Annotated in this window: 122 protein-coding genes and 2 tRNA genes (1 of these 124 running past the window's edge); 57 read left to right on the forward strand and 67 right to left on the reverse strand. The window is 56.9% G+C overall.

Annotated elements, in window-relative coordinates:
• From VGE55_RS01085 to VGE55_RS01130, 10 genes are all read right to left on the reverse strand, one after another.
• On the reverse strand, positions 1-789 hold the 5' portion of the coding sequence (locus tag VGE55_RS01085) for a Gfo/Idh/MocA family protein (RefSeq protein ID WP_331129894.1). 216 nt of this gene lie to the left of the window's left edge; 789 of the gene's 1005 nt are visible here — the first part of the coding sequence; its start codon is at positions 787-789; the stop codon falls past the left edge of the window.
• A 7-nt stretch (positions 790-796) separates the two neighbouring features.
• Positions 797-1858, reverse strand: a complete 1062-nt coding sequence (gene pseI / locus VGE55_RS01090; RefSeq protein ID WP_331129895.1) for a pseudaminic acid synthase — start codon at positions 1856-1858, stop codon at positions 797-799.
• Positions 1859-3313, reverse strand: a complete 1455-nt coding sequence (pseG, locus tag VGE55_RS01095) for a UDP-2,4-diacetamido-2,4,6-trideoxy-beta-L-altropyranose hydrolase (RefSeq protein WP_331129896.1) — start codon at positions 3311-3313, stop codon at positions 1859-1861.
• Positions 3310-4005 (reverse strand): pseudaminic acid cytidylyltransferase, encoded by a 696-nt coding sequence (gene pseF, locus VGE55_RS01100; RefSeq protein ID WP_331129897.1) that lies wholly within the window; start codon positions 4003-4005, stop codon positions 3310-3312. Before pseF ends, pseG begins: the two co-directional genes overlap by 4 nt.
• Complete coding sequence (gene pseC / locus VGE55_RS01105; RefSeq protein WP_331129898.1) at positions 4002-5159, reverse strand: UDP-4-amino-4,6-dideoxy-N-acetyl-beta-L-altrosamine transaminase; 1158 nt, start codon at positions 5157-5159, stop codon at positions 4002-4004. The genes pseF and pseC overlap by 4 nt, the downstream gene beginning before the upstream one ends.
• Positions 5160-6158, reverse strand: a complete 999-nt coding sequence (pseB, locus tag VGE55_RS01110; RefSeq protein ID WP_331129899.1) for a UDP-N-acetylglucosamine 4,6-dehydratase (inverting) — start codon at positions 6156-6158, stop codon at positions 5160-5162.
• Positions 6159-6196: 38 nt separating this feature from the next.
• Positions 6197-6922, reverse strand: a complete 726-nt coding sequence (locus tag VGE55_RS01115; protein ID WP_331129900.1) for a phytanoyl-CoA dioxygenase family protein — start codon at positions 6920-6922, stop codon at positions 6197-6199.
• Between the two features lie 20 nt (positions 6923-6942).
• The gene (locus VGE55_RS01120; protein WP_331129901.1) at positions 6943-8109 is read right to left on the reverse strand and encodes a nucleotide sugar dehydrogenase; all 1167 of its coding nucleotides are present in this window, start codon (positions 8107-8109) and stop codon (positions 6943-6945) included.
• Positions 8106-8477 carry a MarR family EPS-associated transcriptional regulator gene (locus tag VGE55_RS01125; RefSeq protein ID WP_331129902.1) on the reverse strand — a complete coding sequence of 124 codons (372 nt, stop codon included), beginning with the start codon at positions 8475-8477 and terminating at the stop codon, positions 8106-8108. Before VGE55_RS01125 ends, VGE55_RS01120 begins: the two co-directional genes overlap by 4 nt.
• A 224-nt stretch (positions 8478-8701) precedes the next feature.
• Positions 8702-9595 (reverse strand): plasmid partitioning protein RepB C-terminal domain-containing protein, encoded by an 894-nt coding sequence (locus VGE55_RS01130; protein ID WP_331130110.1) that lies wholly within the window; start codon positions 9593-9595, stop codon positions 8702-8704.
• Positions 9596-9797: 202 nt separating this feature from the next.
• Between VGE55_RS01130 and VGE55_RS01135 the strand changes: the two genes are divergently transcribed.
• The 5 genes from VGE55_RS01135 (at position 9798) to VGE55_RS01155 (ending at position 12915) form a co-directional block, all read left to right on the forward strand.
• Complete coding sequence (locus tag VGE55_RS01135; protein ID WP_331129903.1) at positions 9798-10652, forward strand: hypothetical protein; 855 nt, start codon at positions 9798-9800, stop codon at positions 10650-10652.
• Positions 10649-10987, forward strand: coding sequence for a hypothetical protein (locus tag VGE55_RS01140; RefSeq protein ID WP_331129904.1), 339 nt, complete (start codon positions 10649-10651; stop codon positions 10985-10987). Before VGE55_RS01135 ends, VGE55_RS01140 begins: the two co-directional genes overlap by 4 nt.
• Before the next feature lie 3 nt (positions 10988-10990).
• Positions 10991-11554, forward strand: a complete 564-nt coding sequence (locus VGE55_RS01145) for a hypothetical protein (RefSeq protein WP_331129905.1) — start codon at positions 10991-10993, stop codon at positions 11552-11554.
• A 306-nt stretch (positions 11555-11860) separates the two neighbouring features.
• Positions 11861-12373, forward strand: coding sequence for a D-Ala-D-Ala carboxypeptidase family metallohydrolase (locus tag VGE55_RS01150; protein WP_331129906.1), 513 nt, complete (start codon positions 11861-11863; stop codon positions 12371-12373).
• Positions 12370-12915 (forward strand): hypothetical protein, encoded by a 546-nt coding sequence (locus tag VGE55_RS01155; RefSeq protein WP_331129907.1) that lies wholly within the window; start codon positions 12370-12372, stop codon positions 12913-12915. The genes VGE55_RS01150 and VGE55_RS01155 overlap by 4 nt, the downstream gene beginning before the upstream one ends.
• Before the next feature lie 7 nt (positions 12916-12922).
• Here VGE55_RS01155 and VGE55_RS01160 read toward each other — a convergent pair whose 3' ends face one another.
• The 5 genes from VGE55_RS01160 to VGE55_RS01180 form a co-directional block, all read right to left on the reverse strand.
• Entirely contained in the window at positions 12923-14041 is a 1119-nt protein-coding gene (locus tag VGE55_RS01160; protein WP_331129908.1) for a Fic family protein, read from the reverse strand.
• 229 nt (positions 14042-14270) lie between these two features.
• The gene (locus VGE55_RS01165) at positions 14271-14747 is read right to left on the reverse strand and encodes a nucleotidyl transferase AbiEii/AbiGii toxin family protein (protein WP_331129909.1); all 477 of its coding nucleotides are present in this window, start codon (positions 14745-14747) and stop codon (positions 14271-14273) included.
• A gap of 77 nt (positions 14748-14824) precedes the next feature.
• On the reverse strand, positions 14825-15298 hold the full coding sequence (locus tag VGE55_RS01170) for an XRE family transcriptional regulator (protein WP_331129910.1): 474 nt from the start codon (positions 15296-15298) through the stop codon (positions 14825-14827).
• A 51-nt stretch (positions 15299-15349) separates the two neighbouring features.
• Positions 15350-16132, reverse strand: a complete 783-nt coding sequence (locus VGE55_RS01175) for a HipA N-terminal domain-containing protein (protein WP_331129911.1) — start codon at positions 16130-16132, stop codon at positions 15350-15352.
• Positions 16129-16452: a helix-turn-helix transcriptional regulator gene (locus VGE55_RS01180; protein ID WP_331129912.1), complete on the reverse strand. Its 324-nt coding sequence runs from the start codon at positions 16450-16452 to the stop codon at positions 16129-16131. Before VGE55_RS01180 ends, VGE55_RS01175 begins: the two co-directional genes overlap by 4 nt.
• Positions 16453-16578: 126 nt before the next feature.
• Between VGE55_RS01180 and gmd the strand changes: the two genes are divergently transcribed.
• The 4 genes from gmd to VGE55_RS01200 are packed head-to-tail and all read left to right on the forward strand — an operon-like array spanning position 16579 to position 20305.
• Entirely contained in the window at positions 16579-17700 is a 1122-nt protein-coding gene (gene gmd, locus VGE55_RS01185) for a GDP-mannose 4,6-dehydratase (RefSeq protein ID WP_331129913.1), read from the forward strand.
• A 12-nt stretch (positions 17701-17712) separates the two neighbouring features.
• Positions 17713-18639 (forward strand): GDP-L-fucose synthase, encoded by a 927-nt coding sequence (locus VGE55_RS01190; protein WP_331129914.1) that lies wholly within the window; start codon positions 17713-17715, stop codon positions 18637-18639.
• Complete coding sequence (locus VGE55_RS01195; protein WP_331129915.1) at positions 18636-19811, forward strand: DegT/DnrJ/EryC1/StrS family aminotransferase; 1176 nt, start codon at positions 18636-18638, stop codon at positions 19809-19811. The genes VGE55_RS01190 and VGE55_RS01195 overlap by 4 nt, the downstream gene beginning before the upstream one ends.
• Positions 19811-20305: a GDP-mannose mannosyl hydrolase gene (locus VGE55_RS01200; protein ID WP_331129916.1), complete on the forward strand. Its 495-nt coding sequence runs from the start codon at positions 19811-19813 to the stop codon at positions 20303-20305. Before VGE55_RS01195 ends, VGE55_RS01200 begins: the two co-directional genes overlap by 1 nt.
• On the opposite strand, the gene VGE55_RS01205 is transcribed toward VGE55_RS01200, so the two are convergent.
• Complete coding sequence (locus VGE55_RS01205) at positions 20290-21285, reverse strand: glycosyltransferase family 52 (protein WP_331129917.1); 996 nt, start codon at positions 21283-21285, stop codon at positions 20290-20292. The genes VGE55_RS01200 and VGE55_RS01205 overlap by 16 nt on opposite strands.
• Positions 21286-21508: 223 nt before the next feature.
• Here VGE55_RS01205 and VGE55_RS01210 point away from each other — a divergent pair, with 223 nt between their 5' ends.
• Positions 21509-22168: a sugar transferase gene (locus VGE55_RS01210; protein ID WP_331129918.1), complete on the forward strand. Its 660-nt coding sequence runs from the start codon at positions 21509-21511 to the stop codon at positions 22166-22168.
• Between the two features lie 153 nt (positions 22169-22321).
• Positions 22322-23710, forward strand: coding sequence for an Atrophin-1 multi-domain protein (locus tag VGE55_RS01215; protein ID WP_331129919.1), 1389 nt, complete (start codon positions 22322-22324; stop codon positions 23708-23710).
• A gap of 34 nt (positions 23711-23744) precedes the next feature.
• Here the strand turns inward: VGE55_RS01215 and VGE55_RS01220 are convergent, their stop codons facing one another.
• The 8 genes from VGE55_RS01220 to VGE55_RS01255 are packed head-to-tail and all read right to left on the reverse strand — an operon-like array spanning position 23745 to position 33472.
• Positions 23745-24962 (reverse strand): glycosyltransferase family 2 protein, encoded by a 1218-nt coding sequence (locus VGE55_RS01220; protein WP_331129920.1) that lies wholly within the window; start codon positions 24960-24962, stop codon positions 23745-23747.
• Positions 24959-26173, reverse strand: coding sequence for a glycosyltransferase (locus VGE55_RS01225; protein WP_331129921.1), 1215 nt, complete (start codon positions 26171-26173; stop codon positions 24959-24961). Before VGE55_RS01225 ends, VGE55_RS01220 begins: the two co-directional genes overlap by 4 nt.
• Positions 26170-27672 carry a lipopolysaccharide biosynthesis protein gene (locus tag VGE55_RS01230; RefSeq protein ID WP_331129922.1) on the reverse strand — a complete coding sequence of 501 codons (1503 nt, stop codon included), beginning with the start codon at positions 27670-27672 and terminating at the stop codon, positions 26170-26172. Before VGE55_RS01230 ends, VGE55_RS01225 begins: the two co-directional genes overlap by 4 nt.
• Positions 27669-29012 (reverse strand): O-antigen ligase family protein, encoded by a 1344-nt coding sequence (locus tag VGE55_RS01235; RefSeq protein WP_331129923.1) that lies wholly within the window; start codon positions 29010-29012, stop codon positions 27669-27671. Before VGE55_RS01235 ends, VGE55_RS01230 begins: the two co-directional genes overlap by 4 nt.
• Positions 29013-29855, reverse strand: a complete 843-nt coding sequence (gene epsG / locus VGE55_RS01240; RefSeq protein WP_331129924.1) for a chain length determinant protein tyrosine kinase EpsG — start codon at positions 29853-29855, stop codon at positions 29013-29015.
• Between the two features lie 25 nt (positions 29856-29880).
• The gene (locus tag VGE55_RS01245; RefSeq protein ID WP_331129925.1) at positions 29881-31302 is read right to left on the reverse strand and encodes a GNVR domain-containing protein; all 1422 of its coding nucleotides are present in this window, start codon (positions 31300-31302) and stop codon (positions 29881-29883) included.
• Between the two features lie 44 nt (positions 31303-31346).
• Positions 31347-32180, reverse strand: coding sequence for a polysaccharide export protein EpsE (gene epsE, locus VGE55_RS01250; protein ID WP_331129926.1), 834 nt, complete (start codon positions 32178-32180; stop codon positions 31347-31349).
• Positions 32181-32206: 26 nt separating this feature from the next.
• Positions 32207-33472, reverse strand: coding sequence for an outer membrane beta-barrel protein (locus VGE55_RS01255; protein WP_331129927.1), 1266 nt, complete (start codon positions 33470-33472; stop codon positions 32207-32209).
• A 172-nt stretch (positions 33473-33644) separates the two neighbouring features.
• Here VGE55_RS01255 and VGE55_RS01260 point away from each other — a divergent pair, with 172 nt between their 5' ends.
• The gene (locus VGE55_RS01260) at positions 33645-34181 is read left to right on the forward strand and encodes a serine acetyltransferase (protein WP_331129928.1); all 537 of its coding nucleotides are present in this window, start codon (positions 33645-33647) and stop codon (positions 34179-34181) included.
• Here the strand turns inward: VGE55_RS01260 and VGE55_RS01265 are convergent, their stop codons facing one another.
• Both VGE55_RS01265 and VGE55_RS01270 read right to left on the reverse strand, forming a co-directional pair.
• A complete protein-coding gene (locus VGE55_RS01265; protein ID WP_331129929.1) occupies positions 34182-34964 on the reverse strand; it encodes a WecB/TagA/CpsF family glycosyltransferase in 783 nt (260 codons plus the stop codon).
• The gene (locus tag VGE55_RS01270) at positions 34936-36018 is read right to left on the reverse strand and encodes an acyltransferase (protein ID WP_331129930.1); all 1083 of its coding nucleotides are present in this window, start codon (positions 36016-36018) and stop codon (positions 34936-34938) included. Before VGE55_RS01270 ends, VGE55_RS01265 begins: the two co-directional genes overlap by 29 nt.
• Before the next feature lie 139 nt (positions 36019-36157).
• Between VGE55_RS01270 and VGE55_RS01275 the strand changes: the two genes are divergently transcribed.
• Positions 36158-36718, forward strand: coding sequence for a transcriptional activator RfaH (locus tag VGE55_RS01275; RefSeq protein ID WP_331129931.1), 561 nt, complete (start codon positions 36158-36160; stop codon positions 36716-36718).
• Positions 36719-36739: 21 nt separating this feature from the next.
• Here the strand turns inward: VGE55_RS01275 and VGE55_RS01280 are convergent, their stop codons facing one another.
• Complete coding sequence (locus VGE55_RS01280) at positions 36740-37162, reverse strand: hypothetical protein (protein WP_331129932.1); 423 nt, start codon at positions 37160-37162, stop codon at positions 36740-36742.
• Between the two features lie 128 nt (positions 37163-37290).
• On the opposite strand from VGE55_RS01280, the gene rfbB reads away from it, so the two are divergent.
• Both rfbB and rfbD read left to right on the forward strand, forming a co-directional pair.
• Positions 37291-38325 (forward strand): dTDP-glucose 4,6-dehydratase, encoded by a 1035-nt coding sequence (gene rfbB, locus VGE55_RS01285; RefSeq protein WP_331129933.1) that lies wholly within the window; start codon positions 37291-37293, stop codon positions 38323-38325.
• Positions 38326-38348: 23 nt separating this feature from the next.
• A complete protein-coding gene (gene rfbD / locus VGE55_RS01290) occupies positions 38349-39311 on the forward strand; it encodes a dTDP-4-dehydrorhamnose reductase (protein WP_331129934.1) in 963 nt (320 codons plus the stop codon).
• 18 nt (positions 39312-39329) lie between these two features.
• On the opposite strand, the gene VGE55_RS01295 is transcribed toward rfbD, so the two are convergent.
• From VGE55_RS01295 to ftsY, 3 genes are all read right to left on the reverse strand, one after another.
• Positions 39330-40238 carry a cell division protein FtsX gene (locus VGE55_RS01295; RefSeq protein ID WP_331129935.1) on the reverse strand — a complete coding sequence of 303 codons (909 nt, stop codon included), beginning with the start codon at positions 40236-40238 and terminating at the stop codon, positions 39330-39332.
• Between the two features lie 68 nt (positions 40239-40306).
• Positions 40307-41041 (reverse strand): cell division ATP-binding protein FtsE, encoded by a 735-nt coding sequence (locus tag VGE55_RS01300; RefSeq protein ID WP_331129936.1) that lies wholly within the window; start codon positions 41039-41041, stop codon positions 40307-40309.
• A complete protein-coding gene (gene ftsY / locus VGE55_RS01305; RefSeq protein WP_331129937.1) occupies positions 41038-41979 on the reverse strand; it encodes a signal recognition particle-docking protein FtsY in 942 nt (313 codons plus the stop codon). The genes VGE55_RS01300 and ftsY overlap by 4 nt, the downstream gene beginning before the upstream one ends.
• A 162-nt stretch (positions 41980-42141) precedes the next feature.
• On the opposite strand from ftsY, the gene VGE55_RS01310 reads away from it, so the two are divergent.
• The 5 genes from VGE55_RS01310 to VGE55_RS01330 all read left to right on the forward strand — a co-directional run bounded on the left by VGE55_RS01310 (position 42142) and on the right by VGE55_RS01330 (position 46425).
• Positions 42142-43560, forward strand: coding sequence for a pitrilysin family protein (locus tag VGE55_RS01310; RefSeq protein ID WP_331129938.1), 1419 nt, complete (start codon positions 42142-42144; stop codon positions 43558-43560).
• 70 nt (positions 43561-43630) lie between these two features.
• Positions 43631-44965: a pitrilysin family protein gene (locus VGE55_RS01315; protein ID WP_331129939.1), complete on the forward strand. Its 1335-nt coding sequence runs from the start codon at positions 43631-43633 to the stop codon at positions 44963-44965.
• 8 nt (positions 44966-44973) lie between these two features.
• Positions 44974-45588: a 16S rRNA (guanine(966)-N(2))-methyltransferase RsmD gene (gene rsmD, locus VGE55_RS01320; protein WP_331129940.1), complete on the forward strand. Its 615-nt coding sequence runs from the start codon at positions 44974-44976 to the stop codon at positions 45586-45588.
• Between the two features lie 48 nt (positions 45589-45636).
• Complete coding sequence (gene coaD / locus VGE55_RS01325; RefSeq protein ID WP_331129941.1) at positions 45637-46137, forward strand: pantetheine-phosphate adenylyltransferase; 501 nt, start codon at positions 45637-45639, stop codon at positions 46135-46137.
• 6 nt (positions 46138-46143) lie between these two features.
• On the forward strand, positions 46144-46425 hold the full coding sequence (locus tag VGE55_RS01330; RefSeq protein ID WP_331129942.1) for a YfhL family 4Fe-4S dicluster ferredoxin: 282 nt from the start codon (positions 46144-46146) through the stop codon (positions 46423-46425).
• A 17-nt stretch (positions 46426-46442) separates the two neighbouring features.
• On the opposite strand, the gene VGE55_RS01335 is transcribed toward VGE55_RS01330, so the two are convergent.
• Together VGE55_RS01335 and ychF are read right to left on the reverse strand one after the other, a co-directional pair.
• Positions 46443-47693 (reverse strand): hypothetical protein, encoded by a 1251-nt coding sequence (locus VGE55_RS01335; RefSeq protein WP_331129943.1) that lies wholly within the window; start codon positions 47691-47693, stop codon positions 46443-46445.
• Between the two features lie 6 nt (positions 47694-47699).
• The gene (gene ychF / locus VGE55_RS01340; protein ID WP_331129944.1) at positions 47700-48791 is read right to left on the reverse strand and encodes a redox-regulated ATPase YchF; all 1092 of its coding nucleotides are present in this window, start codon (positions 48789-48791) and stop codon (positions 47700-47702) included.
• Between the two features lie 126 nt (positions 48792-48917).
• Between ychF and VGE55_RS01345 the strand changes: the two genes are divergently transcribed.
• Positions 48918-50066 (forward strand): hypothetical protein, encoded by a 1149-nt coding sequence (locus tag VGE55_RS01345; protein ID WP_331129945.1) that lies wholly within the window; start codon positions 48918-48920, stop codon positions 50064-50066.
• 20 nt (positions 50067-50086) lie between these two features.
• Here VGE55_RS01345 and VGE55_RS01350 read toward each other — a convergent pair whose 3' ends face one another.
• The 8 genes from VGE55_RS01350 to VGE55_RS01385 form a co-directional block, all read right to left on the reverse strand.
• Complete coding sequence (locus VGE55_RS01350) at positions 50087-51199, reverse strand: patatin-like phospholipase family protein (protein WP_331129946.1); 1113 nt, start codon at positions 51197-51199, stop codon at positions 50087-50089.
• Positions 51196-51822: an aminoacyl-tRNA hydrolase gene (pth, locus tag VGE55_RS01355; RefSeq protein ID WP_331129947.1), complete on the reverse strand. Its 627-nt coding sequence runs from the start codon at positions 51820-51822 to the stop codon at positions 51196-51198. Before pth ends, VGE55_RS01350 begins: the two co-directional genes overlap by 4 nt.
• Before the next feature lie 114 nt (positions 51823-51936).
• Positions 51937-52527, reverse strand: coding sequence for a 50S ribosomal protein L25/general stress protein Ctc (locus tag VGE55_RS01360; protein ID WP_331129948.1), 591 nt, complete (start codon positions 52525-52527; stop codon positions 51937-51939).
• 104 nt (positions 52528-52631) lie between these two features.
• On the reverse strand, positions 52632-53582 hold the full coding sequence (locus VGE55_RS01365) for a ribose-phosphate diphosphokinase (RefSeq protein ID WP_331129949.1): 951 nt from the start codon (positions 53580-53582) through the stop codon (positions 52632-52634).
• A 77-nt stretch (positions 53583-53659) separates the two neighbouring features.
• Positions 53660-53736 (reverse strand) — tRNA-Gln (locus tag VGE55_RS01370).
• 30 nt (positions 53737-53766) lie between these two features.
• Positions 53767-54717 (reverse strand): 4-(cytidine 5'-diphospho)-2-C-methyl-D-erythritol kinase, encoded by a 951-nt coding sequence (gene ispE, locus VGE55_RS01375; protein ID WP_331129950.1) that lies wholly within the window; start codon positions 54715-54717, stop codon positions 53767-53769.
• Positions 54707-55297, reverse strand: coding sequence for a hypothetical protein (locus tag VGE55_RS01380; RefSeq protein WP_331129951.1), 591 nt, complete (start codon positions 55295-55297; stop codon positions 54707-54709). Before VGE55_RS01380 ends, ispE begins: the two co-directional genes overlap by 11 nt.
• A gap of 54 nt (positions 55298-55351) precedes the next feature.
• Positions 55352-57130 (reverse strand): tetratricopeptide repeat protein, encoded by a 1779-nt coding sequence (locus VGE55_RS01385; protein ID WP_331129952.1) that lies wholly within the window; start codon positions 57128-57130, stop codon positions 55352-55354.
• Positions 57131-57253: 123 nt separating this feature from the next.
• On the opposite strand from VGE55_RS01385, the gene mutM reads away from it, so the two are divergent.
• Positions 57254-58087, forward strand: coding sequence for a bifunctional DNA-formamidopyrimidine glycosylase/DNA-(apurinic or apyrimidinic site) lyase (gene mutM, locus VGE55_RS01390; protein WP_331129953.1), 834 nt, complete (start codon positions 57254-57256; stop codon positions 58085-58087).
• Complete coding sequence (gene mutY / locus VGE55_RS01395) at positions 58084-59232, forward strand: A/G-specific adenine glycosylase (protein WP_331129954.1); 1149 nt, start codon at positions 58084-58086, stop codon at positions 59230-59232. The genes mutM and mutY overlap by 4 nt, the downstream gene beginning before the upstream one ends.
• On the opposite strand, the gene rapZ is transcribed toward mutY, so the two are convergent.
• From rapZ to VGE55_RS01445, 10 genes are all read right to left on the reverse strand, one after another.
• Complete coding sequence (gene rapZ / locus VGE55_RS01400) at positions 59155-60015, reverse strand: RNase adapter RapZ (protein ID WP_331129955.1); 861 nt, start codon at positions 60013-60015, stop codon at positions 59155-59157. The two genes, mutY and rapZ, sit on opposite strands and share 78 nt — an antisense overlap.
• A gap of 24 nt (positions 60016-60039) precedes the next feature.
• Positions 60040-61011 carry an HPr(Ser) kinase/phosphatase gene (gene hprK, locus VGE55_RS01405; RefSeq protein WP_331129956.1) on the reverse strand — a complete coding sequence of 324 codons (972 nt, stop codon included), beginning with the start codon at positions 61009-61011 and terminating at the stop codon, positions 60040-60042.
• A 6-nt stretch (positions 61012-61017) separates the two neighbouring features.
• On the reverse strand, positions 61018-61488 hold the full coding sequence (locus tag VGE55_RS01410; protein WP_331129957.1) for a PTS sugar transporter subunit IIA: 471 nt from the start codon (positions 61486-61488) through the stop codon (positions 61018-61020).
• A gap of 119 nt (positions 61489-61607) precedes the next feature.
• Positions 61608-61937, reverse strand: a complete 330-nt coding sequence (hpf, locus tag VGE55_RS01415; RefSeq protein ID WP_331129958.1) for a ribosome hibernation-promoting factor, HPF/YfiA family — start codon at positions 61935-61937, stop codon at positions 61608-61610.
• 41 nt (positions 61938-61978) lie between these two features.
• Positions 61979-63514: an RNA polymerase factor sigma-54 gene (locus VGE55_RS01420; protein ID WP_331129959.1), complete on the reverse strand. Its 1536-nt coding sequence runs from the start codon at positions 63512-63514 to the stop codon at positions 61979-61981.
• A 15-nt stretch (positions 63515-63529) separates the two neighbouring features.
• The gene (gene lptB, locus VGE55_RS01425; RefSeq protein WP_331129960.1) at positions 63530-64276 is read right to left on the reverse strand and encodes an LPS export ABC transporter ATP-binding protein; all 747 of its coding nucleotides are present in this window, start codon (positions 64274-64276) and stop codon (positions 63530-63532) included.
• A 5-nt stretch (positions 64277-64281) separates the two neighbouring features.
• Complete coding sequence (lptA, locus tag VGE55_RS01430) at positions 64282-64824, reverse strand: lipopolysaccharide transport periplasmic protein LptA (protein WP_331129961.1); 543 nt, start codon at positions 64822-64824, stop codon at positions 64282-64284.
• Complete coding sequence (gene lptC / locus VGE55_RS01435; protein ID WP_331129962.1) at positions 64821-65408, reverse strand: LPS export ABC transporter periplasmic protein LptC; 588 nt, start codon at positions 65406-65408, stop codon at positions 64821-64823. Before lptC ends, lptA begins: the two co-directional genes overlap by 4 nt.
• Positions 65405-65941 carry an HAD-IIIA family hydrolase gene (locus tag VGE55_RS01440; protein ID WP_331129963.1) on the reverse strand — a complete coding sequence of 179 codons (537 nt, stop codon included), beginning with the start codon at positions 65939-65941 and terminating at the stop codon, positions 65405-65407. The genes lptC and VGE55_RS01440 overlap by 4 nt, the downstream gene beginning before the upstream one ends.
• A gap of 2 nt (positions 65942-65943) precedes the next feature.
• Positions 65944-66936 carry a KpsF/GutQ family sugar-phosphate isomerase gene (locus VGE55_RS01445; protein WP_331129964.1) on the reverse strand — a complete coding sequence of 331 codons (993 nt, stop codon included), beginning with the start codon at positions 66934-66936 and terminating at the stop codon, positions 65944-65946.
• A gap of 138 nt (positions 66937-67074) precedes the next feature.
• Between VGE55_RS01445 and VGE55_RS01450 the strand changes: the two genes are divergently transcribed.
• Positions 67075-69048 (forward strand): monovalent cation:proton antiporter-2 (CPA2) family protein, encoded by a 1974-nt coding sequence (locus VGE55_RS01450; protein ID WP_331129965.1) that lies wholly within the window; start codon positions 67075-67077, stop codon positions 69046-69048.
• A 26-nt stretch (positions 69049-69074) separates the two neighbouring features.
• Here the strand turns inward: VGE55_RS01450 and VGE55_RS01455 are convergent, their stop codons facing one another.
• The 8 genes from VGE55_RS01455 to VGE55_RS01490 all read right to left on the reverse strand — a co-directional run bounded on the left by VGE55_RS01455 (position 69075) and on the right by VGE55_RS01490 (position 77097).
• On the reverse strand, positions 69075-69722 hold the full coding sequence (locus VGE55_RS01455) for a prepilin-type N-terminal cleavage/methylation domain-containing protein (protein WP_331129966.1): 648 nt from the start codon (positions 69720-69722) through the stop codon (positions 69075-69077).
• A gap of 64 nt (positions 69723-69786) precedes the next feature.
• Positions 69787-70524 carry a prepilin-type N-terminal cleavage/methylation domain-containing protein gene (locus VGE55_RS01460; protein ID WP_331129967.1) on the reverse strand — a complete coding sequence of 246 codons (738 nt, stop codon included), beginning with the start codon at positions 70522-70524 and terminating at the stop codon, positions 69787-69789.
• The gene (locus VGE55_RS01465) at positions 70521-71642 is read right to left on the reverse strand and encodes a hypothetical protein (protein WP_331129968.1); all 1122 of its coding nucleotides are present in this window, start codon (positions 71640-71642) and stop codon (positions 70521-70523) included. Before VGE55_RS01465 ends, VGE55_RS01460 begins: the two co-directional genes overlap by 4 nt.
• Positions 71643-71683: 41 nt before the next feature.
• A complete protein-coding gene (locus VGE55_RS01470; protein ID WP_331129969.1) occupies positions 71684-72280 on the reverse strand; it encodes a hypothetical protein in 597 nt (198 codons plus the stop codon).
• Positions 72277-73164 carry a hypothetical protein gene (locus tag VGE55_RS01475; RefSeq protein WP_331129970.1) on the reverse strand — a complete coding sequence of 296 codons (888 nt, stop codon included), beginning with the start codon at positions 73162-73164 and terminating at the stop codon, positions 72277-72279. Before VGE55_RS01475 ends, VGE55_RS01470 begins: the two co-directional genes overlap by 4 nt.
• Complete coding sequence (locus VGE55_RS01480) at positions 73161-74159, reverse strand: type II secretion system F family protein (protein ID WP_331129971.1); 999 nt, start codon at positions 74157-74159, stop codon at positions 73161-73163. The genes VGE55_RS01475 and VGE55_RS01480 overlap by 4 nt, the downstream gene beginning before the upstream one ends.
• Complete coding sequence (locus VGE55_RS01485) at positions 74156-75130, reverse strand: ATPase, T2SS/T4P/T4SS family (RefSeq protein WP_331129972.1); 975 nt, start codon at positions 75128-75130, stop codon at positions 74156-74158. Before VGE55_RS01485 ends, VGE55_RS01480 begins: the two co-directional genes overlap by 4 nt.
• A complete protein-coding gene (locus VGE55_RS01490; protein WP_331129973.1) occupies positions 75127-77097 on the reverse strand; it encodes a hypothetical protein in 1971 nt (656 codons plus the stop codon). Before VGE55_RS01490 ends, VGE55_RS01485 begins: the two co-directional genes overlap by 4 nt.
• Before the next feature lie 199 nt (positions 77098-77296).
• Here VGE55_RS01490 and VGE55_RS01495 point away from each other — a divergent pair, with 199 nt between their 5' ends.
• From VGE55_RS01495 to tatC, 23 genes are all read left to right on the forward strand, one after another.
• Positions 77297-78085: an ABC transporter ATP-binding protein gene (locus VGE55_RS01495; protein ID WP_331129974.1), complete on the forward strand. Its 789-nt coding sequence runs from the start codon at positions 77297-77299 to the stop codon at positions 78083-78085.
• Positions 78082-78867 (forward strand): lipid asymmetry maintenance ABC transporter permease subunit MlaE, encoded by a 786-nt coding sequence (mlaE, locus tag VGE55_RS01500; protein WP_331129975.1) that lies wholly within the window; start codon positions 78082-78084, stop codon positions 78865-78867. The genes VGE55_RS01495 and mlaE overlap by 4 nt, the downstream gene beginning before the upstream one ends.
• Positions 78868-78895: 28 nt before the next feature.
• Positions 78896-79390 (forward strand): outer membrane lipid asymmetry maintenance protein MlaD, encoded by a 495-nt coding sequence (mlaD, locus tag VGE55_RS01505; protein WP_331129976.1) that lies wholly within the window; start codon positions 78896-78898, stop codon positions 79388-79390.
• Positions 79391-79414: 24 nt separating this feature from the next.
• Positions 79415-80305 (forward strand): VacJ family lipoprotein, encoded by an 891-nt coding sequence (locus VGE55_RS01510; protein WP_331129977.1) that lies wholly within the window; start codon positions 79415-79417, stop codon positions 80303-80305.
• A gap of 62 nt (positions 80306-80367) precedes the next feature.
• Complete coding sequence (locus VGE55_RS01515) at positions 80368-80988, forward strand: ABC transporter substrate-binding protein (RefSeq protein WP_331129978.1); 621 nt, start codon at positions 80368-80370, stop codon at positions 80986-80988.
• A gap of 1 nt (position 80989) precedes the next feature.
• Entirely contained in the window at positions 80990-81256 is a 267-nt protein-coding gene (locus VGE55_RS01520) for an STAS domain-containing protein (protein ID WP_331129979.1), read from the forward strand.
• Between the two features lie 46 nt (positions 81257-81302).
• Complete coding sequence (locus VGE55_RS01525; protein ID WP_331129980.1) at positions 81303-82211, forward strand: ABC transporter ATP-binding protein; 909 nt, start codon at positions 81303-81305, stop codon at positions 82209-82211.
• Positions 82208-82963 carry an ABC transporter permease gene (locus VGE55_RS01530; RefSeq protein WP_331129981.1) on the forward strand — a complete coding sequence of 252 codons (756 nt, stop codon included), beginning with the start codon at positions 82208-82210 and terminating at the stop codon, positions 82961-82963. The genes VGE55_RS01525 and VGE55_RS01530 overlap by 4 nt, the downstream gene beginning before the upstream one ends.
• 33 nt (positions 82964-82996) lie before the next feature.
• A complete protein-coding gene (locus VGE55_RS01535; protein WP_256765267.1) occupies positions 82997-83236 on the forward strand; it encodes a BolA family protein in 240 nt (79 codons plus the stop codon).
• A gap of 32 nt (positions 83237-83268) precedes the next feature.
• Positions 83269-84525, forward strand: coding sequence for a UDP-N-acetylglucosamine 1-carboxyvinyltransferase (gene murA / locus VGE55_RS01540; RefSeq protein ID WP_331129982.1), 1257 nt, complete (start codon positions 83269-83271; stop codon positions 84523-84525).
• Complete coding sequence (gene hisG / locus VGE55_RS01545) at positions 84522-85157, forward strand: ATP phosphoribosyltransferase (RefSeq protein WP_331129983.1); 636 nt, start codon at positions 84522-84524, stop codon at positions 85155-85157. The genes murA and hisG overlap by 4 nt, the downstream gene beginning before the upstream one ends.
• A 73-nt stretch (positions 85158-85230) precedes the next feature.
• On the forward strand, positions 85231-86553 hold the full coding sequence (hisD, locus tag VGE55_RS01550; protein ID WP_331130111.1) for a histidinol dehydrogenase: 1323 nt from the start codon (positions 85231-85233) through the stop codon (positions 86551-86553).
• Positions 86554-86564: 11 nt separating this feature from the next.
• Complete coding sequence (gene hisC / locus VGE55_RS01555) at positions 86565-87656, forward strand: histidinol-phosphate transaminase (RefSeq protein WP_331129984.1); 1092 nt, start codon at positions 86565-86567, stop codon at positions 87654-87656.
• A 32-nt stretch (positions 87657-87688) separates the two neighbouring features.
• The gene (gene hisB, locus VGE55_RS01560; RefSeq protein WP_331130112.1) at positions 87689-88276 is read left to right on the forward strand and encodes an imidazoleglycerol-phosphate dehydratase HisB; all 588 of its coding nucleotides are present in this window, start codon (positions 87689-87691) and stop codon (positions 88274-88276) included.
• Positions 88273-88914: an imidazole glycerol phosphate synthase subunit HisH gene (hisH, locus tag VGE55_RS01565; RefSeq protein WP_331129985.1), complete on the forward strand. Its 642-nt coding sequence runs from the start codon at positions 88273-88275 to the stop codon at positions 88912-88914. Before hisB ends, hisH begins: the two co-directional genes overlap by 4 nt.
• 53 nt (positions 88915-88967) lie before the next feature.
• Positions 88968-89717 carry a 1-(5-phosphoribosyl)-5-[(5-phosphoribosylamino)methylideneamino]imidazole-4-carboxamide isomerase gene (hisA, locus tag VGE55_RS01570; RefSeq protein ID WP_331129986.1) on the forward strand — a complete coding sequence of 250 codons (750 nt, stop codon included), beginning with the start codon at positions 88968-88970 and terminating at the stop codon, positions 89715-89717.
• The gene (gene hisF, locus VGE55_RS01575) at positions 89717-90481 is read left to right on the forward strand and encodes an imidazole glycerol phosphate synthase subunit HisF (protein ID WP_331129987.1); all 765 of its coding nucleotides are present in this window, start codon (positions 89717-89719) and stop codon (positions 90479-90481) included. Before hisA ends, hisF begins: the two co-directional genes overlap by 1 nt.
• Positions 90482-90490: 9 nt before the next feature.
• Positions 90491-90919 (forward strand): phosphoribosyl-AMP cyclohydrolase, encoded by a 429-nt coding sequence (hisI, locus tag VGE55_RS01580; RefSeq protein ID WP_331129988.1) that lies wholly within the window; start codon positions 90491-90493, stop codon positions 90917-90919.
• Positions 90920-90924: 5 nt separating this feature from the next.
• Positions 90925-91263: a phosphoribosyl-ATP diphosphatase gene (locus tag VGE55_RS01585; protein WP_331129989.1), complete on the forward strand. Its 339-nt coding sequence runs from the start codon at positions 90925-90927 to the stop codon at positions 91261-91263.
• Positions 91264-91276: 13 nt separating this feature from the next.
• Positions 91277-91630: a histidine triad nucleotide-binding protein gene (locus tag VGE55_RS01590; protein WP_256765277.1), complete on the forward strand. Its 354-nt coding sequence runs from the start codon at positions 91277-91279 to the stop codon at positions 91628-91630.
• Positions 91631-91692: 62 nt separating this feature from the next.
• Complete coding sequence (gene tatA / locus VGE55_RS01595) at positions 91693-91920, forward strand: Sec-independent protein translocase subunit TatA (protein WP_256765278.1); 228 nt, start codon at positions 91693-91695, stop codon at positions 91918-91920.
• 44 nt (positions 91921-91964) lie between these two features.
• Positions 91965-92318, forward strand: a complete 354-nt coding sequence (tatB, locus tag VGE55_RS01600; protein ID WP_414674935.1) for a Sec-independent protein translocase protein TatB — start codon at positions 91965-91967, stop codon at positions 92316-92318.
• Positions 92315-93052, forward strand: a complete 738-nt coding sequence (tatC, locus tag VGE55_RS01605; RefSeq protein WP_331129990.1) for a twin-arginine translocase subunit TatC — start codon at positions 92315-92317, stop codon at positions 93050-93052. The genes tatB and tatC overlap by 4 nt, the downstream gene beginning before the upstream one ends.
• A 266-nt stretch (positions 93053-93318) precedes the next feature.
• On the opposite strand, the gene VGE55_RS01610 is transcribed toward tatC, so the two are convergent.
• Positions 93319-94470 (reverse strand): trypsin-like peptidase domain-containing protein, encoded by a 1152-nt coding sequence (locus tag VGE55_RS01610; protein ID WP_331129991.1) that lies wholly within the window; start codon positions 94468-94470, stop codon positions 93319-93321.
• A 17-nt stretch (positions 94471-94487) separates the two neighbouring features.
• Between VGE55_RS01610 and VGE55_RS01615 the strand changes: the two genes are divergently transcribed.
• From VGE55_RS01615 to VGE55_RS01650, 8 genes are all read left to right on the forward strand, one after another.
• Positions 94488-95252, forward strand: a complete 765-nt coding sequence (locus tag VGE55_RS01615) for a Nif3-like dinuclear metal center hexameric protein (RefSeq protein ID WP_331129992.1) — start codon at positions 94488-94490, stop codon at positions 95250-95252.
• A gap of 227 nt (positions 95253-95479) precedes the next feature.
• Positions 95480-96088, forward strand: coding sequence for a ubiquinol-cytochrome c reductase iron-sulfur subunit (gene petA / locus VGE55_RS01620; protein WP_331129993.1), 609 nt, complete (start codon positions 95480-95482; stop codon positions 96086-96088).
• Positions 96089-96109: 21 nt separating this feature from the next.
• Entirely contained in the window at positions 96110-97375 is a 1266-nt protein-coding gene (locus VGE55_RS01625) for a cytochrome bc complex cytochrome b subunit (RefSeq protein ID WP_331129994.1), read from the forward strand.
• 28 nt (positions 97376-97403) lie between these two features.
• The gene (locus VGE55_RS01630) at positions 97404-98159 is read left to right on the forward strand and encodes a cytochrome c1 (protein ID WP_331129995.1); all 756 of its coding nucleotides are present in this window, start codon (positions 97404-97406) and stop codon (positions 98157-98159) included.
• 76 nt (positions 98160-98235) lie between these two features.
• Entirely contained in the window at positions 98236-98838 is a 603-nt protein-coding gene (locus tag VGE55_RS01635) for a glutathione S-transferase N-terminal domain-containing protein (RefSeq protein ID WP_256765286.1), read from the forward strand.
• A gap of 29 nt (positions 98839-98867) precedes the next feature.
• A complete protein-coding gene (locus tag VGE55_RS01640) occupies positions 98868-99407 on the forward strand; it encodes a ClpXP protease specificity-enhancing factor (protein WP_331129996.1) in 540 nt (179 codons plus the stop codon).
• Between the two features lie 14 nt (positions 99408-99421).
• Positions 99422-99497: transfer RNA gene (locus VGE55_RS01645), tRNA-Thr, on the forward strand.
• Between the two features lie 53 nt (positions 99498-99550).
• On the forward strand, positions 99551-100444 hold the full coding sequence (locus tag VGE55_RS01650; protein ID WP_331129997.1) for an SAM-dependent methyltransferase: 894 nt from the start codon (positions 99551-99553) through the stop codon (positions 100442-100444).
• Here VGE55_RS01650 and VGE55_RS01655 read toward each other — a convergent pair.
• The 7 genes from VGE55_RS01655 to VGE55_RS01685 form a co-directional block, all read right to left on the reverse strand.
• Positions 100408-100980 (reverse strand): UbiX family flavin prenyltransferase, encoded by a 573-nt coding sequence (locus tag VGE55_RS01655; RefSeq protein WP_414674941.1) that lies wholly within the window; start codon positions 100978-100980, stop codon positions 100408-100410. The genes VGE55_RS01650 and VGE55_RS01655 overlap by 37 nt on opposite strands.
• Positions 100981-101016: 36 nt before the next feature.
• Positions 101017-101346 (reverse strand): Grx4 family monothiol glutaredoxin, encoded by a 330-nt coding sequence (grxD, locus tag VGE55_RS01660; protein ID WP_331129999.1) that lies wholly within the window; start codon positions 101344-101346, stop codon positions 101017-101019.
• 27 nt (positions 101347-101373) lie between these two features.
• The gene (prmC, locus tag VGE55_RS01665; protein ID WP_331130000.1) at positions 101374-102282 is read right to left on the reverse strand and encodes a peptide chain release factor N(5)-glutamine methyltransferase; all 909 of its coding nucleotides are present in this window, start codon (positions 102280-102282) and stop codon (positions 101374-101376) included.
• Between the two features lie 4 nt (positions 102283-102286).
• A complete protein-coding gene (gene prfA, locus VGE55_RS01670) occupies positions 102287-103369 on the reverse strand; it encodes a peptide chain release factor 1 (protein WP_331130001.1) in 1083 nt (360 codons plus the stop codon).
• Positions 103370-104638 carry a glutamyl-tRNA reductase gene (hemA, locus tag VGE55_RS01675; protein WP_331130002.1) on the reverse strand — a complete coding sequence of 423 codons (1269 nt, stop codon included), beginning with the start codon at positions 104636-104638 and terminating at the stop codon, positions 103370-103372.
• 55 nt (positions 104639-104693) lie between these two features.
• A complete protein-coding gene (locus VGE55_RS01680; protein ID WP_331130003.1) occupies positions 104694-105437 on the reverse strand; it encodes a response regulator transcription factor in 744 nt (247 codons plus the stop codon).
• A gap of 115 nt (positions 105438-105552) precedes the next feature.
• Positions 105553-106179: a TetR/AcrR family transcriptional regulator gene (locus tag VGE55_RS01685; RefSeq protein WP_331130004.1), complete on the reverse strand. Its 627-nt coding sequence runs from the start codon at positions 106177-106179 to the stop codon at positions 105553-105555.
• Positions 106180-106372: 193 nt separating this feature from the next.
• Here VGE55_RS01685 and VGE55_RS01690 point away from each other — a divergent pair, with 193 nt between their 5' ends.
• Both VGE55_RS01690 and VGE55_RS01695 read left to right on the forward strand, forming a co-directional pair.
• On the forward strand, positions 106373-107578 hold the full coding sequence (locus VGE55_RS01690) for an alkane 1-monooxygenase (RefSeq protein WP_331130005.1): 1206 nt from the start codon (positions 106373-106375) through the stop codon (positions 107576-107578).
• Between the two features lie 25 nt (positions 107579-107603).
• A complete protein-coding gene (locus tag VGE55_RS01695) occupies positions 107604-108689 on the forward strand; it encodes a 2Fe-2S iron-sulfur cluster-binding protein (protein WP_331130006.1) in 1086 nt (361 codons plus the stop codon).
• A 51-nt stretch (positions 108690-108740) separates the two neighbouring features.
• Here the strand turns inward: VGE55_RS01695 and VGE55_RS01700 are convergent, their stop codons facing one another.
• Positions 108741-109712, reverse strand: a complete 972-nt coding sequence (locus VGE55_RS01700) for a hypothetical protein (RefSeq protein WP_331130007.1) — start codon at positions 109710-109712, stop codon at positions 108741-108743.
• Between the last annotated feature and the right edge of the window lie 58 nt (positions 109713-109770).

Genomic DNA, 109770 nt, shown 5'->3' on the forward strand with positions numbered 1-109770 from the left:
CTCAGCATGTCGGGTGTCCCATTGCATACCGCCGTTACGCATCCGGATCACGCCGAGCTCACACACGAGTTCAAGCTCGAAAAGCGCATAGTCTTTGGCATGGGCGGGCGCTAGACAAACCGGTACGTGTCCATCCTTCGAGCGCAAGAGGCCGGACACCGTGGGATCATTGTCCCAATGGTCGTGGACTGGTGTCGCGGCTGCAATGACCTCCAAGGGGCCAAGCAGGCGCAGCAGCAGGTCCACCAAGTGGCCACCGTTGTTCAAAACGCCCTTGTTGTAATAGCCTACAGCGGACCTGACCACCCCCCAGCGGCCCGAACGGACCTCATCGACCAGCCGGGTCACTGAAGGGTCCCATTGCCGGGTGTAGTTCACCACCAGAGTGACCCCGTGTGCCTGACAGGCCTGCTCCCACCTCGATGACTCCTGAAGACCATGGGTCAGCGGCTTTTCGCAAAATATGACGCGCGGCTTGAGCGGCAGGACGGCCGCTAGGTGGGTGTGATGCAAAGCCGTGGGTGAACACAGGCCGATCACGTCGAACTCGCCGGGCATGACGCCAAGAGCCTCCAACGAAGAGCCATGGCGGGGAATGTCCCAGTAAGCCGCAAACGCGTGCCTGGCCTGCTCATCGGGATCGATGCAAGCGGCAAGCTCATATCCGCCATGGCGCCGGAAGGCACCCGCCTGGGTCACAGGCCATGCATCGGCGGGACGAGCCATGTCGAACCGGCCGGCGATGTTGCCGCAGCCGATCAGCAAGACGCGAGGACGAGTCGTGCTCATCGGTACCTCAGCGCAGCAGGTTCCAGCTCAGCGGGGTGCCGCGCTCGACATCGGACTTCACAGTAGTGCCCAACACTTCTTCCAAGTGCTCAGGCGGCAGACCAAAGCCCGGTCGGATGGCCCGCACGTTGTCTGTTGTCAGCACATCGCCGGCTTTCAGGTCTTGCGCGATGTAGAGCGAGCGGCGGAACTGAAGCGACTTCTTCTCGGCCTGACTGGGGCCATACTTGACGGATCCAACGGCTTGCCAGGCACGTTCCGTCTCTATGACCAGTTGGCGCAACTCAGCCGGCTCCAGCGAGAACGTGCTGTCCACCCCGCCATCGGCACGGGCCAGGGTAAAGTGCTTCTCGATCACCGTGGCGCCAAACACAACGCTAGCGACGCTGACGCCTGTTCCCATCGTGTGGTCAGACAGACCAACTTGGCAGTCGAACAGTTCACGCATGTGCGGGATGGTCGCGATATTCGAGTTCGCGGGTGATGCCGGGTAGGTGCTGGTGCACTTCAACAACACCAGGTGTTCGCAGCCGGCCTCACGTGCGGCCGTCACGGAGCGGTGAAGTTCGGCCACTGTGGCCATCCCGGTGGAGATGATCATCGGCTTTCCCGTGCGGGCTACCTTCTGAATCAAAGGGATGTCGGTATTCTCGAACGAGGCGACTTTATAGCAGTCGACGCCGAGGGATTCGAGGAAGTCAACGGCCGTGGCGTCAAACGGGGTGCTGAACGGGATCATGCCCCGTGAGCGAGCCCGCTCAAAAATGGGGGCATGCCAGTCCCATGGGGTATGGGCTTCTTCGTACAACTGATAGAGCTGGGCGCCGGCCCAGAGGCTGCCCGGATCCTCAATCACGAAGCCTGGCTTTCGGCAGTCCAGTGTCATCGTGTCCGCGGTGTAGGTTTGCAGCTTGAGGGCGTGAGCGCCGGCCTCGGCAGCCGCATCCACCAGCTCCAGTGCCCGGTCAAGGGACTGGTTGTGATTGCCCGACATCTCAGCAATGATGAAAGGTGCCGCGTCGGGCCCGACCAGCCGCTGGCCAATCTTGAAGTTCACGTTGGCTCGCATTTATGCGAACTCCTTTTCGAGGCGGCTGATCCGGTGGGAATAGCCGAGGTGTTGAAACAGGTGGAAAGAGCGGGGGTTGTCTGCGTTGACCCAGGCATCGACTAGGGTCACTTGGGGATGTTTTTCGCGCAGCTTGTGCTCGCCAGCGACAAGCAAGGCTCGGCCCAGGCCCGCCCCCATCGTGCCAGGCGCCAGGAAAATCGACACCTCGGCACGGTCGCCATTGATGTCAAAGCGCACCACACCAACCTCTCTACCGTCGTGGAGCCCGATCAGCAGCAAGCGTTGGGGATCCTGCAGCACCCGCTCCAACCAAGCTAAGTGGTCCTCGAAAGGGAACGAGGCCGCGTTGCGCGAGGCGCCCATCACCTCGGGCGAAGTGCGCCATTCGTAGATCATCCGGGCATCACCAGAGGTGGCGTCTCTGACTTGCATGGATTTTGGCAAGAGCAACTCGGCTACACGGCTTGCGCCGCGCGCGTCCGTCATCTGGAGGGATCGTTCGGACATATGCTGAACCAGACCCGGCGCACCGGCCAGGGCACGCAGCACGATGGCCAGTTCGTCGGTAGACGGGACGTGGTCAATGCCCCAAAGGAATCCGGCCCGGGTGCCTTCGAGGATCACCTCGCGCTGGTTGTCGGCCAAACAGATGGCCACGGTGGGAAGCCCGCAGGCGCAGCGCTCCCAGGTGCTCGATCCACCAGCGCCTATCGCCAGGTCGGCAGACAGCAAGTGGGGCGTCATGTCGCTCACTTGGACGTGGAGTGCAGCGAGGCCACGAGCGTCGCACCAAGCTCGAAGGCCGGGCAGGTCAGGATGCGATGCCCCGGCGATCACGGTCACTCGAACGCCGGGCGACAGGCCAAGATCGATGGCATTGAGGGCAGTTGCCGTGAGGTTGCCAGAGTCCATCCCTCCCAAAAACACCAAGACGTGCCGCAGGACGCCATCGCGGACGCGGGCACTGGCTCTGGCATGCTCGAACTCACTCCGCAGCAAAGCGAAGGAGGGGCCGAGCAGGCGCTGCACACTGGCAGGACAACCAGTCCCGTACCGGGCTTGCGGGTCCGCGTAGTAGTTCTGGTCGAGCATCCAGCGCGAGGTGTGCGACCGCCCCAGGTCGTCCAGCGCAAGCACAGGTGCATGGGCCATCACTTCTGCCTCCCAGGCCCGGCCGAGCTGGTAGTGATCGACCACGCAGGCCACCAACGACTGCTCGCCATCCAGCGTGGCGCGGGCGTCGCCCAACTCGTCACCCCGTACCGCCTCAGGAAGGCGCCGCACTTCATGCCCTTGCGCCTGTAGAACAGTTTCAAGATGAGCCGGCAGGTCGAGAGATACGAAGCACGCATGAGCGCCGCGCGCCTGCAGCGCATTCGCAAGACTCATGCAGCGCATGACATGCCCAGCACCGATGGCCGTGCCGGCATCAGCTCGAAAAAGAAACCTCACACCAAGCCCTTGGCGAACAGCGCCGAATAGACCAACTCCGCTCGGTCCCAGTCAGCTGGCGTGTCGATGTCAACCACGCGCCATTCCGGGATCACCAGAGTGGTACCGTTCAAATGAATGTTCAAACCATCCAGCCAAGCCTGCTTACGACCCCAGTAGAACTGACCGACGTCGAAATACCCGGGCTCTAGATCCTGAGTTCGGGTGGCCGCATGCTCTGGTTGGAACGGGCGCACTGTGCCATCTGAGAGGCGCCTCAGTGCGCGCTGGATGGGCGACGGGAAACCGGTTACTGGGAACACGTAGTTCGCCCCCGTTGACATCAACTGCTCATGCGCGGTGCGCAGATCATCAGTCGAAATGAAGGGCACTCCCGGGTAGATGCAGCAGACGTCCTGAACGTTCCAGCCGAGCTCATCACAGGTGCGAATGGCATGAGCAATCACAGGCACTGTCGGCGTATGGTCGTCGGCCAATTCCGGCGGTCGGACGAAGGGCAACTCGGCGCCATAGGCTTTGGCGACCTCCGCAATCTCAGCATCATCCGTGGAGACGATCACACGGTCAAAGGCCTTCGACGCAAGCGCCGCACCAATGGCATAGGCGATCATGGGCTTGCCATGGAAAGACTTGATGTTCTTGCGAGGAATCCGTTTGCTGCCGCCGCGGGCAGGGATGATAGCTAATCTCATTCAATACTCAATTTCAACGCATCCAACACTTGATCTTGCTGCTCAAAGGTCATCGTTTGATACATGGGCAAGCTGATAGCCTCGGCGTAATACTGCTCGGACTGCGGGTAGTCGCCCATTTTGTGGCCCATGCGCTGGTAGTACGGTTGGGTGTGTACTGGTATGTAGTGCAGGTTGACGCCAATGCCCTGCTCACGCAGTGCCTCAAACACCTGGCGGTGGGTTTGGGTGATCTTGTCCAGCTGCAGGCGCACCACGTACAGGTGCAGGCCCGAATAGCTGTCGGGATGCTGCCAAGGTGTGGTCACGGGCAGGCTGGCCAGAAGCCGGTCGTATCGCTGGGCCAGCTGGTGGCGACGCTGCACAAACGCATCCAGCCGCTGCATTTGGCTCACGCCCAAGGCGGCTTGCAGCTCGGTCATGCGGTAGTTGTAGCCCAGGCCAATTTGCTGGTAGTACCAGGGGCCGTCTGGCGCGTGGGTCATGTGCGTGGTGTCGCGGGTAATGCCGTGGCTGCGCAGCAGGGCCATTTGGTGGGCCAGCTCGTCGTTGTTAGTCAGCGCCATGCCGCCTTCGGCGGTGGTGATGATTTTGACCGGGTGAAAGCTGAACACCGTAATGTCGCTGTAGCAGCTGTTACCAATGAACTCGCCTTTGTATTTGCCGCCAATGGCGTGCGAGGCGTCTTCAATGATTTTGAAGCCGTACTTTTGGCCCAGGGCGTGGATGGCCGCCATGTCGCAAGGCTGGCCGCATAAATGCACTGCGACCAGCACCTTGGGCAGCTTGCCTGCTTTTTCTGCAGCAAGCAGCTTGGCCTCCAAAGCTTTGGGGCACAGGTTGTAGGTGCGGTGGTCGATGTCCACAAAATCCACCTGCGCGCCGCAATACAGGCCGCAGTTAGCCGAGGCCACAAAGGTGACGGGCGTAGTCCACAGCCAGTCGCCCTGCCCCAGGCCCAAAGCCATGCAAGCGATGTGCAGAGCCGATGTGGCGCTGTTGACGGCTAAGGCGTGTTTGGCACCCACGTGCTTGGCCACGGTTTGTTCAAACAGCGGCACTTGAGGGCCTTGCGTCAGAAAGTCTGACTGCAGCACGGCCACGACCGCATCAATATCGGCTTGGCTGATGTCCTGGCGGCCGTAGGGGATCATTTAGATGCTCCCGATTTTTTCGTGGTTGGCTTCAATCCAGGCTTGCAGGTCTGCATCTGTCATCCACTCGGCGTTGTTGTCGCTGGCGTACACAAAGCCTTCGGGCACTTTTTTGCCGTCTTTGATGCGCTCGGGGCTGCTGCCCCAATCGTTAATGGTGGGCAAGATTTTGAAGTGCTCGGGGTACTCAAAGGTGTAGTAGGCGTCTTCGGCGCCAATCATCTGTTCGTGCAGTTTTTCGCCGGGGCGGATGCCGACCACTTCTTGTTTGCATTCGGGCGCGACCACACGGGCCAGGTCGGTCACTTTCATGGACGGGATTTTCTTGACGTAAATCTCGCCGCCGACCATGTCTTCAAACGCGTGCCAAACCAGCTTGACGCCTTGCTCCAAAGAGATCATGAAACGGGTCATCCGCTCGTCGGTAATGGGCAGCACACCCTTGTCGCGAATGGACAAGAAGAACGGTATGACCGAACCACGCGAGCCCATGACGTTGCCATAGCGCACAACCGAGAATTTGGTGCCGTGCTCACCCGAATAGGCATTCCCGGCCACAAACAATTTGTCGGATGTGAGCTTGGTAGCACCGTACAGGTTGATGGGGCTGCTGGCCTTGTCGGTAGACAGTGCCACCACGCCTTTGACGCCTTTGTCAATGCAGGCATCAATTAGGTTCATAGCACCGTTGACGTTGGTTTTGATGCACTCAAAGGGGTTGTACTCTGCGGTGGGCACGATTTTGGTTGCAGCTGCGTGGACCACGTAGTCCACGCCGTCAAGCGCACGGTACAACCGGTCTTTATCGCGCACATCGCCAATAAAAAATCGCACACGGCTGTCGCCATGGAACTTTTTTGCCATGTCCCATTGCTTCATCTCGTCACGCGAGAAGATAATGATTTTTTTGGGGTTGAATTTGGCCAAAGTCATTGGCACAAAGGTGTTGCCAAATGAGCCTGTGCCGCCAGTGATCAGTATTGTTTTGTTTTGCAACATTTTGAATAATTTTTTTAAAAGTTACAGGAATGTCGGCTTCAAAAATAAGCAACAGAAAGATAACGACTACCAGAATTAATAGGCGAGGCTCTATGAATCAAGGCAGATGGGTTAACAATTAGCATCGTCCCCTGTCTGGCTACTAGGGGAAAGCTGGGATAACCGCGTTCGATAATCGACTGCACACGCTCGTCTGCGATGCTCTGATACGGACGCTTGGTTGACGTAAAGTGGGTGAAGGGGTTGAATAGCCACCATGGGCGGGTAAACGCGAGTTTCCTCTTGAAGGTGCCATTGGTGCCGGGGATGAACTCGAAGGGGCCGTTGTCCGGTCCCACATCCTTCAGGAAGAGAAAAATCTTGTACTGGTCGGTCCAGGAGTCGTAATGCCAGCGACCCTTGGCGAATCGGTCGCGTTCCTCTTGCGTCTTGAAGGGGATGGCCTTGTCCCGCATCGCGAGAATCCTCTGAGGCTGCAGCGGCTGTCCAAACAGTGTGCTAAGAATGCGTGAGCACTTGTCTTTGTAGTCAAGTACGATGCCCGAGAACTTCTCGGCCGACCAAATACGCTGCATCGTACCGACGTGGCCAGATTCGTGCTCGCCGCCTTGCTCGTCGAGGTGAGCATCGATGAAACTAGCGATGGACTCGCAATACTCCGTAGGCAGCGCATCCTCGATGAGGATGAAGCCTTTGTCCTTCAACTCCTGCAGCCGGCAAGCTAGGGAATTCATATCAAATTGGAGGGCAGGGTAGCTCGTCATTGTTGGGTTCCAGTGAATATTCAGTCGATTGCGAAAATGTCCCGTGTGTAGATCTTCACTTCCACATCATCCAGTGCGTCGGTCTTGCGGTTGGTAACGATGAGGTCGGAGACTCGCTTGAATTCTTCGAGGTCCTGGATCACGCGAGATCCGAAGAAGGAGGCCTCTTTCAGGCTGGGCTCATAGATCACGACTTCGACGCCTTTGCCCTTGATCCGCTTCATCACACCCTGGATGCTTGACGAACGGAAGTTGTCGGAACCTGCTTTTATGATCAAGCGGTAGACACCGACTGTTCGAGGCTGCCTGCTAAGGATATCCTCGGCTACGAAATCCTTGCGGGTGCTGTTGGACTTGACGATGGCGTGAATCAGGTTCTGAGGCACGTCCTGGTAGTTCGCCAGCAGCTGCCGGGTGTCCTTGGGAAGGCAGTAGCCGCCATATCCGAACGACGGGTTGTTGTAATGGTTACCGATTCGGGGATCAAGGCACACGCCGTCGATGATCTGACGTGTCTCCAACTGGTGGGTGACCGCGTAGGTATCGAGTTCATTGAAGAATGCCACCCGCATGGCAAGGTAGGTGTTGGCGAACAGCTTGATCGCCTCGGCCTCGGTGTTGTCGGTGAACAGGGTGGGGATGTCTCGCTTGATGGCACCCCGTTGCAGAAGCTTGGCGAAGGTTTCTGCGCGTTCTGATTTTTCGCCAACGATGATGCGGCTGGGATGCAGGTTGTCGTAGAGGGCTCTGCCTTCGCGCAAGAATTCGGGGCTGAAGATGAGGTTTTGCGTACCAACAGCTTCTCGGGTCCTGGCGGTGTAGCCAACGGGCACAGTGGACTTGATGACCATCACCGCTTTCGGGTTGATGGCCGTAACGTCTTTGATGACTGCTTCGATGGATCGGGTATTGAAATAGTTGGTTTCGGGATCGTAGTCGGTGGGAGTGGCGATGATGACGAAATCGGCCCCGGTGTATGCATCGGCCTTGTCGAGTGTGGCTCGGAAGTTAAGGAGCTTGTTGGCCAGGAAGTCTTCGATCTCTTGGTCTTCGATCGGGGATTTTTTTTGGTTCAGCAGTGCGACTTTTTCGGGGACGATGTCTAGCGCCACAACTTCATTGTGTTGAGCGAGCAGTATTGCGTTGGAGAGTCCAACGTAACCAGTTCCGGCGATGGCAATTTTCATTTGGTCGCCTTCCTGAGGCCATTGGCCTCATCTTCACCCACCTCGGACTTCAGCGCCTCAATCTCCACTTTCAGCGCGTCGTACTCCTCCATCTTGCGTTTCAGGAATCGGCTGGTCAGAGCCACCTTTTCGGCAATGCCTTGGGGGGTGAGCAGGTAGACGTACTTGAACTTATTCTTGCTCTTCTGAAAGTTCCCCATCTTCACAAAGCCCTTGTCGATGAGGGCATTGAGGCAGTAGTTCAGCCCACCCGCGCTCATGCCGAGCATTTCGGCCAGTTCGCGCTGGGTCAGGTCCGGGTTATTTTGCAAGATGCGCATGATCCGGAAATGGGTGTCTTCTTGGATCTTGGCTTGGCGGCTGGTCATGGCTTTTGCGTCGTCTCGGTCTTTCGGGTGGCTGTAAAAAGGCCGCAATGTGTTTTAAGCACGCTACCGCCATGCCGTGTCACGATCAGCATGCGCGTTCTAAGGTGTAGCGGGGATATCGGTAGGTACTGCACTTTTGTAAGAAGTCGAGCAAGTCTACCGTAAACAACGCCTCCGTTCGAGAGTTGAACGGAATTCTTTTTCGTTTTAATAATCGATGGGCATCAGCTGGCGGCCTCTGCCGGTTGCTCCAGCCCCTGCTGCTGCACGGCTTCTTCGATGCTGACGGTGTTCACCACCAGTTCCAGATGGGTCAGGATCTCTGGCTCGTGGCGCCCGATGTAGCTCTCGACGGCTCCGTTGGCCAGCAGCTTGGTGAGGTAGCCCTTGGCCACCACCAGGTTGAGCAGATCGGAACCGTCGGAGCTTTCAGCCTCCTGGTACTTCTCCTGCACCTGGCTCATCTCCTTCTCCAGCTTTTCGATCTGCTCGATGGGCGCGGTCTTCTTCTCCCGCTCGGCTGGTTTCACGTCGGTGCGTTGCTCGGGCGGCGTGGCTTTGAGCAAGGCTTCGGCATGCGCCACGGTGATGGTGTTGCTGGCGATCATCAGCTCCACCGCCTCCACCTGGCGGGCGGCCTTCATGTTGCGCAGGATGCGGGTGACGTCTGGGGTGAACTGCTTGTCTTGCAGCAGGGTGATGGCCTCGGGGCAGATGCCTTCGAGCAGGTTGATGCGCCGGTTGATAGAGCTGAGGTTGACGTTGAAGGCCCGGGCCAGGCGTTCCTTGCTCACGCCCCGGTCGAAGGCGCGGCGGATCATGTAGTGCTCGGCGATGGTCGAGAGCCGGTTGATGTGGTGGTTGTAGCTGAAGGTTTCGTCGTCTTTTGCGAACAGGCAGGGGCCGACACTCATGCCCAGCTCCTTGAGAGCCAATACGCGTAGGTGGCCGTCCAGCACCAGGTACTCAGGCTTTTTGCGGTCGGGCTGGATGACGGACAGCGGCTCGATCGGCCCCACCTCGTTGATGCTGGAGACGATCTGCTTGTACTTGCGGGTGTTCATATCGCCGCTGTCGCTGCCCAGTGTGTTGATCCGCTCAGCAGGGTATTTGGGCACGGTGTCCAAGCCCTCAGCACGCACTAGGCTGTGGCAGGAGGCGGGCAGTTTGATCTCGTCTCGGTTGGGAAATGCTGTGCCGCTTTCCCGAGCGACTTGGTGTGTGGGCTTCCCGTATTCTGGTGACACCCAACGCAGCACTTCTCATCCTGTCCGTATTTTCTCTACAGTGTTGCCCTTTGCCATGCTATAAAGGTGTGTTGTGTCGCCCAAAATCTGCCTCAATCTACTTGCCACAGTGCTTCTATTCAGCGCCACGGCATGTTCAACGCCGCCTTTTTCATCCACTGCACAGCAGGTGGCTGAAGGTGGGCAGCAGTATGTGTCCACCCTCAAGAAGGTCAACGCCTTAGCGCTTAGCCATTCCCTTGAATTTACAGCCGACCTGTTACCCAACCTGCCGCGCACCCAGGCAACTTTGGAAGATCACACCCAGGCCATGCGTGAACGGGCTCAAACTGTGAGCCTGGTCAATACTTATCTCGACTTGCAAGCCCAATACTTTGCACAGCTTCAAGCATTCGCTAAAGGAGACCAAAGCGCTGCCACCCAAAAAAATGTAAAGGCGTTGGCCGATGCCTTGGGGGCAGTGCCCAATCTACCGGGTTTGGCTACGCCCATTAAAAATAGTGTGGCTAGCCTGGCGGGGCATGTGGCCACTGCCGCACACAACCGCGAGGTGGCTTTGGTGCTGCAACGGGATGCCAGCGTGGTGGGGCAGGCGTTGCTGTTTAACCAGCAGGTGCTGGAGGAGCAAATGCAGTGGATCACCTTTCGGGAGCAATTGGCCCGCGAAGTGGCTTACCGCGACGAGGTAGAAAAGCCTTACCTCGCTGACAAGAAGCTGGGCGAAACTTGGAAAAAGGCATGGATGAACAGCATCAAACCACCCCCCACCATTGCCTTGCTTGAAGAAGCCCGGCAGGCCAGCCTGCGCATGCAGCAGGCCTGGCTGGATGTGCTGCGCGGCCAGGGCAGCATGAACCAGTTGAGCGGTGTGTTCACTGAGCTGCAAGCCAGCATTCAAACCCTTCAAACTCGGCAGGCCAACCCATGAGCAACTCCTCTGTCAACACCGACCTTCACCAACTGCGCAAGCACACCCAAGGTGTGTTTGCGGCCCTCTACCGAATCGACATTGCTGAACTCAACCCAAGCCAGCGCGAACAGCACCAGCAGCAGCTCAGCACGGCCTACATGGCGTTGGTGAAGCTTGAGAATGCCCAATTGAGCCAACTCACCCAGGAAGCGAAAGCGAGTTTGGTCGGTCTGCAAGCAGCCATGGCCAACCTGGCTCAGCGCGTTGACAAAGCCAAACATACGGTGGATGTATTGACCACCGTGGCCAAGGGCGTGGATGCACTGAGCGATGTGCTGAAGTGGGTGGGGTAGGTGGTGTTTTTAAAGGCTCAATTTCATCTCAACATCTTAAGGTCTAAGCAGTTGACTTTGGGGTATGTACTAACGCTGGTGGTCACCATTGGGCTATTGGCATGTAATAAACCAACAGAAACAATTTCTAAGCCAGCGCAAGATCCAGAGAATTGGCTACTCGGGCAGTGGGTAACGGACAACGGTGAAGACTTCAAATTGGACAAGGCCTGTCAGCGGCCTGATAGTCAGTTTGGAAAGCAATACGCCTATTGGCGTGGCGATGTAGACGGTGACCCTTACGAGGAATTAGATAAAGTCGAGGGGTACGTTATTGAGGGAAAACTGATTAAGGCGCATGTGTTGCGCCCGACGAGTTACGAGGCGCATATATTGGATGACGGGTACATGCATTTCGAGCGCCAGTCGGACGGATCAATGAAAATGATTCGCCGGAAATTCCCGAACCACTCGCCTGTATTGTTCAAATGCCCATCTTCACCCATTCCGTATTCCGCCGATGTGGCACCCACCCCACCCAAGTACGACAACATTGAACCGGGTATTGTTGAAAGGCCGCGAAGCTAGATTCGCTGAGCTTGGCGTTTTCGACCAATGCTGAAGTGTATGGCTACAAATGCAGTCAAAAGTATTTGATCGGTAGTCTATAAATGACAAAGCCGCCCGAAGGCGGCCTGTCGCCCAAAGAGCATTCGGATTACCGAACGGTCAGCGGGTGAGTTGTGCAAGTAGTGTACAAATAGCACCCAAGGTTGGCAAGATTTTGGTTCGGGTTGATAGCCTTTAATATGGAGCCCCCCGTAAGAGTGGCGTTTTTACGGTTTTAAACCGTCGGTGCTAGTGTGTGAGCTTTCCGCCAAAACCCAGCACGCCATGCCCCAAACCTGCACCGCAAAATTTCCAGCCTGTGTAACGCAGTACTTCACGTTGCGCGAGCTTACAGTCACAAGCACGGGTTTACCGAACCAGCCCGAGTCCCCAATCATCATCGCCAATTTGCGTGAATTGGCGATGAACATTCTTCACCCGCTGTTTGAGGAGTTTGGCCCGCGGCTGACCATCAACAGTGCATATCGAAGTGTTGCAGTGAACAGAGCCGTTGGCGGATCGGTTACTTCCCAGCACTGTAAAGGCCAAGCCGCTGACTTTGAGGTGCGGGGAATGAGCAACTACGACTTGGCGTGTTGGGTTCGGGACAATCTAAATCATGGCCAGTTGATTTTGGAACATTACACATCTGGCATACCTTCTTCTGGTTGGGTACATTGTGGTTACCCTGCGAGCCCCAGAGGCCCCGAAGCTCAAACAAAATTTAAAAACTCAAATATTCTCCACAAAGGTATTCTGCTGACTGAGCCTGTTTTAACGACAAAGGCGCATCCATGATTTCAAAATTTCTTCATATTTCTCTGCTGCCTTGTGTGTTCTTTGCGTCAGCCTGTAGCAAACATGTTGATTCAAATTCAGCAGAAGTTCAATTAGGCTCATCGAGTGAGCCTGTAGTTCAAGAAAATTGGTTGTTGGGTCAGTGGGTGGCATCTGGTCACGAGGGTTTTGATATCCATGTTGCTTGCAAAAGGCCTGATTTTCAATGGGGTAGTCATTACTTTTACCTTCGCAGCGACTCGGACGGGGAGCCATACGAGGAGTTGGATAGGGTAACCGGTTATGTAGTTGACCGAAACCTGGTTAAAGTGCAAGTGCAGCGGCCAAGCAGCAAAGAAATGTACATCTTTAAAGATGGGTATATGCACCTTGAAAAAAGTGCAGATGGTTTGGTAAAAATGATTCACCCAAAATTTCCACAAACTTCAGTGAATCTGCTTCGCTGTAAGACGTCTCCCGTCCCTTACTCTGCCGACGTCGCTCCAACCCCGCCAAAATATGAAGGCATTGAACCGGGCATTGTTGACAAGCCTAGAAGCTAGGGGGGTTTTAGAAACCTGCCAATTCATAGCTGGTGCTGCGGCCCCCAGCATCGTGTTTTTTCAGTAGTCCCAGGGCCAGTAGTTCGGTGATGTCCCGCAAGGCTGTGTCTTGCGAGCATTTGGCAATCGCCGCCCATTTGCTACTGGTGAGCTTTCCTTCAAAGCCATCCAGTAGTTTGTTGATCAATTTCACTTGGCGCGTGTTCAGCGGTGTTCCAGCCCAGTGTTGCCAGAAAAACGTTTTGTTTAGCACAGCCGACAATAGACCTTCAGCCCCTTCAATGGCCCGCAAAAGGCAGGAAAGAAACCATTCCAGCCAGTCAGTGACATCCAGATTTCCGCGTTGTGTGGCCTCCAGTTGATCGTAATACTGCTTTCGTTCTTTTTGTATTTGTGCAGAAAGGCTGTAAAAGCGTTGCGAGGCCTGTTCAGCACGCGCCAGGGCCATATCGCCCACCGCACGCGCAATGCGACCATTGCCGTCGTCGAAGGGGTGCACAGTCACAAGCCACAGGTGGGCCAACCCAGCTTTAATCACAGCATCGTCATGTTGGTGCTTGTTGAACCAATGCAGAAACTTGGCCATTTCTGCATTCAGCACGTTGGCTGGGGGGGCTTCATAGTGGATGGTTCGCCGGTGGACCGGACCAGAAACCACTTGCATGGGCCCTTGGGCGTCGTCGCGCCATTGTCCAACTCGAATTTTGCTCAGCCCGCTGTAGCCTGTTGGAAACAAGGCGGCATGCCAAGCGAACAAACGTTCTGGGGTCAATGGTTGATGGTGCTGTTGGGTTGCATCCAGCACAATATCGACCATGCCATCAACATGCCGGTCGGTGGGTGCTAGCCCGCCAATGTCAACACCCAGCCGCTGTGCGATGGACGATCGAACGGAATTGGGGTTGAGTATTTCACCTTCAATTTCGCTGGTTTTGACGACATCCTCGGTCAACACGCTCAAGGCAGCTTGGTTTTGCAGCTCGAACCCCAGCGGCTGCATGCGGCCTTGCAGCCGGCCCTGTGCCCGGTGAACCTGGGCCAGCAAAGGGGCAAGCCGCTGATGGTGATAGCGCCACTGTGGCCAATCATCACGCTGCCAAACATAGAAGTAATCACCGCTTTTCATGCGGTGATTGTAGGGTTGATTCACCGCCGGGTCAACTGAGCCTGATGCCCAGCCTTAATCGTGACTTGAGGTGTCTTTAATTCACTGTTTTCAAAGAGTATTGTTCCGGCATAAACGGGGTTTCATTCCTTAATTTACGGAACTATATTCCTTAATTTACGACAAGATTGTGGGGGCGACCGTAGAGGGGAGTGGAGTTTTGGCGGGCCAAGTGCTGCCCCGCAAAACGCTATTGCAAACTGTTCAAGGCCAATATGTGTTGCATCAACTGCGCGGGCGGTATTTGTATCGCCATGCGTTCACAGGCTTTTAACAGCCGTTCTGGTTGTTGTTGCACCGCATGGATGGCCTTATGCAGGTCACTCAGAATGGAGTCGCCGTAGGCGCGTCTGGCTTTCTGGAGGCCCAATTCGAACTCAGCATGTGTAGGGTGCATCATGGCCAGGTCGATCAGGTCTCGGGTATTGACGGACGGGTCGGCCCAGCGGTCGGAATTGGCCAACAGTTTGCTTGCAATGAGGTCTGTTTTACGCAGTGTGGCAACACCGAGTATGTGCTCATCTGGGCCTGGGGCATCCAACTGAATTCGACCTTCCAGCACGATTTCAAACTTAATAGGTGTACCCATCACCAAAAGGCGGGTGCGGATGCCGTATTGATCAGACCGCAGTTCGCCAAATTGAACCCACTGACTGGCTGCTGGCAAGACCAAAGTAGCACTGGTGCTCTGCCAGTTTGGGGGCGTTGAGGCCTTGCAGCGCCAGTGCAATCAATTGATGGTGTTTACGGTTGAACATGCAACAAGGCCTCTTCGAAAGCTTGCTCAAGTAGGGTGATGAACTGTATTTCGGCTTCGCCGAGTGCTGCAACTTGAACATGGCGCCAGTTGTTTTGATACAGCTTGAACGCAGCCTGCAGGCTGATTTCCGCATCATCATGGTGCTGCCATGCCAATTTTTGCAATTCAGGATATTGATTGACGCGAACCCGGCTCGGCAGCATGGGTGAATGGCTGTTCTCTTGTGGAGGTACGGCGCCCAGTAGGCCCAGTGCAGCCATGGTATTCAGGCAGGCCCCCAACGTGATGCTGGTGCTGCCTTGTTCCAGGCGATGCAAGGTGAGGCGGGATATACCTGCCGCCAGCGCGGTTTGCGTGGCCGGCACCTTGAGCGCTTTGCGGCGTTTGGCGATAAATGCGCCAAGCCGCTGTGCGGCTGCGGCGGATTGTTCAAAAGTGTGGGCAATGTTTTTCGACATGATGTTTCTTATTGTATACAAAAATATTGTATTGTAAATAATAAGAAACATTTAAGCTGTTTTTAGGTAAGCCAACTCCTGCGCAACCCAACGCCAGCGGCGTGGGTTCTTTTTTAACGCAGCAAACCCAGCCCGGCTTAGCCCCAGCCGACTGTGAGGTGCTTCCCAAGGCTGGCGCAAGCCCTGTACATCCACATCGGCACGCAGTGCCCACTGCAGGTGTTCACCGGTTTGTATGCTGTGCTGTCGCAAAGGCAGGTCTTCAAGCCATGCGGTTTGTGCAGCCAAAGTGCCTGCCCAGGCCACCACGCTGGGCAGGTTGAAAGCACGGTGTGCGTACACCAGCGCGGCGCAGTCCCCTTGCGCATTCAGGCTGCTCAATAGCGGCACCGCAGCGCTGCCCAAGGTGTCCAATGGCCTCCTGGCCAGTTCTGCCTCGGTGGTCCAGCTTCGGGCTTGAACAAACGGCGCATCGGGGTTGGCAAAGGTAAGCGTGCCCAAAGTGTTGGCCCCCACCAGGCTGAGAAGCTCCAGTGGGCCCAGGGGCACCTCCGGGTAAAGGCTTTGCAGCAGGGCGCAACCTGCCGGGCCTGGCAGGTGTTGCTCAAACACCGGAAACAATTCAGGCCAGCGGTACAGGTTGCGGCTGGGGGGCATGAGCACGCTCACAGCGGCTTGCTCGATGCTTCCACTGGCATAGTGAAACCAGTATTCACCGCCGTCTTCATGGCCCAGCCAACCACAGGCTTTGCCTGCATTGAACACCTGCAATACCTTGACCGGCCCGCCCAGGCGGGGCAGTTGCCGCAATAGCGGATACTGCTCCAGGCTCATGGTGTGAGCCCGTCGGTTTTAAAGTAATTAGCCGCCGAATACAGGTCAGGCACCTCGGGCTTTGCAGCATGCAGCGCCAGACCAAACACCCGCAGCACCCGCATGGCCGTGGCAAACGACACATCCTCACCCCTTTCAATTCGGAAAATCGTGTCGCGACTGACGCCAGCCAGTTCGGCCAATGTTTCGGCAGTCATTTTTCCGCCGGTGGGTTTTCCCGCCTTGGGGCTGGCAGTTAAACGGTGGGATTTCACCAGATGGGCCAGGTCCAAGGGGTTTTTGAGGTTTGCTGGTGGTGAAATATCGTCGTTTGTATTCATACATACAATGCATAATTAATAAATGATGAATATATCAGTCGTTTATTTGACTGAATAGCATTTCCCTAACCGTATTTATCCCCTAGTCTTGGGCTTGTTAAATATTTACAGAGAACGCATTTCATCATGGCAAAAGTTGCTCTCATCACGGGTGTTACAGGTCAGGACGGCTCGTACCTGGCGGAATTTTTGTTGTCCAAGGGCTACGAGGTACATGGGATCAAGCGCCGTGCCTCATTGTTCAACACGCAGCGGGTGGACCATATTTTTGAAGATCCCCATGTTGAAAATGCACGCTTCAAGTTGCACTACGGTGACCTCACCGATAGCTCCAACCTGACTCGAATCATTTCTGAGGTGCAGCCCGACGAGGTTTACAACCTGGGGGCGCAAAGCCATGTAGCGGTCAGTTTTGAAAGCCCGGAATACACTGCAGACGTCGATGGCATGGGCACTCTGCGTTTGCTCGAGGCCATTCGTTTTTTGGGGCTGGAAAAGAAAACCCGCTTTTATCAAGCGTCTACCTCGGAGCTGTACGGGTTGGTTCAGGAAATTCCACAAAAGGAAACAACGCCCTTTTACCCCCGCAGCCCCTATGCAGTGGCCAAGTTGTATGCCTACTGGATTACCGTCAATTACCGCGAAGCCTACGGCATGTATGCCTGTAACGGTATTTTGTTCAACCACGAAAGTCCGCGGCGTGGTGAAACTTTCGTAACCCGCAAAATTACCCGTGGGCTGTGCAACATCGCTGTGGGCCTCGAGCAGAAACTGTTCATGGGCAATATGGATGCTTTGCGTGACTGGGGCCACGCCAAAGACTACGTCGAAATGCAGTGGTTGATGCTGCAGCAGGACAACCCGGAAGACTTCGTGATTGCCACCGGCGTGCAGTACAGCGTACGCGAGTTCATCGAATTTACCGCTGCGCGTTTGGGTGTGAGCATCGACTGGCAAGGCACAGGGGTGAACGAAAAAGGCGTGGTGGCCAACGTGGAGGGCGACCGTGCTCCAGCGGTGAAGCCCGGTGATGTGATTGTTGAAATCGATCCTCGATATTTCCGCCCTGCGGAGGTGGAAACCCTGCTGGGCGACCCCACCAAAGCCAAAGAAAAGCTGGGCTGGACTCCCCGCATTACACTGCAGCAGATGGTGGACGAGATGGTGGACACCGACCTGGAAAGTGCACGCCGCCATGCGCTGTTGAGGCAGCACGGGTATGACGTGCAAATCAGCACCGAACGTTGAGCAGGCCAGGCGATGAAAATATTAATCACCGGTGCCAATGGCATGGTCGGCAAAAACATCCGCGAAAGCCTGGAGCAGGCGGGCGGACACACCCTGATCACGCCGGGCCGTACCGAACTGGACCTGCAAAACAAGGCGGCTGTTGAAGCGTTCATGCTGCAGCACCAGCCCAACCTGGTCATTCACTGCGCCGGACGGGTGGGGGGCATTCAAGCCAACATGGCACACCCGGTGGAGTTTCTGGTTGAAAACCTGGACATGGGTCGCAATGTGATCATGGCGGCCCATGGGGCGGGTGTTCCCAAATTGTTGAACATGGCCAGCTCATGCATGTACCCGGCACAGGCTCAAAGCCCCTTGGCTGAAGACCTGATTTTGGCGGGTGCCCTGGAGCCGACCAACGAGGGCTATGCGATTGCAAAAATTGTCAGCACGCGGTTGTGCGAGTACATCACCCGCACCCATGCAGACCGCCAATACAAAACCATGGTGCCATGCAATTTGTACGGTCGTCATGACAAGTTCGACCCCAAGCATTCGCACTTGATTCCGGCCATCATCCACAAGGTGTGGCAGGCCAAAGTCAACGGCGAGCCCACGGTTGAAATTTGGGGCGATGGCACCGCGCGCCGTGAGTTCATGTATGCCGGTGATGTGGCCGATGCGGTGATGCATGCCATCGGTCATTTTGACGCCATGCCCGTGGTGGTGAATATTGGCTTGGGTGATGACCACACAGTGAACGACTACTACGCCACGGTGGCCCGGGTGATGGGTTGGCAAGGCACTTTTGTGCACGACTTGAGCAAACCCGTGGGCATGAAGCGAAAAATGGTGGATGTGAGTCGCCAAACCGCGTGGGGCTGGAAGCCCGCACACAGCCTGGAAGAAGGCTTGAAAAAGACCATTGAATTTTATCTGGAAAAGGTGAGTGCATGAATTTCAAATATCCATTGGCCACAGCCACCTGGGACGATGCAGAGTACGCAGCCATGCAGTCCGTGATTGCCTCTGGCATGTTCACCATGGGGCAGAAAGTGCAGGCCTTCGAAAGCGACTTCGCCAAGCTGTTTGGCAGCAAGCATGCGGTGATGGTGAACTCGGGCTCGTCGGCCAACCTGCTGATGGTCGCTGCGCTGTTTTATACGCAGAATGAACGCCTACGCCTGAAGGCCGGTGACGAGGTGATTGTGCCTGCGGTGTCGTGGAGCACCACCTACCACCCCCTGCAGCAGTATGGCCTGCGGGTGAAGTTTGTGGACATTGACTTGAACACCTTGAACTACGACATGCAGGCGCTGGCCTCGGCCATCACCGACAAAACCCGCATGATTTTTGTGGTGAACCTGCTCGGCAACCCCAACGACTTTGACGCACTGAATGCCTTGATCGCAGGTCGAAACATTTTCTACATGGAAGACAACTGCGAATCCATGGGCGCCACCTACAAAGGCAAGCAGGCTGGTACTTTCGGTGTCATGGGCAGTTTCAGCTCTTTTTTCTCGCACCACATTTCCACCATGGAAGGTGGAATGATCACCACCGACGATGAAGAGCTGTATCACATTCTGCTGTCCATTCGTGCACATGGCTGGACACGCAACCTGCCCAAGCACAACCGGGTGACCGGGACCAAAAGTGACGACCCTTTCGAAGAGTCATTCAAGTTTGTGCTGCCCGGTTACAACGTACGGCCTTTGGAATTGTCGGGCGCGTTGGGCATTGAGCAATTGAAAAAACTGCCTAACCTGATTGACCACCGTCGCAAGAATGGCGCCTTGCTGCAAGAAGCCATGTCCGACAATCCATTCGTGATGATTCAACAGGAAACCGGGGCCAGCAGTTGGTTTGGTTTTAGCTTGATTGCACGCCCCGGCAGCGGCATGACCCGCGCTGAAATGCTGCGCCGCCTGAACGAGGCTGGCTTTGAATGTCGTCCGATTGTGGCCGGCAACTTTGCCAAAAACGAATGTGTGAAATATTTCGACCACGAAATACACGGTGATTTGCGCAATGCAGACTACCTGGATCAGCATGGCTTGTTTGTGGGCAACCACCACTACCCATTGGTGGAGGCCATGGCTGACCTGAAGCGCGCATTTGCAGGCTGATGGCACAGCTTCTGCCAGCCGACCAGTGGTTGCAAGTGGTCACCCTTGCACCGCTGGTCAGCATCGACTTGATCGTTCGCAATGCATCCGGCGAAATCCTGTTGGGATGGCGATCCAACCGCCCAGCGCAACATACCTGGTTTGTTCCCGGTGGCGTGATTCGCAAAACGGAGCGTTTGGACGATGCATTCGATCGCATTGTGTTCGACGAGCTGGGCATTCACCTGCCGACAGGCTTTCAGCGCGGGCAATATTTCCAGGGGCTGTATGAGCACCATTACCCGGACAACTTTGCCGGTGTGGATGGTGTGCCCACCCATTATGTTGTTCAGGCTCATCAGGTGAGCCTGTTAGACTTGGGTATTCAAGGGGAAACCCAGTGGATTGAGCAGCTACCCAAGGCGCAACACACCCGCTATTGCTGGATGACCATTCCCCAGCTGTTGGCGCATGTCGACGTGCATCCGCACGTGAAGGCCTATGTTCGGGCGTAAGGTTGTATCCCGAACTGTCTCAAAAACTCCAGCCGCGATGCATGCGCGGGTGTCGGCGGTAGCAGGGTAAACACTCGAACCCTGGGAAGGCCCGCCAAATTCACCAACGCCGAAGACTCAACGCCGGTGATTTCAATCGCCAGCAAGGGGTCGCTTTGCAGCAGCTGTTGCACATGGTCCTCCAGCACCAGGTGGCTTTGCAAAGCTGCAGCACTGGGAATGGTTGATGTTGGCAGGCGTGGGTGTTGAACCACCAAGGCGTCGGGGTTGGCCGAGCAATAGTTCAACATGGCCGGACGAACTTCATCCACTTGCTCTGGCGAAGGGCCTACAAAAATTTTCAATACTTGGCTTGGTGTGCGTTGTGCAGGCGCAAGCAGGTCTTGCTGTGTGGCGAGCAGTTCAATTCGATGGGTGCGCGCAAACCAGTTGGCGTGGTCGTAGATGGTGAAGTGCCGCAGTGAATCGGTCAGCAAACGTTCAGTGAAATACCGAATGCCGCCCAACCTCAGCAAAAGGCGCTGCCGCCCTGTGGTGGTTTTGCGGTAGTGCCTGGCATCCGTTTGAATGTTGAGCAACCCATCATCGTAGGTAAACAAACGTTGAGGCCTGCTGGCGGTGAGCAGTGCCCACAAGTGGTGGCTGATTGAGCAGGCACTCAACACCACGTCGAAACGGCCAAACCGGGCAAAACGCGCAACCATTCGCCTACGCAATTGAAGCAAACCCACGTACTTCATCAAGCCTCGCTGGGTGGGCTCCGGCGGCAACAACTCAAACGCTGTCCGCTTGCAAAAGCCACGCATGGCGTTGAAGTAGTGCTGTTGACGCGTGTCGTTGACAGCGCTGGCGTACACACCCATATCGAACACGATGCCATGCAATTCAGCCACCCGCTGTGCGATCAGCACGTGCAGTGGAGTGAGGCAGATGCACAGCGAACGCTCTGCGGAGTTGATTGTGAAAGTGTGCTGATTCATCGCATCAGCATTGCACAGGCCTGGGTATCTTCAAAGGGGGTGATACCGGTCTGGGTAGCGAAAAGCCAGAACGAACCCGTTTGTTTTAACCTTCGTTCCGTTCCGTATACAAATGCGGGAAAACATGCGCTACATCGATTAAAAAGTGCAGTCCTTTGGGAAGCGAGAAGACAAAAACGCCACGCGCACGCGTGCTTTGAATTCTACTTGCCGGGGTGCTGTTATGAAAATCAATGATGTCAATTTGCAGCCTGCATCGGCTGTGGTCGTGGTGCCATACCTCCAATCGTCTATCAAGCGTATTTTTGACCTGGTCTTTGCAAGCACCGTGCTACTGCTCACATCGCCGTTGTGGCTGGTGGTGGTTGCTTTGGTGGCGCTGGATGGTGGCCCCGTCCTGTATGCCCAGCGTCGGGTCGGAAAAAACGGCAAAATTTTTCGGTGCTGGAAATTCCGCACCATGGAAGTCAATGCTGAGCAAACATTGAAGGCGCTCATTGCCAGCAACCCCGCTGTTGCTGCCGAATGGCACAGCACCCAAAAATTGAAAAATGACCCACGCGTGACGGCCGTGGGCCGTTGGTTGCGCAAGACCAGTGTGGACGAGCTTCCGCAATTCATCAACGTGTTGAATGGCACCATGAGCGTGGTTGGCCCCCGGCCATTTGCGCATGATCAAATTGCTTTGTATGGTTCCACGGCCTTGGCCAAATATTTGGCCACCAAACCGGGCTTGACTGGTGTATGGCAGGTTCACGCCAGACACGACACAACGTTTGCATGCCGTGCGCGTTACGATGAACAATACTTCCAGCAGGCCAGTTTGGCCACAGATTTGGCCCTGGTGGTGAAAACACCTTTGGCCATGTTGCGGGGTACTTAGTCAGTACCCCGGTGAAGTAGGGGGTAGTGGGTGCTTGGTCGTCGTACTTGGTTAAAGCGTTTGGGTTTGGTTGCTACCTCTGGGGCAACCGCTCTGTTGTCGGGGCCACGTGCAGCACTGTCATCCTTTTGGTTGCCTGTTTTAGATGCGGTGTTGCCGAGCACCAGTTTTGGCACATTCGAGCAGCCATTTTCGGCAACCTCATACTGGAACCGCCGCCCGCTCGGTGTACGCCTCGGCAATGCAGAAATTCCCGATTCGCAGTACTACCCACTGGTGGGCGAGGGGTCATATTCATCGGCTGCTTTTTTGTGCAGCACCAATGACCAACCCATGCGTATTGTGGGTCCCTCTGGTTCAGCCGGTGTTTGGAATCTGGACGCCGAGGAGCATCAGCCCGAGGTGGTTATTCCGCGTTGGCCTGCCAACGCGGTGCCGGCCACGGGCAGCGATGGTCATTGCGACATTGTTGATCCCCTGGCTGGTGTTATCCATTCCTTGTTCAAGCTGAGAAAAAATGCAGAAGGCCAATGGGTGGCTGCCATGTACGCTTGGACCGAATTGCGCGGCAGGGGTTGGGGCGACCCAGCCCACTACTATCAAGGTGCCCGCGCCGCTGCAGTGCCGCCCATCGCCGGTCTGATTCGCAAGCATGAAGTCAATGACGGCCTACCCTTTTACAGGCACGCATTGTCCATGTCGCTGACCTACAACGGCCTGTCGTCGCAAACGCCTTATGTGTTTCCAGCCACGTCGGCCGATACGGATTGGCAGCTGAACACTGGCTTTATTCCCGAAGGCAGTTTGCTGATGTTGCCCGACTGGTTTGACACGGGCTCGATTGCCAATCTGGATTTGCGCAAGGTGGCCAACACGTTGAAGTTGTATGGCGGCTATGTGGTGGACCGCAACGTGGGCACCCCGTTCTACATTTATGTCGAAAACGGATCAAATTTCAACCTGCACAAAGGCGGATGGAACACGGCGGTTGCCAACGATTTGAAGCGCATTCAACGCGCCCTCCGGCCTGTGGTTGAGGTGCAGTCGTGGGTTGACGGGTATGGCCGCACTGGTGCGTTTCGTGAGCGTTTGAACCTGCTCTCGATGCGTGGCCCGTGGGTACGGGTGAAAGGGCAGGGCAATGCACGGTTCGACACGTTGATTCAATCGGTTCGGTTTGAGGGTGCCTCAGAGGGCTCCGAGTTTGAACACCGCAACAACCGCAGCATGGCATCGGTCAGTTGGGCGCCTGTCAAACCAGGTGCGCGTTACCGCGTGTCGGTGCAGGCAGCCGACTCAGCATTGTTCCAGTTGCGCTTCATGAACCCGTCGACATGGCAGGTGGTGATGCAAACAGATTGGCTGGGCTCTGGCCGTCAGCGTGATTTCATTTGGCCAAGCCAACCTGTGCGGGTGGTGCCTTGTATTCGATCAGGCAATGTGATGTTGCCCGATGACACGTCGGTCAAGGCACCGTGGATCAGAGCCCAGCTGATCCAGGTCGATGATGGTTTTCAAAGCCCCTGGCTGGTGACTGCGTAAGTCACCGAGTGCCCAGAGGCTTGTGGTATTCGACTCAGTCTCGCCGTGAGCGCACCCAGTCCATTTGACGTTTGTAGAGGTACTGGGCGTACACGGGTACTTTCCGGAGTATGTACAACGGGATGCGAAGCAGTGCATTGAACGGCACATTGTGCCGGCCATGCGCATACCAGGCCGCCAAGATGGCCACGGCCAGCGTACACAGGTTGGCCAGGCCCCACAGCAATGCTTGCTGGGCTGTCGCCGTGGGGTGAATGGCGCACCACAGCAGGCTGCCCCCCAAGGCCAGCAGGTTGAGCAGCACCAGCAGGGCCAACGGTGGAATACAGATGTCCAGCCCCAGTGCAAGTAGCCGCCAGTTGCCGCGCAGCAGGCCTTTCAAAACGGCAGGCAACCCGTCCTGAATCAGCATGCTGAGGTGACCATGTTCCCAACGGGTGCGTTGGCTGCGCTGGGTGTCTTCCCGCGTGGGGAATTGGCTGTCCACCAAGGCCTGTTCAACCAGCAGGGGTGCATGGCCGGCCGCAGCAAAGTCCAGCCCAAGTTTCATGTCCTCGACCAGGTGGCCACTGGCCCAAGGCACCAAGCCAACAATTGGCCACGGAAATGCCATCCCGGTGCCTGTCAGTTGGCAGCCGGCAGACAGGCGTTGCAGGCCCCGGGGGCGGCAGAGGTTTTTAACCCGCCAAGCCCATTCAGCCAAGCGTGCTTGCAAAGAAGCGCCAGCGGGGTGATGCATCAGGTACAGCGCTTGTGCTGGACGTTGGTGCTTTTGTGCGCAGTGTGACAGGGTGCTCAATCCGCCTTGCGCAAGAATGCAATCCGCATCCAGAACCAAGACGACATCGGGCGCGTCCTGTTGAGCCAGGTGGTCAAGGCCATACGCCAGTGCATAACCTTTGCCTCGGCGTGTGGTGTCCATGCGTTCAATCACATCAACCCTTTGATGTGTGCGTGCAAACGCTCGGACCGCGTCAGCAGTGTCATCGCTGCAATTGTCGGCCACCACCAGCACCCGGTCTGACACCTGCAATTGGGGCATGACCGAGCGCAGTGTGGGCAGAATATTGATGGACTCGTTGTGCGCTGGAATGAGCACCACCACACGGGGTGCTGCGGTGGATGTTGTCTCGGTGGCTGCAAGGTGTATAGCCGGTTTGGCAAGCCCCAACGCAATTTGAATGCACAGCCAGCCCACAGGAATGCTCAGCATTGCGCACAGGCTCAGCATTGCAAGGTCGATCCACATCATGCGGCACCTCGCTGAAACAACTGTAACAGCTTTCCACTTTCGGTCTGTATGCTGTGGCGTTGTAGTACACGGTGTTGTGCAGCCAGCCCCATGCGTTGAAGTGTGGTGTCGTCGGCCTGAATGATTTTCTGCAGGGCTTGCACCAGTGCGTCAATGTCCCCAGGGGGCACCAGATAACCATGCTCACCGTGGGTGACCAACTCGGGGATACCAGCGACCCACGTGGTGAGCACAGGCCGTTGCAAAGCCATGGCTTCCATGATGACCACTGGCAAGCCTTCGGCGAAACTGGGCAGCACCATGGCGCGCGCCTTAATCAATTCCTCCCGCACTTCTGCACTACTGATCCAGCCAGTGATATGCACACACGCCTGCAGCGAGTAGGCGGCAATGGTTTGTTCAATGATGGGCCGCATCTCGCCATCGCCTGCCAGCACCAGTTGAAATTCCACACCCTGGCTGCGCAGGCGGTGAGCTGCTTCGAGCAACAGCAGTTGGCCCTTTTGCTCGCATAGGCGGCCCACACACACTAGCCTGGGTTGCGCGCTGGGCGGTGCATTGTGGCCCTGGTGAAATTCAGGCTCAAGCCCGCAATGTACTACCTGAATTTTTGGCCAGTGGTGGTGGGGCACCCAGCGCATCAGTTGGCTTTTGCAATAGGCGGTAATGGCCACCACAAATGCACTGTGGGCAATTTTTTCTCGCAGGTGAATGAATTCGGGTTTGTCGAATTCTTCGGGGCCATGCACGGTGAAGCTGTACTGGGGGCCACCCAAAAGCCGAATCAGCATCGCCACTTCGGCCGAGTTGGCACCAAAGTGTGCATGCAGGTGGGTCACGGGGTGGTGCTTTAGCCATTGCAGTGCCATGCAGGCTTCCAGCAGGTACACCAGGTGCACAGGCCAGGGGCGGTCTGCACGCCGCGACAGCCGTATACAGGCCTGCAGTGCCCGTGCAAACGCCTTGGGTTTGTTGAGTGCTGTACGCAGGCCAGCCCACAGCAAGGGTGCTGCGCCCTGTTTGAGCAGGTAATGCGTGCGTTCCTGTTCACTGTGGTCCAGTGGGTCGGACAGTGGGTTGTCCCAACCGCGCACAGCCAGCCGAACCACTTCGACGCCTTGCGCTTCAAGCGCCAGAATTTCACGCCGGATAAAGGTGTGGCTAACCTTGGGATATTGATTGACGAGGTACGCGATGCGAAGCGGCTTCATGGTGCTGCATTGAGGGAGTTTTTAAGAAGACGGTGCTTGATGGTTTGACCCACATAGCGGGCAATGAGCCACTCGGTGCTTTGGGGTTGCCCACGAAGCCACCACAGCAGCGCCAGGCCGCCGACCAACAACAACAAGCCCAACCCACCATAGGCCACCAGCCACAGCGCGGTGTGAAATGGCGACACCTGAACCCAGTTGTGCTGGCCTTGTAGTAGGTACAAAACGCCAAACACCCAAACACTGACCAGTCCACAGGGCCAGTGGTGCAGCAGTTGCGTCCACAAGGACAATGCAGTCACCTGAGCGGCCATGCGAAAGTACAGCAGTGCATCCAGCAATGCACTGGCAAATCGGCCCCACAGCAGGCCTTCAAAGCCTGCTGTGAAAACACCCACGGCCATGCAGGTGCACCGAGCCAGCAACGACAGTACATCGCGCTGAAAGGCCAACTTTGTATTGAGTGTGGCCAACACCACCGACAAGGCAACGCTGCCAATCGCTTCAATGCACAAGGCGGCCACCAGCCATTGAAACGCGGGTGCGACGCCCATCCATTGAGTGCCCAGGGCCAATCGGATTAGTGGTGTGGACAAGGCGCTGGCCATGACCGCAATGGGCAGAAACAACATGCACACCACGCCCAGGCTGCGCAAATAAGCCTGGTTCAATTCAGCGGGTTGGTGCTGGTGCGCAACCAGACTTGGCGAGATAACCCGCAAGGCGGCTGCCAGTGTGTCGGTGAACAACACGTTGGACAGGCGTGTGGCCACCGAATACAAGCCAGTGGTTTGGACGCTGAACAACTTGCCCACCACGAATTGGTCCAGCTTGCTGGTGAGCGTCTTGACAAACAGTGAGCCAGTCAGCCAGACCGAGTAGCCCCACAGGCTGCGCATGTGAACCAGTGTGAATGCGGGACGGAAGGGCACACACCGGTACGACACCACCAACGCACAGGCTTGCGTAGCGATGGTACCCAGCACCAAGGCCCAGTAATTTTTCAGCACCAGCGCGGCAACCACGGTGACAATGAGCCCGGTCAGTTTTTGCGACAGGCTGAGAATGAATTCGCTCTTGAAATTCAGCTCGCGCACCAAGAGCGTCATCTTGGGGTTGATCAGCCCACCCATGAACAAGGAGAGGCTGATGCCCCAGGCGATGCCCTGTAGCTCGGGCTTGGCATACACCGACGCCAGCACTGGGCCCATCAAAACAACCAGAGTGGCCAACAGTGCAGCACGCAGACAGTTCATGGTCCAGGCTGTGCGCAGGTGCGCATCGGTGAGGTGGGGCAGGTGAATGAGCACCGCCGCCAACTGGAGTTCGGTGAGCGAGGCCAACACAGTGACTGCTGCATCGACCAGCACCACCAGCCCGTAGTCTTCGGGTGTTAGCAGCCGTGCAAGCACCAGCGTGCTGAGCAGCCCGAGCACGGCTGACAAACCTTTGGCCCCAACCAGTAGATAGGCGCCGCGCAGTGACTGCCGGTTGCTCATGCTTCAGCCTTGCGCTCACCTTGCCCTGTGCCCGTGGCCATGGCGTAGAAGGCCCCAGCCACTGACCAGTAGTACCAGTTGTAGGCCAGGTAATCCACCACATTGTCCGAGAAATTGAGAATGAGGTAGGAGGCAATCAGGGCGATGTACAACAGACCGAGGGTTCGTACTTGCCGAGTGTATTGCCAGGCTTTCTGAAGTTGCTTTGCGATAAACACGGCGAATACGGAGACAGCCAGCAACCCACCATCAAAAAAGCGTTCCACGTACACGTTGTGGGCACCAAAAGCATTGCCGCCTGACATGGGGAAAAAATCGATGGAATAGTGCTTGAAGCCGCCAACGCCGTAGCCCAACCAGTAGTGCGACGGGCTCATCCAGCGAAGCCCACTTTCCCAAATGTATTGGCGCCATGCAAATGAATTCAACTTGGCGTACTGAACCACCTGATTGCCTTGCAGAAGGTCCATCAGCCGGTCTTGAACCGCTGGTGTGATGGCAGCCAGTGAAACGGCCACCAGCATCCAGAGCAAAACGCGTCTGGAGACCAGCAGGCCATACAACAGCCCGGCGACCACCAGTGCAGCCCAGGCGCTGCGTGTTTGTGTGAGCACAATCGAGGCCACCAAGAGAGGCAGCAAGGCCCAGCGAATGCCCGGGTCGCCCCCTTCGGTGTGTTGAAGCCCAAGCAACGCAATAACCACCAGCAAACAATAAAAAGCGTAGATATTGGGGTGTGTGAAGGTTGCGGCCAACCGGCCCTCGAGAAACAAGTTGCCAGTTGCGTACTGAACCATGCCCACCGTGAGTGGAACGATGGCCGACAGAATGACCACCCGCAGCAGGGTTTGCAGGCCACGTTGGTCTTGATCCAGGCACAACTGATGACCCATGACAAACACAGCGCCATAGCTCAAAAAGGCCACGAGTTTTTTGAGGGCTGAAATGGTGTCGGGCGCCATCACGGTGCCCAATACCATCACCGCGAATGGGGCCACCCACAACAACATGGCAGGCCGCTGTCGTTGTGAGAGCTTCTGCAAGCCCCACACCACGGCACAGGCGACCACCAGCAGGTTCAGTGCAGCGCCAAGACCAACGTTGCTGGAAAAACGGGAGGACTCAAGAATGGGGTCGAGAGCGCAGCGGCTGATCAACAGCATTAAAAACAGGGATTGTGGATGCGTGATGAGCAGCACCACCAAGGGGACCAGCAAGGGAACACCCAATACCAACACCCAGGACTGACTGAAGAGGCTGGTGTATACCCCGGTGAGGGCGCCCACCAGCAACAGGCAGACCAAGGCCAGGCATTGGCGGGGTGCGGGTAGGCTGATCATTTAAAACTCAAGCAGCACAGAGCCCAATAGATTGGCGCCCAGGCGTTTGAGGTTGGTGCTCAGAATCTTCAGGTCTGTGGTGTTGGTATGGTCCTTGCGGGCCACAGCCAGGCTTGCGCCGCAACGCAATGCAACCGCTGTGGCATCAGCGGAATGTTGTCCGGCCGGTGTGTCCACAATCACCATGTCGTATTGCGCTGCCAAGCCATTGAGCAGTTTCGCAAAACGCAGGTGCGACAGTTGTTCCTGGGGGTTGGGCGGGATGGGGCCACATGGCAGGACGGACAGGTTTTTGAGTTCGGGCACGCTGTGAATGACGGATGCATCACCACGGCCTTGCAGCAGGGTAGACAAACCTTGCCTGTTGCTGAGGCCAAAGTTTTCATGCTGTTGGGGTTTGCGGAAATCAGCATCGACCAGCAGTGTGTTGTGTCCCAACTGGGCAAACACCACAGCCAGGTTGGCTGCCAAAAAGCTGCGCCCTTCGCCTTCGGCTGGACTGACCACAGCCAGGGATTTGCAGGCCTGAGGCGTTTCCAGCCAGCGCAGCAGCAATTGTGTGCGCACACTGCGCAACATTTCGGACTGCGAGCTTCTGGGTTGATGGGCCGCCACCAGGCGCGCCGATACGTGGCTGTCACGGTGGTCCAGAATCACGGAGTAATCGTATTGCCGGGCGATGGCAAACTCAAGGTCATCGGCAGTGAGCAGGCCAAGCCGTATGCCAGTTTCGCCAAACAGTTGGTTGCTGGTGAGTTGGGTTTGAACAATGCGCTCCGCTGCCTCGGGGCTCAGTCGTCCTTCATCCACAAGAATGGCGCCAATCGATTTGCTTTCGGTCATGATGGTAGGTCTCGTTTGGAGGGTTTCAGGACAACAGGGTTTGGCGCATCCGGTACTTCAGGCGGCCGTAGGCCGTCGTGGCTGTGGGGCTGGTGGAGATGAGCAGGGGTTCTTGGGTGATGAAGCCCAAGGGCGGTAGGTCAATGTGCTGCAAGTCTTCGATGCTGCGCACATACGGGGCTGACACTTCAAACACATAGGCAGTACCCACGCCCATGAGCAAGCCCATCAGTAGCGCACCGACCAAGACCACGCCCCAGCGGGGCGAGCTGGGCTCAGTTGGGGTGATTGCCTCGCTGATGAGATTGGCATGCACAGTGGTTTGCCGGCTTGAAATTTCGGATTGGCCAATTCGCGTTGACAACAATTCAAATTGCTTCTGGGCAGCATCCACGTCGCGTTGAAGTGTCATGGCCGCATCCCGTTGCGCCTTGAGTTGCAATATTTTGTTGCGTTGTTCTTCGACTGCGCGTTTGATGGTGGCTTCACGCCCCAATGAGGCGCGTGTTGTCGCATTCAAGGTGGCGTTGTTGCGCGTGGCTTCTTCTTGAACGCTGCGTTGCAATGCATCCACCTCGGCCTTCAGCCGTGCATATTCCGGGTGGTTTTCACCGATGCGTGCGGAGGCTTCGGCCAAGTCGGCCTGCTTTTGCTTGAGCTGGGTGCGCAAGCTATTGATGACAATCACATTGGTGGGGTCTTGGAGCAAGGCGTCGTTGCCTGAGCTTGCGGCCCGGCTGGCTTGATCGGCCCGCTGTGATTGAGCCTGGGTCAATGCACTGGACAACTCGTTGAGACGTGATGTTTCCACGTCCATGCGTTCATCGCTGACCACCACGAGGCCGTTGTCCCGTTGGAAATTGGACAGGCGCGTTTGCGCGGTGATCAATGCATCCCGTGCTTCCTGAAGTTGTTGGTCAAACACCTGAACATACTCTTTGGCTGGCTCCACATTTAATTCAACGGCTGTTTGTATGTAGGCCCGAGCCAAGCCATTGGCCAATTTGGCCGACAGGGCAGGGTCGCCCAGGGATGCGCTAATCGTGAGGGTGTTGCTTTCTTTGCCGGAGGTAACCTGGACCTTGGAGATCAGGTAGTCTGTGAGCCATGTGTCGAAATCAACGCGACCAGAACCGGAACGTTCCCACTGCGTGTGGAGTTCGGCGTTGTCTTTGAGCTTGAGTTGCTTGATGGCCAAATCCACGACCCGCGCCGAGGTGATCAACTCCGCTTGGGTGTTCATGTAGGCGGGTGAAGTGAAGGGCAGGCCAGGTGCACCCAGCACAGAGTCGGCAGAGCGGACATCAACCACCAGTTTGGCTTGTGCGGTGTACAGTTTTGGCAAAAACGCAGCCGTGATGACGGCTGCCAGCGTGATGGTCAATAGCACCGTGACCACCAGCCGCAAACGGGCCCGTACGATGAGAATTAATTGATTCAGGGTCATGGGGTTGTCCTGTCATTCATGGGGTTGTTGTGGCGTGGGTGTGTTCAGAAAACACTTTGCTTGAAATACAGGGTGTCGTTGTCTTGCAGTGCCTCGTCAAGCTCTGCACTCAATTCGACTTCCTGCCCGTTGTCGCCCTTGCGATAGATGCGAATGCCATTCTGTGAGCCGCGTGGTGTAAGACCCCCGGCCTGGGCCAGTGCCTGCCGGACGGTCATGCGCCGTTCGATTTTGTAGGTGCCCGGTTTTTGTACTTCGCCGTACACGTAGTACTGGGGCGCGCGGGCGACGTACAGGGTGTCCCCGCCCACGACGGGCACGTCCTCATCGTCCTGGCCTTTGAGGAAGATATCGGCCAGGTCGATGGTTTTGGAAAACGGGCGGCCGTTCCGCTGGCCTTTGAGTATGACCACATCGCCACCATTGAGGCCCACGGTGGGTGCGGATTGAACAATGCCACCGGCCATGCTGAGTGCGTCTGTGACGCGCATGTTCAGTGAGTCAAGCTGATAACGCCCGGGCTTGCCCACCAGACCAATGACGGATACTTGTGCGCTGCGCATTTGAAGCGGCACGATGGCCACTTGGGGGCGAACCACAAATTTTCCATCGCTGAGCATTTGCGCCACTTTTTCTTCGGCTTGGCGGATGGTGAGGTTGCCAACCATCACTGGACCCACCAGTGGAACCGTGATTTCGCCACTTTCGGCAACGCGTCGGTCACCACTGAAATCGGGGTTTTGAAAGACGCTGATGTGAATGAGGTCGCCGCCGCCGAGGCGATAATCGGGGTTGTCCTCACCGGCCTGGGCCATGCCGGGAACTGCACCCAGAACACAGAGCCAGAGCAATCCAGCGGAGATGATTGATTTGAACATGCTGATTTCCTTAAGGCTGAAATGGGTCAGAAGACATACTTGAGATACAGGCTGAAGGCCTGTGCCGAATAGTCAGTGTTGACTTGGGTGGATTGACGTCGACGTTGCTGTGCGATGCCCAGCAACTGAAGCTTGGGTGTCAGGTTGTATTGAAGACGGATGCTGTTGTCCCGCAGCCGGTCTGTGCGCGCTTGTGATGAGAAGCCATCTGTGCCGTTAAAAAACAGGGTTTGTGGCCTGTGGGTGACATTGAGCAGCAAGGCGGAGGTGATGGCCCAATTAACGCTGAGACTGACTTGACGGGCCAATGCATCGGAATTGCTCACATCCGACACGCCGATGATTTGCCGTGCGAATGCAGCGATGAATTGTGTTTTGGCGGTGGGGCGAAATTGCGCTTCGAGTTGATAGTTGACACCTTGGTAGTCCCGAATGGGCAACTCGTCGTGGTGGCGCTCCACCTGCGAGACGGCCGCACTAAGGCGGCTGATGTCGGAGGCGTTCCAGATGCTGGACAACTCGACTTCCCGTTGCTGGAAGTTATTGGACACGCTCTGCCCGGGGCCTGTGATTTGGCGGCTGGGGAACTGCCCCTCCAGGGTTTTGAAGGCAAGCCCCAACTGGCTGCCTGTGGCTGGCAAATACGTCAGGCCAATAGTGCGCAGTTGCTCATTGCGATCGAGCCCGGTCAAGGCAGGGTCGACGCGGCTGTTGCTGCCCAGAAACTGCGAGTCTGTATTTTGAATTTGGGCGGTGACCGCATATTCTGGATGAAAGCCCCAGACCAGCTTTGCCAGCCGTGCGTTTTGAATGCGTTCAACCGCGCTGGTTTGTCCGGTTTGAATGGGTGCTTGGTCCCGTTCGCGTAAAAGTTCGAATTGCCCCTGAACCGTTTCGCCCAGGGCTGCGTCCCATCTCAGGTCGTGGGACTCGCCGTCCACATCCCGATCGCTGAATTGCTGGTGCCTGTTTTGATTGACTGACACCTTGGCACGAATGCGCTGCCGGCTGATCAGGGTGTCCAATGCGGCGCCCAGTTCAGTTCGGGTGACTGTGTCCGATTGCGGTTGAGGACCACTGCCGCTGGAAGAGCGGTTCAACAGGTTGGAGTCGTGAGTCAAGCCAATGCTTGCAAACGGCGAAATTCCCGGGTTTATGGTGTCTGCAAAAGCCGCATGGGCGGTGCACACAGGCAGGCCCAACGCTGTACCGAGCGCTGCACGGAGCAGCGCACAACGTGCAGCCGTGCTGGGGCTACGCGATGATTGAGAGGGTTTGGGGCTGTTCCCCATGGAAGTGTGCACGCAGATACCCGGCCAGAATTTCATGCAAGGGTGGAGGGTAGTGGTGTGGCGGTCGGTTGTGAAATTGGTGCTCCGGTCTGGTGATGGTTGGTGTAATCAGCTTGGGGGCACAATTGGCTGCAACGCTAGATTTCTAGGCTTTGCGTTCAGGACGGTGGAAATGGATCCCGATTGGCAGGAGGATTTAAAGCGGGCAGGTGGTTCTGCCTGGTTGTTGTGGCGTGAGCAAGGGCTTTGGGCGTTGGCTTTGTACCGCTACGGACGACGGGTGGACCGCATGCCCAAGGGCATTGCCAGGCGCATTCACAATCGCCTTTACTGGCTGTGTTACCGAGTGGTGGAGACGTTGACGGGCATAGGTTTGCCGAAAGCGGCAACCGTGGGCGGCGGTCTGCGGATTTGGCATTTTGGCGGCATTTTTATTCACCCCCGTGTGGTGATGGGACGTAATTGCACGTTGCGTCAGGGGGTGACGATTGGTGACAAGGGTGACAATGGGGCGGTGCCTACGATAGGGCAAGGCGTTGATTTTGGGGCATACGCCCAAGTGTTGGGCCCGGTCCATGTGGGCGATGGGGCCGTTATTGGCGCCATGGCTGTGGTGGTGAAAGATGTTCCCGCTGGCGCGACTGTGGTGGGAAACCCAGCCCGGATTATTCGCCTGTCCGGGCGTGAGGTGGACCATGCAGGGGCCTAGCTAGCCTTGTTTGCGCAGTTTCCACCATTCACGAACAATCAGCCCGGGCAGAGCGAGGCCATCTCGCGCATAGCGCCCGGCTAGGCGTCGAGGTTCGCTCAGCACCCTGAACAACCATTCCAGCCCGATTTGATTGATCCATCGAGGTGCCCGGGGCTTTTCTCCGGCCAGAAAGTCGATGGTGGCACCCGCGCAAATGGCCACACGCACGCCGGTATAGCTCAGGTACCGGTGGGCCCAAAATTCTTGTTTGGGTGCGCCAAGGCCGATGATGAGCAGTTGCGCACCACTTCGGCGGATGGCTTGGCAGATCCGCTCGCATTCCTTGTCGTCCCGCTCAAATCCCATGGGTGGGCTGTCCACACCGCATACCGTGATGCCAAGGTAAGTGGACTCAATCGCGATGGCCGCTTTGCTGGCCACGCCCGGTGCAGCACCCAGTAAATAAACCCGGAGTGCTGTGTCTCTTGATTCTTCGGCCGCCCGCTGGAACACTGCCGGCACCAGATCGCTGCCCGTGATGACTTCAGGCAGGGGGCGACCCAAGAGACGGGAGGCCCACCAAATGGGGCGTCCGTCGACCACACAGAGACTGGCTGCGTTCAACACCGCCCTGAAGGCTGGATTGCGCTGTTGCAGGAGCGTGAAGTGAACATTCGGTGTAACAACGAGATGGGGTGTGCTGTCTTCAGCAGTGAGCCAGGCTTGAATGGCATTGACCGCCTCGCGCTGGGTGATGGCGGTGAATGAAAGGTCAAACAGACTTTGTTTGGGCAGTGTCATGGGATGCGTGTACAGATTGAGCCGATGTTGGGTTTTGGCGGTGGCGGAGCCGTTGGTTGAACCAGCGTCCAAGTTGGATGCATTGCCGTTCGACCGTTCGGGCCGACAGCAGCGCAAGGCCTGCTGCTGCCAGTAGGAGCAGGGGGCGCTTCAAGTACATGGCCCATTTGTCGCCACTGCCAAGCCAGGTGACTTGCAGAAATGGATGCAGCGCATACAAGGCGTAAGAATGCTCGGACACCCAACGCAGGTGACTTGAGGAGAAGATTCTGCATCCAGCGCCGTTGGGGTTGAGCAGCAGCGATGCGATGAACAGGCTGCCCAACAAGGGCCGCAGGGGAAAGAGCCACGGAATGGGGGGGGCAAGACAGCTGACGGCCAGTGCCAATAAGGCAAACCAGGGGTTGAGGCCTTTGATCCGGTTGACCCAGGCCGGACGTGGCCCATCTTGGTGCCAATACAGGCCAACCATGAGGGGAATCAAGATTTCGTCTAGTCGATAGGGCGTGGTGGTGTTGAAATAGTTGCCGATGAGTGCACGGTGCAGGGCCAAAAGAACGCCCAAAAACACCAGCATCCATAAACCTTTCCGCTTGCCCAGCGTGAACGCCAACCCCGCCAGAATGTAAAACTGAACCTCAACGCAAAGGCTCCAGAGGTGGTGTGTTTCCGGCAGGAATAGGTCGGGTTGATTGTTGACCCAGAAGCCCAAATGGGCCAATGCTGCCGGCCAACTGGGGTTTGCCTCGGCTGGACTGAGCAAGCGCCAGGCGAAATCGATGAGCAGGACCAGCCACACCAGTGGAACAATTCTGAAAAACCGGTTGATGGCGAAGGTGGTGAGGGAGGGTTCGGTGTGCAGTTTGTGTGTAATCAGGAAGGCCGACAATGCAAAGAAAATCGACATGCCCAATTGACCAGCCGCGATGTTGAGGTCGACCACGGTTTTGGGCCCCAACGGGAGCAGGTGACAGGCGAGGACGAGCAGAATGCTGAGTGCACGCGCACCGTGTAGCGCAGGCCAGTCGGAACGAGACGTTGGGGTGAACTGCATGGGCCGACAGTCGCCAGAATACGGAAGCAAGGGCCGCAGGTTAACAATTGCCGCCGCATGGTGAGAAATAAGAGGTTGGGGGGTTAACTCTTCGGAATGACTGGTGGGGTTTACAAAGGCCTTTCAAGCCGTCCCGCAAGTGCTTACCATAGACACGATTCTCGATATTGAGCCCGTTGCCCGGGCGATGAACAGCATGGCCCAATGGTATGTGATGTACACAAAGCCTCGGCAAGAGGCACTGGCAGTGGAAAATTTGGAGCGCCAGCATTACCGGGTTTTTTACCCCCAGGCGAGCCTTCGGAAGCGACGTTCTTCTGGCGTGGTGGAGGTGGTCGAATCCCTGTTCCCACGCTACCTGTTTGTCAGGCTGGAAAGCGGGGTGGATGATTTTTCGAAACTGCGATCCACCAAGGGATGCATTGATCTCGTGAAGTTTGGCGGGAAAGCTGCACCTGTTCCGGATGCGTTGGTCGATTGGATTCAACGCCAATTGGCGGAGGATGGGTTGATACACCTCGAGAATATGGGCAACCCACACGAGGTGGGTAGTCGTGTGCGGGTGGCTGAGGGGCCCTTTGAAGGTTTGATGGCGACGATTGCCCAGCACAAGGGCGCTGACCGTGTGTTGGTGCTGCTCAATGTGCTGGGTGCCGAACGCCGGGTGGTGTTGTCGACAACCCATTTGGAATCCACATAGGTTGCCGAGCCGCAATATTCATTACTTGGGTCGATTCCAGTCGTTCAGGCAGTTGATGCGCACCTGCGACTGGGCCACTGGCCCGGTTTGGGTCAGGCTGCGAGTCTCCCCTGGCTGAATGTAGAGCTCGCTGCCTTGGCTGCCGATGATCACACTGCACCGTTTGGGGTGTTTGGCGTGGTTGTTGGTGATCTTGATGTCAGTCTGATTACACGTCTGCGTAATTTCGGCCAGTGTGGTGCCGTCTTGCAGTTTTTGTGTGGCGGGTGTTTCCATGTTGCACAGTGTTGCTGGCTGTACGGTGCTGTCGTTGGTTTGCGTGGCATCGCTGGTGCTGGGGGAGTTCGATGGTGTGGGCACCACGGCCACGCAAGCGGTTAGCGCAACAGCCGATAAAGCCAGTGCCGCTGTGGGCACAATGCGGGAGAAGATAGCGGGTTTCATGGTTGGGGGTCCTCTGTCAACGATATAATCGGCCCAGTGCCTGCGGATGAATTCCAAGGCGTTGGTGCGTGGGTCAGTATTGTTCTGTAATCCCTGTCCTGTAGTTTAACCTGAACTATTCCTGTCGAATGACCCTACTTGTGACCGGTTCGGCCGGATTTATTGGTTCCTGTTTCGTTCGGCAGCACCTGGCCCAGTATGCTGAGCCGGTGGTGTCGCTGGATGCCCTGACCTATGCTGGCCACCTCAGCACCCTGGCCCCGGTTATGGACAGCCCCCTGCACACGTTTGTGCATGCGTCGATTGGTGACACAGCGGTTGTTCGCAAAATTTTGGACACGCACCAGCCCCGCGCCATTGTGAATTTTGCGGCGGAAAGCCATGTCGACCGTTCCATTTTGGGGCCTGAGGCGTTTGTACAAACCAACGTGGTGGGCACCTACCGTTTGTTGGAATGTGCACGCGCTTACTGGATGGGTTTGCCCAAGGCGCAGCAGGCGGCGTTCCGTTTTCTGCATGTGAGCACCGATGAGGTGTACGGCACCCTGGGGCCAGACGATGCGCCGTTTGTTGAAACCAGGCGCTACGAGCCCAACAGCCCCTACAGCGCCAGCAAGGCTGCCAGCGACCACTTGGTGCGTGCCTGGCACCACACGTATGGTTTGCCTGTGCTGACCACCAACTGCAGCAACAACTATGGGCCTTATCATTTTCCGGAAAAGCTGATCCCCCTGTGCATTTGCAACGCGTTGGCAGGCAAGCCGTTGCCGGTGTATGGCGATGGCCAACAAATTCGCGACTGGCTGTTTGTGGAGGATCACACCCGAGCCATTCGCACTGTGCTTGAACAAGGCGCTGTTGGCGAAACCTACAATGTCGGCGGCTGGAACGAAATGGCCAATCTGGACGTGGTCCGCTTGATTTGCACTTTGCTGGACGAGCTCATGCCGCGAGCCCAAGGTGGCAGCTATGCTGAACAAATTCAGTTTGTAACCGACCGGCCAGGGCATGATCGCCGGTATGCCATTGATGCCCGAAAAATTGAACGGGAACTGGCGTGGAAACCCGAGGAAACCTTTGAGACAGGCATTCGAAAAACCGTGCAATGGTTTTTGAACAATCAAGACTGGGTTGCACAGATGGTGCAACGGCGAGACCAATAACTTTTTGAGGCAAGGGATTCATCGTGGGAATACGCGTATTGGTGTTGGGCAGCCAAGGCCAGCTGGGCCACACATTGGGGCAGCATGTGAAGCCAGCCTTGCTGGAAACGCTGGATGCCTATGTGGGTGTGGACCGCGACACGGTGGACATGACTGACCCGGACCAATTGATTGATACGCTCAAGGACGTGCGCCCCGATGTGATTATTAACGCAGCTGCTTACACGGCGGTGGAACAGGCGGAGCGGGATGCGCACGCGGCGTTTGCCATCAATGCCCATGCCGTGGGTGTGTTGGCTGAGCAGGCCAAAAAGCAGGGGGCTGTGCTGGTGCACTACAGCACCGATTATGTGTTCGACGGCACGGCCAACCGTCCATACGTTGAAACCGACGCCGTGAACCCGGTGAATGTGTATGGTCAATCCAAGCTGCAGGGTGAGCAGTTTCTGGAAGAGGTGGGCGGCAATTGGGTGAATTTTCGCACCAGTTGGGTGTTTGCCCAGCGCGGTGGAAATTTCTGCAAAACCATATTGAAGGCAGCCCGTGAGCGGGATGAGCTCACCGTGGTGGACGACCAGCGCGGTGCGCCGACGCCCGCCAATTTTTTGGCCGAGTTGGGTTTGCAAGTGGCGGGTGTGGTGGCCATGAGCCGTTACAAGCAACTGGGTAAACTGGCGCCGTCTTTTTTGCCGGACCACCCCGGTGAAGTGCCCAGTGAAGAGACTTTTCACGCCACTGCGGCTGGCGAAACCACGTGGTATGACTATGCGTGCTTGGCCATTGAACAGGCGCACAAACAGGGGCTGCTTGAGCGTGTGCCCACCGTGGTGCGCGCCAAAACACCTGACATGAACTTCAAGGCTGCACGCCCCGCGTATTCGGTGTTGAACAACACCAAGTTGAAGTCGGTGTTTCGGGTGAATCAACCCGACTGGCAAAAAGCGGTGCGAAATTTGATCATGAACCTGCCCCCGGATTTTGAATAATCCGAGGTCAGCCGCACATCAATGAATGCGCCACACCGTGGAGCGCACCGAGGCCCAAGCCCCCACCATCACCAACACCACCCAGATGGAGACCATGCCCAAGGCCGTCACCAGGCTGGGTGCCTGAAAGCGAAAGCCGCTGTCAAACTGGCGGATCCACTGGCCCACCGCGTCGTCGGCCAGGTTCATGCCGCCACCCACCAAACCATAGGCGAGAGCAAACGCCACCAGTGCCAGGCTGACCGACCACCACAGGGTGGGGCGACCCACTTCCGCGTCAGTCGCACCCAGGGCCTTGAGCACATGCACTTCAGCCTGGTTGCGAATCAATTGCAAGCGAACGGTGTTGAACGTGACCACCAACACCATGCCTGCAATCATCACAGCCAGTGCGCCGGCAATCAGTTGGGCGCTGTTCAATAAACCTTGAAGCCGACGCACCCACTGCGCGTCGTATTGAACAAACTCGACTCCGGCGAATTTTTTCCACTCGGCGATTTTGGTGTCGATGAGGTTGGTGTCGGTTTTTGCATCCACGCGCAAAGTGGCCACCACGGTGTAGGGCAAGGGGTTCTCCGGCAAGGCGGAGGCCAGGTCGGGCGTTTGGCTTTGTTCACGCAGCCTTGCCAGGGCCTGTTGAGGCGTCACGATCTTGACCGACTCCAGATCGAAATCCCGTTTGAGTTTGGTGGCTGCAGTCTGCACGCTCTCTTCGGATGCATCCGTGCGGAAATACAGGCTCACTTCAGGGTCGCCCACGGCGCGGTCCATGGAGGGAATGAGGGCGCTCAGCCCTTGTGCAATGGCCCACGGCATGGCCAATGCAATGGCCAGCACCAAGGCGTTGAACAGATGGCCCAGTGGTTCATCCAGCCACAGCTTCAGGCCTGCTGAAATTGAAAACCATTGCAGTCGTAACCAGCGCATGTGTGTGTTTCCGGTGTGTGGTGGTGCTTGTTCGGTTGATCGGGGCTTGGTGGATGCTCAGTGCCTGCTCAAGCACCATAGGCCTTGTTCAAAAAATCTTTCGAGAATTCCTGTGCGCCACCTTCACGCCCGCCCGCATGGGACAGGTCTGCCGGTGTGGGCAGCACTTGACCGTCGCCCAAGCGAAGGCGGTGGGTCACGCGGTTAAAGCGGTGTGACTCATGCGTGGCCACAATCACGGTAACCCCTGCGCGGTTGAACTCTTCCAAGAGGGAAACCACACGCGATGCGGAGTCATCATCCAGCTGGGCGGTGGGTTCGTCAGCCAGCACCAGTGCGGGGCGATTCACCACGGCGCGCGCAATTTGCAGGCGCAACTGTTGGCCGCCCGACAGTTCGGTGGGCAGCATGTGGTCGGTGTGGCTCAGCCCCACCCTAGCCAAGGCCGCTTTAACACGGCTTTGAATGTCGGCTTCGGCTTGGCCCACCACACGCAGGGGCAATGCCACATTGTCGAAACAACTGCGGTTTTGCAGCAGTTGGACGTCCAGCCCGGTGTAGCCGACTGATCGACGGTAGTGGGCGCGTTCGCGGCGGTTCAGTTTTGCAATCGAGCTTTTGCCCACAAAAATGTCGCCACTGCTGGGGGACTCGAATGTGGCCAGCAAGCGCAAAATGGAGCTTTTGCCGGCGCCCGAGTGGCCTTCCAGCAAGGTGAATGAGCCTTTGGGCAACTGGAAATTCACGCCCTTGAGGGCGGCATGTTCGCCATATTTCAGTGACACATTTTTGAAGACGATCATGACGCGGCATTTCCTTCGGCATCAATGCCCACTAGGGCGTTGGCAAATTCCCGTGGGCTGAAGGGGCGCAGGTCGCCCAGCTTCTCACCCACCCCGATAAAAGCCACCGGTACCCGGGTGCTCATGCTCATGGCCGCCAAAATACCGCCTTTGGCTGTGCCATCCAGTTTGGTCACCACCAGGGCAGTCAGGCCCAGCGCATCGTTAAAGGCTTTGATTTGTTGAAGTGCATTTTGACCATTGGTGGCGTCGACCACCAAGACAATTTCGTGTGGCGCATCCACCTTGGCTTTGCCCAGCACTTTCTTGATTTTTTTCAGCTCTTCCATGAGGTGAAGCTGGGTGGGCAGGCGGCCCGCTGTGTCGCAAATCACAATGTGGCTGTTGCGGGCAATGCCCGACTGAACGGAGTCAAATGCGACTGCCCCTGGGTCGCTGCCTTCTGCGGAAATGACGTCCACATTGCTGCGCTGGGCCCACACATCGAGTTGTTCACGCGCAGCCGCACGGAATGTATCGCCAGCGGCCAACAACACGGAGTAACCAATTTCGGCATAGTGGTTGGCCAGCTTGCCGATGCTGGTGGTTTTGCCGGCGCCATTGACGCCAACCACCATCATGACCAGTGGACGGGCCCGGTCCACACCCATGCTGGTTTCCAGGGGGCGCAGCAGGTCGAACACCGCATCGCGCAGCACCAGGCGAACACCCTCCGGGCTGGTAATGCCTTTTTGATACACCTCGTCGCGCACTTTTTGCATCAGCAATTCGGTGGCGGGCAAGCCGCAATCGGCCAGCAGCAGGCGTTCTTCCAGGTCTTCAAAAAATGCATCGTCCACCTTTTCGCCAGTGAACATGGAGGTCAGGCCCGAGCGGGTTTTGGTCAAGCCCGATTTCAGGCGGCCTAGCCAGTCCTGTCGCTGCCCGGGGATCTGCATTCAGTGTGCTCCAGTGTGTCGGTGTGGTGTCGTAAAAAAGGGTGGCCAATGAACAAAATGCGATTAACGCGGTCACAGGCTGGCATGGTGAAGAACTTATTCTACCATTGCGGCAAAAGGCCTCGTTTAAGGGGCTCCACAATGCAGACGGATGGATGAAGCATGAAGCAAACCGGTAAACACGCACTGAGCCCATGGCGAGCCCTCACCGCGACGGCCATGACGACGCTGGCGCTGAGCGCAACCCTGCTTGCCCCCGTGGCTGCCCGCGCAGCCGATGGGCAGGTGACTGAATACACCTTGAACAATGGCCTAAGGTTGATTGTGAAAGAGGACCACCGCTCGCCCACCGCAGCCCACATGGTGTGGTACAAGGCCGGTTCAATCGATGAGTACAACGGCACCACGGGTGTGGCCCATGTGTTGGAACACATGATGTTCAAGGGCACCAAAGTGCTCAAGCCCGGCGACTTTTCAAAAATTGTGGCTGAACTGGGTGGGCGTGACAACGCGTTCACCAGTCGCGATTACACCGCTTATTTTCAGCAATTGCAGGCCAAAAACCTGAAGCGGGTGTTTGAGCTGGAAGCCGACCGCATGGCCAACCTGCAACTGACGGAAGCCGAATTCAAGAAAGAAATCCAGGTGGTGATGGAAGAGCGCCGCTGGCGCACCGATGACCAGGCGCAGAGCAAGCTGTATGAAGCTTTCATGGCCACCGCTTACCTGGCCAACCCCACCCGCACCCCGGTGATTGGCTGGATGAGCGACTTGGAACACCTCACCTACAAAGACGCTCGCCATTGGTACAACACCTGGTACGCGCCGCAAAATGCGGTCGTGGTGGTGGTGGGCGATGTGAAGCCCGCGCAGGTCAAAACCTGGGCGGAAGGCACCTACGGCAAGGTAAAGCCTAAGCAGCTGGAGGAGCGCCGCCCACAAGATGAACCGAAGCAAGAAGGCACGCGCCGCATTGAGGTGAAAGCCCCGGCCGAGAACCCCTACGTGATGATTGGTTTCAAGGCGCCCAAGCTTGAAAATGTGAACAAGGACCGCGACCCCTACGCGCTGTCGGTGCTGGCGGCTGTGCTGGATGGCTATTCCGGCGCGCGCATGAACCGCGAGTTGGTCCAGGGCAGCAAAGTGGCCACCCAAGTGGGCGCCAGCTACGACATGACCGGCCGTGGCCCCTCCATGTTCTTTTTGGATGCCACGCCGTCGGAAGGCAAAACAGTGGCAGACCTGGAGCCTTTGTTGCTGGCCCAGGTGAAAAAGGTGGCAGACCAGGGCATTACAGATCAAGAGTTGGCGCGGGTGAAGGCCCAACTGGTGGCTGCACAAGTGTTCAAGCGCGATTCCGTGTTTGGCCAGGCCATGGAGATTGGCCAGAACGTCATCATCGGCTTTTCGGTGAAAGACATTGACACCATGATTGAGAAAGTGAAGTCGGTGACGCCTGCTGAAGTTCAAAGCGTGGCGCAGCGCTATTTTTCACCCGACCAGATGACGGTGGGCACACTGTTCCCCTTGCCGATTGACCCCAATGAAAAGCACAGCAAGCCCAAGGGTTTGACGCATTGATGAGTCCATTGATGGGCCAGGTGAACGGCCCAGTTGGATTGACCGGACGCACATTTTCAGGAAGTACAGCATGACACTCTGGATGAACCCTTTTAAAACAGCACTCACCGTGGGCCTGGTGGCCTTGGGTGCAAGCGCGCACGCCGCATTGCCCATTGAAAGCTGGAAAACCGACAGCGGCGCGAAAGTGATGTACATGCGCGCCGAGGCCTTGCCCATTCTCGATTTGCGCATTGATTTTTTTGCCGGCAACCGTGCCGACCCCAAAGACAAAATTGGCTTGGCTGGCGCAACAGCCGACATGATTGGCCGAGGTGCCGAGGGCCTGGATGAAAACCAGATTGCTGATGGATTTGCAGACACCGGGGCGGTGTTTGGCAGTGCAGCGGGCGAAGACTCGGCGGGCCTGCAATTGCGGACACTGACCTCTGAGCCCGAGTTTTCAAAGTCGATCGCCTTGTTTAAAACTGTGCTGCAAAAGCCGGTGTTTGACGCCCAGGTGTATGCGCGTGAGCAAGTGCGCAGCATTGCTGGTTTGAAAGAGGCCCTGACCAAGCCAGATACATTGGCCCAGCGAGCGTTTTCGCAGGCCCTGTACCCGCAGCACCCCTATGGCTATGTGGAAACAGAGCAAAGCATCAAGGCTGTGACTATCGACGATATTCGACAGTTTTACAAAAGCCATTACCTGGGCAATGCAGCGGTGGTGAGCATTGTGGGAAATATCACCCGTGCACAGGCCGAAAAGCTGGCCAATGAATTGACAGCACCGCTGCCCAAAGGCACGTTGACCGAACCTGCCTTGGGCAGCGCCACGGCCGAGCAGTTGCAAGCGCAGATGCAAGGGCAAACCATACAGATTGATCACCCGGCAGCCCAAAGCCACATTTTGATGGGCTTGCCCACACTGGCCCGCGGTAACCCAAGCTATTTCGATTTGCTGGTGGCCAACCATGTGCTGGGCGGTGGCGGCTTTAATTCTCGCTTGATGAATGAAATTCGCGAAAAGCGCGGCCTGGCCTACAGTGCGTATTCGTACTTCATGCCCTCGGGCGATGCAGGGCCATTCCAAGCGGGTGTGCAAACCAAACGGGAGCAAACCGGGCAAGCGCTGGAACTGATGCGCAAAACCATTCTCGATTTCATCGCCAAGGGCCCCAGTGCCGAGGAGTTGAAAGCGGCCAAAGCCAACTTGGTGGGTGGGTTTCCATTGCGGGTGGACAGCAACAGCAAACTCATCAGCAATATTTCCATGATGGGCTTGTACAACCTGCCGCTGGATTACCTGGATACCTGGACTGCCAACATCGAGAAAGTGACGGTGGACAGCGCGCGCAAAGCCTTTGCCAACGCCGTGAAGGCCGACAAGCTGGTGACTGTGGTGGTGGGCGGCCAGCCCAAATGAAGCCCGCGGTGAATAAAACCGCTGCCGGTAGCCTGCGCATTATTGCGGGGCACTGGCGCCGCCTGCAATTGCCCGTGGCCCCGGTGGAGGGCCTGCGCCCTACGCCCGACCGTGTCCGCGAAACCGTGTTCAACTGGTTGGGGCAAGATTGCACCGGCTGGCGTGTGTTGGACCTGTATGCTGGCACGGGCGCCTTGGGTTTTGAGGCCGCCTCGCGCGGGGCGGCAGAGGTGGTGCAGGTAGAGGCCCACCGCGTGGTTGCCAAACAACTGGAGCAAAACCGGGCCTACCTGCTGAGCAAATGGAACCCCCAGCAGGGCACGGCACCAGCCTTGAGTGTGCACTTGGCAGACGCTGTGGCATTTGCCCGGCAGGGCGGTGGAAAGGCCTATGACCTGGTGGCCTTGGACCCCCCGTTTCACAGCGACCACATAGACCGCATTGCGCCCCACTTGCCCGGTTTATTGAAGCCGGGCGGTCTGATTTACCTGGAATGGCACGAGAACCTGTTTGCCGATGAGCCCGTCTTGGCCGCACGGCTTGGAATTGCAAAAATTGATGCCCTGCGTCATTTAAAAGCTGGCCAAGTGCATGCGCATTTGTTCGCCCTGCCAGCTCTGTGATACAAAGCGGTTATCCACAATAAAACCCTGGCATTTTGGAGATCAGCGATGCGCATTGCTGTGTATCCCGGTACATTTGACCCCCTGACGCGCGGCCATGAAGATTTGGTTCGCCGTGGTGCAAAAATATTCGACAAGCTGGTGGTCGGCGTGGCCGACAGCCCCAACAAGCGTCCCTTCTTCTCGATGGACGAGCGGGTGCGCATTGCTGGCGAAGTGCTGTCTCACTACCCCAATGTGGAGGTGAAGGGCTTTCGCGGTTTGTTGAAAGACTTTGTACGCGCCAACGAAGCCAGTGTGATCATTCGCGGCTTGCGTGCGGTGAGCGACTTCGAATATGAGTTTCAGATGGCAGGCATGAACCGCTATTTGTTGCCTGATGTGGAAACCATGTTCCTCACCCCGTCGGATCAGTACCAGTTTATTTCGGGCACCATTGTGCGCGAAATCGCCTCACTGGGCGGTGATGTCAGCAAGTTTGTATTTCCATCGGTTGAGCAATGGCTGAACCAAAAGCTGGCCGCGCGGCAAGGCGATGGCCAACCGTGAAGCAGCATGGCCCTGATCATCACTGACGAATGCATCAATTGTGATGTGTGCGAGCCCGAATGCCCCAACGGGGCCATTTTCATGGGCGAAGAAATTTACGAAATCGACCCTTCAAAGTGCACGGAATGTGTGGGCCATTTTGACGAACCCCAGTGCGTGGTGGTCTGCCCGGTGGAGTGCATTCCGAAAGACCCCAATCACCCCGAAAACCAGCAGCAGTTGCTGGGCAAGTTTTTCAGGCTACACCCTGACAAAACACCCTATTTGCCAACAGACCCCAAGGAATGAATGGCTTGGCTTGCCGCTTACAGCGTGGGCTGCAAGCACAGGCGCAAACCTTGATTATCCGCTGTTGCAGGCTTGGTCTGAATCTCGGTCACGTCCAGAATGTTGAACCACGACTGTTGCCATTGCCAGATGGCCGTGCTGTCGGGCCGCATGCTTTTGGCCACAGCCAGTTGACTGCAGTCCGGACCACGAACATGCGCGGGTGCCGGTAGCCCTTCACTGCCTTCAATGGTGGCGGGTTCAACTTGCATGCGCTGTGTGGCCGGGTTGAACTGCAAGTTGAAGGTCCAGGCCTGCGCATCCTGATGGGTAAACGTCCACTCCGCTTGCCTGAAGGACCAGCGCTGCATGGGCAAGCCACCGGAAAATTCTCCAGCAGAAAATGCCGCCTGGTGGATGTCGGGGTCATCGTCCCGACGCAGGTAAATTCGAAGTTGTTGACCGCTCACGCGAACAATCGGTGCGCCTGTGTTGTGCTCGCCAGCCTGTGCAAGGCTGACCAGCAACTGTTGTTGTGCCAGTGTCCCCGTCCACGGAAAACCTTGCCATTGGCCGTTGAATTCGGTGTGCAGGTTTTTGAGAGACCAAGTGACTGATCCATCGGCCGACTCGTAACGTGCGGGCGATGCTTGAAGAGCCACATACGCTTTCGTGCCATTGTTTGCAGACATTCGCCATGCCAGGCTGAGTGTCGCAGGCTCATCGATTGAGCCTGAATTGAACCGAAAATCGTCCAGTTGCGCCTGCATGTCGGCCTCACCCAAGGCATGCCATTGCGCCTTCTCAATCCGAAGGTTTTCAAGGTTGAATGTTGGTTTTGGCGACTTGCCCAGCTGTGTGTGACTGGCATCGTTCCAGTAGCGAACCCATTCCATCGGAATACTGGGTGCACATGACAACACCGATGCTGTGCATTTGCTGTGGGCTTGAACCTGACTGTCAATGCCTTTGAGGGTGATGCCAGTGATGATTGGCGTTTCGCCGCGAAGAAAGCCGTAGTCCGACAATTCAAGGCGAGCCAGCGCAACACTCAATTGCTCACCAGTGTCGGGTTTGCTTTGAGAAAAGCCTGTCAACAACAGTTGGGGGCGTTGCCCAAGTGCCAGCACAACCCGGTCCAGTTGGGTCCGTCCGTTTGGAAACTGCTGTTGCAATGCAAGCAGATGGCTTTCCCACACACTGCGCGGCACAACAATGCCGTGGGTGAGCAAGATGTACAGAAAGCCGACCAGCCCGACGATTGTCGCGAGGATGGTCAGCCTGCGCATGGCGGTTTACACGTTGAAGAGGAAGTTCATAACGTCGCCGTCATGAACCACGTATTCCTTGCCTTCTGCACGCATTTTTCCGGCTTCCTTGGCCCCGTTTTCGCCTTTGAATGCGATGAAGTCGTCGAAGGCAATGGTTTGGGCGCGGATAAAGCCACGTTCAAAGTCGGTGTGAATAACACCCGCTGCTTTTGGGGCTGTATCACCAATCTTGATGGTCCATGCGCGCACTTCTTTCACGCCAGCGGTGAAGTAGGTTTGCAGGCCCAAGAGCTTGAAGCCAGCACGGATCACACGGTTCAGGCCAGGTTCCTTCATGCCAATGCTTTCCAGAAATTCCATTTTGTCGGCATCGTCGAGGTCGGCAATTTCGGCTTCAATGGCCGCACACACCGCCACAACGGGCGCGTTCTGCTTGGCCGCATAGTCCTCCAGCCGCTTCAAAAATGCGTTGTTCTCAAAGCCATCCTCGGCCACGTTGGCCACATACATGGCGGGCTTGGCGGTAATCAAGCCAAAGCTTTTGATGGCAAACAGGTCTTCCGCGTCCAAGCCCAGGGCACGCACGGGTTTGACTTCGTTCAGTTGAGCCTGGCACTTCTCGAGAATCGCCAGCACCTTGGCCGCTTCTTTGTCGTTGGCCCGCGCTTGCTTGGCGTAGCGAATGACCGCTTTTTCAACTGTGCCCAAGTCGGCCAGGCACAGCTCGGTTTCAATGGTTTCAATGTCAGACAGCGGGTCGACCTTGCCGTTGACGTGCACCACGTTGTCGTCTTCAAAGCAACGCACCACGTTCACAATCGCATCGGTTTCGCGAATGTGGGCCAAAAACTGGTTGCCCAGGCCTTCGCCCTTGGAGGCGCCTGCCACCAGGCCAGCAATGTCCACAAACTCCACGGTGGCCGGCACAATGCGCTCGGGCTTCACAATGTCGGCCAGTGCATTCAAGCGTGCATCGGGCACTTCCACAATGCCCACATTGGGCTCGATGGTGCAAAAGGGATAGTTTTCAGCCGCAATGCCTGCTTTGGTGAGCGCATTGAACAGGGTGGATTTGCCAACGTTGGGCAGGCCAACGATGCCGCATTTGAGGGTCATGATTGCAATGGCTTGTATTTAAACTGGAATGTTTGCAATTGTACCTTGTTTGCACAGGGTGCCATGGAACCCTCCCCACTGAAGCGCCCACCAAGATGTTCGTATATTGCACTTGTTGGACTTTTGATGCCGCTAAGTTACGCCAAGGTCGTTGCCGGTAGTGATGTCCCCAAGGCACCCAGTCTGCCGGGCAACTCTGTTGCCACCTCTGCTGCTAATGCCATTGTGAGCACTGCGGGCAAATTGTCCGCACCTATTCTGCAGGCGCAAGGTTCAAACGCAGGGCCTTCGTTTTTGTCTCCGTTGAGCAAGGCGCTCATCGACAAACCACAAGACATCACTCCCCAACTTTCTACCGGGAAAAAAAGAAAACTCTCCGCCTTCATGGAGGATGAAGGTATTTCCCCAAAGCGCCTACAAATGTCCTTCCGGAATGAGTCATCGCTGGGTGGTTTGCAACAACGTTTCTCCAGCGAGTCAAACAAGGCAGGTTTGACCTTTGCCAAGGGCGTTAATGCCCTATACAACGGCACGTCTGTGGAAACCTACGCGCTCCGTGCTTTGCTGGGGCCAACCCAAGAGGCACAGGCGGACTTGGCTCAGTTTCGCAAGGCTGCCGGCGACCTTTTGCAGCGAAACGCAGATGACCTGAGCTCAGTGAAGAATTTTTTGACAGGAAACGACTTTGTGCCCACCACACGGGACAAAAACTTTTTGATTACGATTGTTGATTTTGAAGGGCTGGGGCAGTTGAGGTTCATTTCAATGTCGGGCAGCAAAGTTAGGCCGCCTGTTGCCACCAGCACCGATGCCAAGAACGAAGCCCCCATGGGCAAGCTGTCCGTGGTGGGTGACGGTCAACCATCGAACTACACATTCAATTTAATTCCCCCCGCACCGCGTGGTGTCCATCAAGCCGCGTTAACGCAATACGCCAAGCAGCTCAATCTGACCGACAATAAAATTTACTATCTTGGCTATCATGACCTTCTTGTGAAAAGTCGAGATAGAGCCCACGCACTGCGGTTGGTGCCCAAGGTAAGCACCCACAAGGCAGATGGACTGGTACACGACCGAGCCAATGACACGGAATACTTTGTGCTGAATGGTTTGCGAACAATCCTGGATCAAAGACCTGAACTAAGCGCCGTACCCATCAATATCCGAATGTTTTCCAAATTGCGCATGTGTGAGGGGTGCGAATTGGCTGCGAATTATGCAGCCATTCAAAAACAATTCAGCAACTTACAGTCTCTCCGGGTTTATGGAGGGTAGGGTGCACACCTGTTCTGCGCTTAGGTCGCGTTGACTTGTGTCAGCCAATTGGAAAACTCCTCGGCCAAGCGGTGGCTTTCAGCAATTGCTGTATTCCAGTGCGCAATACGCTGATCATGGTCCAAGCCATAGCGCTTGAAGTCGCTTCGGTCTGGAATTTTTTTCGCCGGCAGGCTGTTCACAAATTCATCGGTGGGGCACAGCAGCACCACGTTGCTCATCCACTCCGGCTTTGCTTTGCGCAGTTTCAAAAACTTGTCCAGCCAACCGGGCGTCACTGTGCTCGAGAAGTGTGGGTACAGCACCAACCCATCCAAACGGTGATAGGGCAATGCCAAATGGTAGTCCGTCAAGCCACCATCCCAAAAGGGCCCTTCGTGGTACTGTAGCGTGTGGGCATTATCGGGCATGGCCTTCACAATACGCTGCACTGGGTTGAGCACAAAAGGAATGCTGCCCGACGCCAGCAGCGCATCCCGAATATTCAGCGGGTGCAGCTCTGCGCGGTGGGTGGGGATGGCGTCAAAGGCTTGGTCGAGCCAAGCGGTGGCAGCGCCAGGGGAATGAAAAATCCACCGCTCAAAATAGCGCGACAAGTGGTTGCGGTTGATGCTGTTGGCCAACACTGCAGCGGCAAAGCCACGTTTGCGTTCCCGCTGCTGATGGGCGTGGTGCAATGGGCTTAACCCCCGGTTGACCCAGACCAGAAGTTCTTTGTGAGCGGGCAGGCTCATGCTGTGAGCCTGGTCAGCCACCACCTGTTGAACCATGCTTTGGCACACCTCGGTGATTTGGTGGCGGTTCACTGTTTTGCCATAGCGCTGGGCTTCGCAGTATTGCCAGGCAAGGCGTTTTAATGCGTCAACAGGTTCGTTGCTGGCCGCTGCCGCCATGCGCCACGCACCAATGGAGGCCCCAATCAATTGCAATGGTTTGGCGCCCTGTGCTTGCCTTTGCGCCAAGTGCGTTGGGTTAAACCAATCACCAAACAGAAAATGGTCCAGCCCCTGGAGAATGAGGCCTTTTGGGCCGCCTGCAGCACCGGGAATGGCTTGTATATCGAATGGCGAAAGCCCGTTTTGCTCAATGTGTTTGCGCGCCCGTTCGCCAGCGATGATGCGCAAGGACTTCATGCTGTTTTCACCGCCTGATAGGCCGCGTCTACCTCGGTGTGAATCCGTGTGGTCGCTTGCGCAACGTTGCCTTGCAAAATGAGGTCGGTGTGCTTCAGTAAAATCTCGATGGTTTTGTCGATGGCGATTTGTTGATCGTTGCTGGGCCGGTGCAATACAAAGTCTGCAACACCTTGTTGAAGGTTGAGGCTTCTGGGGTGGCCAATGCCAATGCGCGCACGCCAAAATTCATTGCTGCCCAAGTGGGCCACCATGTCTTTCAATCCATTGTGGCCGGCATGGCCACCACCTTTCTTGATTTTGAGTTGACCCGGCAGCAGGTCGAGTTCGTCGTGCGCCACCAGGATTTCTTCCGGTTTGATTTTGAAAAATTTGGCCAGCGCACCCACCGACTGACCGGAGCGGTTCATGAACGTGGTGGGGAACAACAGCCACACATCTTCACCCTGGAACTTGATTCGCGCCAGATCGCCAAAAAAGCGTTTGTCGGCCTGCAGGAAAACCTTGTGGGCGCGTGCCAAGTCGGTGAGGTACCACACACCAGCATTGTGCCGAGTGGTTTCGTACTGAGGGCCCGGGTTGCCAAGGCCAACGATGAGGCGGATGGGGGTGTTGCTGGACATGGTGTTCACGGCAATGTGTTGTCAGGCCGAGTATACGCGCAGAAGCCGCGCACATAAAAAAAGCAGACCACCTTTCAGCGGTCTGCCTTCTCAAGCATTGAATAACCCGAGGGCTTATTCGTCGCCAGCGGCCTTGGCTGCGGCGTTCTTGATCTTAACCGTCACCAGTGACAGGTCATCCTGGCCATGGTTGGGGATGGACACGCCAGCAGGGAGCTGCAGATCCGTCACGTGGATGGAGCGCTTGGTGATGTCCAAGGTGCTGCAATCCACAGCGATGAATTCTGGCAGGTCGGCAGGCAGACATTCCACTTCGATCTGGTTGGCAACGAAAGTCACTTGACCGGCATACAGCTTGACCGCTGGGCTTTCCAGGTGACCGGAGTAGTGCAAAGGCACCAGCATGTGCACTTTCTGTGTGGGGTCTACGCGCTGGAAATCCATGTGCAGGATTTGCTGCTTGTAGGGGTGCATCTGGTAGTCACGCAGCACGGCTTTTTCGGCCTTGCCATCGATTTCCAGGTCGAGAATGGATGAGTGGAATTTCTCTTTTTGCAGGGCGTGCCACAGCGGGTTGTGCTCAATGGCAATGGCGGCTGCTTGCGAGTTGCCACCATAAACGATGCCAGGTACCTGGCCAGCACGACGCAGGCGGCGGCTCGCTCCGGAACCCTGCTCTGTGCGGGATGTTGCGACTACTTTCATGTTGATCTCCAAATTTGAATCCACCGCGACCAGTGAACCCAAGGTATGCAGCACTTTTTTGGGGGCGGCTGCAAATGGCCCCATTAAAACGTTTGCCCGAATGCTTAGTCGATAAACAGGGAGGACACCGAGTCGGAGCGGACGATGCGACGGATGGTTTCCGCCAGCAGTTCATCAACGCTCAGCACGCGAATGTTTTTGCTGTTTTTGGCTTCTTCCGACAATGGAATGGTGTCCGTCACCACCAATTCATCCAGGTCAGACTCTTCAACCCGTTGAATGGCTCCACCGGACAACACAGGGTGTGTGCAGTAGGCCAGCACCTTCTTGGCACCATGCGCTTTCAGTGCGGAGGCCGCTTTGCACAGGGTGTTGGCGGTGTCCACCATGTCGTCCATGATGACGCAGGTGCGGTCCTTCACGTCGCCGATGATGTTCATGACTTCCGCCACGTTGGCGCGTGGACGGCGCTTGTCGATGATGGCCAAATCGCAATCCAGGCGTTTGGCCAGCGCGCGGGCGCGAACCACGCCACCCACGTCGGGCGACACCACCATCAGGTTTTCAAATTTTTGCTTCCACACATCGCCCAGCAGCACAGGTGAAGCGTAGATGTTGTCCACCGGAATATCGAAGAAACCCTGGATTTGGTCTGCGTGCAGGTCCATGGTCAGCACACGGTCCACACCCACGACCTGCAGCATGTTGGCCACCACTTTGGCCGTGATGGCCACGCGGGAAGAGCGAACACGGCGGTCCTGACGGGCGTAGCCAAAGTAAGGAATGGCTGCGGTGATGCGGCCAGCCGATGCGCGTTTCAGTGCATCGATCATGACCATCATTTCCATGAGGTTGTCGTTGGTGGGGGCGCAGGTGGACTGCAGAACGAATACATCCTTCCCACGCACGTTCTCATTGATTTCCACCATCACTTCGCCATCGGAGAAGCGGCCCACGGTGGCTTTGCCCAATGGAATGTTCAGTTGTTTGGCCACAGACTCTGCCAATGTTGGATTGGCATTGCCGGTGAAGATCATCAAACTGTCGCTGGCCATGGTGTCCCCGGGGCTAAACGTGAGGGTTGAAGCAAAAATAAAAAAGGGCCAACCGATGGCTGGCCCTTTCTGTGGTTTGGCAGGGGAGGAAGGACTCGAACCCTCGCATGCCGGAATCAAAATCCGGTGCCTTAACCAACTTGGCGACTCCCCTAAAACTTTGCTCGACCGGTTTAACAGACCCTCATGAGAGAATGGCGCTGTCAAACACGTGGCCTGCCTGCAACAACGGGTTTCCGGAGACAGCCTGCAATGCGCTGCTGAGTTGGCTTGGGCTTGCAAACACAGCAAACATGGCTGAACCAGAACCGGTCATGCGAACCAAAAGCGGGCTAAACGCTGCAACCGATTGTTTGAAACTGCTGAAATACTGCTGCCACTCAGGGCGACGTTTTTCAACCACAGCTTGTAACACGTTGCGTGTGTTGGCGCTTAAGAAGCTCAACAAACACGGGTTTTGAGAACCGCTTTCGAGACGGCTGGCCGAATCGAAGACCGCAATTTTGACGTCTTTCGCGTCGCGTGTCAATTCCGGATCACCAAAAATTTCACCGGTGGGGCATGAGATGGGGGGTTTAAACACCAGAACATGCCCACTGAAGCCATCAATCGGCGTGATGTTCTCGCCAATTCCCTCCACAAAGGCTGGTTTGCCCGTCAAAAAAAAGGGAACGTCTGCACCCAGACCCAACGCAGTGTTGTGCAGCAAAGCGGCGTTCAGTGGCTTGCCCAAGGCGGTATTCAGCGCTTGCAGCACCGTTGCGGCGTTGCTGCTGCCGCCGCCCAGGCCGGCTTCTTCAGGAATGCGTTTGTCCACGTGAAGCGACACCGCCAAGCCCTGTGGCTGGTGTTGCGACCACACATCAAACACGGCTTGGGCAGCCCGTACGGTGAGGTCTTTGTGTTCGGGAATATGGAGAAGACCGCCGGTGCGCTCAATGTGCAAACCGGGCGTGTTGGATGTTTGAACTTGCAGCACAACGGTGTCGGCCAGGCTGATGGGGCAAAACAGGCTTTGCAGCAGGTGGTAGCCATCTTCTCGCCGCCCTGTGATGTGCAGAAACAGGTTGATTTTTGCAGGCGAGGCCAGCGTGGTGTCGAGCAGGGTGCTTACACCCCGTTGATTAGCGCCCAATTTTGCCTTGTGGAATCAGATCAATACGCCCGGACGTATTGTTTTGAACAAACAACACGCGATAACGGCCTTCGCTGTTTTGCCATTTCCAGTGGTCAGGCAGGGGTGGAAGATTGTCCGGATTGGGATTTTTCATCCAGTTCACCAGCGCGTCGGCGGGCAGGGAGACCGGAAACATCAGGTCGAACAGGCTTTGCCAGTCTTGTGCCAGGTACACCCGGCCATCGGCCGCCCGCACTTCGTAGTAATTGCCGTTTCGTTTGGCTTGCCCAAGACTGGGGCCGAGGGTCGAGTTCACTTCCAGGTAGGCCAATTCCACGGGGGGACGGTCACCTTGCGCAGCATAACCCGAGCGCCATTCATAGGAACCCGACACCGATTCGGCTTTCACCTGGCCTTGGTCGTCGACGGCTTTCCACAGCAGACCAAACCGGCCGTAATGGCAGCTGGCATCGCTGGCTGTGCAGTCAATGCCACCCGGTTGTCTGCTCAGGCTGCTGCAGGCCGTTAGCACCACGCCCAGCAAAGCCATGCAGGCCCAGCGCAGCAGTCTGTTGAGGTGCGGTTTAGTCACATTCATGGTTCGCCAGAATATCCACAGGGATGCGTTCAACGTGTGGTTTGCCCAAGAGGATTACACACCCGACAGTGTTTGCAACAACCGGCCCAGTTTGTCGCTGTTGGGGAACCGCTGCTTGAGCGAGTCGCCCAGCTTGCGTGCCTCGTCTTGCTCGCCGTTTTTGGACAGCACTTCGATCAGGTGCGCGCCGATTTCTTCGTCAGGCCGCAGTGCGTACGCTTTGCGCAGGGTTTCTACGGCCTTGTCCAGATTGCCCATGCGGTAGTGCACCCAACCCAGCGAATCGAGAATGAATGGGTCGTTGGGGGCCAATTCCACGGCTTTGCTGATCAGCTTCAGGGCCTCTGGCAAACGCACGTTCCGCTCGGCCAGGGTGTAGCCCAAGGCATTGTACCCATGGGGGTTGTCCGGGCGAACCTTGATCAAGGCGTTCAAGTAGGTTTCCACCGTGTTCAAGTCGTTTTGCCGCTCGGCCACCATGGCGCGTTCGTACAGCAAATCAGGCTGGTTTGGGTACGTCTTCAGGCTGTTTTCCAGCTCTGCAACGGCTTGTTCCGGCATTTTTCTGGATTCAGCCAGCTGGCTTTTGGCCAGGGTTAGCCGCACTGCCAGGTCTTCATTGGCCGGCTTGAAGGCATTGAGCACTTTGGCTGCGGCACGGTAGTTGCCTTGCTGCTCGTAAACGGCCGACTTTTTCAACTGGATGTCAAAGTCATTTTGAGCGTTGGGCGCTTTGTCCAGCCAACGCAAGGCCCCGGAAATGTCTTTCTCCCCAAGCGCCATTTCGGCCAAGGTGAGGTAAATCAGTGTTTCATTCTGGCGCTCGGCTGCCGGGGTGCGCTTCAAGTAGGTGTTGAAATTGGCTTCAGCGCCTTGGCGGTCGCCTGTTTTGGACAGCACAAACCCCAGGCTGGAGTACAGCGGGGTGTTGTCAGGCTGAAGGGCGATCATTTCACGGAAGCGATCACGGGCCTGGGGCCATTGCTCCAGTTGGGTGTAAGTGCGGGCCAAGTACAGGCGGGCGCCAAACCAGCGGGGGTTTTCATCGACTTTGGCTTCGATCAGTTTTAACGCGGCATCGGGGCTCGCGTCCCGGCGTTCCATGATTTGCGCCAGCTGAACGTAATAACGCTCTTGCGGCGAGACCGCAATCACTTGGGTCAGGTGGTCAGCCGCCAGCGCAAACTGATCGGACGACTCGGCGATTTGAGACAGCAGCAACTGGGTGTCGGCATCCTTTGGGTCGTTCCCAAACAGCGCGATGGCGGTGTTGTAGGCCTTGGTTTTGTCGGGAATGCGCAGCAGCATTTCGAGGGCCACTTTGTGCGGTGTAGCCCCACTGAGCCCGGGGTGGGCCTGTTCCGCACCTTTCACTTCATCCAGATAGGCTTTTAACGCCGGCATGGCCTCGTCTACCCGGTTGGTGCCCAGTTGAAGCACCAGAACCGAGCGGCTGGCCTGTTTGTCGGTGGGCGCCAGTTGTTGCCACAGGCGAGCTGCATCCAGGGCGGCTTCCAGCTGGCTTTCGCCCAAGGCGATTTCCAGTGCGCGTTTGGCCAGTTCAGGGTCTTTTTCGAGTTTGGCGGCTTCGGTGTAGGCCAGTGTGGCCGAATAGGCATCGCCACGCTGGCTGGCAATTTCGGCGGTCAGCAGTGCAAACAGCGGGTTTTGTTCAACCAACTGCGCCACACGCTGCTGGTAATTCTGGCGCGTACCATCGGGCGCGTCGGTGGATGCGTTTTCAGTCGACTGCGGTGCGGTGGCACAGCCTGCTACAATACTGGCCATCAACAGGCCAGCCGTGCATGTCAGTACCCGATTCAAAGATGTCATGATTTACTACCCGATGTGTGTGCAAAGGCCAACGCAGTGTTCATTATTATCACATGACCCACAGTCTTTGGGGCTGCAACGCCCAACTCCCCCGGATGTGTCTGTTCTCAATGGGTAACCAACATGCCGGAATTGCCTGAAGTTGAAATCACGGCCCGTGGTGTGGGGCAGCATCTGTTGGGGCAAGTTCTTGAACGCACCACTGTCCGGGAAAGACGACTTCGCTGGCCGGTTCCGGCGGAGGTTGCACGCTGTGATGGTTTGCCCTTGAACGCTGTACAGCGTCGATCGAAGTACCTGATCCTGCATTTTGAACAACAGGCTTTGATTATTCACTTGGGCATGTCTGGGTCGCTGAAAGTGGTGGACCCGACAGTGCCCCTGGAAAAGCACGATCACATTGAGTGGTTGTTCCGCGCGGGGGATGGTCGCCAGCGGGCCTTGCGCTACAACGACCCCCGCCGCTTTGGCAGTGTGGACCATGTATTGACCACCGAGGGTTGGGAGGCGCAGTGTGCGCGCTTTGCTGCCTTGGGGCCAGAACCCTTCAGCGGCGCGTTCACCCCGGAGGGTTTTTTCAAGGCCACGCGGGGCAAGCGGGTGTCCATCAAGGCACTGCTGCTGGCAGGCCATGCCGTGGTGGGTGTGGGTAACATCTACGCCTGCGAGGCCTTGTTCCGAAGCAGCATTCGCCCGGGGCGTGCGGCAGGCCGGTTAAGCCGTGCAGACTGTTCGCGTTTGCACCAGGCTGTGGTGGCGGTGCTGGGTGAGGCCATTGAGCGTGGCGGGTCAACCCTTCGAAATTTTTCGGCGGTCAATGGTGAGTTGGGGCACTTTCAGACCCACTGCGATGTGTACGGCCGTGAGGGCGAGCCCTGCAAACGTTGCGGTGGCATTGTGAAGCGCCGGGTGATGAACCAGCGCAGCACATTTTATTGTCCAGGTTGCCAGGCATGAGTGCGCATACAGCGCCAGCGCCTTTGCAGGGTGAGGCCTTTTCTAGCACCCTGATCGATTGGCAAAAGCAGGCGGGCAGACAGCACCTGCCTTGGCAATACACGGGCGATGCTTACAAAGTGTGGTTGAGCGAGATCATGCTGCAGCAAACGCAGGTCAGCACTGTGCTCAACTACTATGCGCGGTTTTTGGCGGCTTTTCCAACCGTGGCGGATTTGGCCGCTGCGCCCAGTGAGGCTGTGATGGGCTTGTGGGCAGGGTTGGGCTACTACAGTCGGGCGCGCAATCTGCACGCCTGTGCCAAGGCGGTGGTCGAGCGGTTTGGCGGGCAGTTCCCACAGGATGTTGAGGCACTGGCGTCGCTGCCGGGGATTGGCCGCTCAACGGCGGGTGCCATTGCCTCGCTGGCGTATGGTGTACAAGCGCCCATTCTGGATGGCAATGTGAAACGGGTGTTTTGTCGGTATTACGGCATGGAGGGTGACCCCATGTCCACACCGATGGTCAAGCAGTTGTGGGAGGTCGCTGAACGCAATGTGCCCAGGGTTGAGCCTGGCCGCTACAACCAGGCCTTGATGGACTTGGGGGCCACACGCTGCACGCCACGGAAAGCCCACTGCGCAGCGTGCCCCTTGATGTCAACCTGTGTGGCCCTGCGCCAAGGGCGGGTGGAGTTGTTGCCTTCGCCCAAAGTCAAAAAGCCACGGCCTGCCTTGTATTTTCTGGCGGTCTGGGTGGTTGATGCCCGGGGGTATGTCTGGCTGCAACAGCAAACAGCCCGGGGGCTTTGGAAAGATTTGTGGATGGCGCCCTGCATTGGCATTGCATGCGACTCGGATTCAGGCTCATGGCGTGAGCCTGTGAATGCAGTGTTGAATGTTGGTGAATTACAGTTCAATGCGGATGCTGTGAACTCAGCTCTGAGTGCAGCCGCTGCGCAACCCTGGCTGGTGCATGAGTTGACCCACCGGAAGATGCACTTTAAAACGGTGGTGTTGCGCAGCAACGAGACCTTGAACCTGTGCAAAGACGCAGGAGCCTTGCCCTTGCCCAAGGTGGTTCACAAATTATCCCAGGCTGCGGTGGCGCAACAAAATGCTCTCGATTTCGGCGAGGGGTTGGCTTTGAAAGAGTTTGGCCAATGATTCGGCCACATAGACCGAACGGTGCTGGCCACCGGTGCAACCAATCGCCACGGTGACGTAACTTCTGTGCTCGTCCAGGTAAGACGGCAGCCACTTGCGCAGATACTGTTCAATGTCCTGAATCAATTCACTGCTTCTTTGGTCCGCCTGGATGAAGGCAATCACTTCGGCGTCCTTGCCTGTGAGCGGGCGCAGGTTTTTGTCGTAATACGGGTTGGACAGGCAGCGCACATCGAACACCAGGTCGGCATCGGTGGGCAAGCCCTTCTTGAAACCAAAGGTTTCAAACACCAAGGTGAGGCGGGCCTTTTGGCCTTCCACTGTGTCCAGCACCCAACGTCGCAAGGTGTTGGGCAGCAAGCCTGACGTGTCGATGCTGTTGGAGATGGCTTTGAGCGGAGCCAAGGCCAGGCGCTCAGCATCCACGCATTCCTGCACCGTGGCCTGCTCGCCCAGACGCGCGCTCATGGGGTGTCGGCGGCGGCTCTCAGAATACCGTGTCACCAAGGTTTCGTCGTCGGCATCCAGAAAAATGGGCCGCGCGTCGGTGCCGTGTTTGCGAAGGTTGAGCAGCAGTTCGGGCACATCCACAATGTCTTTGCCGGTGCGTGCGTCTGCCGCGACCGCCACTTGGCTGATGCCCTCGGCTTCGAGTCGTTTCAATACATCGGCAATGAAACTGGGGGGCAGGTTGTCGATGCAGTAAAAACCGGAATCTTCAAGGGCGCGAATGGCCACGGATTTGCCGGAGCCTGACATGCCGGTGACCAAAACCACTTTCATGGATGGCTCCTGGGTGGTGGTTGTTCAGTGGTCCAAGTCTGCATCGGGAATGGTGGGCGGCTCTTCTCCGCCCAGCTCGCTCAACATGGCTTTTTGTTGACGCACCATGAATTCATCCAGGGTGTTGATGCCGCGCATTTGCAAAATGGTATTCCGCACCGCTGCCTCCAGCAACACCGCCAGGTTTCGACCTGCGGCCACCGGCAGCATGACTTTCCGAATGGGCAGGCCCAACACTTCCTGAAACTGGGTTTCGGTCAGCAAGCGGTCCTGGTGTTGTTCCAGCGACGCCCTGCGCACCAGGTGAACAATCAGTTTCAAGCGCATTTTTCGCCGCACGGCGGTTTCGCCAAAAATCGCCTTGATGTCGAGCAGGCCAACCCCGCGCACTTCCATCAGGTTGCGGATCAGTTCAGGGCAACGCCCTTCAATGTAGTTGGGTGCAACCCGGGAAAATTCCACGACGTCGTCGGCCACCAATCCGTGACCACGAGAGATCAATTCGAGTCCCAGTTCGCTTTTGCCCAGGCCAGATTCGCCGCAAATGAGCACGCCCATGCCCAGCACATCCATGAACACGCCGTGCATCATGGTGGTGGGTGCCAGCCATTTGTTGATGTACACCCGCAGGAAGTCGATGATTTCTGCCGCAGCCAGCGGTGTGGTCAGCAGCGGTATGTTGGCCGTGTTGCACGCCTCGGACAATAGGGGGTGGGGGGCAAATGACTCTGCGACAATGATGGCGGGCGGGTTGCCTTCCACCAGTTTTTCAATTTGGTGGCGTTTGCGGTCATCAGAGATGCGGGCGAAGTATTCAATTTCCTGCCGGCCAAACACCTGGATGCGCCCCGGGTGAATGGTGTTGAGGTGCCCAACCAGGTCGGAGGAGGCAAAGCACTGGAGGTCTAACCCACGGCCGCCGCCGTTGAGGCCAGCCAACCACTCCAGTTTGAGTTTGTCGCGGTTGGCTTCGATGAGTTCTCTCAGTTGCTTCACAGGTGCTTAACTCGCGGGTTGGTAGGGCTCCCAGTTGGCGATGAGCTGGTGGGTCAGGTCCGGGTTGGATTCTGTCAAGAGCTTCTCGCGGAATTCTCGATCCGACAACATTTGAGCCAGTTCAGACAGTATATCCAGATGGTGCTGGTTTGCGCTTTCGGGCACCAGCAAAAACATCAGCAGCTTGACGGGTTGACCGTCGGGTGCATCGAATGGAATGGGGTCCTGGACACGCACGAGGCAAGCCACAGGCTCGCGCAGGCCTTTGATGCGGCCATGCGGCACGGCAACCTGTTGACCAAGCCCTGTTGAACCCAGGCGTTCGCGCGCGAACAGGCTGTCGAATACCTTGGCCCGGGCGATGCCCTGGTTGTTTTCAAACACCAATCCGGCTTGTTCAAATACGCGCTTTTTGCTGGTGACCTGTGCATCCAGCACGATGTTGGATGACGGCAGAAGATTTGCGATTAAGTTCATCGGACTGATTCCCGATACCCGCTTCAAAAATTGTGGGCCGATTATACGCCATAAAAACAAAAAAGGCGGAACGGGGTCCGCCTTTTGCTTTTCCCTGAAAATACAGGGATTTAGGTGTTTTATTCCGTTTCTTCGACGGCCGAGTGTTTGATGGGGGCGTGGCTGTGGCTGGTCAGCTTGTCTTTGTGACGCAGCACTTGGCGGTCCAACTTGTCGGCCAGGGAGTCAATTGCTGCATACATGTTTTCGTCACTGGACTCTGCGTGAATATCCTTTCCGCGCACATGCAGGGTGACTTCTGCTTTTTGAACCAGTTTGGTCACTGAGAGGGTAACCGATGCGTCAATCACATGGTCAAAGTGCCTTTTCACCCGGTCTAGTTTTTCAATCACATACTGGCGAATGGCTGGGGTAACTTCGAGATGATGACCATTGATGTTCAAGTTCATACAGACTCTCCTTACGTTGCTGCGCATTGCCCATGCAAAAGTCAGAGCGATTTGCGCATGTTCACCGGGGGGATCTTGAGGGATTCCCGGTATTTAGCCACCGTGCGTCTTGCGACCACGATGCCCTGCTGACCGAGTAGTTCGGCAATCTGGCTATCGGATATTGGCTGCTTCGGGTCCTCCGAGGAAATCAGTTGCTTGATGAGCGCACGAATGGCCGTGCTGGAAGCCTGTCCACCTGAGTCGGTTGAAACATGACTTCCGAAGAAATACTTTAGCTCAACCAACCCATGCGGCGTCAACATGTATTTTTGCGTGGTGACCCGCGAAACAGTCGATTCATGAAGACCCAAAAGATCCGCTATTTCTCGCAGAACCAAGGGTTGCATAGCGATTTCACCATGGTTGAAGTAGCCGATTTGTCGTTCAACGATGGCTTGAGAGACTCGTAAAATAGTGTCAAATCGCTGCTGAACGTTTTTGAGCAACCAGCGAGCTTCCTGCAGTTGGGCGCTCAGTTGTGCGCTTTGCCCGCGATTTGAACGCAAAATGGCCGCATAAACCTCATTGATGCGGATTCGGGGCATCACATCAGGGTTCAGTTGGACGTGCCATTTCCCGGCGGATTTCCGCACAATGACGTCCGGCACCACATGGTCGTCGTCCACACGGCGAAATTTGGCCCCGGGGAAGGGTTCCAGCGAACGGATGAGTTGGTGGCATTCTTTGAGCAGCTCTTCGTCGACGTTCAATACTTTTTTAAGCTTGGTGTAGTCCCGCTGGGCGAGCAAACCCAGGTGTTCAGCGATGATCAAACGGCAGATATTGAACAGTTCGCTGTTATTGGCAATGTCTTGCCGGGTTTTTAGCTGAAGAAGCAGGCATTCGGATGCGTTTCGCGCACCCACGCCAGGTGGGTCGAAGCTTTGCAGCAATTTGAGTGCCGCCTGCAACTCTTCAAACTCCAGGTCGGGCACCTCCTGCAGCGTGTCCCAGAGGTCCTCGAGCTCAACAGTGAGGTAACCATCGTCGTTGAGATAATCAATCAGCCACAGCACCAGGTTTTTGTCGCGCTCGGACGCGTTGGTCATGCGAAGCTGGTCGATCAGGTGCTGCGAGAGGCTGCTTTCCGGTGCCGCCAGTTGCAGCCCCGGCTTTTCTTCGTCGCCATCTGCATTGGTGCCACTGTTGTCACGCCAGTCCCCTTCCCAGTTGTCCTGGATGGCGTCGATGCTGTCGCGTTGGACGAGGTCCTCAGCATCCCGCTCCGCCTCAGGCGCCAGTTCCTGGGGTTGTTCGACCGCCGGTTCTGCGCGTGCAGGTTCAGTTTCACCAGGGTCAAAACTGTCGGTGGGCGTGTCGTCCAGTTCGCTGTTGGCGCCCAAGCTCACAGTCTGGTCGGCACCATTCTCATCGCCATCTTCGTCTGACACTTCCAACAATGGGTTTTCTGCAAGCGCCTGTTGAATTTCCTGCTGCAGTTCCAGTGTGGACAATTGCAACAGCCGGATGGACTGCTGCAATTGGGGCGTGAGTGTGAGGTTTTGAGAGACTTTGAGTTGAAGCGACTGTTTCATGGCGTGGCGGTGGCCTTACATCCGAAAGTGTTCACCCAGATACACCCGCCGAACATCGTCGTTTTCGATGATTTGTTCGGGGGTTCCGGAGGCGAGCACGCGGCCAGCACTGATGATGTAGGCCCTGTCGCAAATGCCGAGCGTTTCGCGAACGTTGTGGTCGGTGATGAGCACACCAATGCCTTTGGACTTCAGGAACGCAACAATCTTCTGGATTTCCAGCACGGCAATGGGATCAACCCCTGCAAAGGGTTCGTCCAGCAGAACGAAGCGCGGAGAACTGGCCAATGCCCGGGCGATTTCAAGCCGGCGGCGTTCGCCCCCCGACAAGGAGGCTGCCAAGGATGTGCGGATGTGGGCAATCTGCAAATCGTTCAACAGGTCTTCCACGGCCTGGTCCACGGTTTTGTCCGCGGGTGGGTTGATTTCCAGCACAGCCCGAATGTTTTCTTCGGTGGTCAGTTTGCGAAACACCGAAGCTTCCTGCGGCAGGTAAGACAAGCCGGCCCGTGCGCGGTCGTGGATGGGCTTGAGCGTGATGTCGGTGCCTTCAAGGCAGATGTAACCTTCATCGGCTGCCACCAGGCCAACGATCATGTAAAAGCAGGTGGTTTTGCCCGCGCCGTTGGGGCCCAACAGGCCGACCACTTCGCCGGTGTCCACATGCAGTGACACATCTTCAATCACCCGCTTGCTGCGATAGGCCTTGCGCAAACTCAAGGCTTGAAGGCGACCCTGGCCTGTCAGTGTTTTTGAAAGCATGTGCTTTACTCCGCCTTGTCTCGTGGTTTGATGACCGCCTGTACGCGACTTTTCCCGGGGCCATTCCCATCGCCCACCACATTGAGGGTTTCGGAGTTTTGCTGGTACACAATTTTGTTGCCGGTGATGGATTCGGTCAGCTGACCGTTCGAACTTTTTTGAAGATTGGCTTGACCGGTCAATGTGACCACCGAGCTGGCACCGTCCAGTTCAATCAGGTTGGCGGTTCCGTTGATGAGCAGCACCTCACTGGGTTTGGTCGAATCCCGCTGTTGCTTGAACCGCGCTGGTGAGCCTTCAATCGTGGCATGTTGGGTGCCATCTTTGGTTTCCCGCAGGGTCAGTTTGTCGCCTCGAACGACCAGACTGCCGCGGGTAAGCAACACATTGCCCGTGAATACATTCACACTGGCTTTCTCGTTGTAATTCATCTGGTTGGCGTCGATGGTGGTCGGCTGTTTTTTGTCCGATTCCAAAGACCACGCAGTGGCACTGTACAGAAACAGTGACACCAGTGCCCACGCCATCGGTATTGGGGGATGGTTCATGGCTTTGCCTCAATCCTGATTTTCACCGGGCCAACCGATTTGAGTTCGCCGGTGTTGTTGTTGAATTCCACGCCGTTGGCGACCATGTGCTGGCCTGGCCGGTCAATGGTGACTTGGTCACGGCTGCGAATCATTTGCTTGGGGTTGTCCATGACCAGGCTGTTGGATTTCAAGTAGGTCGTGACGCCGTCCCGTTCCGCTTGGACAGCAACCTGGTTGCGCAGCGTCAGTTGGTCTGTGTCCAGTTCGTATATGCCTTCCAGTGCCTGCCCCTGAACAGTGGTGCCCTTCGGTTCAAACTGCTCAATGTTGGGCCGCGTGATGTTCCACACATTGCCTTGAGGAATGTGCTCCGCGGACTTGCTGCGAATGTGCGAGTAACGGTCGAGCGCCAGGTCTTGGGTTTGAACCGTGAAGTTGCGCAGGTAATAGTCGGCAACCGTGGGATCTTTTTGGCCGTGCGTGTTGAACAAACTGAGTTCTGTTTGCATGGCATACCAGTATGAGCTGGCTGCCAGCAGGAATGTCAGCAGCAGCGGAATGAACTGGGACAGAACGCCAGCGAAGGACCGGATCAAACTCATGCGCCCATCCATGGGTTGATGTACCCAGCCTGGTGGCTGAGGATAAAATCACACAGCTCGCGCACCGCACCCTGCCCCGTGGGGCGGGTATTCAACCAATGGGCCACGGCTTTCATCGGTTCAGGGGAATGGGGGGTGGTGCAGGCCAGCCCCACGGATTTCAGCACGGGGTAGTCGGGCCAGTCGTCCCCAAAAAAAGCACACTGCGACCATTCCAGCCCCAGTTCTTGACGGATCTTGTCCAGCGCGTCCAGCTTGGTTTTGCACCCCTGAACCAGCGAATGGATGCCCAAGTCGCGCGCACGCTTTTCGACAATCAGGCTGGAGCGGGCAGTGATCCACACCACTTTAACCCCGTGGTCCATCAGCAGACGCAAACCTTGTCCGTCAAACACGGAAAACCGTTTCATCACTTCGCCGTCATTGCCGAAATACAACCCACCGTCGGTGAGTGTGCCGTCCACATCGAGGCCCAGCAGGCGGATGTTGCCAGCGGCTTGCGCAGCGGTTTGACGGGCTTGGTCCATGGCCATGCTTACACCACCTTGGCTTCGAAGAGGTCGTGGAAATTGAGTGCACCAACCACACGGCGTTCAGCATCGGTCACCACCACCTGGCTGATGTGGTTCACTTCCATCATGCGGACTGCTTCAACAGCCAGTTTGTCGGGCGAAATCGACCGGGGGTTTGCACTCATGACTTCCGAGACGATCAAGCCCCGCAGGTCCAGCCCTTGCTCAATCAAGCGGCGCAGGTCACCGTCGGTGAACACGCCCAGCAGGGTTTTGTTGGCGTCGACCACCGCGGTCATGCCCAGTCCTTTTTTGGTGATTTCCAAAATGGCACTGGAAATGGAGGCGCTCGGTGTCACCATGGGCACGCGGTCGCCCTGGCGCATCACATCGCGCACATGGGTCAACAGCTTTCGACCCAGGCTGCCGCCCGGGTGTGACAGGGCAAAATCTTCCTCGGTAAACCCCCGGGCTTTCAACACCACCACAGCCAGGGCATCGCCCATGGCCAACGCAGCGGTTGTGCTGGCGGTGGGCGCCAGGTTCAGGGGGCAGGCTTCTTTTTCAACGCTGCAATCCAGCACCAAATCAGCCTGGCGGGCCAGTGTGGAATCCATTTTGCCGGTCATGGCCACAATCTTTGCGCCGCGCCGAGCAATCGCCGGGATCACCGCCACCAGTTCTTCAGTTTGCCCGGAGTTGGACAGGGCCAACACCACATCATCGGCGGTGATCATGCCCAAATCGCCGTGTGAGGCTTCGGTGGCGTGAACAAAAAAGGAGGGTGTGCCGGTGCTGGCCAATGTGGCGGCAATTTTTTGGGCAATCAAGCCCGATTTGCCCACACCAATCAGAATGACCCGACCCTTGCAATCCAGTATGGCTTGCACTGCTGCTGAAAACTGCCCATTCAGTTTGGGCACCAGGGCCGAGATGGCTTGGGCTTCAATGTCCAGCGCTTCCTTGGCTTTGGCCAAAAAGTCGGTGTGATGGGCTGGATTCGGCAGGTCTGGCATGGTGGTCCCTGTTAGACTCAAGCAAGGCGGGTATTGTGATGGCGTCGTTTTAGCGGCAGTATAGCAAAGCCCGTGCCAATTCTCTTCCCGAACTTTGCATTCAACGTGCCCAACGCTCTCGAGCTCTCGCTGATTCTTATGCTGGTCGCCGTTCTGGCGGTGTCCCTCTTCAAGCACTGGAAGTTGCCAGCAATGCTGGGTTATTTGTTTGCCGGCACCTTGATCGGACCTTTCTCCCTGGGGATTGTTCCCGATGTTCCCGAGACCCGACACCTGGCCGAGTTTGGCGTGGTGTTCCTGATGTTTTCGATTGGTCTGGAGTTTAGTCTCCCCAAACTGCATGCCATGCGCCGTGTGGTGTTTGGCTTGGGTTTGGCGCAGGTGTCGCTCACCATTCTGGGCGTAATGGTGCTGGGCTGGTTGTTGAACTGGGTTTTCAATGTGTCCATGGCCACTGCATTTGTGTTGGCGGGTGCGGCCGCCATGTCATCCACCGCGATTGTGAGCAAACTGCTGGCCGAGCGGCTTGAATTGGACTCCGCCCATGGTCGCCAAATCATGGGCATTTTGCTCTTCCAGGACTTGGCGGTGGTGCCACTGCTCATCATCATTCCTGCCTTGGCGGAAGATGCCAGCCACCTGCCGAAAACCTTGAGTTTGGCCATGGTGAAGGCGGCGCTGGTACTGGGTTTGATGCTGGTGTTTGGACAGCGCATGATGAACTGGTGGATGACCTTCGTGGCCCGGAGCAAGTCCCAGGAACTGTTTGTTCTCAACGTGCTGCTCATTACGCTGGGTCTGGCCTGGCTGACCGAGCTGGCCGAATTGTCGCTGGCACTGGGCGCCTTTGTGGCGGGCATTCTGATTGCTGAAACCCAATACAAACACCAGGTGGAAGAGGACATCAAGCCGTTTCGCGACGTGTTGCTGGGTTTGTTCTTTGTGACCACGGGCATGTTGCTCAACCCGGCGGTGGTGATCAAAAACTGGTACTGGGTTATTTTGCTGTCGGTCATTCCTGTGGTGGCCAAGCTGGTCTTGATTGCGGCTTTGGCCCGGGTTTTTGGGGCGAACACGGGCACAGCGATGCGCACCGGTATTTATTTGGCACAGGCGGGTGAGTTTGGTTTTGTGCTGTTGTCCAACGCCGGCTCTGCGGGGTTTGGTTTGGTGCCCGACCCCTGGTTGCAAACCATCACGGCCAGCATGGTGTTGTCGATGTTGGCGGCGCCTTTCATGATCCAGCATGCCGATCGCATGGTGCTGCGGTTTTCAAGCCAGGAATGGCTTCAGCGTTCCCTGGAGCTTCACCAGATTGCACAAAAAAGCCTGTCGACCAGCAAACATGTGCTGGTGTGCGGGTTTGGGCGCAGTGGGCAACACTTGGCGCGCCTGCTGGATCGCGAAGACCTGAGCTATGTGGCTTTGGATTTGGACCCAGACCGCATTCGGGAGGCCACAGCCGCTGGTGATTCGGTGGTGTTTGGCGATGCTGCCAAGCGAGAAACCCTGGTGGCAGCTGGATTGATGCGCGCAAGTTGTGTGGTGGTGACGTTTGCGGAAACCAAAACCGCTGAAAAGGTGTTGATGGCGGTGCGCCAGCTGGCACCGGCGGTTCCGGTCATTGTGCGAACCACCGACGAAAGTGATCTGGAGCGACTCACCGCCGCGGGTGCCACAGAGGTGGTTCCTGAAATTCTGGAGGGCAGTTTGATGCTGGGCTCACAGGCGCTGATGATTCTGGGCGTGCCGGTTTCGCGGGTGGTCAAGCAAATTCGGAATATTCGTGAATCGCGCTATCAAATGTTTCGGGGGGTGTTTCGCGGTGTGGATGATGAAGCCGACACCCCTGAGAACCAGTGGGTGCGCCTGCACTCGGTGATTATTGAGCCCGGTGCAACCGGGGTGGGACGATCGTTGTCGGAGTTGGGTCTCTTAGACCTTGGGGTCGAGGTGAATGCCATACGCCGGCGGGGCATTCGGGGTGGAGACCCATCGCCCGATACCCGGTTGGAAAGCGGGGACATTTTGGTGTTGAAGGGCCAGCCTGATGCACTCAGCCTGGCCGAAGCAAAAATTCTGGGGCGCAAGCCAAGCCGGCAGGATGTCTAGCGCCCCACCGTTGAGCGCGTCACCCCTCAGCGCAGCAAATACAGTGCGCCGCACTGCACTTCGGTTTTCTCATTCCAAAATCCGCCTGTGGTGCATGCAGCCACATCGGCATTCAGCACCTGTATGGTGCCTTTCAAGGGGTTGCCGTCGTCCAGTTTGCGGTCGATTTCTGCCAATTGGCGCACCGGGGCCTGGTCAGCAAACAGCACTGCGGTTGCACCCTCGGGAGTGCTTGGGCCCTCCAGTGTGCTGCTGATCACCATCACCCCGCCAAATCGGCTCGCCATGCAGCTGGTTGGGCCGCAGGCGGCATCTGCCGCGGCGGGTGGCGAAAAGTCGCCTTGAATAAACCCTGCTTTCTGGAGTTGTGTGAAGACATGGCCTTCTTCTTCGCTGCCCTCGATTCGACCATTGCCATCGCCCCCGGTGGTGCCCAGGCCTGCAGCGTCAGCCGCCGTAAAGTCACCGGGCAAGGCGCCATAGCGGCTTTGAAAGGCGACCATGGCTGTTTCCAGACTGGCCAAATCACTGATGACGGATTGCACTTTGGCGCTGCCAATCAATTCACGGCCTTTGAGAATGCCCCCTGCAAGAATGGCCAATACAGCCAATGCGATGGACAATTCCAGCAGTGAAAAGCCGGCAGACAGCGTGGGGCGTGAGGTGTTTTTCATGGTGTGTCGATTCCGTGGTGTGAATGGTTTAGAGGTTATTGGCATGGGTAACGTGGCGCAGGCGTCAGTTCACTGCGGTTTGGGCTGCGGCACCGCCTGACAGCCAGCCGCCTTGCAGCCACAGCCAGAACAGACGGTCGTAGGACAACCACACCAGCGCCGAGCCCGTTGAAGATGGCGGCACAATGAACTGGTGCTGACGCAGTGCGTTGTCCAAACCCGACGGTTCGGGTTGAGGAAGAACAACCAGCACCGCGCTTTCGCTCAAGGTTGGCAAGTTGCCGCAACCCCAAGACTGAACAGGTGGAGGGGCTGCTGCGGTTTGCTGGCACAGGTGCAGCGCAGGCAAGGGGCCTTGCCCCACAGCCAAGTTGACAGTGGGCGGATTGAAAATGATTTCGGACAGTTGTTGTGGTGACAGAAATTGAAAAGGCTGCCCACGCAGCAGCGAGCCTGATGCTGGTGCACCGGCCGAGGCCAAATCGGCCACAACCATGCGTAGCTTGAATGGTGTGGATAACCCCAGACTTTGTGACGGGAACCAGCCACTCGTGCTGGCGCACAGCCCAGCCTGCCGCAACTCCGGGCCGTCGGCTTGTTCTGCGGGGCACGGCAAACGACCATGGGTGAGTACAAAAGCCTCCAGCGCCTCCTGCAGTCCACGGTTCTGTTGCTGTCTTTTCATTTCGATGTCATTGGCTTGCTGGCTGGCCGTCAAACGAATCAGAGGGCCCAGTAGCATGCCCAGCACCAGCAGGGCCAATGCGGTCTCAACCAGGGTAAAGCCTCGGACGCTCTTCATGGATTGGTCATGGTGGCTGTCCATCCGTGTTCTCCGTGAACCATTTGTATGCGGGTTAATTGACCAAGAACCGAGGCTGGCCAGGTGAATTCGCAGTCGCAGGCCTCTGCCCCCGGGCTTGTTGGGCACCATGGTTTTTGCCCCGGGTTGCAGGGCCGGTTGCTGCCCGCCTCCGGTGCATAGCGGCTAACAGGCCATCGACTGTTCAGGCCTGCAGGGCCTTTGAACATACAACTTGAGGTGCTGCTGCTGATGCAATGAAACAAGGTGCTTCCATCAGGCTCAAGTTGTGAGCCTGAACATCCCGTTGAGCCTGCGCAGGTTTGCATGGACACCCAATGGGCTTGCTGTGCACAGCCGCAGGTGCAGCGGGTTTTGGTGCAATGGCACTGGCAGCCAGAGTTTTGGGGTTGCCAGCGGTCTGGCATGTTGGAGATGGTCAAGTTTTCGTGAGTTTGCGGCACCCAGGAATGGCTGGCAGCCACCTGGGTTTGATTGGCAATCCACCGCCTAACGGTAAACAAGGCTTGCTCCCGGACGACAGTCTGCAAAGCGCGCTCTAGCTCAGCCTGACTCAACAACAAGTAGGGCGGTTGAACAGTCCACTGGTCGGGCCCATCCACCTGAATATTGGCAGCCACAACTGCCGATATCCCGGTGTGTGTGCCCTCAGGTGTACGGATGGTCAGCGTTGGCAAATCAAAATTGACCCATTGGCTCCACCCCAGTGGGTTGGGTTGCACCAATTGTGCCGACACACCGTAATGCCACTGAATTGGACGCATCGGTGAATTGGGCACTGCTGTATGCCCCAATGCACTGCCCAGGTAGTTCACTTTGATCACAGCCGTGGTCGGCCAAAAGCCAACCCGTTTGTCGGTGCAAACCACCAAGGGCTGACCGCCGGGCGATGCGGCAGGACAAGGCAAATGGCCCGGTTGGGTCAGGGTGTTGATGCCTTGCCGGCTGGCAAAGTTCAGCAGGGTCTGCTGGATGGTTTGCAATTGCAAACGCGTATTGGCCTTGCGCTGGAAACTGGCCACATGCTGCGTGTGCTGGATGGTCCAAAAACCGGCCGTGGATGCCACCAGCAATGCGAGGAAAATGATGGTGCCCATCAGTGCTTGACCTCGGGCCTGGCTCCGGGTGAGCATTGTCCTCATGGGCGTTTCCCTGGGGCCAACCAGTTGTGTTTTTTTGCGTCGTAATGGCGCTTGCCTTGTTGGGTATCCACCCAGCCCTGTTGGCGCACAGCGTCATTGTTTTCCTGGTTGTTGATCAGTTGTGTACTGGAAACAGGCTCATGGCGTGAGCCTGACTGGACATCACGAACAGCCTTGAATACTGCGGGTGAAACGTCCAATGCTTGCCAAGGTGCACTGGTCGTGCTGCCCACTGGCGCCTCGCTGGGTACACATTGAATGCGAACAACATTCGCATCGGGTTTCAGGGTGCATCGGCCCGATGAAACGCGGTGTTGTGCCATCCAGTTGAAGGTGCTCGACCAGGCTGCGCTTTCTGTGTCCTGTTGTTCGCGGAAAATGAATACCGGGACCGGTTTGGCGAAGGTCTGTCGCTTGGGCGGAAAGCGATTGGGGGCTGCTGCCGGTTGTATTGCACGATTGGGCGTCGGCGGTTGGTCCGTGATGAGCAAAGTGCCAACACCACCCGCGCACAGGGTGATGAGCACGGTGGCAACGTGGTTGCTCGCACGGTGTTGATGCACCAGTCGCCCCAAGGGTGAGGTGGGCGTCATGGTTGCACCCCGCTTGGGTTTGCAGCGTTGGCGGGTGTGCAGACCACGGCGCCTGCAGCTTCGGTGCACCCCTTCGGAAGCCGGCGGGGAATGCGATCCAACTGCACAATGCTCGTGGTCGGAACGCCGTCTTTCCAGTCAAACTCAACCGATTCGATGTGCTTTTTGCCACGGGCACCGAATGCCTCCAGTTGTCCCTTCCAGCCTTGCCAATCGGATGTTGATGGTGGCTGCTTGGGCGTTTGTATTTGGTTGTTTGGCGGGGATTTGGCTGTAAGTTGTGATGCTCTGACGGGTTGCTGGCCTTGCATCTGTTGTGCGGCGGAGCCCATCCAAATACCCAACACTGCGATGGTTGCCAGCACAGTGCGAAGCGGCCACTGTTTGCGCGACAACAACACCTGCCGGGTATTGAACCGAATCCAGGCCAAGCGCGTGGGTGGCCACTGGTTCAGTCCCTGAGCCCATTGTTCAAAGACAGGGTGTTCGTGACCCAGCAGTTGGACGTATTCCGCACTGTCTGGGCCTGACCTGTAATGGCTTTCGCAGACCACGCGAATGCCCGCGGGGTAATGCTGGAGGGACTCGATTAACCCTGCCAACGCCGGCGAATGGTCTACCGCATGCCAACGAACCGGGCTTTGCCGAACGGTGCACCACCGTGGGGTGCCCTGTGCGGTGCAAGGTTCGTCCGGCAGGTTGATCAGCACCAGCGTGGAGGGCATGGTCAGGCTATTCAGGTGCTCTGCAGAACCCAAAAAATCAGTCCACAGTTGGGCTGAATGCGCTTGCCACCCCTGGTTGGTCGGTTCAAGCCGCTGGATTTGCCAGGCTGTGTTTTGTGTTGTTCGGGACACCCACCAACAGTCCATTGGAATACTCATGGCATTTGTCCCAATTGTTGGTACAAGGGTGCCAGGGTGGTTTGGTAGGCCAACAGAATAATCATGGCGGCCAAACCCAAAGCCAGCGGTGAGAGCCAGGCCATGACACGTTGGCGTCGTTGCTGTGCCATGACCTGGTGAATTCGCGCGCACAGGCCAAAGCATTGGTGGAGGTTGCCACTGTGTTCAGCGATGCTGCCCTGCCGGATTAGAAACTGAGGTGCCTGTGCCTGTTTCAGGGCGTTGGATAACGAGTTGCCCCGTTGCAGGCTGCGAAGAAGGTGGTGATTGAACTCCGCCAAGGCTTTTTCCATGGCGGACCGTACCCGCAATGGCCGATTCAGCACGCGGAGCAAGTCGATGCCCGCTTCCAGTTCGCAGGCCATGGTGAAAAAATGTTGTTGAACCTGCAGTGCTGGGCGGATGCGCCAACGCCCCAGGTGGCGACTGAAGCCTGCTGTGGCGTGTTGCTGGTTCTGTTGCCGAAAGCCCAGGCCCAATAGCGCAACCAAAAGCCCCGCCACCAGCAATGCGGTGGGCAGGTCCAGCTGCACGGGTGCTGCCGTGAACCCCACCGTGTTGGCCAGTAATACCCACAACCCCAATGCGCTGGCCAGCACCAAAGCTGGGTAGCTCAAGGTTTGGAGCAGTCCTTGTCGAAACTGATATGCCAACTGCCATTCCTGACTTTGCCTTGCCAACGCCTGACCCCAATCGCCCTGAACCTGGGCACACCGAATCGCCAGTTGCAAGGGCTCAGGGAAGGTGTTGAGTCGGTTCGAAAAGGCCTGTTCGGGCGCCATGCCTTGCTGGAGGGCGTCCAGGCTGGGGCGCAGTAGTCGCGGCAATGGGGTGTGTTTTCCGTCCTGGGCCATCAATTCGACACTCAGCTCCAGGGCTTCCAGCGCACTCAGGCCGGTTTGGCAGAGTTCAGCCCATTGGCGCATCCAGTCAATCCAGGCCGTATCGGGCACCCGGCGATTCAGCCATGTCATGACGTGCGGTCCTCGCGGTTATTCAAAATTTGATGAAGGTCGGACAACCGCTGGCAATCCAATAGTTCGGCTCGGTCCACTGCCGTGAAATCCATCAATTGAGCGATGGGTCGCCTTTGGCCCGGATTGCTCTCGCAGGGTCGAAGCTGTTGGGCCAACACCCCGTTCAAGCAGTTCAACAGGCTGGGCAGGGGAACACTCAATTCCATCAAACGGTAAAGCGCGCCCAGGCAATCCGGCGCATGGACAGAGGCCAACACCCGATGACCAGTCAGTGCCGCATGCAGGGTCAGGTGAGCGGTTTCAATGTCCCGAATCTCGCCGATCAGGATGGTGTCCGGGTCTTGCCGCATGAGTGAACGCAGGCCCGCGGCGGCATCCAGTTGAGGTAGACGCGAAAGGTCGGTTTGCAAGGCCCTGGGGTGAATGACCTCCACGGGTTCTTCCAGTGTCACCAGTCGACCGGCCAGTTCGCCCAATTCATGCAGAATGGCATGCAGCGTGGTTGATTTTCCCGCACCGGTAGCCCCAGCCACCAGCAGCAGTCCATGTTCCAGCTTGCTCAATGTGCGAAGTTGCTCGGCCAATGTCGCAGGGAAGCGTAGGTCATCAAGCCGCTGGGCTTTGTGGGTGTTGAGTAGCCGAATGACGAGGCTTTCACCGTGCATGCCAGGGTGGGTGGCCAGTCGAACGTCCAGGCCCAGGTAACTCAGCCGCCCGTCTTGCGGACGGCGGCTTTCTGCAATGTTCATGTTGCAGGCCGCCTTAAATGTTTGAATCAGGATGCGGGCCGTGTCGGTTGCCAGTGTGTGCCAATCGCCGATGGCGCCGGCAATTCGCAGGCTGGCGCAATAGTGGCCATCACCCGCCGTCAAATGCAGGTCCGAGGCGCCACGGTTGTTTGCATGGGTCAACACCGCACCCCATGCCGAGTGCAGCGCCGTCTGGAACGGGCTTTCGATCTCCATCATGGCTGTGGGGTGGGCAAGGGGGGTGACGCACCGCCCAGCGATTGGGCTGCCAACAAAGGCAGTCGGCAGACCTGCTGCACACAACGCGCCCGTGCCGCTTGCAAGGCTTCTTCAGCCTGCGCATCGAGGCCCTGTTGTCGGGCCAGCAGAGACAAATTGAACCAAGGCTCGGGCGCTTCCGGATAGTGCGTGGTCAGCAAACGCATCAGCCGTGTGGCCCGTACCGTGTCACCTTGTTGCCCCAAAAACAGACCGAACCGCAGGCTTTGGGCAAACTCAGGGTCCATGGTGCTTGCCTGGTTTGAGACGCCCTGGCCAGGCGAGCCCAGCACCGTGGCTTTGAGCAGTACCACCAGTTCAATCTGGTTGTTGCTGCGGCGCTGGCTTTGGGTCACTGGGTCGAGAACATCCGGACTGCCTGGAATACCTCGGTCCAGACTGTTGAGTTCCTGCTGGCGAAGACCGCCCAGCAAAGCCATTTCCCCGTCCCGCAGTTTAAGCACAGACTCCAGCTCACGCGTCTGGATTTCAGGCACCTGGCTGACAATGTTCAGTTGTCGAAGGGCCGGGTTTGGGTCTTGAACAAACCCCACAATGCGGCTCAAGGTCGGTCGAACCCGAAGCTGAACAGCATTGTTGTCGGCAATTTGAGGCGTCACAGTCATCAAAAAGCCCACGGGCACCGTTTGAACCTGCGTGTTGAAGGTAGAGAAGGCGGGGCTGCTTTGCGTGGGGGCGCTGGTTTGAACGTCGGTGGTGAAGTACACGCGGTTGTCGATGACCTTCAGAACCGATGGTTGTTGATTCATGGCCACAATGCGGGGCGATGACAACACCGATGCCTTGCCAAACTCTTCCAGCAGCCTCAACACCACACTGGACTCCGAGTTTGATCCGGTTCGGCTGGCGCTGAAGGTGAGCACCGGGTTGACCGTGTTCAAGCCTTGAACGAGCAAGCCGGCGCGGGTGCCTGAATCTTTGAGCAGATTCCAGTCGATGCCCCGTTCAAACCGGTCGTTCAGCGTGATTTCCGTGATGACGGCCTCCAGAACGACTTGCCGGTCCAGCCGCTGCTGAAGCAAGGCGAGCCATTGCGCCACCCGGGCGTGTTGCGAGGGTTTGGCCAGCACCGCCACCGTGCCGGACTCTGGGTTGACGATCACGCGCCCCGAGCGCACTTCACGCCGAGTGGTGGTGACTTCCCGTTGGTTGCTGTTGCTGCTGCTGGCGGTTCGGCGTGGGTTGAGGAATCGGCTTCGGTTTGAATCCTTGTTGCTTTCGAAAGCGCGGTCTTTGTCTTCTTCCCGAGTACGTTCCTGCGTGGAAAATTCCTGAGGGCGAATTTGAGCCTGAATGAGCTGCTCGATTTCCGCTGTTAGTTTTTCCCACACATTGTTGTCCTGTTCGTTCAAGAGTGTGAGGTCAGACCGATTGCCGCTTTCCCGCCGCTCGCCGGGTTGAACAGCTTGATTGGCCACGGCAGAGCTCAGTCGTGAGCTGTCGCTCATCTGCCGTGCAATCGAGAGATAGTCCAGTTTGTACAGGCGCAACTCATCCTTGTCGCAACGCAATTTCAGTTGCCCTTTCTCCAGTGTCACCACGGCGTCGGTTTGTTCGCCGAGCAAAGCCATCAGCTCGCTCAAGGGCAAATCCCGCCCCACCAGGCTCACCAGCCGTGCCCCGCATTCGTCGAAGCTGTAGCCCATGCGCATGTCTTGTGCCACCAGCTCCAGCACATGGCTGGCTGGCAAGTTTTCAATACGAAGGTTCAGTGGGTGGTCGAGTGTCGGGTTGTGTTCAAGGGGTTGGTGAGCCGGTTCGGCGACCCAAAGGCTCAGTGGCTGCGCTGTCGTGGTTTGAGGCGCACGTGCATCCGGCAAGGGGTAGGTTGGTGTTGTTGAACTGCAGGCCATCAAGGTCAGCGGCAGAAATGCCAGTGCCAGGTGGCCATGTGCGCGAAAGTTCATAGAACCTTAATGTTTCACCGGGAAAAGCGCGATTGTAGGTAAATGTGTTGCGGGGCCCCGAACCCTGGTCATACCAGGGAGGTGATGGTGTCGCTTTTAGGGGGCGTTGGGCCGCGTTTGCAGGTGCTTACTGAACCGGCGTTCAGTCTCTTCGGGTTAGAATATCCAATTGCGATAAAAAAACAGCAGGGGCGCCCAGATGGGCTTTGTAGCAGAACTCAATCAGGTGGATTTTGGTTACGGCGACCGCCTTATCCTCAAAGACATCACCCTTCGGATACCCAAAGGGAAGGTGGTGTCGGTGATGGGTGGGTCTGGCTCGGGCAAAACAACCCTGCTTCGGCTGATGTGCGGGCAATACCCCGTCAATCGCGGCGAAGTGAGTGTGCTCGGGCAAAACATTGTGCGTGCGTCCACCAAGGACCTCTACGCCTTCCGCAAGCGGATTGGCGTGTTGTTCCAGTTCGGAGCCCTGTTCACCGATTTGTCCGTGTTCGACAACGTGGCTTTCCCGCTGCGCGAGCACACCAATCTGCCCGAGTCGGCCATTCGTGACCTTGTGTTGCTCAAATTGCACGCCGTGGGGCTTCGCGGTGCATCTCACCTCATGCCCTCGGAAATTTCCGGCGGGATGAGTCGCCGTGTTGCGCTGGCCCGCGCTGTGGCGCTCGACCCGGAGCTGATTTTTTACGATGAGCCCTTCGCAGGTCTGGATCCCATCTCTTTGGGCATCACGGCCAACCTGATTCGCACGCTGAACGACGCGCTGGGTGCCACTTCGGTGGTGGTGACGCACGACATTCACGAATCCTTTGCCATCAGTGACTATGTGATTGTGATCGCCAACGGCAAGGTGCTGGCCGAGGGCACGCCAGCAGAGGTCAGCGAAAACACCGACCCGTATGTTCAACAGTTCATCCAGGGGTTGCCGGAGGGGCCTGTGAAATTCCACTACCCGGCCACCGATCTGCTGGAGGACTTCGCATGAGCCCCGTCGCATTGGTCTCCGGTGTTGGCGCCGGCGTTCGGTCCAGCATCACTGGTTTGGGTCAGTTTGCACGTTTGGTGGTTCAGTTGTTCATGCTGTTGCCAAAAGCCATCCTGCGACCGCGCCTCATCATTGACCAAATCCACTTCATCGGCAATTACTCGCTGGTCATCATCGTGGTGTCTGGTTTGTTCGTGGGGTTTGTATTGGGCTTGCAGGGCTACTACACCCTGAACCGTTACGGTGCAGAGCAAGCTTTGGGCTTGTTGGTGGCGCTGTCGCTGGTGCGCGAGTTGGGGCCGGTTGTGTCCGGCCTATTGTTTGCAGGCCGCGCAGGCACATCGCTGACCGCTGAAATTGGCCTGATGAAAGCCGGTGAGCAACTGACAGCCATGGAGATGATGGCCGTCGACCCCAAGGCCCGCATTCTCGCCCCGCGCTGGGTGGCTGGACTGATTTCCATGCCCTTGTTGGCGGCGTTGTTCAGCGCCGTGGGCGTTGTGGGTGGTTACGTGGTGGGGGTGTTGTTGATTGGTGTGGACTCCGGTGCGTTTTGGTCTCAAATGCAAGCGGGCGTCGATTTTCAAAACGACATTCTCAACGGTGTGATTAAAAGCGTGGTGTTTGGTGTCGCTGTTAACGCGATTGCGCTGTTCCAAGGGTATGAGTGTCAGCCAACGCCCGAGGGCGTGTCTCGTGCCACGACCCGAACAGTGGTGATTTCCTCTCTCACCATTCTTGGCTTGGACTTCATTTTGACCGCGCTGATGTTCAGCGTGTGATTGGCAATTTTTAAAAGCGGACAGATTGATGAAAAAGAGTGCAGTGGATTTCTGGGTTGGCCTTTTCGTATTGATCGGCGCTTTGGCCCTGGTGTTTCTGGCCCTGAAAGCGGGCAACCTCAGCTCATTTTCAACCGGCGCACAGTACCGGGTGTTGGCAGAGTTCGACAACATTGGTGGGCTGAAGCCCCGCGCGCCCGTAAAAAGTGCGGGCGTGGTGGTTGGTCGGGTGGCCAACATCACGCTGGACCCGGTGACTTTCCGGGCCGTGGTTGCGATTGATCTCGAGGAAGGCTTCAAGTTTCCAAAGGATTCTTCGGCGAAAATTTTGACGTCTGGCTTGCTGGGCGAGCAGTACATCGGTGTCGAGCCCGGTGGTGACGAAGACAATTTGACAGCGGGGCAGAAGTTTGCCCGAACGCAGTCTGCGGTGGTGCTGGAAAACCTGATCAGCCAGTTCCTGTACAGCAAAGCATCCGAGCCGGCGCCTGCCGCCGGTGCTGCCGGTACAACCAATCAATAAGACAGGGCTTTGTGGGAGTTACTTGTGCGCTATTCAATTCAAAAACTGGTGTTGGTGTTGACCGTGCTGGGGTTGGCGGCCGGCTGTTCAACCCTGCGTGCACCTTCCCCCGCAGACCCTTTTGAGGGTTTTAACCGCGGTGTCAGTTCATTCAACGAGGGCGTTGACACGGTTGTGTTAAAGCCTTTGGCCAAAGGCTATAACGCAGTGACTGCACCTGAGGTTCGCACCGTGGTCGGCAATTTCTTCTCCAACCTGGAAGACATTGCAGTGGCTTTTAATAACCTGTTGCAGGGCAAGCCCAAAGAGGCTGGTGGTGACATCAGCCGATTCGCATTGAATTCCACGATTGGTATTTTTGGTCTGGTTGATGTGGCGTCCGAGTTGGGCTTTCAAAAGCACGACGAGGATTTTGGTCAAACCTTGGGCGTGTGGGGTGTTGGTTCCGGGCCGTATCTGGTTCTTCCCTTGTTGGGCCCCAGCACGTTGCGAGATGCCAGCGGCAAAGTGGTGGATGCACCTTTGAACCCGCTGCGCTACCACGATGATGTGAGTGAACGAAACTCATTGATCTTCCTGAATTTGGTGGACAAGCGCGCCCGCCTGTTGCCAGCAACCGACCTGGTCGACCGCGTGGCGTTGGACAAATACGCCTTTGTTCGAGATGCCTACCTGGCGCGTCGGGCCAGCCAGATTCGCGATGGCGCTCCCGACCCCAATGACAAGGCACCCAGCGATGATGGCGACGAGAGCAGCCTGATGATGGAGCCTCATCCACCGTTTAAAGCGGCGCTTGACGTGTTCAAGCCGCTGGATATGAATGCACAGACATTCGAACTGCCGGGCGGTTTGGCGCAAAGCGCCCGAGCCAAAGCCGCTTTGGGCTTGGATGCTTCCGAGCCAGCCATCCATTGAGGTCAACACGGTGTTGTTTCGCCGCGTTGTAGATAAGTCACTGTAGTAAACACGGGAACATTATGAAAAATGCAGTAAAAGTGTGGTTTTTGGGCATGTTGTTGGGCACAGCTGGCTTCGGTTTCGCACCAGCCGCTGTTGCGGATGATGTGCAGGCCAACGAATTTGTTGAGAAGTTCAGCAACGAAGTGCTGACTGAAATCAAGGCGCGCAAGAAAGAGTTGGTGGCCGACCCTGCCAAGCTGGACGCCTTGATTGATCAAAAGGTCATGCCCAATGTGAACTTCCGCAAAATGACGCAGTTGGTGGTGGGCGCACCTTGGCGTGCTGCCACCCCGGCCCAGCGGGATGCGATTGTTGAGCAGTTCAAGATTCTGTTGACCAAAACCTACGCCGGTGCCTTGTCCCAGGTGGGTGATCAAACCCTGAAAGTGGACAAGCTGCGTGCCCGTCCCGAGGACACCGACGTGGTGGTCAACAGCCAGGTGTTGCGCAAGGACGGCCCCCCGGTCGACCTGGCCTACCGGGTTGAAAAGAAAGACGGCAAATGGAAAATTTATGACCTGAGCGTGTTGGGCTTGTGGTTGGTGGATTCCTACAAGGCCCAATTTCAGCCCATCATCAACCAGTCGGGCGTGGATGGCTTGATTTCCAGCTTGAAGGCCAAAAACGGTCAGGGTTGAGATGAAAATTTCTGCAGACACCATCACCGTGCGCAACGGTGAGCAGATCATCGACGAGGTCACCAAGGCTGTGGCGGCGGGCGATCGTGTGCTGGACTTCTCCAATGTGAAGCACATCGATTCCACCGCCCTGGCGGTGGTGCTGGCCGCGAAGCGGGTGGCTTCGAAGGGTGGTGCTCAAACTGACAAAACCCTCCAACTTCAACACGCGCCAACCCAGTTGCAAAGTTTGGTGGCGGCCTACGGGGTACAATCGCTGTTCCTGTGAATCTGCAGCGCTCAACCAGGGCGCGCAAGGCTGTGTCAGTACCATCATGTCTCTTGCACTAGAGCTCAGCTCGGTATCCAAATATTTCGGTCAGTTTCGCTCGCTTCACGAGGTGTCGCTCACCGTGGAGCAGGGTGAGTTTTTTGCATTGTTGGGCCCCAACGGGGCTGGCAAAACAACGCTTATCAACATCATTGCCGGTTTGAGCAAGCCCACGCAGGGTTCAGCCAAGGTGATGGGGTTTGATGTGCAAACCCAGTTCCGGGATGCCCGCCGCAGCATTGGCATTGTTCCGCAGGAACTGGTGTTCGACCCGTTTTTCTCGGTGCGGGAAACCTTGCGGTTTCAGTCTGGCTACTTTGGCTTGCCCAACAACGACGACTGGATTGACGAGCTGCTGAGCTCGCTCGGCTTGGCCGACAAAGCGGACAACAACATGCGTACCCTGTCTGGCGGCATGAAGCGCCGCGTGATGGTGGCCCAAGCCCTGGTGCACAAGCCGCCTGTGATTGTGCTGGACGAGCCCACGGCTGGTGTGGATGTTGAATTGCGCCAAACCCTGTGGAAATTTATCTCGGGTTTGAATGCCAAGGGCCACACCATTTTGCTCACCACCCATTATCTGGAAGAGGCCGAAACCCTGTGCAACCGCATCGCCATGCTGAAAAAAGGCGAGATATTGACAGTGGACACCACGCCCAACCTGTTGAACAAGCACGCCAGCCAAACCCTCGCGCTGCACATCAATGGGGTGTTGCCAGCCACTCTGGACAATCGTGTGCTGAAAAGCAGCGTGGTGGACGGGCGTTACACCCTGGCCTTGTCGCGCCCAGCCGAGATTGAAGACATTCTGGCCGCCTGCCGAAAAGACCACCTGGATGTGCTGGAATGCACCATTGAAAAGCCAGACCTTGAAGAGGTGTTTGTGCAGTTGATGAGTGGGGGTTCGAAATGACTGGCTGGAAAACCCTGTTCAAAAAAGAAGTGCTGCGCTTTTGGAAGGTCAGCTTCCAGACTGTGTTGGCACCCGTGGTGACTGCACTGTTGTACCTCATGATTTTCAGCCACGTGCTGGACGGCAAGGTGGAGCCTTACCCGGGTGTGGGCTATGCAGCCTTTCTCGTGCCTGGTTTGGTCATGATGTCGGTGTTGCAAAATGCCTTTGCCAACTCATCCTCCAGCCTCATTCAATCCAAAATCACCGGCAACCTGGTGTTTGTGCTGCTGCCCCCTTTGTCGCATTTCGAGTTTTTTAGCGCCTATGTGTTGGCGTCCATGGTGCGTGGCGTGGCGGTGGGCTTGGGTGTGTTGGCGGTGACAGTGGCGTTTGTGGGCCTGCACATGGCCCACCCGGGTTGGATTTTGGTTCACGCGGTGGTTGGCTCGGCGTTGCTGGGCACCATGGGCGTGATTGCTGGCATTTGGGCGGAAAAGTTCGACCAACTGGCTGCGTTCCAGAACTTCATCATCATGCCCGCCACCTTCCTCTCGGGCGTGTTCTATTCCATTCACTCCCTGCCGGGCGTGTGGCAAACGGTGTCGCATTTCAACCCGTTTTTCTACCTCATTGATGGCTTTCGATACGGCTTTTTTGGGGTGAGCGACGTCAGCCCCTGGTTCAGTTTGGGCGTCGGCATGGTGGCTTGGGCAATTTTGACCACGATTGCGCTGCGCATGGTCGTCTCCGGCTACAAATTGAGGGGATAATAATGCCGTTGAATCAATCAGATAGGAATTGCCATGTTGTTGCCTGAAACGGTGCGCGGTTACATCGCGCAGGGTCTGGACTGCGATCACCTGGAAGTCAGTGGTGATGGCCAGCACTTTGAAGCCGTGATTGTGGCCAAAGCATTTGAGGGGCTGCGCGCCGTGCAGCGACATCAGAAGGTTTACGCAGTACTGGGAGACCGGATGCGTGAAGAAATCCACGCCCTGTCCATGAAAACGCTGACGCCCGCCGAGTGGGCGCAGAACGCTTAAAACAACACGTACACGAAAGGACAACCCCTTCCATGGATTCGTTTCTGATCAAGGGCGGCAAGCCCTTGCACGGCGAAGTGGCCATTTCTGGCGCCAAAAACGCAGCGCTGCCCATTCTCTGCGCCAGCTTGCTGACGGCCGAACCGGTGCAGGTGCACAACGTACCGCGCCTTCGGGACATCAACACCTGCCTGCGTTTGCTGGGCTCACTGGGTGTCCAATGCTTCTGGCACGGCGAAAACAGCCTGGCACTGCGCGCCGAGGAAATCACGGAACCTGTGGCCAGCTACGACCTGGTGAAAACCATGCGGGCCAGCATTTTGGTGCTGGGCCCCTTGTTGGCCCGTTTTGGCGAGGCCTCGGTCAGTTTGCCCGGTGGTTGCGCCATTGGTCAGCGCCCGGTGGACCAGCACATCAAAGGCCTGCAGGCCATGGGTGCTGAAATCCACATTGAAAAAGGCTACATCCATGCCAAAGCCAAACGCCTGAAAGGCGCGCGCATCGTGACCGACATGGTTACCGTAACCGGTACAGAAAACCTCATGATGGCTGCCGCGCTGGCCGAAGGCACCACCATCATTGAAAACGCTGCCCGCGAGCCTGAAGTGGTGGACCTCGGCAACATGCTGGTGAAAATGGGCGCACACATTGAAGGCATCGGCACCGACACGCTGACCATTCATGGGGTAAAGCGCCTGAACGGTTGCACCCACACCGTGATGCCAGACCGCATCGAGGCAGGCACCTTCCTGTGTGCCGTGGCGGCTTGCGGCGGTGACATCACCCTGCACAATGCCGATGCACCCAGCATGGACGCCACACTGGAAAAGCTGCGCAATGCCGGCTTGCAGATTGATGTGGATGGCAGCAGCATTCGCGCCATCATGGACGGTCGGCCAAAGGCGGTGGGTGCGCGCACAGCGCCGTTCCCGGGTTTTGCCACCGACATGCAGGCTCAACTAATGGCCGTTAACTGCGTGGCCGAGGGCACGTCGGTCATCAACGAGACGATTTTCGAAAACCGGTTCATGCATGTGCAGGAGCTGGTCCGTCTGGGTGCCAACATTGAAATTGAAGGCCACACAGCGGTAGTGAAGGGCGTTCCCAAGCTGGAGGGCGCCCAGGTGATGGCCACCGATTTGCGTGCGTCGGCAGGCTTGGTGATTGCCGGTTTGGTGGCCGCGGATGAAACCCGCATTGACCGGATTTATCACCTGGACCGCGGGTATGACAGAATGGAAGAGAAACTGCGCAAACTGGGCGCTGATGTAAAGCGAGTGGCGGAATGATTACCCTGGCATTGTCCAAAGGCCGAATTTTTGAAGAAACCATGCCCTTGCTGGAAAAAGCGGGCATTGTGCCGACCGAAGACCCCGAAAAATCCAGAAAGCTGATCATTGGCACCAACCAGCCGGATGTGCGCATCATCATTGTGCGGGCCACCGACGTGCCCACCTATGTGCAGCATGGCGCGGCAGACCTCGGTGTGGCCGGTAAGGATGTGCTCATTGAACATTCGGGCGCTGGTTTGTACCAACCCATGGACTTGAACATTGCCAAATGCCGCTTGTGCGTGGCCGCGCCCGAAGGCTTTGATTACCAGAGCGCCGTGAAGCAGGGTGCCCGTTTGCGGATTGCCACCAAATACGTGAACAGTGCCCGTGAACACTTCGCCAACCGGGGCGTGCATGTGGACCTCATCAAGCTGTACGGCTCCATGGAGCTGGCACCGTTGGTGGGTTTGGCCGATGCGATTGTGGATTTGGTCTCGACTGGCTCAACCCTGCGTGCCAACAAGCTGGTCGAAGTCGAGGAGATTTGTGATATTTCGTCGCGATTGGTGGTGAACCGCGCGGCGTTGAAAATGAAAGTGGAGCGTTTGCAGCCCATTCTCGACGTGTTCGCACAGGCTGTCAGTTGAGCGTCAAACGTTTCAAACACACTGTTGCAAAGCCGTTGTAGTACCCAGTAGCACCCTGAACAGGAATTGAATGATGTCTTCCCAAATCCGCCGCTTGTCGACCTCAGACGCCAACTTTGCCGAGCAGTTTCGGGCATTGCTCGCCTATGAAGAGCAGCGCGACCCCCAGGTGGAAGGGGCGGTGGCTGACATCATTCAGGCGATCCGCACCCGCGGCGATGCTGCATTGCTGGAATTCACCGAAAAATTTGACCGTGTGAAGGCCGGTTCTGTCGCAGAGTTGGAGATTCCGGCCGCAGAACTGAAGCTGGCGTTTGACACGCTGGACGCTGCACAAAAAGAGGCGCTCCAGGTGGCCGCCAAACGCGTGCGTGCATTCCACGAGCGCCAAGTCGCCGAAAGCTGGGAGTTTACCGAAGCCGATGGCACCCGGCTGGGCCAGCGCGTCACACCGCTGGACCGTGCGGGCTTGTATGTGCCGGGCGGCAAAGCAGCATATCCGTCGTCGGTGCTCATGAACGCGGTGCCGGCCAAGGTGGCGGGGGTGAAGGAAGTCATCATGGTGGTGCCCACGCCCAGTGGCGTAAAAAACCAGATGGTGCTGGCGGCTGCCCATTTGGCGGGTGTGGACCGTGTGTTCACTATTGGCGGTGCGCAGGCGGTTGCGGCACTGGCGTATGGCACGCCAACCGTGCCGCGTGTGGATAAAATTGTGGGCCCGGGCAACGCCTATGTGGCTGAGGCCAAACGGCGCGTGTTTGGCGCTGTGGGCATTGACATGATTGCAGGCCCCTCGGAAATTTTGGTGATTTGCGATGGCAGCACCAATCCCGACTGGATCGCGATGGACCTGTTCAGCCAGGCTGAACACGATGAAATGGCCCAGTCCATTTTGCTGTCGCCCAACAAAGAATTTCTGGACCATGTGCAGGCCAGCATCAAGCGCTTGATGGACACCATGCCGCGCGCAACAGTCATTGCCACCTCCTTGAAAAACCGGGGTGCGCTCATTCACGTGGCCAGCATGGAAGAAGCCTGTGAACTGAGCAACCAGATCGCGCCTGAACACCTGGAATTGTCGGTTGAGGACCCCGACGCCTGGGTGGGCAAGTTGCGCCATGCAGGTGCCATTTTCATGGGCCCTTACAGCAGCGAGTCCCTCGGTGATTACTGCGCAGGGCCCAACCACGTCCTGCCCACGGCAGGCACAGCGCGGTTCAGTTCGCCGCTGGGGGTGTACGACTTCCAAAAGCGCAGCAGCATCATTTTCGCCAGCCGGGAAGGCGCCAGCATGCTGGGTGAGGTGGCTGCCGAGCTGGCCTATGGCGAAGGCTTGCCAGCCCACGCCCGGTCTGCTGAATACCGTGTTGGCCCCAAATTCAAAAAAGCCAACTGAAGGCGCAACCCATGAGCCTGATGCAAAAAACAGTTCGCGCCGATGTGCAAGCCACGCAAGCGTATGTCGTGGCCCCAGCGCAAGGCATGGTCAAGCTCGATGCCATGGAAAACCCCCAAGGCATGCCGACTGAGTTGCTGGACGCCTTGGCCGATGCGCTGAAAGCGGTTGCCTTGAACCGCTACCCAGAGCCCAAAGCGGCTTCGCTGGAAGCCGCACTGCGTGCCCATTCCGACATACCCAAAGCCGCACAGGTGTTGTTTGGCAATGGGTCGGACGAGCTCATTGACCTCATCATTCGGGCCTGTTGCATGCCGGGTGATGTGGTGATGTCGCCTGTGCCCACCTTCGTGATGTATGCGGTGTACAGCCAGTGGAGCCATGCCCAATTCGTGGGTGTGGACCTCAACCCCGACTTCACGCTCAACATGCCCGCCTTGTTGAAAGCCATTTCTGCCCACCAACCCAAGGTGGTGTTTTTGGCTTACCCCAACAACCCAACGGGCGTGGCCCTGCGGGAAGCGGAAATTGTGCAGGTCATCAAGGCCGCACCTGGCTTGGTGGTGGTGGACGAGGCCTACGAAGCATTTGCCGATGCGTCCTTCATGTCCCGCGTGCTCGAGTTTCCCAATGTGCTGGTGTTGCGCACCTTTTCCAAGCTGGGCTTGGCGGGTGTGCGCTTGGGTTACGCCGTGGCCAGCAGCGCTTGGGCCGAGCAAATTGACAAGGTTCGCCCACCCTACAATGTGAATGTGCTCACCCGCACGGCGGTGGAATTTGCCTTAAAGCACTTTGATGCTTTTGAAGCCCAGGCTGCCCAATTGAAGTCCAACCGCGAAACCCTGCGGGAGGCGCTGCAAAGCCTTCAAAACCCGCAACTTGCCGTGGAAGTGTTTGATTCTTGCGCCAATTTCCTGCTCTTCAGGCTGCCAAATGCACTGGAAGTCTTTGAAGGCCTGAAAAAGAAAGGTATCTTGATCAAATACGTGGGCAAAGCGCACCCCTTGCTGGCCAATTGCCTGCGAGTCACGGTGAGCACTGAACACGAAAACCAGCAATTTCTGGACGCATTGAAACAAACCCTGGCCGAATTGGCTCAATAAGTGGCCCAATAAGCCGCAGAACCCAAATGATCATGAGAACCGCCGAAGTCACGCGCAATACCCTGGAAACCCAAATCACCGTCAAGATCAACCTCGACGGCACGGGTGAGAAGCACCTCGACACGGGCGTGCCATTTCTCGACCACATGCTGGACCAAATTGCGCGCCATGGCCTGTTCGACCTGCACATTGAGGCCAAGGGCGACCTGCACATTGATGCCCACCACACCGTGGAAGACACGGGCATCACCTTGGGCATGGCCTTTGCCAAAGCGCTGGGGGATAAAAAAGGAATCGTTCGCTACGGCCACAGCTATGTGCCATTGGATGAGGCCTTGTCTCGCGTGGTGATCGATTTGTCAGGCCGTCCGGGCCTGCACATGGATGTCGATTTCACACGCGCGGCCATTGGCCAGTACGACGTGGACCTCACCTTTGAATTTTTCCAGGGCTTTGTAAACCACGCGCTGGCCACGGTCCATATCGACAACCTGAAAGGCAAGAATGCCCACCACCAGTGCGAGACCATTTTCAAAGCCTTCGGTCGTGCCTTGCGCATGGCCGTTGCGCATGATGAACGCCAACAGGGCATGATCCCCAGCACCAAGGGCGCACTGTGACCACTTCGCGGACTGTGGCCGTGGTGGACTACGGCATGGGTAACCTGCGCTCGGTCGCCCAAGCCCTTCAGCATGTCAAGCTGGAGAATCAGGAGATTTGTATCACCAGCGAACCCGCCGTCATTGACGCTGCTGATCGAGTGGTGTTGCCGGGCCAAGGTGCCATGCCCGACTGCATGCGGGCCATCCGCGACAGTGGCGTTCTGGAGGCCGTGTATCGCGCCGCAACCAACAAACCCCTGTTTGGCGTGTGCGTGGGCGAACAAATGATGCTGGAGCGTAGTCACGAGGGGCCTGCCGACAGCCTGGGCCTGTTCAAAGGGGAAGTGATCCGCTTTGACCCCAGCAAAACCACCCAGTTGGGCTTGAAGGTACCGCATATGGGCTGGAACCGGGTGTACCGCGCCAAACCCCATGCGTTGTGGGACGGTATTGACGATGGCGCCTGGTTTTATTTCGTCCACAGTTACCATGCGCAACCAGCCCATACGGCCGATATTGCCGCTGAATCAGACTATGGCTTGCGCTTTACCTGTGCCATTGCACGGGATAACATCTTTGCAACGCAGTTTCACCCCGAGAAGAGTGCACACGACGGCTTGCGCCTGTATGCCAACTTTTTGCGCTGGAACCCCTGAAACCCGGACAATGACCGTTTTCTGACCACTCGAACAACACTACAGACAGTCTCATGTTACTCATTCCAGCAATCGACCTGAAAGACGGTCAATGTGTGCGCCTGAAGCAAGGCAATATGGATGACCCCACCATTTTCTCGGCAGATCCGGTCGAAATGGCCATGAAATGGGTCAAGGCCGGTGCGCGGCGCCTTCACTTGGTTGACCTGAACGGTGCGGTGGCAGGCAAGCCGGTGAACGAGGCGGTCATCATCGACATCCTGGATGCAGTGGGCGGTCAAATCCCCGTTCAGTTGGGCGGTGGCATTCGCGACCTCGACACCATTGAGCGGTATCTGGACGATGGCTTGAGCTACGTCATCATTGGCACCGCCGCCGTGAAAAACCCCGGCTTCCTGCACGATGCCTGCGGTGCTTTCCCAGGGCAAATCATTGTTGGGCTGGATGCCAAAGACGGCAAAGTGGCCACCGATGGCTGGAGCAAGATTTCCGGTCACGATGTGGTTGATTTGGCCCAGAAATACGAGAACTACGGCGTGGAAGCCATCATTTACACCGACATTGGCCGCGACGGTATGTTGGGCGGCGTGAACATTGAAGCCACGGTGCGCTTGGCCAATGCACTCACCATTCCGGTGATTGCATCGGGTGGTGTCACCAACCTCGACGATGTTCGCCAACTGTGTGGCGTTGAGCACGAAGGCATCATGGGCGCCATTTGTGGCCGTTCCATCTATGAAGGCACGCTGGACTTTGCCAAGGGCCAAGCCCTGGCCGATGAGCTGAACGGAAAATCCTACTGATGTTGGCCAGCCGCATCATTCCCTGTCTGGACGTGACTGCAGGTCGCGTGGTGAAAGGGGTGAACTTCGTTGAACTGCGGGATGCCGGAGACCCGGTGGAAATTGCACGTCGTTACGATGAGCAAGGTGCCGATGAGCTGACCTTTCTCGACATCACCGCCAGCAGCGACCAGCGCGACATCATTTTGCACGTGATTGAAGCAGTCGCCTCACAGGTGTTCATCCCGCTGACTGTGGGTGGGGGCGTTCGCAAAGTGGAAGATGTGCGTCGCCTGTTGAATGCCGGTGCCGACAAAATCAGCATCAACACTTCAGCGGTGGTCAACCCCGATTTGGTGAGCGATGCAACGGCCAAATATGGGTCGCAGTGCATCGTGGTGGCCATCGACGCCAAAGAAAAATCCAATGGTGAGCCCGGCTGGGAGGTGTACACCCACGGTGGCCGCAACCCCACCGGGTTGGATGCCGTGGAGTGGGCGCGCAATATGCAGGCCCGCGGCGCGGGTGAAATTCTGCTCACCAGCATGGACCGCGATGGCACCAAAATTGGTTTTAACCTTGGCCTGACCCGTGCCGTGGCCGATGCAGTGGATATTCCCGTGATTGCCTCGGGCGGCGTGGGCAACCTCGATCATTTGGTGGACGGTGTGCTGCAAGGGCATGCCAGTGCCGTGTTGGCCGCCAGCATTTTTCACTACGGCGAATACACGGTACAGCAAGCCAAAGCCCACATGGCCAAGGCGGGTGTCACGGTTCGCTTGTAAGGTATCGGCATGAGCAAGGATGTGGTGATCACCGACAACTGGCTGGACAGCGTCGCCTTTGATGACCAAGGATTGGTCACTGTGGTGGCGCAGGATTACCGCAGCAAACGCGTGCTCATGGTGGCGTGGATGAACCGTGAGGCCCTGGAAATCACCGCCAACACCCGGTTTGCAACGTATTTTTCACGTTCGCGCAATAAACTGTGGCACAAAGGCGAAGAAAGCGGCAACCAGCAAAAAGTGCATGACATTCGCCTGGACTGCGATGGCGATGTGATTGTGCTGTTGGTGGAACAAGTGGGTGGCATTGCATGCCACACTGGCCGAGAAAGCTGCTTTTACTATGCACTGGAAGCCAATGACCAAGGCCAGCCTGCTTGGGTGGCGAAAGACCCCGTGTTGAAAGACCCGGCCGAGATGTATCGGCCATCCAAGTGAACCGCATGACAAACACACCCAATTCAACTGACTTGCTCGCTCGGCTCACCGAGGTTCTCGAGGAACGCAAACAGGCCGACCCTGAGCAGTCCTACGTGGCCAAGCTCCACAAAAAAGGGCAGGACGCAATTCTCAAGAAAATTGGTGAAGAGGCCTGTGAGTTGGTCATGGCCTCCAAAGACCAAGACAAAACCAAAGTAATTTACGAAACCGCCGACCTGTGGTTTCACAGCCTGGTGGCTTTGTCGTGGCATGGTTTGACTGCTGCCGACGTGCTGGCTGAACTGGACCGTCGAATGGGTTTGTCAGGCTTGGCTGAAAAGGCCAGCCGAAAAGAACAATGAGGGGAATGACACTGTGAGCAACTGCATATTCTGCAAAATCGTGGCAGGGGAAATCCCTAGCAGAAAAGTGTACGAGGATGAGGATATCCTCGCGTTTCACGACATCAATCCGGCGGCGCCTGTGCATTTTCTAATCATCCCGAAAAAGCACATTCCCACACTGGCCGATGCCACACCGGAAGACATCCCGGTGCTGGGCAAAATCATGGCCATGGCAGGCAAGCTGGCCCAGCAAGAAGGGTGTGCGGACGGTTTTCGCACCATCGTGAACACAGGTCGGGTGGGCTGTCAGGAGGTGTATCATTTGCATGTGCATATCCTGGGTGGCACACAGCCTTTGGGCCCCATGCTGATGAAACATTCGTGATCTGGTCAAGTCCAATTCAGATCAAACTTTCCAAACAAGCGTATTCGATTGAGGAGTAAACCATGGGTTCTTTCAGTATTTGGCACTGGCTGATTGTGCTGGTCATCGTCATGCTGGTGTTTGGCACCAAGAAACTGCGCAACATTGGGTCAGACCTGGGTGGTGCTGTGAAAGGCTTCAAGGAAGGCATGCGCGAAGGCACGGCAGAAGCCAATGAGTCGGCCAAAATTGCCGATGCATCGGCCAACAAAGCCAACACCATTGATGTTGAAGCCAAAGAAAAACACTAAAACAACCCTGATCAGCAGTTCTTTCCCTTCCGGCAGCGCACACCATGTTTGACATTGGTTTTTCTGAATTGATTGTGATTGCCGTGGTGGCGCTGGTCGTGATTGGACCAGAGAAATTGCCCAAAGTGGCCCGAACCGTGGGCCACTTGCTGGGCAGGGCTCAGCGGTACGTCAACGACGTGAAAAGCGAGATCAACCGCGAAATGGAACTGGATGAACTGCGCAAACTGCAAGCTGAAATGCAGGATGCAGCCCGGAAGGTGGAAACCGACGTGCAAACCACCCTGCGGGACGCTGAAAGCCAGGTTAACCAGACCGTGAAAAAAATCGAAGACGATGTGGCTGAGCTGGAAAAAGCCCCCGTAGCGCAGGACGGCCCTCACAAGCCCACAACATGAACCAACAAGACAATTTCATCAGCCACCTGGTTGAGTTGCGGGACCGCCTGCTGCGTTCCATCATCGGGTTTGCCATCGTGTTTGTGGCCTTGATGATGTACCCCGGTGCTGCCCATATTTTCGACCTGTTGGCGCAGCCCATTCAATCGGCCCTGCCGCAAGGCACCAAGATGATTGCCACGGGGGTCATCACACCGTTCATGGTGCCCATCAAGCTGACGGCCATGGTGGCGTTTGTGATGTCACTGCCTTGGACCTTGTATCAAATTTGGGCTTTTGTGGCGCCCGGTTTGTACCAGCATGAAAAGCGCATGGCCTTGCCCATCATCGTGTCCAGCACCATCTTGTTTTTGAGTGGCATTGCCTTTTGCCATTTCATTGTGTTTGGCAAAGTGTTTGCCTTCATCAACGAATTTGCGCCGTCCAGCATTACCCCAGCACCCGACATCGAAGCCTACATGAGCTTTGTGCTCACCATGTTCATGGCGTTTGGTGTGACATTCGAAGTGCCGATTGTGGTGGTGGTGTTGGTGTACCTCGGCGTGGTCACCGTTGAAAAGCTGGTGGACATTCGTGGCTATGTGATTGTGGCTGCGTTTATCATTGCGGCGGTGGTTACACCCCCGGACGTGATGTCGCAGTTGTTCCTGGCTGTGCCCATTTGCCTGCTGTACGAGCTGGGTATTTTGGCGGCTCGCATGGTGGGGAAGAAGCGGCAGGAAATTCTGGAATAAGTTTTTCTACGCAGACACAGCCCGTGCCGAACACCCCCGAAAGGTAAAGGTTGCCCCGCGCATTCAGAACCGGACCGATAACTCGCGCCGATGGCGCTCAAACATCTCGGTCCGTGTGTTCGAATGCTATGCGGGTCTAGCTGATCGGAGGGCTAACTGTCCGGCGCCGGGCATACCGGTATTGCTGGGGCAAGTCCCGGCTTCGATGCGCACCGGTCTGACTCAAGCTGGGAGTGCGTACAGTTCCGCACCGCGCCGCAAATCGTTCACTTCTTCAGCAAATCCCCCGGCTTTGGCCGAACCCCAATCTCAATCGTCAGCGACACCGGTTTGCCTTCACGCAACAAACGGATCACGCGCTTTTGCCCCGGTTCAGACGACGCAATCAGGTTCAGCATTTGCGTGGTGTCCTTGATGGCCTGTTTGTCGATGGCCAGAAGAATATCGCCCACCTTGAGGCCAGCCTTGTCGGCAGGGCCATCTTTCACAATGCCTGCGATGATCACGCCATCCTGCTGCGGCAGGTTAAACGCTTTGGACAGTTCTTCGGTGATGTTTTGCTGCTCCACGCCGATGTAACCGCGGGTCACCGATCCATTTCGAACAATCTGGTTCAACACGCTTTGAACTGTCTTTGCGGGAATGGCAAAGCCGATGCCCAGTGAGCCACCGCTGCGGCTGTAAATGGCGGTGTTGATGCCCAGCAGGTTGCCTTCAGTGTCCACCAGTGCGCCACCGGAATTGCCTGGGTTGATGGCCGCATCGGTCTGGATGAAGTTTTCAAAGGTGTTGATGCCCACGTGGTTGCGGCCCAACGCACTGATGATGCCCATGGTCACGGTTTGTCCAACGCCAAACGGGTTGCCCATGGCCAGCACCACATCGCCCACTTGTGCCTGCTCTTCTTGCGCAAACTTAATGACTGGCAACTTGTTCAGGGTGATCTTCAACACAGCCAAATCAGTTTCCGGGTCGGTGCCCACCAACACCGCCGAGGCTTTCCGTCCGTCATTCAGGCTGACCTCAATGGTGTCGGCATCTTCAACCACGTGCTGGTTGGTCACGATGTAGCCTTCACCGCTCACAATCACGCCCGACCCCAAACTGGAGGCTGTGTCGTCGTCGGGTTGGTTGTCCTCCGGGTCGTCGCCAAAAAACTTCCGGATTTCCGGGTCTTCAAAAAATGGATGCTTCGGGGCGGCCCCCATTTTTTTGGACGTAAAAATATTGACCACTGCCGGCATGGCGGTGCTGACCGCTTTGCGATAGCCCTCACCGGGCCCGCTGTCGGCCAATTGATGGGCATTGCGGTGCATCAGGATTGAAACCCAATCTGGGCGGAATGTCTCCAGCATGAAATACAATGCCAGGAGGACGGCCAGCGCCTGACTGAAGGTGAGCCAGAGTTTTTTGATCATGATGGGTAGGGCAACGCGTGCAGCAAACAGTCGATCGTGAAGTGTTGGAACGGGACCTGGCCGAATTTCTCGACATAGCCCGCACGCCAGATTATTGCCCAAACGGCCTTCAGGTGGAAGGAAAGCGCGACATCCAGCGCATTGTGGCAGGCGTTACGGCCTCGCGGGCTTTGATTGAGCTGGCGATTGAGCAAGGTGCCCAGGCCATTCTGGTTCACCATGGCTTGATGTGGAAAGGCGACCCGCAGGTGGTTCGAGGCTTTCGCAAACAACGCCTGGAACTGGCGCTGGCCGCGGGTTTGAATGTGTTTGCCTACCACCTGCCGCTGGACAAACACCCCGAGGTCGGCAACAACATCCAGCTGGGGCGCATGCTGGGTTGGCCCAGCGATCGCGCCGTGGGCGACAAGGGCTTGGTGCATGTCGGTGCTTTGCAACAGCCTCAACGCTTGGGCGATCTGTTGGCATATGTGGAGACCGTCTTGGGTCGAAAACCTGACATTCAGGGCGTCTCCGACCCTGATCGCCTTGTCCGCACGGTCGCCTGGTGCACGGGCGGTGCCCCCGGGTACGTGGAAGACGCCGCCTTGGCTGGGGCCGATCTGTATTTGACGGGCGAGTTGTCCGAACCTTCGGTCCACGTGGCACTGGAAACCGGTGTCAGTTTGGTGGGGGCGGGGCACCACGCCACTGAGCGCTGCGGTGTTCAGGCCCTGGGAAGCTGGATTGCCCAGCGCCATGGCGTGCAGGTGACGTTTCACGACCTGTTTGTCACGGTGTGAGCAAAATCCTTTTGGCTCAATGGCTTGCTGTGGGGCCGGTGGCCGCTAGCTGAAATCTGACGATTTGTCCTGAAAAAGGGTTCTAGTTTCGAAACTGCTGAGTTACAATCATCGGTTGCATGGGGTGCCCTCGGGCTTGCTCCACGCCGGTTCAGTCCAAACCCATTCCTTCTGACCGGCCATGGTTCACCGGGTTAAAAACGGTTTTTTCTTTCGGGGTTATTTTGATGAGCAACAATCAACCTGTAGACAAAGAGCGCCGCGTGTGGATGATCGCGTGTGGCGCCGCAGGCGGTGTGGCAGCTGTAGCAACTGGCGGCGCATTCCTGAGCACCCTGGCCCCCTCCGAGCGCGCCAAGGCCGCTGGAGCGCCCGTGGAACTCGACATCTCGGGCATGAAGCCCGGCGAAATGAAAACAGTCGAGTGGCGTGGCAAGCCTGTTTGGGTCATTCGCCGCGACAACAAAATGATTGAGGACCTCAAGTCCAACGATGCCAAGTTGGCTGACCCGAAGTCCGAGCGCAAGCCCGGCGAACTAACCCCCGAATACGCCCGAAACGAATACCGCTCCATCAAACCCGAATACCTGGTGGCAGTGGGCATTTGTTCCCACCTGGGTTGCTCGCCTTCCGCAAAATTTGATGCGGGCCCCCAGCCCAGCCTTCCGGATGACTGGAAGGGTGGCTTCCTGTGTCCATGCCATGGCTCCACATTCGACCTGGCAGGCCGCGTGTTTGCCAACAAGCCCGCACCGGACAACCTGGAGGTGCCCCCACACAAATACCTGTCCGACACCAAGATTTTGATTGGTGTGGACGACAACCACACCGCCTAACGCCAGCGCGGAGGAGTCAAGATGGCTGCAGACAAAAAAGTGGAAACCACCGGCATCATGGGCTGGATTGATCAGCGCTTCCCGCTGAGCTCAACCTACAAGGCCCACCTGTCGGAATACTACGCCCCAAAGAACTTCAACTTCTGGTATTTCTTTGGTTCGCTGGCTTTGCTGGTGCTGGTTATCCAGATCGTCACCGGCATTTTCCTGGTCATGCATTACAAGCCGGATGCATCCAAGGCCTTCCAATCCGTTGAGTACATCATGCGTGATGTGCCCTGGGGCTGGCTGGTGCGCTACATGCACTCCACGGGTGCCTCCATGTTCTTCGTGGTGGTTTACCTGCACATGATGCGCGGGCTGCTGTACGGGTCCTATCGCAAACCACGCGAACTGATCTGGATTTTCGGTGTGGCCATTTTCCTGTGTCTGATGGCAGAAGCCTTCATGGGTTACCTGTTGCCTTGGGGGCAGATGAGCTACTGGGGCGCCCAGGTGATTGTGAACCTGTTCTCCGCCATTCCGGTGATTGGCCCTGACCTGGCCATCTGGATTCGGGGTGACTACGTGGTGTCCGATGCCACACTGAACCGCTTCTTCTCCTTCCACGTGATTGCGGTGCCTTTGGTACTGCTGGGCCTGGTGGCTGCTCACCTGGTTGCGCTGCACGAAGTGGGTTCCAACAACCCAGATGGTGTTGAAATCAAGGAAAAGAAAGATGCCAACGGTATTCCGCTGGACGGCATTCCATTCCATCCGTACTACACCGTGCATGACATTCTGGGTGTGGGTGTGTTCCTGATGGTGTTTTCTGCCATCGTCTTCTTCGCACCGGAAATGGGTGGCTACTTCCTGGAGTACAACAACTTCATTCCGGCCGACCCGCTGAAGACTCCCCCGCACATTGCACCGGTCTGGTACTTCACACCGTTCTATTCCATCCTGCGTGCCATTACGTACCCGTTCCTGGGTGTGGATGCCAAGCTGTGGGGTGTGATTGCCATGGGTGCCGCCGTCGTGATCCTGTTCTTCCTGCCTTGGCTGGACAAGAGCCCGGTGAAGTCGATCCGCTACCGCCCAACCGGCCACAAAGTGTTCTACGGCGTGTTCGTGGTGGCCTTCCTGATTTTGGGTTACTTGGGTGTTCAGCCTCCGTCACCCGTGGGCGAGAAGGTGTCACAGGTGTGTACGCTGATTTATTTCGGTTTCTTCCTGGGCATGCCTTGGTGGAGCAAGATGGGCCAGTTCAAGCCTGTGCCTGACCGCGTGATCTTCGCAGCGCACTAAGCGGCACGAGACGAAAGGACATCAAACAATGAAAAAATTACTTGCTGTATTGGCCTTGATTCCGTCACTGGTCTTGGCATCGGGCGGTGAATTTCCCCTGGACAAGGCGCCTGACCTGACCAATGACAAGGCCGCTTTGCAAAACGGAGCCAAGCTGTTTGCAAACTATTGCTTGAACTGCCACTCGGCCGAAAGCATGCGCTACAACCGCCTGCACGACATTGGTCTGAATGACGAGCAGATCAAGCAAAACCTGCTGTTTGCAACCGACAAGGTCGGCGACACCATGACGGCCGCCATCGACCCAAAGGAAGCGAAAAAGTGGTTTGGCGCAGCACCACCTGACTTGTCGGTGATTGCACGGTCACGTGCGTCGGGCGCTGGCAGTGGTGCAGACTACATTTACACCTATTTGCGCACTTACTACAAAGACCCAAGCCGCCCCACAGGCTGGAACAACATGGCTTTCCCCAACGTGGGCATGCCCCATGTGTTGTGGCAGTTGCAAGGCGAGCGTGTGGCCAAGTTCGAGGAAGTGAAAGACCCCCACGACGAATCCAAGACGATTCACAAGTTCGTGGGTTTTGAGCAGGTGAAACCCGGTACAATGGCGCCGGCCGAATACGATCGGGCCATCGCCGAACTCACCAGCTTCCTGGTGTACATGGGCGAGCCCGCACGCCAAGACCGTTTCCGCTTGGGCGTGATTGTTCTCTTGTTCTTTGGGGTTTTCACCATCTTCGCTTGGCGTCTGAACGCTGCGTACTGGAAAGACATCAAATAAACGCCGGCATTGAATTGGATCCTGGGCTGGGGCGCGAAAGTCGCCCCGGCCATTTTTTGTTTGGGAAGACTACACCATGATGGTTCTTTACTCTGGAACAACCTGTCCGTTCTCGCAGCGCTGCCGCTTCGTGCTGCACGAAAAGGGCATGGATTTTGAGATCAAGGACATTGATCTGTTCAATCGCCCCGATGACATCAGTGTCATGAACCCGTACGGGCAAGTGCCGATTCTGGTTGAGCGTGACCTCATTCTGTACGAGTCCAACATCATCAACGAGTACATCGATGAACGCTTCCCGCACCCGCAATTGATGCCCGCTGACCCGGTGATGCGTGCGCGCACCCGCCTGTTCCTGTTCAATTTTGAGCGCGAACTGTTCCAGCACGTGAGCGTGATCGAAAAAGGCGGAAACCCCAAAGCCATGGAAAAGGCCAAACTGGCCATTCGCGAGCAGCTGACCCAGTTGGCACCGGTGTTCCTCAAGAGCAAATACATGCTGGGCGAAGAGTTTTCCATGCTGGACGTGGCACTGGCCCCCCTGTTGTGGCGCTTGGAGCACTACGGAATTGAACTTCCGAAGTCTGCCGCTGCTCTCATGAAGTATGCAGAGCGCATTTTTGCCAAACCGGCATTTATTGATGCGCTGACCCCGTCCGAAAAAGTGATGCGCCGATAAGCCGCAAGCCGGTGCCTGGAGTTTGAGCCGTGAGCGAAGTGTCCACCAAGCCTTATCTGATTCGAGCCATCCACGAGTGGGCGGTTGACAACGGCTTCACGCCGTATTTGGCGGTGGCTGTGAATGAGAAAACCCAGGTGCCCCGAGAGTTTGTGAAGGCTGGCGAGATTGTGCTCAATGTGTCCCCTTTGGCCACCAACAAACTGCGCCTGGGCAATGAATGGGTGGAATTTGAAGCCCGGTTTGGCGGAAAAGCGCGTGAAATCATGGTGCCCATCGAGCAGGTAAGCGCCATTTACGCCCGTGAAAACGGGCACGGCATGGCCTTTGAAGTGCTCAAGCCTTTGGCCGAAATTGAAGGCGATGGAAATGAGGCGGTTCAGTTTGTGCTGGACGACGAGCCTTCCGAGCAGGACGCCACCATTCCCATAAGTGCAGGGCCTCGGCCTGTGGAAGGCCCCGCCAGTGATTCAAAGCCCATGGCGGTGGTGAAGTCTGATGGGCCTGATGAAAAAAATGCAAAAAAACCGGGTCCGAAGAGCAAAAGTCATTTGACTCGAGTAAAATAGCGCTTCTTCAAAGTGCCGCTTTAGCTCAGTTGGTAGAGCAACCGCCTTGTAAGCGGTAGGTCGTCAGTTCGAATCCGACAAGCGGCACCATTCTTTCCCTCCCCACATTTCCCCTGTTTTTTCGTGAAGCTGGAGCCCGGTGTATGGCCAAGCAGCCCCCATCCAAAGTCAAACCGTCGCTTGAAGACACGCTGGGTCTGCGTCCTGGTCAGTCCATTGAGCTGCTAAAGGCTTTGCACATTGTCACGCGCGATGGCGGCATCAACCAAGACAGTCGCCGGAAACTGAAGCAGGTGTACCACCTGACCCAGTTCATCGAGCCGCACCTGCGGGAGATTCGGGCTGTGCAAGGTGGAAACATTTCGCTGGTGGACCATGGTGCGGGCAAGTCCTACCTCGGCTTTATTCTGTACGACCTGGTGTTAAAGTCAGAGCCCGAGGGCGCTTGGGTGGCTGGCGTTGAAACCCGTGCCGAATTGGTTGAAAAGTCCAATACCCTGGCTCGCGAATTGGGGTTCGACAAGGGCATGCACTTTGTGAACCTGCCGGTGGCCCAAAGCACTGAGCACCCCGACTTGCCGGATACGGTCGATGTGGTGACGGCGCTGCACGCCTGCAACACTGCCACCGACGATGCCATCGCCTTTGGATTGAAGAAGCAAGCCAAGCTCATGGCCTTGGTACCGTGTTGCCAGGCCGAGGTGGCCACCCATTTAAAAGCGGCCAAACAGGGCGGTTTGGGTAAAAGCAGCCTGTTCGAGTTGTGGCGGCACCCCCTGCACACCCGTGAATTTGGCAGCCAACTCACCAATGTGTTGCGTTGCCTGCAACTGGAAGCGCATGGCTACCAAGTCACGGTGACTGAACTAGTGGGGTGGGAACATTCCATGAAAAACGAACTGATTCTGGCCCGCAAGCACCAGCGCAGCAACCCCAAGGCGGCCGCGCGCTTGACGCAATTGTTGGAGGACTTGGGTTTGGCGGGCGACGCTGGACTCAGTCAGCGGTTTTTTATACCCGACCACACCGGGCGTTGAGCGGCTTCTTGGTGGGGTAAGCCCAACAGTTCAATGGCATGTTGGGCGGTGTGGGTCACCAGTTCATCGATGGACCCGGGCCGCTGATACAGGGCTGGCACTGGGGGCATCACGATGCCGCCCATTTCGGTCACGCTGACCATGTTGCGCAGGTGGGCCAGGTTCAGTGGTGTTTCACGGGGCATCAACACCAGTCGCCTGCGCTCTTTGAGGCACACATCGGCTGCACGGCCAATGAGGTTGTCAGACAAGCCCATGGCCACGCTGGCCAGGGTGTGCATGCTGCAGGGGGCAATGATCATGCCCTTGCTGGGGAAAGATCCACTGGCAATGCAGTTGCCCACCGATTTCGGGCTGTGGACGACATCCGCTTTGGCTTCAATCGCCTCTTTGCTGAGGTCACTTTCGCTGGCAATCGTCAGCCACCCTGAAGACGACACCACGAGGTGTACCTCTGTGTCGCCACGGGCGCGCAACAAGTCGAGCACCTTCAACCCATACAAGGCGCCACTGGCACCTGTGATGGCCACGGTCACGGACTGCTGGTGCGCCACAGGCAAAATGCCTTTTGCTCAGGCCTTTTGGCCTGCGTTGGCATTGGCAATCAATTGTTGCAGCTCGCCGTTCTGGAACATCTCGGTCATGATGTCACAACCGCCGATGAACTCACCGTTGATGTACAGCTGCGGAATGGTGGGCCAGTTGGCGTATTCCTTGATGCCTTGGCGAATTTCAGCATCGTCCAGCACATTCACAGTGGCCACATTTTGCGCGTCGCACGCTTTCAGAATCTGAATGGCACGGCCTGAAAAACCGCACATCGGGAATTGGGCGGTGCCCTTCATGAACAAAACCACGGGGTGGCTGGTGACGGTTTGGTGAATGGTGTCGCGGACGCTCATGGGGTACTTCCTTTCAGGGCAAATGGTTCAAACACTTTGAATTGTAATGGAAATGGGGGTGTTCCGCTGCAATTCAAGGCTGGCCAGCACCCCCCGGGGGTTGCCAGACAGATCGGGAAACCCCCGAACGCTGGCAAATAGACCCTGCTCAAACAGTTGGACCACAGCCGCTTGCTGCTGGTAACCATGCTCCACAATCACCGCGCCACCAGCCTTCAAAAAACCGGGGCTTTCCTGGGCAATAACCCGGTAAAACCGCAGGCCATCGCCATGGTCGGTGAGGGCGTCGGGGGGTTCATGGCGCAAATCGCCCTGGTCGAGGTGCGGGTCGCCAGCCTCAATGTAGGGTGGGTTGCTGATGATGAGGTCGAACCGCGCATTGGGCAGGTGGGTGCGCACGGCATCCAGCATGTCGCCCTGGATCAATCTCACGGCTGGCACACCCAATTGCTGGGCGTTGTGTTGGGCAACTGCCAAGGCGTCGGCTGCAATGTCGCTGGCCACCATCTGCACGCCTGGGCATTCCAAAGCCAGAGTGAGCGCAATGGCCCCACTGCCTGTACCAATGTCCAGCACGCTTAGCTGGTCATGGGGTTGTTGTGCTAGCCGCTGTCGAATCCATGCAATGGCTTGCGTAACCACGTCTTCAGTATCTGGCCGTGGAATAAGCACAGCGGGCGTTACCTTGAAGGGGCGTGAGAAGAATTCCCGTTCGCCCAGGATATAGGCCATGGGCTCGCCGGCTTGTCGACGTTGTGACAGGCTCACGAAATGAGCCTGGTCTTCGGGGGACAGTGTCTCGTTGCCCCGGCTCATGATTTGGGTGTTGTTGAACCCACACACCGTTTGCATGAGGAGGCGCAGTTCCAGCGTGGGCAGGCCGGTGGCACGCCGTGCCTGCTGCAGTGCTTCATCAATGGTGCTGGGTGTGTTCACGCCCTTATTCCTTGGCCGTCATTTCGGCCAGCAGTTCCGCCTCATGGAAGGCGGTCAAGCTGGCCATGAGTTCGCTCAGGTCGCCGTCCATGATTTGATCCAGTTTGTACAGGGTCAGGTTGATGCGGTGGTCCGTTAAGCGACCCTGTGGAAAGTTGTAAGTGCGTATGCGCTCTGACCGATCACCCGAGCCCACCAGGCTTTTTCGTTGTGACGCTTCGGCTGCTTGCCGCTCCCGGTCCACTTTGTCTTGCAGGCGGGCCGACAATACTTTCATGGCTTTGTCTTTGTTGCGATGCTGGCTGCGCTCATCCTGGCATTCCACCACCAGGCCAGTCGGCAAGTGGGTAATGCGCACGGCCGAGTCGGTTTTGTTGATGTGCTGGCCGCCTGCACCGCTGGCGCGAAAGGTATCAATCCGCAAGTCAGCTGTATTAATTTCAATGGCTTCTGCTTCATCCGGTTCGGCCAACACAGCAACGGTGCACGCCGAGGTGTGAATGCGGCCCTGCGACTCGGTGGCAGGTACTCGCTGAACGCGGTGTCCGCCCGATTCAAATTTCATGGTTTTGTACACGTGGTCGCCAGCAAAGCGAACCACCACTTCCTTGTAGCCACCCAGTTCACTGTCGCTGGCGCTCATCAACTCAACTTGCCAGCCGCGGCGCTCGGCATAGCGCGTGTACATGCGAAACAAATCGCCTGCAAACAGGGCAGATTCGTCCCCACCTGTCCCCGCGCGAATTTCCAGCAAAATGTTGCGGTGGTCGTTCGGGTCTTTGGGCAATAACAATCGTTGCAGGTCGGCTTCCAGTTCGGTGAGCTGTGCTTCATTGTGGGCAATTTCTTCGCGGGCCATGTCCCGCATGTCCGGGTCGGCCAGCCAGTCGCGGGCCGTGTTCAAATCGCTTTCAATCCGCACATAGTCTTTATAGCGCTCGGTCGCGGGCAACAGCTCTGAACGCTCACGGGTGATAGCCTTGAACTGCGCCATGTCGCTGGCAGCGTGTTGGGACGACAAAAATTCATCGAGGTCGGCCAGGCGCTGCGTCAGGCGCTCCAGCCGCGACCGCATGCTGTCTTTCATCTAGGCGTTGGGGTGTTTGATTTGAAAAAGGTCAGGCAGCCACTGCAGCAATTGCTCACGCTCGGCCGGTGTGGCCTTGTGCAGCGCCTGCATGGGGCCATGCATGAATTTGGCGCTCATGCGGTGGGCCATCAGCTGAAGCACTTCCTCGGGCGATGTGCCTTTGGCCAGCAAGCGCTGGGCGTGTTCCAGCTCCAGTTGTGCAATGTCGTCAGCCCGCTGGTGCAATTGTTGAATGACGGGCACCAGGGATCGTTCTGACATCCAGCGCATAAAACCCTGTACCTGGGTTTCGATGATGGCTTCGGCTTGTTCAACCGCTGCTGCGCGGTGTTCACGGCCTTCCTGAACAATTTGGCTGAGGTCGTCCACGGTGTACAAAAACACATCATCCAGATTGGCCACCTGGGCCTCGATGTCGCGGGGCACTGCCAGGTCGAGCATGAACATGGGTGCGTGTTTGCGGCGCTTGCAGGCCTGCTGCACCATGCCCAACCCGATGAGCGGCAGGGTACTGGCGGTGCATGACACCACAATGTCGGAGTTGGCGAGTTGCTCGGGGATTTGACCCAGGCCAATTACTTGACCACCGTGGGTTTGGGCAAGGTCGTGCGCGCGTTCGGCGCTGCGGTTGGCAATGGTGATGGACTTGGGGTGTTGGGCTGCGAAGTGGGTGGCGCAAAGTTGAATCATTTCACCGGCGCCGATGAACAGCACGTTGCGTTTGGACAGGTCACCGAAAATCCGTTGGGCCAGTTTGACCGCAGCAGAGGCCATGGACACAGAATGGGCGCCAATTTCGGTGTGGGAACGCACCTCCTTGGCGACTGAAAATGTGCGCTGAAACAGTTGGTGCAGCATTTGCCCCAATGTGCCTGCTTCTTCTGCAGTGCGGGCAGCTTGTTTCATTTGACCCAAAATCTGGGCCTCGCCCAACACCATGGAATCAAGCCCGCTGGCCACGCGGAATGCATGCCGAACAACGTCGGTGTGTGGCAGCACATACAGGTGAGGGCGCAGTTCGTGGGGAGGAATGTTTTTGCTGGTCGAGAGCCAGCTCAGCAAGTCGGCTTCCAGTTGTTGGCCGTTCGCGGCGGCACAATACACTTCGGTGCGGTTACAGGTGGAGAGGATGGCCGCTTCAGGGGCTTGAACACGTTGGCGAATGCCTTGCAGGGCTTCGGCGAGCTGTTCGGCCGGAAATGCCAAACGCTCCCGCAAGGCCAGCGGGGCAGATTGGTAATTCAGGCCAACAGCAAAAAGCTCCATGGTGCTCACAGCGCAGTACAACAGCCCATTATAGCCCGATGCTGGCCTGAACCCGTCAAGCGCCCTGTTCCAGTTGCTTGCGGATTGCGTTGAAATCTTTGGATTTTCCGTCGGCGTCCACTTGTTCCAGTTTGTAACCAAAGCCGTAGACCGGTGTCAGTCGGAACCCGTCTTCCGGTTTGAGGGACAATTTGGAACGCACGCGCGAGATGTGGGTGTCCATGGTCCGGGAGGGCAGGTCGGTGTCGCGGCCCCACACGGCTTCTTGAATGTGGCTGCGGGACAGGGGTTTGCCCAGATTGCGGAACAGCAACAGCGCAAGGTCGAATTCCTTTTGCGTCATGACCACCCGGTTGGTGTGGCGCACGATGGTGCTGAACTTGGGATGGAATTCCAGGCCGGCAATCTCGAACACTTCAGGGGCAGTCAGCTCGGGATAGGCACGCCGCAACAAGGCATTGACCCGGGCGACCAATTCGCCCCGGCGTATGGGTTTGATCATGTAGTCATCTGCGCCGGCATTCAGGGCTTCGACAATGTTTTCTTCATCGGTTTTGGAGGTGATGAACAGCACCGGCACCTTGATGTGCATGGTTTCACGGATCCATTGCATCACCTTGGGGCCGGAATTGTCGGGCAGTACCCAGTCCAACAGCACCAGGTCAAAACTGTCCCGATACAGTGCAGTTTGGAAGGTTTTGAAGGTGGCAAAGGTGTAGCACTTGTGATTGACGGACTCCAACACCCATTTGAGCATTTCGCTCTGGGTGAGATCGTCTTCAAGGATGGCGATGCGCATGCTGGCTCCTGACCGCTGTTTCGCTAAATTGTTAAACCAATGTTATTTGAATTGGTAATATTTTAATCGAAAGAACTGACCGCGAATGACAGCTTAACTTATCTGTTAATTTCTTTTAACGAATGTCGGATTGCAGGGCGTGAATGGCATGAGCCCCCGCGAACAACACCCCAACAATGCGCAGTGCCTTCTCGAAAATGGCGGTGCGATTGTCGGGTTGTTCTACGTAGTCCACCGCCATAAACAGCATGTTCTGGGCGAGTACTTCCAGCACTTCCATCATTTCCTCTTCCGGCAGGCCGGGTAGAAGGCGGGAAATGCGTGGGTCGGCGCAGATGTCCTGGCTGATGGTTCGCAGCGTATTCTTCAGGCCCAGCCGCATTTTCTCCAGGGCGCCAAAGGCCTCTGAGGCACCAATCACAATCGGCTTGGGGTTGTCGACTGCCCAGTCGAAGAAACGCTTGAGCAACATCGGTCGAATGTCCAGATCGGCCTCTTTGGCCGTTGCAAGGCGCACCTCTGTGAATGCCTGAATAACCGCTTGTTCCACCTCCCGAATAACAGCCTGTCCAAGGTCAGCCAGGTCTTCAAAGTGCCGGTAAAACGCAGGCGCAGACAAGCCCGCCTCACGGGTAATTTCCCGAATGCCCAAGCTGGAAAAGCTGCGCTTGTGGTAGCTCAGGTTGAGGGCTGCATCAATGAGGCGCTGGCGGCCATGCGTGGAGGCGGAGGAGGATGTCATAGCGCCCTGATTATATCGAAAAGCCCTCAAATTCGGCCGCTTGTTCGGATTTAGAGCCTCACTTCTGAAGCAAAAACAAGGGGGTTGACGAGCATGTTAACACTCGTTAACATGCTTTCACACTGTCAGCACGCACACCGCATCTTCGGATGCCAAAAATACTCCAACCGTGCGTTAACTTGGGAGACCGAACATGCTGCACTATCTCAAATTCACCACTTTTCCTGTCATTGCTTTTGCGGTGATGCATGTGATGTTCCAGGGTGGCCCCTGGATGTATGCGGGCATTGTGGCCCTGGTTCTCGTGGTTGCCGTGGGCGACCTGCTATTGCCGGAAGACCGCACCGAGCCACGCTTTAACAACGAATTTTTCTTGAACTTCATGCTGTGGCTGACCTTGCCCTTGCTGATGTGGGTCACCTTGCTGTTTAGCTGGGGGGTGTCCAGCCACGATGTGTTGGGCATTGATGGCTTCATGAAAGACTGGTTTGGCTATGACCGCCTGGCCATTCAAGCCAACACCACCTGGTACCAATGGTTTTTTGGTGCAGTGGCGGGTGCGTTTCTGTTTGGTGCCGGTGGCACCAACGTGGGCCATGAGCTGACACACCGCACTTATAGCCCACGGGACATGATTCTGGGCCGCTGGATGTTGGCGTTTACCTGCGATGCATCATTTGCGATTGAGCATGTGTATGGTCACCACAAAAACCTGGGTACACCGGCTGACCCCGCCACTGCCCAGCGCGGTGACAACGTGTACACCTTTGTGATCAAAAGCTGGTTGGGCGGCTACCGCTCGGCCTGGAAACTGGAAAAGCAGCGATTGGCCAAATTTGGCTATTCCGTGTGGGACCCCATTCACAGCCGCATGATGCGCGGCAATCTGATGAGCCTTTCATTGTTCGCAAGTGCCTACGTATTGGGTGGTTGGTGGGCGGTGGCCATGTTCTGGGTGATGTCGGCCGGTGGCAAAACATTGCTAGAGATCGTGAACTACATGGAGCACTACGGCATTGTTCGCCGGCCTGAAGACAAAGTAGAGCCCCGCCACAGCTGGAACACGAATGCGTCGGTGTCTACCGCCTTGCTGTATGCCCTGACCCGCCACAGCCATCACCATGCCGAGGCCGACCAGGAATACTGGAACCTGCGCAGTTATCGGCATGCGCCCATGCTGCCCACAGGCTACCTTGGAACAATTTTGCTGACCTTGGTGCCGCCTTTGTACAAGCGGGTCATGACGCCATTGCTGAACCACTGGGATGAACACTTTGCAACACCCGAGGAAAAGAAATTGGCGATCGAGGCCAGCCTGAAAAGTGGTATGAAAGGTTTGAAGTCGGCCCAGTTGGGCAAACAGCAACAGGCTCAATCCATGAGCCCGGCTGCGGTTTAATCGCTGTTTCAACAGGAGAGCACACATGAAACTGCTGGAATGGTTGGGATTGCAACAAGGCGGCGCTGTGAGTGCTGCACCCAAGCGCAAACACCGTGAAACTTTCAAGGTGTCGGTGGCTGGTGGCGAACAGAGCTTTGAGGTGGAGAAGGGCCGCAAAGTGATTTTGAATGCAGCACTGTCGGCCGGGTTGGGCTTTCCACACAACTGCCGCGTGGGCAGTTGTACACAGTGCAAATGCACGCTCAAAAGCGGCAAAGTGCGGGAATTGACCGACTCCAGCTATGTGCTGAGCGCGGAAGACTTGAAAGCTGGCATGATTTTGGCCTGTCAATCCATTCCGGAAACAGACCTGGAAATCGAGGTGAACCTGACCTCGGGTGGTGACCGTTTGGTGGAAACCCGCGGCACGATTGTGGGCCAGAAGAACCTGACCCATGACATTGTTGAATTGCGCGTTGCGCTGGATGATGCCATGCCGATGAAGGCGGGTCAGTACGCCGAACTTCGCCTGGAAGAGTTGAGCCTGAGCCGCAATTACAGTTTTGCAGTGGCACCCAAAGGCCAAGAGTTGAATGAGTTGGTGTTCCACATTCGCAAAGTGCCGGGAGGCCGGTTTACCGAGTGGCTGTTTGAGGCCAACCGGCAAGAAACCCGTTTGAGCGTCAGCGGCCCGTTTGGTGATTTCTACCTGCGTTCCCCCGAAGGTGAAAAACCAGCGCCGATTGTGTGTGTGGCTGGTGGCAGTGGTATGGCACCCATCTTGAGTTTGCTGGACCAGGCCAAATGGGCGGGCGAAACACGCGATGCGTATTATTTGTTTGGTGCCCGGACACAGCGTGACCTGTATGCTGCTGAGGACATTGCCCGCATTCAGCAAGGTTGGCGTGGCTCACTGAATTTCACGCAGGTGCTGTCTGAAGAAGCTCCCAATTCAGGTTGGCAAGGCCCGCGGGGCTATGTCACCGATGAGTTGAACAAGCTGAACCTGGATTGGCCCAATGTGCAGGCTTACCTGTGCGGACCACCGGCCATGATTGACGCGGCCATCGCCAGGTTCAGTGCCTTGGGTGTGAAGCCGGAAAACGTTCACTTCGACAAGTTTGAATGAACAAAAAAGCCACTGGATTCGGTGGCTTTTTTCATGGGCTCGGCTGTGGATTTACACCGGCAAGGGCAGGGGTATGGGCGAGTCCGAAGGTGAGGGCAGTGAGCTGACGGGCAAGGCAGAGCCGACCATGTCCAGCACATCAGCCACCGGTGCCAGCGGGGTGGATGACAAAGGTTCGTTGATGGGCGCAAATGGTGAACTGCTGCCACTGTCGCCACCACCGGCATCGCCGCCGGGTGCTGAAGGCAACTGGTCCACCGGTAGTTGATCTGCGGGCAGTTGGCCCAGCGGCAATGCAGAAGTGGCGGATATCAAGGCATCGCCAACCGGTGCCAAGGGGGTATTGGCCAATGCATCGCTGATGGGGGACAGTGGTGAGGTGCTTCCAGTGTCGGTTCCGCCGCCTGAGGTGTCTCCTCCTGTTGTATCTCCACCGCCAGTGGTGTCCCCGCCGCTGGTGTCCATTCCCGAAGTGCCGCCATTGTTGCTGTCCCCGGGCGCATTGGTGTCCGTTCCGTTGTCCACACGGGTATCGACTGTGGCTGCCGCGCTGGAGCCACTGTCATTGGATGTAGCCACGGCTGCCACGGCCACGCCGCCGCCAAGCACTGCAGCAGCAGTGCTTGCCCCGCCGAATAGGCCGCCACCCAAGAGACCTGCGCCCACCAGTCCACTGAATCCGCCAGCATCGGCAACGATGACAGCACCATTGGCACCATCGCCCATGGCGAACAGTTCGACCCCGTCCGACAGCGAGGTGACTTCAATCAGCTGAGTCCCCTCAGCGCCAGCGGTTACTGACAGTTGAGCCGATGCGTTGGGTGCCAGGGTGACCAGGGAGCTGGCCTGACCTTCGGTCAGCGCTTTGAGTTCGATGTCGACCGGCGCTGCATCCTTGTTTTGCAGAATGTCACCGGCCAAGACGGCATCTCCCTGTGTCAGGGCCACTTCCTGCCCTTGCCGTTGAACCAGCAATTTGTCCGTGGGACTGGCAATTTTACCCAGTGCTTGCGCGTCGTTCATGGATGCCTCTCTTCGGTGTGGTGGGTCATTATTTGGGTTGTTGTCTGTATTTTACTGA

Source organism: Limnobacter sp. (assembly GCF_036405155.1).
Classification (GTDB): Bacteria; Pseudomonadota; Gammaproteobacteria; order Burkholderiales; family Burkholderiaceae_B; genus Limnobacter.

What these genes read in the sequence shown, in the direction of transcription:
- VGE55_RS01280 (WP_331129932.1), bottom strand. Translation starts at nt 37,162, where the DNA reads ATGAAACCCGCTATCTTCTCCCGCATTGTGCCCACAGCGGCACTGGCT.
- VGE55_RS01690 (WP_331130005.1), top strand. Translation starts at nt 106,373, where the DNA reads ATGCTGCACTATCTCAAATTCACCACTTTTCCTGTCATTGCTTTTGCG.
- pth (WP_331129947.1), bottom strand. Translation starts at nt 51,822, where the DNA reads ATGTCCAGCAACACCCCCATCCGCCTCATCGTTGGCCTTGGCAACCCG.
- VGE55_RS01475 (WP_331129970.1), bottom strand. Translation starts at nt 73,164, where the DNA reads ATGAGTATTCCAATGGACTGTTGGTGGGTGTCCCGAACAACACAAAAC.
- hemA (WP_331130002.1), bottom strand. Translation starts at nt 104,638, where the DNA reads ATGGAGCTTTTTGCTGTTGGCCTGAATTACCAATCTGCCCCGCTGGCC.
- VGE55_RS01205 (WP_331129917.1), bottom strand. Translation starts at nt 21,285, where the DNA reads ATGAATCAGCACACTTTCACAATCAACTCCGCAGAGCGTTCGCTGTGC.
- VGE55_RS01120 (WP_331129901.1), bottom strand. Translation starts at nt 8,109, where the DNA reads ATGAAAATTGCCATCGCCGGAACTGGTTACGTTGGACTCTCCAACGCA.
- VGE55_RS01270 (WP_331129930.1), bottom strand. Translation starts at nt 36,018, where the DNA reads ATGCAGTTCACCCCAACGTCTCGTTCCGACTGGCCTGCGCTACACGGT.
- epsG (WP_331129924.1), bottom strand. Translation starts at nt 29,855, where the DNA reads ATGACCGAAAGCAAATCGATTGGCGCCATTCTTGTGGATGAAGGACGA.
- lptB (WP_331129960.1), bottom strand. Translation starts at nt 64,276, where the DNA reads ATGCTTTCAAAAACACTGACAGGCCAGGGTCGCCTTCAAGCCTTGAGT.
- VGE55_RS01190 (WP_331129914.1), top strand. Translation starts at nt 17,713, where the DNA reads ATGAAAATATTAATCACCGGTGCCAATGGCATGGTCGGCAAAAACATC.
- hisC (WP_331129984.1), top strand. Translation starts at nt 86,565, where the DNA reads ATGAGCCTGATGCAAAAAACAGTTCGCGCCGATGTGCAAGCCACGCAA.
- ftsY (WP_331129937.1), bottom strand. Translation starts at nt 41,979, where the DNA reads ATGCAGATCCCCGGGCAGCGACAGGACTGGCTAGGCCGCCTGAAATCG.
- VGE55_RS01150 (WP_331129906.1), top strand. Translation starts at nt 11,861, where the DNA reads ATGCCCCAAACCTGCACCGCAAAATTTCCAGCCTGTGTAACGCAGTAC.
- grxD (WP_331129999.1), bottom strand. Translation starts at nt 101,346, where the DNA reads ATGAGCGTCCGCGACACCATTCACCAAACCGTCACCAGCCACCCCGTG.
- coaD (WP_331129941.1), top strand. Translation starts at nt 45,637, where the DNA reads ATGCGCATTGCTGTGTATCCCGGTACATTTGACCCCCTGACGCGCGGC.
- VGE55_RS01175 (WP_331129911.1), bottom strand. Translation starts at nt 16,132, where the DNA reads ATGAGCCTGGAGCAGTATCCGCTATTGCGGCAACTGCCCCGCCTGGGC.
- VGE55_RS01440 (WP_331129963.1), bottom strand. Translation starts at nt 65,941, where the DNA reads ATGGCCATGGACCAAGCCCGTCAAACCGCTGCGCAAGCCGCTGGCAAC.
- VGE55_RS01445 (WP_331129964.1), bottom strand. Translation starts at nt 66,936, where the DNA reads ATGCCAGACCTGCCGAATCCAGCCCATCACACCGACTTTTTGGCCAAA.
- VGE55_RS01450 (WP_331129965.1), top strand. Translation starts at nt 67,075, where the DNA reads ATGCTGGTCGCCGTTCTGGCGGTGTCCCTCTTCAAGCACTGGAAGTTG.
- VGE55_RS01310 (WP_331129938.1), top strand. Translation starts at nt 42,142, where the DNA reads ATGAAGCAAACCGGTAAACACGCACTGAGCCCATGGCGAGCCCTCACC.
- VGE55_RS01195 (WP_331129915.1), top strand. Translation starts at nt 18,636, where the DNA reads ATGAATTTCAAATATCCATTGGCCACAGCCACCTGGGACGATGCAGAG.
- VGE55_RS01295 (WP_331129935.1), bottom strand. Translation starts at nt 40,238, where the DNA reads ATGCGCTGGTTACGACTGCAATGGTTTTCAATTTCAGCAGGCCTGAAG.
- VGE55_RS01625 (WP_331129994.1), top strand. Translation starts at nt 96,110, where the DNA reads ATGGCTGCAGACAAAAAAGTGGAAACCACCGGCATCATGGGCTGGATT.
- lptA (WP_331129961.1), bottom strand. Translation starts at nt 64,824, where the DNA reads ATGAACCATCCCCCAATACCGATGGCGTGGGCACTGGTGTCACTGTTT.
- VGE55_RS01380 (WP_331129951.1), bottom strand. Translation starts at nt 55,297, where the DNA reads ATGAATGTGACTAAACCGCACCTCAACAGACTGCTGCGCTGGGCCTGC.
- VGE55_RS01115 (WP_331129900.1), bottom strand. Translation starts at nt 6,922, where the DNA reads ATGACGAGCTACCCTGCCCTCCAATTTGATATGAATTCCCTAGCTTGC.
- VGE55_RS01160 (WP_331129908.1), bottom strand. Translation starts at nt 14,041, where the DNA reads ATGAAAAGCGGTGATTACTTCTATGTTTGGCAGCGTGATGATTGGCCA.
- VGE55_RS01495 (WP_331129974.1), top strand. Translation starts at nt 77,297, where the DNA reads ATGGGCTTTGTAGCAGAACTCAATCAGGTGGATTTTGGTTACGGCGAC.
- hpf (WP_331129958.1), bottom strand. Translation starts at nt 61,937, where the DNA reads ATGAACTTGAACATCAATGGTCATCATCTCGAAGTTACCCCAGCCATT.
- petA (WP_331129993.1), top strand. Translation starts at nt 95,480, where the DNA reads ATGAGCAACAATCAACCTGTAGACAAAGAGCGCCGCGTGTGGATGATC.
- VGE55_RS01235 (WP_331129923.1), bottom strand. Translation starts at nt 29,012, where the DNA reads ATGATCAGCCTACCCGCACCCCGCCAATGCCTGGCCTTGGTCTGCCTG.
- pseC (WP_331129898.1), bottom strand. Translation starts at nt 5,159, where the DNA reads ATGATCCCCTACGGCCGCCAGGACATCAGCCAAGCCGATATTGATGCG.
- epsE (WP_331129926.1), bottom strand. Translation starts at nt 32,180, where the DNA reads ATGTTCAAATCAATCATCTCCGCTGGATTGCTCTGGCTCTGTGTTCTG.
- mlaE (WP_331129975.1), top strand. Translation starts at nt 78,082, where the DNA reads ATGAGCCCCGTCGCATTGGTCTCCGGTGTTGGCGCCGGCGTTCGGTCC.
- VGE55_RS01125 (WP_331129902.1), bottom strand. Translation starts at nt 8,477, where the DNA reads ATGACCAGCCGCCAAGCCAAGATCCAAGAAGACACCCATTTCCGGATC.
- tatC (WP_331129990.1), top strand. Translation starts at nt 92,315, where the DNA reads ATGAACCAACAAGACAATTTCATCAGCCACCTGGTTGAGTTGCGGGAC.
- VGE55_RS01210 (WP_331129918.1), top strand. Translation starts at nt 21,509, where the DNA reads ATGAAAATCAATGATGTCAATTTGCAGCCTGCATCGGCTGTGGTCGTG.
- hisD (WP_331130111.1), top strand. Translation starts at nt 85,231, where the DNA reads ATGTCTTCCCAAATCCGCCGCTTGTCGACCTCAGACGCCAACTTTGCC.
- VGE55_RS01255 (WP_331129927.1), bottom strand. Translation starts at nt 33,472, where the DNA reads ATGGGGAACAGCCCCAAACCCTCTCAATCATCGCGTAGCCCCAGCACG.
- VGE55_RS01515 (WP_331129978.1), top strand. Translation starts at nt 80,368, where the DNA reads ATGAAAAATGCAGTAAAAGTGTGGTTTTTGGGCATGTTGTTGGGCACA.
- VGE55_RS01230 (WP_331129922.1), bottom strand. Translation starts at nt 27,672, where the DNA reads ATGAGCAACCGGCAGTCACTGCGCGGCGCCTATCTACTGGTTGGGGCC.
- rapZ (WP_331129955.1), bottom strand. Translation starts at nt 60,015, where the DNA reads ATGAAAGTGGTTTTGGTCACCGGCATGTCAGGCTCCGGCAAATCCGTG.
- hisA (WP_331129986.1), top strand. Translation starts at nt 88,968, where the DNA reads ATGTTACTCATTCCAGCAATCGACCTGAAAGACGGTCAATGTGTGCGC.
- lptC (WP_331129962.1), bottom strand. Translation starts at nt 65,408, where the DNA reads ATGAGTTTGATCCGGTCCTTCGCTGGCGTTCTGTCCCAGTTCATTCCG.
- VGE55_RS01650 (WP_331129997.1), top strand. Translation starts at nt 99,551, where the DNA reads ATGGCCAAGCAGCCCCCATCCAAAGTCAAACCGTCGCTTGAAGACACG.
- VGE55_RS01140 (WP_331129904.1), top strand. Translation starts at nt 10,649, where the DNA reads ATGAGCAACTCCTCTGTCAACACCGACCTTCACCAACTGCGCAAGCAC.
- VGE55_RS01685 (WP_331130004.1), bottom strand. Translation starts at nt 106,179, where the DNA reads ATGACATCCTCCTCCGCCTCCACGCATGGCCGCCAGCGCCTCATTGAT.
- mutM (WP_331129953.1), top strand. Translation starts at nt 57,254, where the DNA reads ATGCCGGAATTGCCTGAAGTTGAAATCACGGCCCGTGGTGTGGGGCAG.
- VGE55_RS01265 (WP_331129929.1), bottom strand. Translation starts at nt 34,964, where the DNA reads ATGACACTGCCCAAACAAAGTCTGTTTGACCTTTCATTCACCGCCATC.
- VGE55_RS01535 (WP_256765267.1), top strand. Translation starts at nt 82,997, where the DNA reads ATGTTGTTGCCTGAAACGGTGCGCGGTTACATCGCGCAGGGTCTGGAC.
- VGE55_RS01480 (WP_331129971.1), bottom strand. Translation starts at nt 74,159, where the DNA reads ATGACATGGCTGAATCGCCGGGTGCCCGATACGGCCTGGATTGACTGG.
- rfbB (WP_331129933.1), top strand. Translation starts at nt 37,291, where the DNA reads ATGACCCTACTTGTGACCGGTTCGGCCGGATTTATTGGTTCCTGTTTC.
- VGE55_RS01695 (WP_331130006.1), top strand. Translation starts at nt 107,604, where the DNA reads ATGAAACTGCTGGAATGGTTGGGATTGCAACAAGGCGGCGCTGTGAGT.
- VGE55_RS01530 (WP_331129981.1), top strand. Translation starts at nt 82,208, where the DNA reads ATGACTGGCTGGAAAACCCTGTTCAAAAAAGAAGTGCTGCGCTTTTGG.
- pseB (WP_331129899.1), bottom strand. Translation starts at nt 6,158, where the DNA reads ATGTTGCAAAACAAAACAATACTGATCACTGGCGGCACAGGCTCATTT.
- prfA (WP_331130001.1), bottom strand. Translation starts at nt 103,369, where the DNA reads ATGAAAGACAGCATGCGGTCGCGGCTGGAGCGCCTGACGCAGCGCCTG.
- VGE55_RS01420 (WP_331129959.1), bottom strand. Translation starts at nt 63,514, where the DNA reads ATGAAACAGTCGCTTCAACTCAAAGTCTCTCAAAACCTCACACTCACG.
- VGE55_RS01360 (WP_331129948.1), bottom strand. Translation starts at nt 52,527, where the DNA reads ATGAAAGTAGTCGCAACATCCCGCACAGAGCAGGGTTCCGGAGCGAGC.
- VGE55_RS01200 (WP_331129916.1), top strand. Translation starts at nt 19,811, where the DNA reads ATGGCACAGCTTCTGCCAGCCGACCAGTGGTTGCAAGTGGTCACCCTT.
- VGE55_RS01520 (WP_331129979.1), top strand. Translation starts at nt 80,990, where the DNA reads ATGAAAATTTCTGCAGACACCATCACCGTGCGCAACGGTGAGCAGATC.
- hisI (WP_331129988.1), top strand. Translation starts at nt 90,491, where the DNA reads ATGAGCAAGGATGTGGTGATCACCGACAACTGGCTGGACAGCGTCGCC.
- VGE55_RS01220 (WP_331129920.1), bottom strand. Translation starts at nt 24,962, where the DNA reads ATGATGTGGATCGACCTTGCAATGCTGAGCCTGTGCGCAATGCTGAGC.
- VGE55_RS01300 (WP_331129936.1), bottom strand. Translation starts at nt 41,041, where the DNA reads ATGATCGTCTTCAAAAATGTGTCACTGAAATATGGCGAACATGCCGCC.
- VGE55_RS01460 (WP_331129967.1), bottom strand. Translation starts at nt 70,524, where the DNA reads ATGAAGAGCGTCCGAGGCTTTACCCTGGTTGAGACCGCATTGGCCCTG.
- VGE55_RS01335 (WP_331129943.1), bottom strand. Translation starts at nt 47,693, where the DNA reads ATGCGCAGGCTGACCATCCTCGCGACAATCGTCGGGCTGGTCGGCTTT.
- VGE55_RS01410 (WP_331129957.1), bottom strand. Translation starts at nt 61,488, where the DNA reads ATGAACTTAATCGCAAATCTTCTGCCGTCATCCAACATCGTGCTGGAT.
- VGE55_RS01365 (WP_331129949.1), bottom strand. Translation starts at nt 53,582, where the DNA reads ATGGCCAGCGACAGTTTGATGATCTTCACCGGCAATGCCAATCCAACA.
- VGE55_RS01245 (WP_331129925.1), bottom strand. Translation starts at nt 31,302, where the DNA reads ATGACCCTGAATCAATTAATTCTCATCGTACGGGCCCGTTTGCGGCTG.
- VGE55_RS01485 (WP_331129972.1), bottom strand. Translation starts at nt 75,130, where the DNA reads ATGATGGAGATCGAAAGCCCGTTCCAGACGGCGCTGCACTCGGCATGG.
- VGE55_RS01260 (WP_331129928.1), top strand. Translation starts at nt 33,645, where the DNA reads ATGGATCCCGATTGGCAGGAGGATTTAAAGCGGGCAGGTGGTTCTGCC.
- tatB (WP_414674935.1), top strand. Translation starts at nt 91,965, where the DNA reads ATGTTTGACATTGGTTTTTCTGAATTGATTGTGATTGCCGTGGTGGCG.
- VGE55_RS01585 (WP_331129989.1), top strand. Translation starts at nt 90,925, where the DNA reads ATGACAAACACACCCAATTCAACTGACTTGCTCGCTCGGCTCACCGAG.
- VGE55_RS01525 (WP_331129980.1), top strand. Translation starts at nt 81,303, where the DNA reads ATGTCTCTTGCACTAGAGCTCAGCTCGGTATCCAAATATTTCGGTCAG.
- VGE55_RS01345 (WP_331129945.1), top strand. Translation starts at nt 48,918, where the DNA reads ATGCCGCTAAGTTACGCCAAGGTCGTTGCCGGTAGTGATGTCCCCAAG.
- VGE55_RS01315 (WP_331129939.1), top strand. Translation starts at nt 43,631, where the DNA reads ATGACACTCTGGATGAACCCTTTTAAAACAGCACTCACCGTGGGCCTG.
- hisF (WP_331129987.1), top strand. Translation starts at nt 89,717, where the DNA reads ATGTTGGCCAGCCGCATCATTCCCTGTCTGGACGTGACTGCAGGTCGC.
- VGE55_RS01465 (WP_331129968.1), bottom strand. Translation starts at nt 71,642, where the DNA reads ATGGGCACCATCATTTTCCTCGCATTGCTGGTGGCATCCACGGCCGGT.
- VGE55_RS01170 (WP_331129910.1), bottom strand. Translation starts at nt 15,298, where the DNA reads ATGTCGAAAAACATTGCCCACACTTTTGAACAATCCGCCGCAGCCGCA.
- hisB (WP_331130112.1), top strand. Translation starts at nt 87,689, where the DNA reads ATGAGAACCGCCGAAGTCACGCGCAATACCCTGGAAACCCAAATCACC.
- VGE55_RS01180 (WP_331129912.1), bottom strand. Translation starts at nt 16,452, where the DNA reads ATGAATACAAACGACGATATTTCACCACCAGCAAACCTCAAAAACCCC.
- pseI (WP_331129895.1), bottom strand. Translation starts at nt 1,858, where the DNA reads ATGCGAGCCAACGTGAACTTCAAGATTGGCCAGCGGCTGGTCGGGCCC.
- VGE55_RS01350 (WP_331129946.1), bottom strand. Translation starts at nt 51,199, where the DNA reads ATGAAGTCCTTGCGCATCATCGCTGGCGAACGGGCGCGCAAACACATT.
- VGE55_RS01490 (WP_331129973.1), bottom strand. Translation starts at nt 77,097, where the DNA reads ATGAACTTTCGCGCACATGGCCACCTGGCACTGGCATTTCTGCCGCTG.
- gmd (WP_331129913.1), top strand. Translation starts at nt 16,579, where the DNA reads ATGGCAAAAGTTGCTCTCATCACGGGTGTTACAGGTCAGGACGGCTCG.
- VGE55_RS01635 (WP_256765286.1), top strand. Translation starts at nt 98,236, where the DNA reads ATGATGGTTCTTTACTCTGGAACAACCTGTCCGTTCTCGCAGCGCTGC.
- VGE55_RS01330 (WP_331129942.1), top strand. Translation starts at nt 46,144, where the DNA reads ATGGCCCTGATCATCACTGACGAATGCATCAATTGTGATGTGTGCGAG.
- VGE55_RS01630 (WP_331129995.1), top strand. Translation starts at nt 97,404, where the DNA reads ATGAAAAAATTACTTGCTGTATTGGCCTTGATTCCGTCACTGGTCTTG.
- VGE55_RS01680 (WP_331130003.1), bottom strand. Translation starts at nt 105,437, where the DNA reads ATGCGCATCGCCATCCTTGAAGACGATCTCACCCAGAGCGAAATGCTC.
- VGE55_RS01455 (WP_331129966.1), bottom strand. Translation starts at nt 69,722, where the DNA reads ATGAAAAACACCTCACGCCCCACGCTGTCTGCCGGCTTTTCACTGCTG.
- VGE55_RS01610 (WP_331129991.1), bottom strand. Translation starts at nt 94,470, where the DNA reads ATGATCAAAAAACTCTGGCTCACCTTCAGTCAGGCGCTGGCCGTCCTC.
- mutY (WP_331129954.1), top strand. Translation starts at nt 58,084, where the DNA reads ATGAGTGCGCATACAGCGCCAGCGCCTTTGCAGGGTGAGGCCTTTTCT.
- ychF (WP_331129944.1), bottom strand. Translation starts at nt 48,791, where the DNA reads ATGACCCTCAAATGCGGCATCGTTGGCCTGCCCAACGTTGGCAAATCC.
- hisG (WP_331129983.1), top strand. Translation starts at nt 84,522, where the DNA reads ATGATTACCCTGGCATTGTCCAAAGGCCGAATTTTTGAAGAAACCATG.
- pseF (WP_331129897.1), bottom strand. Translation starts at nt 4,005, where the DNA reads ATGAGATTAGCTATCATCCCTGCCCGCGGCGGCAGCAAACGGATTCCT.
- VGE55_RS01385 (WP_331129952.1), bottom strand. Translation starts at nt 57,130, where the DNA reads ATGACATCTTTGAATCGGGTACTGACATGCACGGCTGGCCTGTTGATG.
- VGE55_RS01225 (WP_331129921.1), bottom strand. Translation starts at nt 26,173, where the DNA reads ATGAAGCCGCTTCGCATCGCGTACCTCGTCAATCAATATCCCAAGGTT.
- murA (WP_331129982.1), top strand. Translation starts at nt 83,269, where the DNA reads ATGGATTCGTTTCTGATCAAGGGCGGCAAGCCCTTGCACGGCGAAGTG.
- VGE55_RS01155 (WP_331129907.1), top strand. Translation starts at nt 12,370, where the DNA reads ATGATTTCAAAATTTCTTCATATTTCTCTGCTGCCTTGTGTGTTCTTT.
- VGE55_RS01700 (WP_331130007.1), bottom strand. Translation starts at nt 109,712, where the DNA reads ATGAACGACGCGCAAGCACTGGGTAAAATTGCCAGTCCCACGGACAAA.
- tatA (WP_256765278.1), top strand. Translation starts at nt 91,693, where the DNA reads ATGGGTTCTTTCAGTATTTGGCACTGGCTGATTGTGCTGGTCATCGTC.
- mlaD (WP_331129976.1), top strand. Translation starts at nt 78,896, where the DNA reads ATGAAAAAGAGTGCAGTGGATTTCTGGGTTGGCCTTTTCGTATTGATC.
- VGE55_RS01470 (WP_331129969.1), bottom strand. Translation starts at nt 72,280, where the DNA reads ATGACGCCCACCTCACCCTTGGGGCGACTGGTGCATCAACACCGTGCG.